Origin of the sequence: Amycolatopsis pithecellobii, from assembly GCF_009707865.1 — a bacterium.
In the GTDB taxonomy this organism is placed as follows: Bacteria; Actinomycetota; Actinomycetes; order Mycobacteriales; family Pseudonocardiaceae; genus Amycolatopsis_E; species Amycolatopsis_E pithecellobii.
The window spans coordinates 57062-153607 of record NZ_WMBA01000009.1; the positions used below are offsets into that span (position 1 = coordinate 57062).

The window sequence follows — 96546 nt, forward strand, 5'->3', positions numbered from 1 at the left end:
GCACGAGACGATAGGCGTCGTCCAGGAGGAGCTGGCCGGCCCGCCGCCGAAGGTGTCCGACGAAGCCGCCGAGTGGGCGACCGGGCTCCTCCAGGACCTCGCCCACCGGCACGGCTGGAAGTGGCACGGGGCGGAGAACCGGGCGGTCGCCAACCTGATCGCCGCCCTCGCGACGGCGAAGGAGCTCGGGCACGAGCAGCTTGCCGAACGCCTGGACGAGTACGTCGCGCTGGCGCTGCGCGTGGCGAAGCTGGACGTCGAGGTCGTCACTGGCCTGACGTCGTTCGACAAGATCATCGAGGCCGGCCTGGTCGTCACGGTCCTGGGCGACCGGATCTTCACGGGCCTGCGCCACCTCGCGCAGGAGTACGTGTCCTTCGAGGTGCTGAACCGGGCGCCCGGCGACTAGTACGGCAGCAGCACTTGGGTGATCTTGGCTGGTCAGGGGCTTGGTTGCCCCCGCTGGTCATGAGGGCAGCCGCCTCAAGATCCTCTTGTTGTGACGCAAGAGATCGGTGAGGCGGCTGCGGCTGCCATGGTCGAGGGTGAGCGGGCGGTGGCGAACCTGGGCGTGCTGCACGGCCGGCTGCGGCCCTGGTTCGCGCGGGTGGAGCCGTTTGGGCCGGCCAGGAAGTACTTGACCGGGTTGATGAGTGATCGGCCGCGGAAGAACGGGTGGACCATTGCCGAGCACGCGGGTGACCGCACCCCGGATCGGACGCAGCGGCTGCTCAACCACGCGGTCTGGGACCACGATCAGGCTCAGGGTGTGATCCGACGGTTCGTGGTTGAGCAACTCGGCTCGCAGCCGTTGCGGGTGGGGGCACTGGACGAGTCCGGCCAGGAGAAGCACGGCGACGCGACGGCCGGGGTCAAACGGCAGTACATGGGCTGCGCGGGCCGGGTCGCCAACGGGGTGAACACGGTCTATTGCTCGTACGCGGCTCCGGGTGGGCACGCGCTGGTCGGTGCCCGCATCGATGTGCCGGAAGAGCAACTCGCCGACCCCGGGCACCGCACTGTGCTCGGCATCGGCGCAGGACATTCTCGCCGACGCTGCCGTGACCACGCATCTGACCGGCCGCAGGCACCGGCGGCGGTGGCAGGTCTGCTCGGTGACCGGCTCGAAAGGTGAACGTGCCTACGCCTGGGCCTGGCTGGCCACCACCAGTCCGCAGCATTTTCTGCCGATCCGCAAGCACCTGGTCACCGGCGAGCCGGCTTACCGCTCCTGCCCCGTCCCGTCCGGGCGGCCGGTCGCGTTGATGGCCCTGGTCCGGGTCGCGGGCCTGCGCTGGCCGATCGAGGAGGGTTTCGAGTTCGGCAAGGACCACTTCGGGCTCGACCATTCCCAGGTCCGGCTCTACACCGCGTTGCTGCGGCACATCGTTCTGACCCTGGCCGCACTCACGGTCTGCGCAGTCACCGCCGCCCAAGCCAAAACCCATGCGCCAGCACCGATCCTGCCCACCACACCCGACCAGAACCCTCCAGACGACATTGGCCTGATCGCGTTCACCGTCGCCGAAGTCAAACGCCTCTTCATCCTGGCCACCCGCCGCCTGCTACCCGAAACCCATCACCTGCACTGGACCTGGTGGCGCCGACGCCACCAAGCCCGCGCTCGCCGGTACCACCACGTACTAGACCAGCCGACAGAAGCAATGACGACGTGATCGCATCACTGCAGGAGCCGGACGGCACCCGCGTACTCGCCCAGGTCGACCGGCTGGACCCGGACCACGGTGCCGGATTCGTAGGCGTTGATCATCTGACCGTTGCCGAGGTAAATCCCGACGTGGCGGATTGACCCAGGGCTGCAGAAGACGAGGTCGGCCGGTTTCAACGCGGCCAAGCCAGCGGACTGGGGGATTCGGGTGCCCAGGCCGAATTGTGCTTCGCTCTGATGAGGCAAGGAAATACCGGCCTGGGCATAAGCGAAGAGGACGAGTCCGCTGCAGTCGAAACCAATCTTGGCGTAATCGCCATGTTGGTCAGCGACACCGCTGTCTCGGATGCCGCGGCTCGGCCCCGTCGCGGTGCCACCGCCCCAGGCGTAGGGGGCTCCGAGCTGCGACCGGGCCGCGTCAATGACCTGTTCTGCCCCGCCGGTCACCGGAACCTGCGCCGCGTCTCTGGCATCGCAGGTCGCGCCTTGCACGGCCCCGACGATCTGGCGGGCAGCCTGCTCGTATTTCGCGTAGCGATCGGGAAACCCGGAGGGTTGCACGGCCTGGGCTGCCTGGGTGAGCGGCATCGTCTGCCAGTTCAACAGCGCCATGAGGCGTGTGTAGAACTGTGCGCTGCTGTAGGCCGGGTCCATGATCTGGGCGACGGTTCCCCAGCCTTGCGAGGGCCGCTGCTGGAACAGGCCGACGCTGTCCCGGTCACCATGGTCGAGGTTCTGCAACTGGGATTCGGTGATCGCCGTCGCGACCGCGACGACCCAGCCCTGTTCAGGGACGTTCATGCGCTTCCCGACCACGACGATCGTCGCCGCATTGGTCATCTCCTGCGGGCCGTACCCGGCTGCGGAGGTCGCGGTTGCTCCGGCGGGAGCACAGTTCACGCTGCCGCCCCAGCTGCCGAAGACGGCTTGCACGATGGCAATCGCGCCGGCCCCGATGAGCAGGATGAGCACGACGACGAACGCGGCCCCGGCCGCGGCGATCCTGGCCATCACCGCGTCACCCGCCCAGGCGCGCGGGATCGGGCGGGGGCATCGGCGACGGCGGCGCCAGCTCCACACGTGCGTTGGCCGGTATGGCGGACGCCGGGCGGTGCCCGACACCGCGTGGCGCTGACGCAGGCAGGTCTGGCCACAGCGTCGGCAGCTCGGCCAGTGCCACTCGCCCGACCGCATCGGATGCGCCGACTCGGCGCCAGCGGCGCGCGGCCATGTCAAGTGGGTCGCCGGTGGCCTCACCATTGGTGGTGGCGACTGGTACGCGTGCGGGCCGGTCGAGCCCGCGCAGGGCCTCGGCCAGGACGCGGCGCGTGTTGGCCTCCCGGGCGGCGCTGGGCAACCACACCAGCAGCGGAGTGGTGATGCCGGTGGCGTCGGCCAGGCGCTCGTAGCGGGCCAGTTTGCCTGCCAGCCGCGACAGGGTTTCGGTGCCGAAGTCGAACTCGACGAACCACTCGCGCGAAGCGCTCGGACAACGCAGAAACTCCTGCGGCAGTATGGATTGCCCACGCTCGCCGCCCGCAACACCGCGATGATCGAGGCGGTCGGCGAGTTTCCGCCGATCGTGATCGCCGACCTGTTCGGCGTCCACCCGGAACAGCTCACGCCTGGGCCAAGTTCGCCCAAACCAGCTGGACCGACTACCTCGCTGCGAGCACCGCTATCGAGCCGGCCGCCGGTACCTGCAACAACTGACCATCCGGCGAGGCAGATGACCGACATCGTCAGAACGCGGAAGGTGGAGTCAGGCTTCAGAGGTGCCTACATACGCTTAGGCCCTGCACCGGCAAAGGCCGCTGATCGCGTTAATCGCGGCCGGGTGCCGACACGTGCTGCTGGTGGACTGCCCACATCACGCGGCTCGGAACTACCGCAGCAGTATGGGCCAGCACCGCGGTGCTGGCATCATCCATGCCTAGCCAGATGCCTTGGAGTGGCGGCTCCGCGGGTTCGTCCGCCGGACGGCGATGGTCACGCCGCTGCGATGGTCGCTGTGGCAAGGGCGCGGAACCGGCTGCCGTGGAACACCAGTGGCGGTTCGTCCGATGTAGACGAAAGGCCGATGATCTCCAGCAGTACCAGCAGATGGTCACCGGCCGGGATCTCCTCGTGTATCCGGTAGTCCAGAAACGCGGCGGCGCCGTGGACGAACACGCTCCCGTCCGGGGTCGCCTCCCGTTCGACGCCCGCGAACCGGTCGCCTTCCCGGTAGGACAGCCGCAGCGCCACCTCGCCCTGCCCTTCGGCCAGCACACTCAACCCGACTCGAGCGGCGGCCCGCAGCCGGGGCCAGGTCCGCGAGCCGCGCTGGACACAGACGGATACCAGCGCGGGCGTGACCGACACCGACGTGAACGAGGCCATCGCTATGCCCGCCGGTTCGCCGCCGTCCATCGCCGCCACCGCCACCACACCGGACGGGAAGCACCCGAACGCACCAGGCAGCCGTTGTGGGTCCGGACCAACCGCTTCGATCTCGATCATGCGCGTGCTCAGTTCTGAGGCGTGCGCGGCCGGTGGAAGTTTTCCAGGTTGGCCTTGGCAACCTGCTTGCGGAACTCGCCGCGATAGGAGGCGTCACCGGAGTCGTGCATCGCGTCGGTCATCGAGACGGCGGACGCCTGACGCTCCCAGACATGGGCCAGGCAGGTGTCCGAGTAGCTCTCCAGCAGACTCGAATCGGCCTTCTCGACCTGATGCACGACCGCGCGGGCGAGCACCTCGGCGTCGTACAGCGCGAGGCTCATTCCCTCCGCGCTCATCGGGGAGATCAGGTGCGCCGCGTCCCCGAGGAGATACAGCCTGCCGTAGCCCATGGGACTGAACACCACACCGCGCAGCGGCACGACCTGTTTGCTGGTGACCGGCCCGGTCCGCACGGGCGCGCCGAACCGCTCTCCCAGCTCGCGCCAGATACGCTCGTCCGGCCAGTCCTCGATGGTGTCGGTGACCGGGCACTGCAGGTAGACGCGGCTCGCGTTCGGCCCGCGGGTGATCTGTGCGGCGAAGCCACGGGAGTGCACCGCCAGCACGGCCAGTGGATCGGCCGGGACATCGGTCATGACGGTCAGCCATGCGTACCCGAACTCGTGGGTGTGGCAGGCGAGGAAGCCGTCGGGAACGGCCGTCCTGCTGACGCCCTGGTAACCATCGCTGCCCGCGACGAAGTCACAGCCGATCACCTTGGCCGAGCCCGACGCGTCCCGGTAACGCACCATCGGGCGCTCGGTGTCGAGGTCGTCCAGCGCGATGTCCTCCGCCTCGAAGCGGAGGTCGCCACCGTCACGCAGGAATGTCCTGATGAGGTTGCGGACGAGGACCTGCTGCGGCACGAAAGCGCCCTCGGCGTCCTCGTAGTCGTCCATGTTCCATTCGCGCTTTTCGCCGTCGATGATCAACAGCATCGCCGCGTCCGAGGAGTCCTGGCTGGGTCCTTCGACCACTTCTCCCACTCCCCACTCGCGCAGCATACGCACGCCGCCGGCGTCCAGCGCCCCAGCCCGCTGCCGGTTTTCGACGTAGTCGCGACTGTGCTTTTCCAAGATGACGCACCCGATTCCGCTGCGCAGGAGGAAGGTGCCGAGCGCGAGCCCGGCGACTCCGCCGCCCACGACGACCACGGTGGTGCTCTCGTCTGCCTGAGTCATGTGCACCACTGTGCGGCCCGCCGATGATTGCTGTCTCCCGATAACTGGACGTGCCGTAACGGAAACCCGCCAATCTTGCGGCGCCGGGGTCTTCTACTCGCCGCGGTCGCGTAGCTCGGCCTGGTAGCGCCCGGGGGTCTGCCCGACGACGGCGGTGAACGCCTCGATGAAGGTCGACGGGTTCGACCACCCGCAGATGATCGCGGTGTCGGTGACGGAGTCGCCGGAGGTGAGCCGGATCAGTGCGTGGTGGATGCGCAGGATGGTGCGCCAGCGGTGGAAGCTCATGCCGAGGTCGGTGTGGAACAGCCTGCTGAGGGTGCGTTCGCTCGCCCCGACGGTCTGTCCCAGCTCGGTCAGCGTCATGTTCCGGCCGGGATCGGCATGCAGGAGCTCGGTGACGGCACGCAGCCGGTCGTCGCGGGGTTCGGGCAGATGCAACGACTGCTCGGGAATCTCACCGAGTTCGTCGAGCACCACCGCGCGCAGCCGCCGGTCGGCGTCGGCGGATTTCGCCCTGCGGCCGGTCAGCGCCAGAATGCCTTCTCGCAACAGCGGGGACACCGCGAACACACACGGGTACCCCACCAGGTCGCCGCACTCGTCGGCCGGGACAGCCAGCAGGCGGGCGTCGGTCCGGCCGTAGAAACGGTGCGAGTGCTCGAAACCGGGCGGCGTCCAGGTGACCCGGTTGGCGGGAGCCACCCACGTGCCGTACGCGGTCGTGGTGGCGAAGGCCCCGGCTGCCGCATACACCAGCTGCCCGTGCGGGTGGGTGTGCTTTTCCAGGTGAAAGCCGTGCGGGATCCAGCCCGCACCCTGCGGCGTCATCCCGCCCGGTTTCCCGGACGAAAAGGAAGGTTGGCGGGTTTCCTGCATCAGGTGTCAGGTTACCGGTGGTACCGCACCTACGGGAACGGAAATGATCGCCGTATGAGCAACAACTCACCGGCCGGGGAGAACTCGTGAGCGGGTACCGGCGACCGCGCCACCGGCGGATGTTGTCGCTGACCGTCAGTGGGCGCGAACGGTCAGCCCCCACTTCGTGTCGATCACGTTGGCGGGCAAGGACTTTCAGCACCTGGAGCAGGTCGGGTACGACCAGTGGGGCCGCCTCTTCTTCGCCGGTCCCGGTCAACGCGAGGTCGCGCTGCCCAGCAGCGAGAGGTGGATGCTCCAGCAGGCGGTGCAGTCGGGCAAACGGCGCGCCCGTGTGCGGTCCTACTCGATCAGACGCTTTCGACCGGAGATGTCCGCGTTCGACATCGAGATCTCCGTGCACGAAGAGCACGACGCCGGCCCCGGAGCGGCCTGGGCACAGGCTGCCGAGCCCGGCGATGTGGTCGCCTTCCTCGACGAGGGATGCGGCTACCTGCCCACGACCGACGCCGCCTGGCAGCTTCTCGTCGGCGACGAGAGCGCGTTACCGGCGGTGCTGGCGATCGCGGAGCAGTCCGCCGGCGCACTGTCCACAGAGGTCTTCCTCGAAGTGCCCGACAGTGAGGACGTACGCGACATCGCCGCGCCACCGAACACGAAGATCCATTGGTTGCCGCGCAACGATTCCGCGATGAAGCCGGGGACGCTCGCGCTGCGCGCGGTGCGTGACGCGGAGCTGTCTGGAGGGCCCTTCTACACCTGGGTCGCCGGCGAGTCGGCGCTCGCCACCGGCGTCCGCAGGCATCTGGTCAACGACCGCGGCGTCCCCAAGCCCGACATCACGTTCCGCGGCTACTGGCGCCACGGCAGGGCCAGCCTCGGCTGATCACCTCATGACGACGTACCAACGGGAGGAACACGCGTGAAACTCAGTCTGATGGACCTCGGTGACCGGATCGCCGATCCGGTCACCGGTGCCGACCCCACCCCAGCCGAACGCCACCGCGCGATTGTCGAAGCGGCCGCGGTCGCCGACGAGGCCGGATTCCACGGTGTGCACATCGGCGAGCACCACGGCCTCGACTACATCTATTCGGCACCACCGGTGATCCTCGCCGCGATCGCGGAGCGGACCAGGAACCTGCGACTGTCCACAGCGGTCACACTGGCCGCGAACCTCGACCCGGTCCGTGCCGCGGAGGACTACGCCACCGTGGACGTGCTCTCCGGCGGGCGCTGTGAGGTCGTCGTCGGACGAGGGAACATCTTCGCCGCCACCTTCACCCTGTTCGGTCAGCGAGTGGAGGATTCGGCTGAGCTGTTCGCCGAGCGGGTGGAGCTGCTCATCCGGCTCTGGAGCGGCGAAACCGTGAACTGGCCCGGCTCACGGCACCGCGCCGCGATCACCGGGTTCGAGCTGCAGCCCCCGCCGACCGGCGGCGTGCCGCTGTGGGTGGGCGGCGGCTCCTCGGTGGCGACGATCGAGCTGGCCGCCCGGCTCGGTCTGGACCTGATGCTGCCCAGCGTGTTCGGCAACCCCGCGAACTTCAAGCCGATGGTCGAGTCCTACCGCGAGAAGTTCGCCGCCTACGGGCATGCCAGGGAGCCGAAGGTGGGGGCGGCCTGGCTTGTGAACGTCGGCGAGACCAGCCAAGGCGCCCGCGCCCGCTGGGAACCCCGGTACCGCACCTACTTCGAAAGCATGGCGCGGATGCTGACCCGGGCGAACCCCGAAACGCCACCGTTCGCCGGGTTCGACTTCGAGCACGTCACCACCCACGGGCCCGCGCTCGTCGGCAGCCCGGACGAACTCGCCGACCGGTTGAACCGTGGGGCCGAGCTGCTCACCGCCGACACCAACCTGATCTCTCTCAACGTGGGTGGCCTGCCCACCGGGGAATTTCTCGACATGATCGAACTCATCGGTGAGAAGGTGATTCCACAGCTGCACTGAAGCCGTTCCGTGGCGGAGAGGCGGTGGCACATCCATGTACGTCAAGGTGGCGAGGACTCCGGCGCGGCCCGAGCCGAGCGTCGAGGAGAACGACGACTGCACACGCCTGCACGTCGTGACCGAAGGCCTCGACGAGGCGGCCGTGGGAGCCGTGCTCGCCGGCGGCGGACTCGGGCGGCCGGGCACACCCGGCCAGGTGTGGCTCGACGTCGCCGCCCTCCGCGCACGAAGCCGCGGCGCCGCACGCGACTGGCCCGAGCGCTTCGCCGCCATGATCGCCTACGCAAGGCGCTGCGGCTGGTTGAGCCCCGACGGGGGTCTGGCCGCCGCCCACATTGCCGCCAACAGCGAGTAGCGCAGCTCGTTACCCCGCTCCTGCCGCGGACTTCGAGGGGACAAGAGTGGACTGCACGATCAGTGGAAACCTGGCGGGCGGCCCCACGAGCGCGGCACCGATTATCAGTCGGCAAGCCGGACCAGCGCACCTGCCACAAGGAATAGTGCAGACTTCTAATACTGACCCTTCACCAGTACGCCCAGCGCGAGAACGCGCTACGGGCAAAGGAAAACGTGGATTTCGGGTCATGCCGCGCGGCGGGGATCGATGACCGCGGGCCGGTTGCTCGGGGCTGACTCCGGCGCGACCGGGGGCGTGGTATTCACCCGCGCCAACCGTCGGATCTCTTTGGCACGCCCCGGAATTGCGGGCGAGAGTTTCTCGGTGACGGCGGTGAACGCGGGTGCTTCCTCGCTGTCGAGCACCAGCCGCGCAGCGACGTGGAAACGGCCCAGGTTCGCCAGATCGTGCTCGGAGAGCCGGGGCGTGGTGTGCCGGGCCAGATCCCGAGCGTCCTCGGGCGAGGCGGAGAAAATCACCGTGCTGCGGGCGTTGGTGGAAATGCCCTCTTCCAGCTCACGGGGCAACTGCCGCAGATACTGATGGGCCAGTGTCATCGACATCCGATAACCCCGTGCTTCGGCGAGCATGTCCTCCATCGGATAGGCCAAATTCAGGAAGTTGTGGCACTCGTCGATGTAGAGCGAGGCATCGCGCCGGTCGCGTTGCGGTATCCGTGCCCGCCGGGTGGCGGCCTGCCAGGTGCGTGCCACCACGATCGATCCGATCAACCGCGCGGTATCCATCCCGAGCGCGTCCTTGCCCAGCCGCGCCAGGCAGATGCCGCCGTCGAGCACCGCGTCCATGTCCACTGTGGACTCGCCACCGGCGAGCGAGGCTCGCACGAACGGCCGCAGCAACAGGCCGCGGAGCTTGTTCATCAACGGCGCTACAACTTGCGCCCGGCTGGCCTCGGAGAGGTCGTCGTACCAATGCCAGAAACCGGTGAGGACGCGCAGGGTCAACAGCCCCAGCGGCCGGAGAGAGCGATGCACGAAGAACTCGCCACGCAACGGTTTCCCCGGGCGGTCACCAGCCCGCCGTACTGGCGGCTGCGCGACTACGCTGTGCCGTGGCTGCGTCAGGTGGCGCGACTGCTCATGGTGGGCACCGTTGTCGCCAACGCGGCTGCGGCGTGGCCGGACGCCGTGGCGGTCGGCCTGCATTGCGCCGCCCCGGTGATGCTGTTGGCGATGGTGGAGGCGGGCCGAGCGGTGCTCCTGCGCCGATTCACGCCCGCCAACACCGTTGCCAGGGACGCGATTCCCTGGGAGAGGTGGGTTCTCTCGCCGTGGCCAACATTGGTGCTGTGGCGCCGGCTGGTGTTGTGGCGGATTCTCAACTACGACACGGCCATTGAGACCGAACTTGCGGTTCGCCGCACCGTTGCCATACTCCGCGCCCGCGACGGTCGACGCCGGCGACGCGAAGCGCCTCTGGACATCGTCTGGATGTTGCGCACGGGCGAACGGATAAATGAGGCATGCTCAAGGGTTGAAGGCCGCAGTAACCACATCGACCAACTGCCCATTGTCGACCCACATCACCACGATGACCGGCGGGTTTCGGATCCTGGTGTGGGTTCCGAAGCCGATGTGACCGACGACAAACTGGATCAGGCGAAGGAACTGAATCGCCGGCACTGGTTCGAAACAGGCCGTCCGGTCTTGGCGGAAACAGTCCGGAAAGCCCTCCACGTCAGCGCGGCACGCTCGCGCGACCTTGCTCGAGCGGTCCGCGACTCGGATCGCCTCGCACTGTGGGACCGGCAACCAGGGGAACGTGCCGCCTCAGACATTCCATCAAGGACAGGCGAAATCAGGAGCGAGTATGAATGCCAAGCCTGACAACGTTCGGCACCTCACCGAACCCATGACGGTGCCCGAGATTCTGGCGGCTCTTGGTGGTCGCGTTTCCCGTGACACCTTCTACAAGTGGCGGCAGACCGGAAAAGCGCCGCGCTGCTTCTCACTGCCGAACGGAGAACTGCGTTGCCACCGCAAAGATTTCAATGCCTGGCTGGAGTCTCTTGAGGACCAGGCGGCATGAACACGACTTTCAACGTCTGCTTTGGACAGATCCAGAAAAAGCCCGGCTGACGGCGCCCGTACGGCGTCCGCTGGGTGACAGACAAGAAGGAACACTCGTCTTGGTTTGCCAACAAGACACCAGCAGAGTTCCGGCGCACAGAGTTGATGCGAGCAGCGCGCCGGGGACAGGAATTCGACATCGACAGCGGACTCCCTCTGTCCGAACTCAAGCGACAGAATTCGGTGCCCTTGCTGGGGGTGAGCAAGTCGTATCTGGATATGAAATGGCCGCGGGTCGCGGCGACCTCGCGCTCGGGCATCGTCGACGGCCTGGCCTCGGCATGTGCGGCATTTGTGAAACCAGACCGCGGGCAGCCGGAGCTGCGGATGCTGCGACGCGCCCTGGTCTGTCAGCTACTTCCCCCCTCGGCACGGGCGCAGCCAATATCGCCGGAACACCAGGAAGCGGTGTCATGGCTCGAACGTCACTCCCGCCCAATTTACGACCTTACGGACTTGTCAGTGGTCCGTGAGTTGCTCGATGCGCTCACCGTCAAGTTCGACGGAACTCCCGTCGCGGCGAAGTTGTATAGGCGCAAGAGGTCGGCTGTGTTCAACATGCTCGACTATGCGGTGGAGGAGAGCTTGTTGCCCGACAACCCCATCCGCCGTGTCAAGCACTCGGTGCCAAAACCCATCGGGCAGGTCGATCCGGGTGTGGTGGTGAGTTCCCGGCAGGCGCGAGAGCTCTTGGCAGCTGTCTCGTACTCTGGTCGGCGCGACCCGGAAACGCGGCGCGCGGCTGGTGGCGTTCTTCGCCACCTTGTACTACACGGCGGCACGTCCCGCCGAGGCGATGGCGCTCCGCGACACACGCTCGGGGCGGGGCGAACTTGCCCTGGGGGAGAGCCGGCCCTCCGCGGGCAAGAGGTGGACCGACTCCGGCGACGTACACGATCGCCGTGGCCTGAAGCACCCCCCTCCGAACGAGATACGGTATGTGCCGATCCCGCCGATGCACGTCGCGCTCCTGCCGGGTGCCACCGACGGAAGTCGCCGCGCGGGCGGGGCGCTCGGTCGATGTGCTGCTGAAGGTCTACGCGAAGTGCATCCACGGGCAGCGCGATCGTCTTAATTCCCTCATCGACGCGGCGCTGGAGGGCGAGTGGTGATCTCCGATCTGTCCCGTGACTGTCCCGCGAACGCTGACAGACGCCGAGGGACAGCGACTGACAGTCACCGTCCACGAGATCAGCGATCGTGAGCTTATGGCCAGGTCAGAGTGCATTTTCTGGCATCTATCCAGGTGGGCCGGGCGGGGCTCGAACCCGCGGCCAAGGGATTATGAGGCATCCGTCCAGTGAGACGTGTGGCGACTACCTGGGATAACGCTCGACTTGGGGTCGTGTTTGGGTGCGAAAGAGGCGCTGTTCGACCCTGGTTCGCACCCAAACTCGCACCCACGGACATCGACTTCCGGGTGACTCGTTGGCAGGATGTAACGTTTGCGGGACGCACGGCGACCCTGACCTGCTGGGGGTCGACAGAGGGAGTCGCTAGAGTTGCCTGCTGTGATTACGGGTACGTTGAAGAGCAAGATCGACCGGGTCTGGGACGCGTTCTGGTCTGGGGGAATTTCCAACCCGCTCGAGGTGATCGAACAGATCACTTACCTGCTGTTCTTGCGGCGGCTGGACGACCTGCAGACCTTGAAGGAGCGCAAGGCGCAGCGCACGCGCGAGCCGGTCGAGAACCCGATCTTCCTGCGCAAGGACGAGCACCTGCGCTGGAGTCGGTTCAAGAACGACGACCCCGACGTGATGTACAAGGTGGTCTCCGAGGAGGTCTTCCCGTTCCTGCGCGGCCTCGGCAACGCGCTCGGCGGGGACAGCTCCACGTACTCCGAGCACATGAAGGACGCCCGATTCACCGTCCCGACGCCCGCGCTGCTGGCGAAGGTCGTCGACATGCTCGGCGACATCCCAATGGAGGACCGCGACACTAACGGCGACCTCTACGAGTACCTGCTCTCCAAACTTGCGACCTCCGGGACGAACGGTCAGTTCCGGACGCCGCGCCACATCATCAAGACGATGGTCGAGATGATGGCGCCGAATCCTGGCGACGAGATCTGCGACCCGGCCTGCGGCACGGCCGGCTTCCTGGTGGCCGCCGCGGAGTACGTCCGAGAGCGGCACTCCGACGCGCTGCTCAAGGAAAGTCAGCGCAAGCACTTCCACCGGTCGATGTTCCACGGCTACGACTTCGACTCCACCATGCTCCGCATCGGCAGTATGAACATGCTGCTGCACGGCATCGAGTCACCGGACATCCGCTACCGCGACTCGCTGTCTGAAGGTGCCAGCGAGGACAGCGCGAAGTACTCCCTGATCCTGGCCAATCCTCCGTTCGCGGGATCGCTGGACTACGAGACCACCTCGAAGGACCTGCAGCGGGCCGTGAAGACCAAGAAGACGGAGCTGCTGTTCCTCGCACTGTTCCTCAAACTGCTCAAGATCGGCGGCAGGGCCGCGGTGATCGTCCCCGACGGAGTGCTGACCGGTTCCTCGAAGGCACACAAGGACCTGCGGAAAACGCTGGTCGAGGACCAGAAGCTCGACGCTGTGGTGAAGCTGCCGTCGGGGGTGTTCAAGCCGTACGCTGGCGTGTCGACGGCGATCCTCTGCTTCACCAAGACCAACGACGGCGGCACCGACGAGGTCTGGTTCTACGACGTTCAGGCCGACGGCCTTTCGTTGGACGACAAGCGAAATCCGGTGGAGGCCAACGACCTCCCCGACGTCCTTGAACGCTGGAAGGCCCACGCCACCACCGAACGAGCCCGCGCACGCACGGAGAAGTCCTTCACTGTCCCGAAGGAAGAGATCGCCGCCCAGGGCTACGACCTGTCGATCAACCGCTATAAGGAGATTGTCCACGACGAGGTAGAACATCGACCCCCGGTGGGCATCATCGCCGAAATAGAGACGCTGAACGACGCGATCGCGAAAGGCATGGCCGAACTGAAGGCGAGGCTGTCATGAATAGCGCTCAACTTGGTGACGTCGCGTTGATCAACCCACGTGGTGACGCGGTCGCCGCCCATGAGCGTGTCTCTTTCGTTGGTATGGCGCAGCTCGATGCCGAGCAAGCTGTAGCGAGGCCATTGGAGACCAGACTGTTCGCAGAGGTGTCAAAGGGCTACACGATCTTCCGGGACGGCGATGTGCTCGCTGCGAAGATCACGCCGTGCTGGGAAAACGGCAAGATTGGCCAAGCCAGACTGGACAATAAGATCGGAGTCGGATCCACCGAATTTCACGTGGTTCGTCCGGGTGTAGAACTAGACGAACGTTATCTACTGCACTTTCTACGGCAGCCGGCGATCCGCGCCAGTGGTGAATTGCGAATGACCGGCAGCGCTGGCCAGCGGCGAGTACCCGCGGCCTTCCTGCGGGACTTGAGGGTTCCGGTGCCGAGTCTTGATGAGCAACGGCGGATTGCTGGGATTCTTGATCAGGCCGATGCCATCCGCGCCAAGCGCCGCCAGGTCCTCGCCCACCTCGACGCCCTAACCCAGTCCATCTTCCGAGGCATGTTCGCAGAGGCGCCTGTGACTACGACTGTCGAACACATAGCCATCCGCATGCGGACAGGGCCTTTTGGAAGCCAACTGCTCCACAGCGAGTTTGTCGACGACGGTGCCGTCGCCGTACTTGGGTTGGATAACGTAGTCGCCAACGAATTCAGGTGGGCTCAGCGTCGCTACATCACCGATGCGAAGTACGAGAAACTCAAACGTTACACAGTACTTCCCGGTGATGTACTGATCAGCATCATGGGAACCACGGGTCGGTGTGTCGTAGTTCCCGAGAACATAACCACGGCGATAAACACAAAGCACATCTGCGCTGTCACTGTTGATCGCGAGAATTTTGATCCGATCTTTCTTCGGGGATGTTTCTTGTGGCACCCAGAGTCCCGCGTCCATCTGCATCGGCAGACCAAGGGATCAGTCATGGATGGACTGAACATGGGCATCATCAAGGAGATGCCTGTGCCGGTGCCGCCTCTGGGGTCCCAGCGGGAGTTCGCTGCTCGCGCCTATCAGGTCGAGGTTCAACGGGCGCTTGTGCGGCGGGCGTTGGACGCAGACAATGAACTCTTCGCGTCTTTGCAGGGTCGGGCGTTTCAGGGGGAGCTTTAGACGATGGGGAACTTCGACTTCGTCGGGGCTGCTCTGCCGGTTGTGCGCGACGACTGTGCCAAGGCGGAGTCGTATCTGGCTACCGATCCGCGTTCGGCGTGTTTCTACAGCCGCCGGGCGGTCGAGCGGCTGGTCAAGTATCTCTTCGATGTGGTCGGCCTCAAGGAGCCGTACAAGAAGGATCTCAACGCGCACATTCACGACGCGGCGTTCAAGGCGGTCACCGGGCCGGCGATTACCAAGAAACTCAACCTCATCCGCCTGGCCGGGAACACGGCGGTGCACGAAACCCGCGCGGTTCGCCCGGACGTGGCGACCGCCGTGCTGCGGGAGTTGCACCATGTGCTGATCTGGGCTGCCTTCCACCACTCCCCGAATCCGCAATCGGTCCCGGTCGAGGCCGCGTTCGACCCGGAGCTGGCAGGCACCTCAGCGCCGCTGTCGCACGATCAGGTCAAGCGGCTCGAAGAGAAGTTCGCTGCACAGGACACGGCGCGTGCGAAGGAACTGTCCGAGAAGGATGAACTGCTTCGCGCGCACGAGGCCGAGATCGCCAAGCTCCGGGAGCAGATCGAGGCCGCGCAGGCGGCCAAGACCGCCACCGACGACCGAGACTACAACGAGGCCGACACCCGAAACCTGATCATCGACGTATTGCTGGGCGAGGCAGGCTGGTCACTTGACGCCGACCGCGACCGAGAGTATCCGGTCACCGGGATGCCCCCGGACGGCGGGCTGGGCTACGTCGACTACGTGTTGTGGGGCGCGGACGGCCTGCCGCTAGGGGTCGTCGAGGCAAAGCGCACCAACAAGAGCGCTGAAGTTGGTCGCACCCAGGCCAAGCTCTACGCCGACTGCCTGGAAAACCAGTTCGGCCGCCGCCCGGTAATCTTTTACACCAATGGCTACGAACACTGGATTTGGGACGATTCGGCCGGGTACCCGCCACGCGAAATCCAAGGCTTCTACACGCGAGACGAGCTGGAACTGCTTATCCAGCGCAGACTGACCCGGCAGCCGCTATCCACCGCACCGATCAACCGCGACATCGCCGGGCGGCCCTACCAGGAAAGCGCGATCAAGGCTGTCGGGGCCGCGTTCGAGGCCAAGCAGCGTCAGGCTCTGCTTGTGATGGCCACCGGATCCGGGAAGACCCGTACCGTGGTCGCACTGGTCGACCAGCTGATGAAAGCCAACTGGGCCAAGCGGGTTCTGTTCCTCGCCGATCGCACTGCGCTGGTCAACCAGACCGTCAACGTGTTCAAGCAGCAACTGCCGTCGGTGCCCGTCGTGAACCTCGTGACGGAGAAGAACGTCGACGCGCGGGTATGCGTGTCCACGTATCCGACCATGCTGAACCTGATCAACGAGCTGGACGGTGTCCGGAAGTATGGGCCGGGCTACTTCGACCTGGTCGTGATCGACGAGGCGCACCGGTCCGTGTTCGCGAAGTACGGCGCCATCTTCGATTTGTTCGACAGCCCGCTGCTGGGCCTCACCGCCACGCCGAAGGACGACGTCAACCGCAGCACTTACCGGCTGTTCAACCTTGAGGACGGCGTGCCCACCGACAGTTACTCGCTGGAGGACGCCGTCAACGACGGCTGGCTCGTGCCACCGAAAGGCGTGTCCATCGGAACCAAGTTCCTCCGCCAGGGCATCCGGTACGCGGACCTCTCCGAGGAGGAGAAGGACGAGTGGGACGCGCTCGACTGGGGCGAGGAGACACCAACCCCCACCGAGATCGACGCCCAGGAGATCAACCGCTTCCTGTTCAACAAGGACACCGTGGACAAAGTCCTCGCCACCCTCATGGAGAGCGGCTACAAAGTTGCCGGTGGCGACCGTCTCGGCAAGACGATCATCTTTGCGATCAGCCAGCGGCACGCCGAGTTCATCCAAAAGCGCTTCGACGAACAATGGCCCGAGTACGGCGGCACTTTCGCGCGCACAATCACGCACGGCACGCCGTATGCGCAAAGCCTTATCGACGACTTCTCACAAGCCGACAAGGCACCGCACATCGCAATCTCCGTGGACATGCTCGACACCGGCATCGACGTGCCCGAGGTCGTCAACCTAGTGTTCTTCAAGCCGGTATGGACCACGTCGAAGTTCTGGCAGATGATTGGACGTGGCACCCGGCTACGCCCCGATCTCTTCGGGCCGGGCAAGAACAAGACGGACTTCCTCGTCTTCGACTTCTGCGGCAACCTCGAGTTCTTCAGCCATGGCATGCCGACCGTCGAAGGGGCGGTGCAGAAGTCATTGTCGCAGAGGCTGTTCGAGGCGCGGCTTGACGTCGTAACTGCGCTCGACCATCACGGGCTTGAGGCCGGACTCCGGGAGAGCACGGCGGCAACGCTGCACGAGTTCGTTGCCGGGATGAACCTCGACAATGTGCTGGTGCGGCCGCACCGCCACGCCGTCGAGCGGTTCGCCGATCGGGACGCGTGGATATCGCCGTTGTCCGACGAGCGCACCGTAGCGGTGCGCGAACTCGCCGGCCTGCCCTCGGCGAACAGGGATGAGGATGAAGACGCGAAGAGATTCGACCTGCTCATTCTGCGCCGCCAGCTTGCCCAGGTCGAAGGAGACGTCGCGACTGCCGAAAGGGTGCGAGAGAAAGTCCAGGACGTTGCCGACGCGCTCTTGCGCATGGTCCCGTCCATCCCGTCCGTGACGGAACATCGCGAACTCATCGAGGCCGTTGCCGGTGATCAGTGGTGGGTCGATGTCACCCTGTCGATGCTCGAACACGCACGGCTGCGGTTGCGGGCCCTCGTACGGCTGGTCGAGCCAGGCAAGCGCGATCCGGTGTACGCCGATTTCACCGACGAACTCGTCGCGCCGACCGAGGTCACATTGCCCGGAACTGCTCCCGGCATCAACCTAGAACGTTTCCGCGTCAAGGTGATGGCGTGTCTCGAGCAGCACACCGATCATGTCGCGCTGCAGCGGCTGCGCCGCAACAAGCAGCTCACACCCGAGGATCTGATGTCGCTCGAGGACATGCTGCTGTCCTGCGGGGTAGGGCAGCGTGACGAGCTGGAGTCTGCCGCTGAGCGAACCGGGGGCCTCGGCTTGTTCATCCGCTCGTTGGTCGGGCTCGACCGTGCGGCCGCCAAAGAAGCATTTGCCGACTACCTCGACGGTGGGCGGTTCACCGCGGACCAGATCCGCATCGTCAACATGATCATCGACGAGCTGACGTCGAACGGGGTCGTAGAGCCGCGACGGCTTTACGAGTCGCCATACACCGACTACGCGCCCACCGGGATCGACGTCGTCTTCCCCATCGAGCACGTGGAAATCATTGTCGACACGCTCCAGTGGATCAGGCGCACAGCCCTCCCGGCTAACGTTGCCTAACGCATAACATTATTGTCGCTTGCAGCACCCTCTGGCCGATAACGGCGCTCGAATTTAGGTGCTCCGGACAAACCGGCGCGCAGAGCCGATGGCGGCGGCGAGTGAGCCCCCGGTTCGACGGTGGCTAAATGCTGCCTTGCTTCGTTATGTCCGCCGCAGCGCAGCTGCTTTCATTTAAAGATCAAATGCGCGAACTGTGAGAACCTGTCTCCCGAAATCAACCTCGTGCGCCGGGCTGGGCTCGAGGCTGCGGTCAAGGGATTATGGCACCCGTCCAGCGGGGCGTGGGGCGACTACCTGCGTCGATGCTCGACCGAGGGTCGTGGTTGGGTGCGAAAGAGGCGTCAAGTGAGGGGTTCGCACCCAAAGTCACGCCCACAGCATGCTGTAGTGGTTGGTGACGAGCATGATCCAGCTTCGGCGGTGAGTGCAGGATCTCAGCCGCTAGTCTTGGCGGTCGTCCGATCCGTCGTGGTCCTCGTTAAGGCCGGGCGAGATCATTTTGCGGATCGCTGGCCCAAGGTCATGCTCGCGGTCGACGGCGACAGACAGGGCTCCCTCGTAGACGTCATGATGACCGCGCGCAGTAGCCCTCCAAGTGGCTTCGATGCGCTTCAGCGTCGGATCGTCGACCACGAGAACCAGGCCGTTGCTGCTTTCAAAAGTTCCCTCAGGTCGCAGTTCTCTGAGCGGCAACGTGAGATCGACGGATCCGCCGTTGGTGAAGGAAACCGAGCCGTTGCCGTCATTCGCAACTGGTGGAAAGTACGGCATCTGAACAACGTTTGACGGATCTCTCCACAGTAGACTTTCCGCGAGCGCCTGTGGTCCCCAAGTACGTGGCTGTGCTGGGAGTTTTCGTATACCTGCGTCGTCGGTCTGTACTCGGTGTAGCCCGCGCACCTCGCCGTTAAGGTGGATGGTCAACTCGACGCCTTCGAGGAAGGTACGTCGCAAATTCTGGATGCGCACTCGAACACATGGCCACACTCGACTGACGACGTCATCCACGGCTTCCGGCCACGACTCGCCGAGTTGTTCTTCCCAGCGTTCGATTTCGGCCACGTACTTGTCGTATGTTCGTGGCTCGGGCCGCATAGTTGCGGCGACAATTTGGGAAACTATGATGTCGCTGTAGCCGGAAGCCTTACGGTGAGCATCGCGGTAGGCGTCGAGCAGTTGTTGTTTGCGTGCGCCTCGATATTGATCTAGTGCAGCCGACGCGTCTGGAGCGGCAATTGCAGAACCGACAATGGTCACAGCAAGATCCGCGGTGTGCCGGACTTGACGGGCGCGGTTGAGCAGGACGCGCACCTCGTCACCTTTGGCCTCGCGGGTCTCGCCATCCGTACGGACGTAGATTCCACCATCCTTTAGGTTTTCAGGGCCATCCTTGTGGCACGTCCACACCGGATCGCCGTGCCGGGGCGGGTCGACGACGACCACGATAACGTCGTGAACGGCATCGACACGAATACGCTCGAAGTCCCAGCCAGGGGCATCCGCGCTGGCAAACTTCCTGACAGTCCGTTCCAGGTCTTTGGCCTCGAAGAAGGGAATTCCGGTCACCGCGTCTTTTGCCACACCCAGCACGAGCAAGGCGTGACCGCCGAAGCGACGTGCAGCACGCTCTGGTAGGCGGTTGGCGGCACCGAGGATGAACTTCGCTACTTTCGCTCGGCCGGGCTCGGTGGTCAGGTCGACGTCGGATTTCAGTTCCAAAAAGTAGCGTTCGGCGCGGTCGTCCACCATGCCGAGTGCCGCGATGAACTCGGCCCACTCGCGCTGGCCCTTGGGAAGACGAGTCAGATCGAGTTCGGTCATGAGATCGACTCTAGCTGAACGACCCAACTCCTTGGGCATACGGCCGGGTTCCTGGTCATGCTTGTCGGCGCGTTCTCAGATCGAACCAGCGTTACGAGACTTTGCGAGGTCGTTGCGCCAACCCGAAGCTGTCCCGGCGAACGAGGCAAAAGCTCAGTTTCCTGTTCGGCTACGACGAGGTGTCATTTCCGGTGCGGCGTCGTTCATCACCGCCGACTTCCACCTCTCCGCCATACTCAGCAGTCTTAAGACTGGACACTCGGCGGGCTACGCAAGGATAGGTACGGGGCCTGCGTCGACCACAATGGATGATCACGACCCACACGCGCTCAAGATCCAAATGAGACGCGCCCTTACTGTAATGATGAAGGTTGCTACAATCTGTTACCCGTTGAGTTGTCAGTCGGACTGCCGTGCGTTGCCGTGACCTTCGCGTGCAAGCGGCCAATCCTCCGAGCCTGTCTCACCGAGCCGATCCCATCCGTGAGGTCGTTTGCTATTGCGATCTGCTGCGCCGCTTGCTGGTACTCGTTTTGAGCGCCTAGCGCAGTTGCGAGGTCTACACGGAGGCTTGTCTCGGCTCGCGTGAAGGAACGGTCCATGTTGCCGAGGGCTGTTGTTAGCACCTCGACCGCCTCCGCGTCACCCATGCGCGCGAGAGCATGTCCTCGCCATCGGGCGAGGTGGATGTCGTCTAAAACGACGTATGGACCGGCGTTGGTGGGGCCATCGGCGGGTAGAAGGTGGCTGGCGTGATCAAATGCGCGGAGACTTGCTGAGTGTTGGCCACGTGCCGCAAGGACTTCGCCGTGTGCGGCGGCCAACCATGCGCGTAATAACCGGCTTGCTGATTTCTCGACTCTGGCGCGAGTGGTTGAGAGCAGGTCGTCAGCTATATCAGCCTTCCCGAGATCGACTAGGACAAAGGCTTGCTCTGCTTCCGTGTGGGCCTTGAACTCATCATCGCCCGATTCATTCACCGCTGCTTTGGCGCTTTCGTACTGTCGCCACGATTCGTGTAGGCGCCCAAGATCGAGGGTTTGCCAGCCTGCCAGCGTGCCCAGTTCGGCGCGGATCGTAGCGAGTTGTTGGCGAGTTCCCGGCGTGAGACTTGATGACAGAAGAAGGGCGACCTGCCGAATCTTCGCGTCGACTTCTTCGCGAGTGACCGGCGCGCCGAGTTGTCTGTCCATTCGGCGAATCGCATCAAGCTGATCATGAAGCAACGCAAGGATTGATGCATCCACTCGTCGGCCGTGCTGAGCATGCGGTGTAGCTCCTGCTCTCCTTCCCTGTACGGCTCGTCCGATGTGGACGCAAGTGGGGACAGGAGTTCGTGGATGCTGACGCCAAAAAGGCGCTCAAGTAGGCGTGAGGTTGCTGCGCCCGGGGTCCCGATACGAGATCCGTCTGGCTTACGCCCTGCAATCAACCGTTTGAGGTTTCGCTCGCTCAGTGTCCCGCGTTCGCCGACCTGACGGGCGAACCGTTCGGCGTACTCGACGAACTCCGCGAGCGTCTCTTCCCGCTCCCAGATCTTTTGTTCGAGTACCGTGCGGGGCGCGCGCCCGCGGTTGCGTCCGTTCGTCACCGTCGGTCCTCTCCTCCCCGCGGCGTGCCGCGATCTGTCCCCGTGTTGGCCCGCTGTTGGCCTTCCGCACCGGTGCGCTGATTGGCAAGCTGATATTGGTTCTCATGTAACTATAGTCGCTGCTAGACATGCATTGTCGACAGTGACTACGTCGGCTGATTGAACCTTGGCGGGGAGAGGTGAGGGGCCTATGAGTTTGACTCGACTGCTGCTGGCACGGCCGGTTGAGGGCACTGTCGGGGAGCGACAACGCGTGACGCACCTTGTGTACGTGCCGGAGGCGCGGAATCGGGCTTTACTCGCGCGGGCGTGCTGTGGGCAAGCGTTCGGTCCGGGCGACCTGGAGTTGCTCGACGGGGTCGCGGGCATGCCATGTGAGGCGTGCTTGCGTCACGCTCCCATCAATAACGCTGAAGGGGTGCTCACAGACGGGGACCTGATCGTGAGCCGTCTGACTGGCCTAGAGGCGCAGGTTGAGCTTCTTGCTGAATTGGTTGACCGGGTGGGTAAGCGTCTTTCACAGGCGACGATCACCTTTCCTGGCGAGCAGTCCAATGTGGAGGGTTGAGAGATGGCGGATGTGTCCGCGTTGAAGTCGATCTATCAACTCGACGGTCCGCCCGGCTATCTCTACGAAGTGATGGCGCAGCATCTGGCTGCTCGTATTGAAGCTGGCGAGTTGTCACCCAACACGCTGCTTCCGTCCGAGCGGCGTTTGGCGGCTGAGTATGGCGTTGCGCTCGGTACGGCTCGGCATGCCACGCGCCTGCTCCGTGTCCGTGGGCTTGTTGTGACCATCCCGTCGAAGGGAACGTATGTCGCCCAGCGACAAGGAAGGTTGGACGGTGATTGATCTGCCCAAACACATGTACCGACTGGGCAAAGTGCTGGAGAAGGAGCACCACACGCTCGCCGAACGCCAGGATGACGGCCACGAGGCCATAGATCAGTTCGCCCGGCTCGGTGACTACCTCCTGGAGACCGGTGTCAATGTCCTGAGCGAAGTCCCCGAGCTTGACACAAGGAACCTGGAAGACGCCGCGCTGGCCGTCAGGTCCGTTCTCGCTGATCGACTGCGGGAACCACCATCTCGCGCATACGAGATCCGGCGAAAGGCTCGTACCTGGCGCTTGGGCGGAATCACTGTTTCGGTTTTCGCCGAGCGACGCGTCCCGGCTGTATCGGAGGGCCAGTCATGACGCTGGAGTTGGAACATCTGGAGACCGTGATCGATACCGTCGTTCTTCCGCTGACCAAGCGGCAGGACGTTGCCGAGGAGGCGACGACGGATTTACGACGGCTCGGCTGTTTCCTGCTGACGGTGGGTCAGAACATTCTCCGTGCGGGTGGCTTGAGCCGGACTGACCTCGCAGCGGCCATTGTGACCGTGGAAACGATGATCGAGGGGGAAGCGCCGGACGGGTCGACTCCCGCGTTGAGCCCGATCATTGACACTCAGCTCAAGCAGTTGCACGACGTGCGGTCGACCATTGTCGACAGCGCTACGGCGCTCGACCACGGCACACCTCGCTATGCGGCGGTTCTCGCGTCGTTGGATGGTGTCATCGCCGCAGCGACAGGGTTGCAGGCGCTCTTGGGTTTCGCCCCGGCTCTGATACCCACCGATACCTAAGGAGACTTCCGGCCCTTCTCCGATGAAGGGCCGGAAGCCCGGGGCCAGCCCGCCGTGTGGGTATTCCGGTGTGAATCGGCGGGCTGACTTCGCCATCCTGGGGCATACCTGACGGGGCCTCTTTGGACGGTGGCGCCTTGCCGCGTCAGGTCGTTCAGGGCCGCGACCGGCCGCGTTCCGTAACCACGCGCATGTTCTCCGAGTGCCGTTCTGGGCTTCCCCAAGGGCTGTTATGCCGGGAGCGCCGACAACCCGTCCCACCCGTCACGAGGCGTGTTCGTGCAGGTGGGAAGCCGCAGTGGCCCGTCACGCTGGATGTCTTGGTGTGACGGGCCACTGTGCCGGGTGAGACGGGTCATGGGTCGCCGGAATCCGCGTCCGCGTCGGGCCGGTTTCCGCCCCGCCATGCATCGATCGCCGATCGAAGGTCGGCCGTGGCGTAGCCGCGTACCTGCCGGGTCATCCCATCGGCGCCCGGGATGCGTCGTCGATCGGGACGGCAGCCGAGGTCACCCATCTGCCGCCCAAACGCGGTCGGCTCGATTCCGAGCGCCTCGGTCAACTCGGCGGTGGGCACGAACTCCCGCTCGTCGAGGTCATCCCCGAGATAGTCCACAACGGACGCGAGCGGCTCCGGTAACGGTTCGGCCGTTTCCCGAGGTGCGGCAGCGCCGAGCGCGCGGGCAGCGGCCGCCTGATCGAGCTGCGGCGGGGGCATTTGACCGGCCGCGTGCCCGGACAGGGTTCCGGCTGCCTCGCGGAGTCCCCGGCCTTGTTCGCAGATCGTTCGCCAGTCCTCGTTGGGCATGTAGTAGGTCCGGACCGTTATCGCGAGCGAGTCGTCCCCGGCGGCCGTGTCGCCGTCCGGGCGGAGGATGCCGACGCCTTTGTGCGACGGCAGGAGGCGGCTGCTGTCGTAGCCTCGGGTGTTCATTTGTTCGCCGAGCACGATGTTGCTGTCTCGCCAGTCCATCACCCGTAGCGCGAACCGTGATCCGAGCACGGCACGTAGCCCGGACGGGATGGTTTTCGAGTCGGGTCGTTGGGTGGCCAGCACGAGCACGATGCCGGCGGCTGGTCCTTTCTTCGCCAGCCAGGTGAGTAGTTCGCCGATGTACTCGCCCGCTGTGAGTTTCTTTCCTTGTATGTCAACGGGTGTGCGGTCTTCGAGCGGTACTTGTACTTCGTCGATGAAGATCGCGGTGATGGGCATGTTCAGGTTCGTGTCGCGGGAGATCGCGGGAGTGATCTTCGATTCCGGGCACACGATGTCGTCGAGGTCGCGCATGCGGCGGTACCGGCCTTGAACCTCGCCGACCAGTTCGACAAGCCAGTCCTTGAGCGCGAGGACATGTTCGGGTTCATCGCCGGACATGAACCGGTAGGCGACTTGTCCGGCCGCGTCCCAGTCCTTTCCAGCCTTGAAATCGGCTACGTACAGCCGCGTCCACGCATCGAGGATCAGCCCGGCAGCAGCCAGCCTGGCGGCGAACGTCTTGCCCTGTCGTGGAATCGCGCCGACGAGGAGCGATGTCCACACCAGTGGCAAGTCGATTCGTCGATTCCTCGCGTCGCGTCCAAAAGGGACTGGTTGCCATGCGTCCCACTGTTCGACTCCAAGGAGTGGGGTCGGCAGGGGAGGGGACGAGTACGGGTCCTCGTCCGCGACCCACATTGCGACCCGTCCGGCATGGCCGCGGTTGCCGCGTACCCGCTCGACGATCAACTGCACCTCATCGACGGCAAGTGCCGAGGCAAGTGCCTCGCGGTTCTTCACCACGTCGGCGGCTTTGCGGGTAGCGGGCAAGTCCACGGTGACCGCCCATCCATCCCCGACACGCGTCGCGCGTTCGACCAGCCGCAGCACCTCGTCCTTGCCGATCAATTTCGCGTCCCGGAACGCATCGACCAGCACTTGCGGGTCCATCGTCCATGTGAGCGTGCGAGGTCCGGCGAGTGTCGGTTTCCGTCCGGGGCTCCCATCCTTACGCCTGCCCAGGATCGCGAACGTCGCCGAGATCACTCCTGCGGCGATCCATAGTGGACGGTAGCCCCATAAGACAACCAAGACTACTCCTGCCACGAGTGCGATGGAGGCAAGCGCAACGGTTACGCGCCAACGGAACAGCGTCAGTTCACGAATTTCGATAAACTTGTCGGCGAACTTCTCCTGTAACTCGGCGGCTTCTCGGTAGTCCCGCACGGTGACCCAGCGCCGCCACCCGCGCGCCGCGAGCACCACGCCGCGAACGACCGCGCCGAGGTAACGCCACGGCAGCTTGAGCGTCGCCACAACGAGATCCTTCGAAGCTTGCCGCGCTTGAGCCCTGTCCCGCAGCACGCGGGGAACTCGGGGTGATCGTTGCCAGCGCCGGACAAGCCGCTCCCATCTCGTGCGCCGACGAGGTTGATGCAACGTGTCGTCGACCAGTTCGGCGTCATACACCGGCTCGGCCTTCTCGACCGCGCGTTCAGTCGCGTTCATGAACGACCTCCCGAAGTTCGGCCGCAAGCCGTGAAGACAGGCCACGTGAACAGGAGGTCACCTCACGGACCCAGGCGGGCGTGATCTTCACATCCGGTGTCCAAGCCCGTCCCGCCTCGGCAAGGTAGTCCTCGAACGACTTCCGCGGCATTGGCTGTCGCGGTTCATGAACGGCGGGCTCCGACGACACCACAACGGCTGCCTCGGTGAGCTTGTCCCGCAGATCGGTGATCGCCTCGGCCGCAGCGAACACGACCAACGGCGGCACCGAATGCAGCACCACGCCCGAGAGTGACCCGGCCGCATACGAAGACCACGTGTTCATCACGTACGTTGCCGCGATGGTCAGCCACTTGGCGCACCGCACCCACCGTCCTGTTTGGACCCGGTACCGGGCGGTGACTTGCTCGGCGCGGAGAACAGCAAGCAGCACAAGCGAAACGGTGGGGTCGAGTAGCCACGCTGTCAGCCACGGCAGCGACCACGGCGCCGAATCCGCTGCTGCGAAGTGCTGAACGTTGGCCATCGTGAACGCCAGTCCGAGCCCGATTCCGGTCCAGCACAACCGGTCCACTTGCGTCCGGACTCGCTCGACGTACAGGGCAGCCACATCCGGACGGGCACGATGTCGACGAACCTCTGCCGCCTCGGCGGCTTCTTGGGCGAGCTGTTGCGCACGCGTGGTCATCGCCGCCTCCTCGTGGTGCCCAACTCCGTCACCGTCAAAGCCCGGGTGAGGACATAGGCGGCTACCAGGTCGGGAAGCGCGAGCACCCCGAGCCGCAACGTCAGGTCCGCCGTGTGCGTGACGACGAGCCACTGAACGCCGACCATGCCCGCCGCCACCAACAGCACCCGACCGGCCAGCGACACCACACGAGCACTCGCCCGCGCGGTCTCGGCCGCCCGGCGAGCCCGACGAGCACCAGACCGCCACACCACTACAAGCGCCAGCAGTCCACCGACACCGATCGCGACCTCTGTAGGCGTCACGTTCACCGCGCACCCCCTTCCGGCCGATTCCGGCGCCAACGCCAAAGTCGGTGCACTGCGCGCCGGTCGGTGTCGGCCAAGGCGCCCCACACGCCGACGGTGTGCTCACCGGCCGTGCGCAATTCGAGTTCCAGGCACTCATCGATCACGGGGCAGCCCGCGCACATCCACGCGGCCAACTCCCGGTCTGGCACGTCCTCCCCGGACAGTTCGGGTATCTCGTCCCGATCGAACATCCAGAAGCACAAGCCCTCACGGGTAACCACGTCGGCGAGCACTTCGTCCGGTACGGGGGCCAGGCGGTCAAGCCGCTTGGCGATCTCGGCGTAATCGTCGGGGGTCATGCCGCACCCCCGGTCAGGCGTTCGACCTCGCGCGCGGTGCGACGCTCGGCAGCCAGCCGCGCGACATCGACACACCCGCCCGACTCGGCAGCCTCGTTGATCAGCTTCTTCAGAGCGGCGGCCGGTACGACGTATCGAGTGCGGACCCGGACTGCCGGGAACGCGTCATCACGGATCGCTCGGTAGAGGGTGGCGGCGTCGACACGCAGAATGCGCGCCGCTTCCTTGACTGTGTAGAACGCCGGTCGCCCGGCGTCGGGCATAGCGGTACTCATCGAAGAATTCCTTTGATCAGAAGAGCCTATATCGGCTAAATAATGAGCCGATATCAGCGCAAATTGGCATATGAAAGGTCCAAAAGCGCGACGCTGCGTGCTGGCTGCGCCGCGGAAAGCGATTAGGCGCTAATCTCGGCTCCTAGGCGGAGCACGGAGGAATAGGTGACGGAGAATTGGGCGGCGGTCTCGAAGGCCATCAACGAGCGCGTTGCCGAGCTCGGATGGAAGCAGCGAGAGCTTGCCGAGTATTCGCACGTCTCGCAGGCCATCGTTCGGGAGATCCAGCACCACACCGTGGAACGTCAGCGCAGCGCGCGAACGCTCGAAGCCCTGTCGCTTGCGCTCGGCTGGCACCGCGGCCATCTCGCCGCCGTGCTGCATGGGCGTAAACCCCTTGCACCAGGCCAAACCGGCGACGAACCGATCGATCAGATCAACTCGCGGCTCGGCGCCATCGAAGATCGCCTGAGCGAGATCACCGACCGCCTCGACACGATCAGCGAGAGGCTGACGATCTTGGCCCGAGCGAACGGCCGGCCGGGCGGGGGATAGGCGCTGGATGACTTCCCGCCGCTGCGGTGCTGGTGCGTTGATTCCGTTTCCGTCCATGCTCCAAGGAAACGGCAGATCAAGCCTTTTCCGCAGGTGGCTCGGGTTAACTCGGTTACCATTAACTCCAATTAACTTCGCAGTTCAGCACGGTTATTCAGGGGCTGGCTGATGGCTGCCACAAAGCTGCAAGCGACTCGGAAACTGCTCGGGTACAAAGCCGAGGACGTCATCCGGCAGCTGACCGCGCGCGCCGACCAACTGAACATCCCTGTCATGACGCGAACGAGCTTGAAGACGAAGCTGTCTGAGTGGGAGAACGGGCATTCAGCGGTCAGCGAGCCGTACCAAAAGCTGTTCCGGGACGTCTATGGCCGGACCAACGAGGAACTCGGCTTCCCACCCGAACTTGAAGACGGCGACGCGGCGGAACTGCGCGCCCGCCTTGCTGTTGCCCGCAGTGTCGACGCTGAGACGATCGAGCGTTTTCGTCAGCAAGTTGACGATGCCCGCCACGTCGACCGCAAGTACGGCGGCGTCATTCTCCTCGACCAACTCCGCAGCCTGATCAAACAGCTCGAACAGCTTCTCGGCTACAGCACGGTTCATGAACACCGCGCCGCACTGTCACGCGTGCTCACCGAAGCGTCCACTTTGGCCGGATGGATCTCGCTCGACCGCAACGCCATCGTGCAAGCCTGGAACCACTACGAACGCGCCAAATCCGCCGCACGCGAAGCAAACGATCAGCCCGCACTCGCCCACGCCACCGCTGAGCAAGCGTTCGTGTTGGTCGACCTCGGCGAGAACATTCAAGCCGCCGAACAGCTCGCCCACGCCCGCGCGGTTGGTTTAGGTGCTGTGCCGCCTCTCCTGCAGTCCTGGCTGGCCGCTGCCTACGGTGAAGGGAACGCAGTTGTCGGCCAACGCGACGAAGCGTTGCGCGCGTTCGATGATGCCGTCGACGGGTTGCCGGCTGATCCCGTCGACCCGGCCCTGCCGTTCCTGTTCCTCGGTGACTCACACCTCGACCGCTGGCGCGGCAACGCTCTCGCTCGGCTCGGAGACCCGGACGCGATTGACCAGCTCACAGAAGCGTTGCCGCGCCTGCCTGCCGCGTTCGTCCGCGCGAAGGTAGGCATGCTGGTCGACCTCGCGTACGCGCACGGCGCCGCAGACGACAGAGACGGCGCGCTGCGCTACTCGCGCGAGGCGCGCCGCCTCGGGATGCAGATCAAGTCAGACCGACATCTGCGCCGCCTGCAAGGCCTGGTCCTGCCCGGCGGGCCGTCAAGCCTCACGTGAGGCCAGGTAATACAGCAGCGCAACCAGGGTGCCGGACCCGAGCAACTCCTGACGCTGGGCCAGCTCCGTGACGCGCGACAGCGGCACCCACTCGACCCGGCCCACCTCCTCAGTGTCAGTCGGGTCACCAATGTGCTTCGCCTCGCGCCATAAGTACACGTCAACCGGAGCCGTCACCTGCCCAGGCAACGGCTCGAAGCTGACCAGATGCTGCGCCTCACCGACCGGCTCCCAACCGCTCTCCTCAGCCGCCTCACGCGCCGCCGTCGCCGCCGCGTTCTCGCCGTCGTCGACCATCCCACCAAGCAGCTCATACCCCCACTGCTCCGTGGCAAAGCGATAGCGCCACAACATCAACGCATGGTCCCGCTCATTCACAATCAACGCGATCGCGATCCGCGCCAGATGAACGACGTGGTAATCCCAGCGCTGCCCGTTCGGTGCCTCGACGTCTGTCAGCCCGACCTTGACCCACCTGTTGTCGTAGACCAGCCGCTCCCCGAACGTCCGCCACGACCCATGCTCCTCAGCCACGGGTGGAAGCGTACGACGGGCCGCGCGCAAGAGTTGCTATGCCTAGGACAGCGGGCAAGCTCACGAAACAGGCGGTGCAGAATCGAGCATCTGTGCTTCCCAACCCTGCCAATCGAGCATCTTGCCAGATGCGACGAGTGTCACAGCCTTGAGAGCGGCAGCACGTATGAACGCGTCCAAGTTATTTACGAATTGCTTCACGCTCTCGGGTCGTTTTCCATCGCGCATCCGTAGGACCTTCACATCGAGGGCTCCTCCGTGAGCTACGGCGCTTCTTGCGTCGTAGGCTGATTGAATAAAGCGACGTATCTGTGGCTTGTCGGGATCGTCGGAAAACAAGGCCGCGCGCTGGGATGCGCGATGTCGCAATTCGCTTCTATCCTTGGGTTGATCGTTCAGATAAAGGGCTTCCGCTGCTATGACAAGGTCCACCAGCTGATCTTCTGGTTCTGTGCGTAGCGGGCTGTCTCGAATCCGGCGCAGTGCTGTCTTGAGTGCCTGACTTCTCTTGGTGTTCAAACGTTGAAGTGCATTGAATAGGGAGCCTAATTCATTAATATTACCGATCTCGATGGTCCTTGTATCATCGCTGAATGGTAGCGTGACTCCGGTTCGAAATAGTCCGGTCGCGACCGAGTGTAGGATCGAGTTATTCCCCTGGCGACAAGGAAGGGTGCACCATATGCCTCCTTGCAGGCGGTCAGTGCGGCCGTAGTGAAACTTAGGAAAGCCTCGTGCAGCGCCTTTCGCTCGTCGCCTTCGTTTTCGGTACCTTCACGTTCTGTCATCGCCGGGTGTCCGCTCGATCGATTCGAGGCATACGTGAACCAAGGAGTTCGGCCGCCTTGCGGTCGCTGGCCGCGACCCAGGCCGCGTAGACACGAAGGGTCGTTGCGCCGCCGCCCCCGTGGCCCAGCCGACCGGCAACCGTTCGCAAGTCAACGCCAGCTGTCAGGAGTTCAGTTGCCGAGAAGTGACGTAACGCGTGGATATGGGTCTTGATCGGTGGGTTCAACCGCTCGGCCATCTTCTTGTACCGACGTGAAATGGCATCAGGGGAGTACGGCACTGACGCGTCGGCCTTCCTGGCGCTCATGAAAACGAACATGTCGTCTGTCAGTCTCACGTCGACCTTGGCGAGTTCCTCCCGGCAATGCTCCTTGTGTGCGCGAAGGAGGGCAACCGTCTCGGAGTCGAGGGCTATGCGACGCATCTGGTGCGTCTTTGTGTCCTTCTCCTTGCCCTTTCCCTTGCTTTGAACGTACGTGCGGCGGATCTCGAGGACCTCGGCCTCAAGGTCGACTCGCGACCAGCGGAGGCCAGTGACCTCGGCGCGGCGCATGCCGGTCGTCATCACCAGCCACACGAGGGTGCCCCAGTCCTCGCTCATTTCGAAAGCAGCCTCGACAAGACGCGCAGCGTCGGCGGGTGATGGGGGATCGGGCTCAGGCGCCTTCTGCTTTGGCCGCTTGGCGATTTTGGCCGGGTTGGACGAAATCCATTCCCATCGGACGGCGGCGTCAAGAACACCGCTTATGATCGAGTGGATTTGGCGGACCGTGGATGCCGCCATTGGCTTGCATTTGTGAGGCTCGCACTTTGAAACAACGCAGTCGTGTTCGCTGTCGGCTTTGTGCTTCTCGATGAAGGGCTTGCCGTCGCAGCGCTTCCGGCAACGGCGTAGCTGGGAGTAGAGATTTTCGAGGTCGCGGGCGCCGATCTTGCTCACCGACGTATTGCCGAGAATTGGCTTGATGACGCGATCGATATATCCCATGTATCCGTCGCGAGTGCTTTGCTCGATATCGGCCGTGCGCAGCCACTCATCGATTGCGTAACTCAGTTTCACCGACGACGCGGTGGAACGTTGCTTGATGACGTGCGCCCGGAACTCCGTCAGTTTGTTCTCGGCGCGGCGCCAGGCGGCATCATCGGTCCCGTTGATCGTCTCGCGCAGGTACGACCGGCGGTTGGTGACCGGATCAGTCCCGGCGTAGAGGACCACGCGGAGGCTGTTGCCGCGCTGCTCGATGCGGCCGCGCTGGCGGGATTCAGGGCGTGTTCGAGCCATCACCCTAGGATACTCGCACCCAGGGCCGCACCCAATGATCAACTTAGTCGATCCATATGAACGTGTCTGTGCAGGTCAACCAAGGTGGGCCGGGCGGGGCTCGAACCCGCGGCCAAGGGATTATGAGTCCCCTGCTCTGACCAACTGAGCTACCGGCCCCAGGGCGCAGGACACTATCTCGCCCTGGCCGTACGAGTCGTCAACATACCGCACCGCCGGGGAGGCGGGGACCTCCTGCCCCTGCCGTATCGTGCCCAGGCGGTTCTGGCGCCGAGTGGGAAGGGCATCGGGTGGGCAAGGTCGTGGTGCTGTCGACGGGCGGGACGATCGCCTCGCGGCGGAATGGGCGTGGCGCGAGCGTCGCCACCGATGAGGTGGGCGCGTTGCTCGGGCGCCTGCCCTTCGATACCGGCGTGGCCGTGGAGGGCCGGGATCTGCTCAGCGTCGGAAGTTACCTCCTCACCCCCGCCGACATGGCCGGCATCGCCCGTGCGATCCGCCGCGCGCTCGATGACCCCGGCGTGCTCGGCGTCGTCGTCACGCACGGCACGGACACCATGGAGGAAACCGCTTTCCTCGCCGACCTCGTGCATTCCGACCCCCGTCCCGTCGTCTTCACCGGCGCCCAGCGTCCCGCCGACCTGCCCGACACCGACGGGCCACGCAACCTCGCCGACGCCATCACCGTCGCCGCGAACGAGCAGGCCCACCACCATGGCGCGCTCATCGTGTTCGACGGCGCGGTCTTCGCCGCCCGCGGCACCCGCAAGACGCAAACCCTTGCCCCAGCGGCGTTTTCCACCCCGGACGGCGGCCCGATCGGGCTGGTCCGCACGGGTGGCGTCCGGTTGACCGCCGCCCCGGCCCCACGCGTGCCCATCAAACTGTCCGAAATGGACGCACAAGTGGACATCGTCGCGCTGTACCCGGGCGCCGGCACCGCCGCGCTCGAGGCCGTGGTCACCGACGGCGCCACCGGTGTCGTACTGGAAGCCACCGGCGCGGGCAACGCGAACCCGCGCATCTCCGAGGCCGTCGCCCGCCTCACCGCGACCGGTGTCGTGATCGCCCTCTCCACCCGCGTGCATGCCGGGCCCATCGCCGCCCTCTACGGCAACGGCGGCGGCGCTGATCTCGTCGAAGCCGGCGCCATTCCCGCCGGCCTGCTCCGCCCGTCGCAAGCCCGGATCTTGCTCACCGCGCTCCTGGCGAGCGACCCGGCACACGCCGCCGAAAACTTCGCCCTGCACACCTGATCTCCGCACTGACGCGGCAGGCGCAATACTGTCGTCGGTCTATCGGCACTCCGGAACGGTGATCATGGGCGTGAACCAGCGGGCACAGATCCGCATGACCGACGACGAGATCGCGCGGTTCGTGACGCGCAGCCGCACCGCCACGATGGCGACGCTCGGGCCGGACGGCACGCCGCACCTGATCGCGATGTGGTACGCGGTGCTGGACGGGCAGCTCTGGTTCGAGACGAAAGCCAAGTCGCAGAAGGTGATCAATCTTCGCCGGGACGACCGGATCACCGTGCTGATCGAGGACGGCCAGACCTACGACAAGCTACGCGGCGTGTCGATCGAGGGCCATGGGGTGATCAGCGACGACCCGGACGACATCTGGCGCGTCGGGGTCAACGTGTGGGAGCGCTACAACGGGCCGTACAGCGAAGACGTCAAACCGGCCGTCGAGGCGATGATGAACAAGCGCGTGGTCGTCCGCGTCGAGGAAAAGCGGACCCGCTCGTGGGACCACCGGAAGCTGGGCCTGCCGGAGGTTCCGATCGCCGGCACGACGGCGGAATTCCTCGGCTGAGCAAGGCTCACACGACGAGCTTGGTGCGCAGCCGTTCGACGTCGTCCGCGCCGAAGCCGTGCGTTTTGAGCCACGGCAGCACGCCGCCGTGGCGCCGGTCGATCTCGCTCAGGAACGCGTGCATCGTCTCCGGCCGCGGCCGGTGCACGTCGTCGCTGGTGTGCCGCGCCAGATCCCCGGCGTACGTGGGTGACGCCCGCAGCCGCGCGAGGACACCGGCGATCCGGTCTGCGCTCGTGGCGTAGTCCTCGATCACGGCGTCCCGTTCCACCCCGACCGCGGTCAGCGAAAGTGCGACCACGACGCCGGTGCGGTCCTTGCCCGCGGCACAGTGCACCAGCGTCGCGTTCGGCGAACCGGTGATCGCCCGCAGCGCGGCGACCACGTTTTCCGGGCGGTCCTCCAGATAACCCAGGTACAGCGCGCACATCGGGTCGTCCGGGTACCGCGCAAGCGCTTTCTCGCGCCGCGTGTACAGCGCGTCCGCCGCCGCGTCCGTCATCTGACCGCGCTCGGGCAGCATCGACAGGTGCAGGTGCCGCACCCCGCCGACCGACCGCAGCGGCCCCGGCCCTTCCGCCTCGACTTCGTTGGTACTGCGCAGATCCACCACCGTGCGCAGGCCGAGTTCGTCCACGAGCAGCTTGACGTCGGCGGGCGTCAGGCCCTGCAGGTTGTCCGAACGCAGGAGCCGTCGCTCGCCGATCGTCCGGCCGTCGTCGGTGGGCAGACCGCCCACGTCACGGGCGTTCGCCGCCCCTTCGAGTTCGAGCCACCGCATGCCCACATCGTCTATCGCACGGCGGAACCGGCCAAGCGAGCGTCCGGGCGAACCGGGGTCGGCGCGGCGGGCCGGCGCAGCCGCAACGTGCCCGCCAGCCCACGCCGCCGCAACCACGGCGACCAGGCCAGCATCCCGATATGCGCGGCGATCGCGTGCCCCGCGACGGTCACCACCGACAGCAGCGACGCCGGGTCGTCGGTGAGGTAAATCACCACGATGACGAGCTCGATCACGGCCACCGCCGCGAGCCGCAGCCGGGGCGCCATGATCGGCACCAGCGCACCGGCCGTCGCGAAGAACCCGTAGCTGACCCCGATGTCGAGCCAGTGCGCGTCGCTCAGCGGCAGCCAGCCCTGCCGCAGCGCCACGAGCACCGGCAGTTCCGTCACGAGCGTGGCGATCACATGCCCGCTGGCGAACACCGCGAACGTCCAGCCCGCGCCGATCCGGCGCTCCAGGGGAGCGACCGCGAGCGCGAAGATCAGCACGTACACCAGCCAGCCGGAGCCGTCGATCCACAGCGCGCTGCCGATCAGGCTCACCACCGGCCGGTGCCACAGGTTGTGCGCGTCCGTACTGGCCCAGGCGAGCAGCCGCGCGGACACCGACTCACCGACGGCACGCTGCAGGATTGTCGTCGCCAGCAGCACTATGAGGTACCAGAAGGTGAACGGCGTCGCCGACGGGCCGGGCAGCAGTCCCGCCGCCCGAGCCGTCCACGACCGACGATCAGGGTGCACGATCCCAGTCTGCTGGGCTCATCCTGATAACGGACTGAGAGTCGGCATAGTGATTGCTATGCGTCTCGCGTTCGGAGCCCGGTTCGATGTCGGTGCGGGTTACGTCAACACACCCAGCATCGGCGTCCCACCCGCCCAGGTCGCCGACGCCGTCGCAGCCGCGGTGGACGTGTGGCGTCGCGGCGGGGCCGTGCCCGCGGACTTCGACGAACCCATCGCCACAGCCCGCGCCGGCTTCGGGGACCTGATCGGTGTGCCCAGGGACCGGGTCGCGATCGGTGCTTCGGTGTCACAGCTGCTGAGCGTCGTCGCGGCCGGATTGCCCGCGGGCGCGCGCGTGCTCGTCGCCGAGGGCGAGTACACGAGCGTCACCTTCCCGTTCGCGACGGTGCCGGGCGTGACCGTCACCGAGGTGCCACCGGCGGAGCTGGCGTCCACTGTGGACGGACACGATCTGGTGGCGGTGAGCGTCGTGCAGTCGGCCGACGGCGCACTGGCCGACCTCGGCGCGCTGCGGGCGGCGAGCGAAGCCGCGAACGTGCCGGTCGTGCTCGACGCGAGTCAGGCGGCGGGATGGCTGCCGCTGCGGCTCGACTGGGCCGACTGGGTGGTCGCCGCCGGGTACAAATGGCTGCTGTCCCCGCGTGGCTCGGCCTGGCTCGCCGTGCATCCCCGGGTGCTCGAGCGCGGCAGGCCCGTCAGCGCGGGCTGGTACGCGGGCGAGGATCCGTGGCAGTCGTTGTACGGACTGCCGGTGCGGCTGGCCGCGGGCGCCCGCCGGTACGACTTGTCGCCGGTCTGGCTCGCGCACGTCGGGGCCGCGGTCGCGTTGCCCTACCTGGCTTCGCTGGACCTCGAAGCGGTCCGGGCGCACTGCGTGCGGCTCGGTGACGCGCTGCTCGACGGGCTGGGCCTGCCCCCGCGTGGCTCGGCGATCGTGTCCTTCGACGCGGATGTCGCACGGCTGGCGGCCGCCGGGGTGGTCGCGAGTGCCCGTGCGGGCAAGGTGCGCGCCGGTTTTCACCTCCACAACACGCTCGACGACGTGGCACGGATACTGCGTGCGGTGACCTGAGCCCGATTCCCGCACCTTCGCCGGGGCGTTCCAGTACGGTGTTCCCTCGTGGTTGCTCCGCAGTATCCGCCGGCGCACGGCGGCACCGCGCCGATGCCGCGGATCCCGGCGGATCCGGTCCGTGGCCGTGCCTGGCTGTTCAGGTCGCTCGGCCTGGTCGCCGTCGCCGTGGTGGCCGGGCTCGTCTGGTGGCTGGTCCGGCACGAGTCCGCGGCGCCGCTCGCGCAGCCGCCGGCCAAGGAATTCGCCTTCACCGCGGCCAAAGGGCCGGTCGCCAGCACCGACTGCGCCGCGAAATCCACCGACGACGTGAAGAAGTGGTTCGGCACCCACCCGTGCCTCGGCCTGTCCCGCGCGCTGTATACGACGAGCGCGTCCGGCGCGAAGGCACTGGTGTCGGTCGTGGCCGTGACCATGCCGACGGCCGGTGACGCGAACCAGCTCAAGGCACTGGCCGACCGCGACGGCACGGGCAATGTCACCGACCTCGTCCGCGACGGCACGGCGAAGATCTCCGGCGCGCCCAAACTCCTCGACGGGCAGTACGCCTCCCGCGTCACCGGCAACCGGGTGACGATCGTGCTGTCCGCGTTCTTCGACGGCCACCAGGACGAGGCCACCCTGACCCGGGTCAGTACCGAAGCCCTGAACCTGGCGCCGAACTAGCCGGCAGGCACCCCGATCAACGCCACGGCGGCGGGGGATTCGCCCGCCGCCTGGCGCCATCGGGTGCCGCGCCGTGCCGAACCCAGCAGCGCCGTGAGCGCGACCGCCCGCAGCGCGGTGTCGTCGGTGCGCGCCAGCACACCGGCCCACGCCACCGCCGTGTCGGACTCCGCGGTCGCCACCACGCTCTTCGCCGACGTCGCGTCCGTGACCGGTTTCGGTGTCACATAAGCGGGTTGGGGCCCGTTGGGGGTGGCACCGGCGGCGTCGAGCATCCGCACGCACGCGTCGCGGCGGTCGTGATGCTCGTTCGCGCCGTCCGCGACACCCGGGCCGTAGTTGGCCGGCAGGAACGCGCTGACCAGCCCGTACACCCAGACCGCGGCGTGCTCGGCGTCCAGTGCCTGCTGCAGCGGGCCGATCGCTTCTTCCGGCACGGACCCCACGGGCGTGACGGCCCCCGGGTCGGCGCCAGGGCCGAGCCGGTCGTCCAGCTGCTGCAGGCCCGCGCATCCGGCCGCGACCGCGGCCACCAGACCGGCGCGGTAACCGTCCGAACCGGGCACCAGGCGCTCGGCCTGTTCACGCGCTGTCGCCAGCCGCTGCTTGAGTGCCGAGAGCCCGCCGCCGTCCGGAGTGATCACCGGTGCGGTGGCGCTCGGCCGGTTGAGCCGGTCCACCTCCGCCTGTAGCACCCGCGCGTGCTCCCCGCGCGCCGTCGCGACCTGCCGGGCCAGTGCCGCTTCCGCGGACGATCCGGTGGCCAGCGCGTTCGCCGCCGCGGCGTCCGCCGCCGCGGCGTCCGCCGCCGCCTGCCCGGCCAGCGGCGCGAGGGGGTCCGGCTCGTCGGAATAGCCGGTTCTGCACGCGGCGAGCGGTACGGCCATGGCCGCCAGCGCGCTCAGCCGCAGGACGTCGCGACGGGTACGGGGGCTCACGTCGCGCCATCCTGCCAGCACCGCCCCCGACCACGGGCGGTGACCGGGCCCTACAAGTTAAGCTGGTCGCTCATCGACAACAGATTCAACAGGAGAGAGAGCGCCAAGGTGCCAGGAGAACTCGCCGGCAAACTCGAGCCCATCGTGGCCGAGGCGGTGGCCGGTGCTGGTTTCGACCTCGACGCGCTCGAAATCCAGCAGGCGGGGCGGCGCAAGCTGGTGAAGGTCGTGGTGGACGCCGACGACGGCGTCGGACTCGACGAGGTGGCCGAGTGCAGCCGCACGGTGTCGGCAGTGTTGGATTCCCATGATCACCTGATCGCGGGCGCCTACACGCTCGAAGTGACCTCGCCGGGTGTGGACCGACCGCTCACCAGGCAACGGCACTGGCGACGCGCGAAGTTCCGGCTGGTGAAGATCACTCCGCACGAGGGCTCCGCGGTCGTCGGCCGGGTCGGGTACGCCGGGCCCGAGGCGGCGCGGGTGCTCGTCGACGGGCGGATCCGCGACGTGGCCTACCGCGACGTGGCCAAGGCGGTCATCGAAATCGAGTTCAAGCAACCGCCGACGGAGGACCTGAAACTGCTGGAACAAGACGCCGCGGAGCAGACCGGGGCCGCCGGGACGGAGGAGGAGCCGAAGTGAACGTGGACATCGCCGCGCTGCGCGCGATCGAGCGGGACAAGGACATCCCCTTCGACACCGTCATCGAAGCCATCGAGACCGCGCTGCTGACCGCGTACAAGCACACCGAAGGGCATCAGCCGCATGCCCGCATCGATATCGACCGCAAGACCGGGTACGTGCGCGTCCTCGCGCATACAGTGAGTGAGGGCGGTGACATCGAGGAAGAGTGGGACGACACGCCTGAGGGTTTCGGCCGGATCGCCGCCACCACCGCCCGCCAGGTCATCCTGCAGCGTTTGCGCGACGCCGAGCACGAGAAGACCTACGGCGAGTTCTCCGCGAAGGAGGGCGAGATCGTCGCGGGGGTCATCCAGCGCGACGCTCGTGCCAACGCCCGCGGCATGGTGATCGTCCAGGTCGGGGACATCGAGGGCGTGCTGCCGCAAGCCGAGCAGGTGCCCGGTGAGTCGTATCAGCACGGCAGCCGGATCAAGGCCTATGTGGTGACCGTGTCGCGCGGCAGCCGGGGCCCGCAGATCACGTTGTCGCGCACACACCCCAACCTCGTGCGCAGGCTGTTCGCGCTCGAGGTGCCCGAAATCGCCGACGGCACAGTGGAAATCGCCGCCGTCGCGCGTGAGGCGGGGCATCGGTCCAAGATCGCCGTCCGCTCGACGGTGCCCGGCGTCAACGCCAAGGGCGCGTGCATCGGGCCGGTCGGCGCGCGCGTGCGCAACGTGATGAGCGAGCTGGCCGGGGAGAAGATTGACATCATCGACTACTCCGAGGATCCGGCCCGCTTCGTAGGGAATGCATTGTCACCGGCGAAGGTTGTATCGGTGACCGTGGTGGACGAGCGTGCGAAGACGGCCCGAGTCGTGGTGCCCGATTTCCAGCTGTCACTCGCGATCGGCAAGGAAGGGCAGAACGCCCGCCTCGCCGCGCGGCTGACCGGCTGGCGAATCGACATCCGCAGCGACGCGGCCGGCGAGTCCGACCCGTCACCACGGCCTGCGACAACCGGTTCGGCTGAGTGACAGGCCAGGAGCTAGACTCGACCATGGTTGCTGGCCCGGATTCGGGTAACGCGCGCAAAGAACACCGGGAGGCACCGGTCCGCATGTGCGTGGGATGCCGGAAACGGGCCTCGGCCGGTGCGTTGCTCCGAGTTGTCGTGCGGGACAGGCAGGTGGTCGTCGACGAACGTCGGCGGCTTCCGGGCCGGGGTGCCTGGTTGCATCCCGAACCGGCTTGCCTGGCCAAGGCCGAGCGGCGCCGGGCGTTTCCCAGAGCGTTACGAAGCTCTGGAACACTCGACGTGACGGCCGTGCGGCGGTATCTCGGGCGCACGCCGGAGGAATGGGCAGGGGATGTTCCCCCGCCCGGACGAACGAAGGAAGCAGGTCGACCCGTCATGAGTCAGCCGTGAAGCTGAAGCCATGAACGCGCGACGATAGGACGAGGTCAGCGGGTCCCTTACCGCCGGCTGGCCTCACCAGTTGAGGAGAGCAGTGGCAGGCAAGGCCCGCGTGCACGAGCTCGCGAAAGAGCTCGGTGTCACCAGTAAGGAAGTTCTCGCCAAGCTCAAGGAGCAGGGCGAGTTCGTCAAATCCGCGTCTTCCACCGTCGAGGCACCCGTTGCCCGGCGGTTGCGGGACGCGTTCACCGCCGGAGGCAAATCCGGTGGGAAGGGCGGGGGCCGTAAACCGGTTCCCGGTCCCTCGAACGGCAACGGCGGCGCGCCCGCGCCGTCCCGTATCCCGGACAACCGGCAGGACCGGCCGCGCCCGAACGCGGTGCCTGGTCCTCGTCCCGGCCCGCGGCCCGCTCCCGCGCCGCAGCAGGACAAACCGCGCCCGCAGCCGCAAGAGCAGCAGCAGCCGGAGGTCCCGGCCGCCAAGGCGGAGCCGCAGTCGAAGCCGCAGGGTCCGCGGCCCAGCCCGGCACCATCGTCCGGTGGTTCGGTCGTACCCCCCAAGCCACAGGGCCCCAAGCCCGGTGGCCCCAAGCCCGGTCCGCGCACCCCGCGGGTCGGCAACAACCCGTTCGGCGTCGGCTCCGGTGCTCCCGCGCCGCGGCCCGCCGCGCCGCGTCCCGGTGGTGGTCCTGGCAGTGACCGTGGTCCGCGTCCCGGTGACCGGCCCGGTGGCGAGCGTTCCGGTGGCGACAGGCCCGCGTCGGCGCCGCGTCCCGGCGGCGGCAATCGGCCGAACCCCGGCAACATGCCGCCGCGGCCGAACCCGGGCATGATGCCCGGCCGCACGCAGCGTCCGTCCGGTCCCGGTGGTGGCCGGGGTGGTCCTGGCGGCGGTCGTGGCGGTGCCGGAGCCGGTCGTGGTGGACCCGGTGGCGCCGGTCGTGGCGGTCCCGGTGGTGGCGGCGGCGGTGGTTACCGCGGCGGCGGTCCCGGTGGTGGCGGTGGCGGTGGCTTCCGGGGTGGTCCCGGTGGCGGCGCGCCCGCCGGCGGCGGTGGTTTCCGTGGCGGTGGCGGCGGCGGTGGTCCGCGTGGCGGCGGTGGCCGCGGCGGCGCGGCGGGTGCCTTCGGCCGTCCCGGTGGTCCCTCGCGCAAGGGCCGCAAGTCGAAGCGGCAGAAGCGCCAGGAGTACATGGACAACATGCAGGCGCCCAGCGTCGGCGGCGTGCGGTTGCCCAAGGGCAGCGGCGAGACGATCCGCCTGCCGCGTGGTGCCTCGCTGACCGATTTCGCGGAGAAGATCGACGCGAACCCGGCTTCGCTGGTGCAGGTGCTGTTCCACCTCGGTGAGATGGTGACGGCCACGCAGTCGGTGTCCGACGAGGTCCTCGAGCTGCTCGGCTCGGAAATGAACTACGACGTGCAGGTGGTCTCCCCCGAGGAGGAGGACCGCGAGCTGCTCGGCACCTTCGACATCACCTACGGCGAGGACGCCGGTGACGAGGAGGACCTGCAGGTCCGGCCGCCGGTCGTGACCGTCATGGGTCACGTCGACCACGGTAAGACCCGCCTGCTGGACACCATCCGGAAGACGAAGGTGCGCGAGGGTGAGGCCGGCGGCATCACCCAGCACATCGGCGCCTACCAGGTGGCGACCGAGCTGGAAGGCAACGAGCGCCTGATCACGTTCATCGACACCCCGGGTCACGAGTCGTTCACCGCTATGCGTGCGCGTGGTGCGAGCTCCTCGGACATCGCGGTGCTCGTGGTCGCCGCCGACGACGGCGTCATGCCGCAGACGGTGGAGGCGATCAACCACGCCCAGGCGGCCAAGGCGCCGATCGTGGTCGCGGTGAACAAGATCGACAAGGAAGGCGCGAACCCGCAGAAGATCCGCCAGCAGCTCACCGAGTACGGGCTCGTGGCCGAGGAGTACGGCGGCGACACCATGTTCGTCGACATCTCCGCCCGCGAGAACATCAACATCGAAGGGCTGCTGGAGGCGATCCTGCTGACCGCGGACGCGGCGCTGGATCTGCGGGCCAACCCCGACATGGAGGCGCAGGGCGTCGCGATCGAGGCGCACCTGGACCGTGGCCGCGGTCCCGTGGCCACCGTGCTGGTGCAGCGCGGCACGCTGCGGGTCGGCGACTCGGTCGTCGCCGGGGACGCCTACGGGCGCGTCCGGCGGATGGTCGACGAGTACAACGAGGACGTCACCGAGGCGCTGCCCTCGCGTCCGGTGCAGGTCATCGGGTTCACCTCGGTGCCAGGCGCCGGTGACACGTTCCTGGTCGTGGAGGAGGACCGCGTCGCCCGCCAGATCGCCGAGCGGCGGCAGGCCCGGATCCGCAACGCCCAGAACGCGGCGCGGCGCAAGAGGGTCAGCCTGGAGGACCTGGACTCCGCGTTGAAGGAGACCTCGACCCTCAACCTGATCATCAAGGGTGACAACTCGGGTACCGTCGAGGCGCTCGAGGCGGCGCTACTGCAGCTGGACGTCGGTGACGAGGTCGAGCTGAACGTGGTGCACCGCGGCGTCGGTGGGGTGACCGAGTCGGACATCGACCTGGCCACCGCGTCCGACGCGATCGTGCTCGGGTTCAACGTGCGGGCCCAGGGCAAGGCGACCGAGCGGGCCAACCGTGAGGGCGTCGACGTCCGGTACTACACGGTGATCTACCAGGCGATCGAGGAGATCGAGCAGGCACTCAAGGGCATGCTCAAGCCGGAGTTCGAGGAGGTCGAACTCGGCAAGGCGGAGGTCCGCGAGGTCTTCAAGTCCTCGAAGTTCGGCACCATCGCCGGTTGCCTTGTCACCTCCGGTGAGATCCGGCGCAACGCCAAGGCCCGCCTCCTGCGTGACGACGTGGTCGTCGCGCAGAACCTGCCGGTCAGCTCGCTGCGGCGGTTCAAGGACGACGTGGTCGAGGTCCGCGACGGCTACGAATGTGGTCTGACTTTGGGGTCCTACAGCGACATCAAGGTCGGCGACGTGGTCGAGACCTACGAGCAGCGCGAAAAGCCGCGCGCGTAAGTAGTCGGTAGTACCCGGGGCCGGTTTCCACCGGCCCCGGGTCGTACCTTGGGGAAACCGTTGTTCGTTGGAGCGCTCGAATTCGACCTGCTGCTGGGCGATATCCGGTCGCTGAAGCAGAAACGCTCGGTCGTGCGGCCGCTGGTGGCCGAGCTGCGCAAGCGGTTCGAGGTGGCGGTCGCCGAGGCCGGGCACCTGGATCTGCACCGGCGCGCCCTGCTCGGCGTCGCCGTGGTCGCGGCCGACAGCGAGCATGTTCGTGACGTGCTCGACGAGTGCGAGCGGTTCGTGGCGGGCAGGCCCGAGCTGGAGTTGCTGTCCACGCACCGGCGCCTGCTCGGGCCCGAAGACTAGAGAAAGAGGAGATGATGGCCGATCCGGCGCGTGCGCGGAGGCTGTCCAAGCGGATCTCGCAGATCGTGGCCTCGGCCATCGAGCACGAGATCAAGGACCCGCGGCTGAACAACGTCACGATCACCGACACCAGGGTGACCGCGGACCTGCACGACGCGACCGTGTACTACACGGTGCTGGGGGAGAACCTCGAGTCCACTCCGGACTTCGCGGGCGCGGCCGCGGCGCTGGAGTCGGCTCGCGGTGTGTTGCGCAGCAAGGTCGGCCAGGGCACCGGCGTGCGGTTCACCCCGACGCTGACGTTCGTCGCGGACAAGATTCCCGAGACGGCGCAACAGATCGAGGACCTGCTGGCCAAGGCACGCGAGGCGGACGCGGAAGTGGCGCGCCGGTCGGCGGGTGCCCGCCACGCGGGGGACCCCGACCCCTATCGAGTTCCCCGCGAAGACGAAGACGACGAGGACTGACGGTGTGAGTCAGGGCTTGCGGGCCACCATCAGGTCACGCAGGATCGCCTGATCCACCCGGTGCGCGAAGTCGCCGAGTTCCCGTACTTCCAGCCCGGCCCGGGTGAGGATCTCGGCGACCTCTTCGCGTTTGGTGACGTGCGTGTTCCACGAGATGCCGAGCGCCCCGCCCGAGCGCAACGTGCGGACCCACGCCGGGACGGCCGCGCTGAGCAGCTCGCGCGGGCTGCGTTCCAGCTCGCCGGTGCGATGGCTGCCGTGCTGGACGCCGTACGGCGCGTCGGTGACGATCACGTCCACCGAACCGGCTTTGAGCAGCTTCGCGCCGGTGATGGTGTCGCAGTTGTAGTAGGTGATCCGCCGGATGTCGCCCGCTTTGTAGTCTTCCTTGGTCAGACCGAAACCGAGCTCGAGTCGCTGCCCCAGCTTCACCTTGTCCCGCCGCAGCTGCCCGGAGTCGGCGGTGTGCTTGATCCGCTTCGTGCGCAGCCAGGTCTTGATGAACTGCTCGTAGGCTTCGAAATCGCGCCTGTCGAGCTCGATGCCGGTCGCGTCGAGCCCGTAGTTCATCGCCTGGTTGAGCGTGGTTCCCCTGCCGCACAACGGATCCAGCACGTGCACCGGTCCACTGAGGAATGTCCGTGGGTCCGAAGTGGACAGCAGGGTGACGTTCAGCAGCAGCTTCGTGAACAGCTCGTTGGTCTTGCCGGCGTACTTCTGGATCGTGAGCAGGTCCGAGCCGAACTTGTCGAGCGGGGCGATTCCGGCCGGACGCAGCAGATCCCCGGTCAGCTCGAACAATGCGTAGAGCGCGGAGAGGTTCGACAGCAACGCGATGTCCTCTTCGGACAGTCGTTCGGTGGTGGAGAACGTCACGTAGCTGACGCCGCCGAGGCGTCGCTCGCTGATCTCGTGGAGCGCGGTGCTGAGCGCCTCACCGAACACGGCGAGTTCGGCGCGCAGGAGCGCGGCCGAGGAGTCGGCGTAGACCCGGTTGGCCGAGGGGTAGAGGAGGATCCCGTAGTCGAACATCGCAGAGGAGAATATCGGGCCCCGCGGTGCGGGCAGCGGTGGGAGACCGGTGGGGGTAGCTTGCCGTCATGCGCTCTTCGCCGCTCGACCTTCTGCGCGCCGCCACCGACGTCACCTTGCTCGCCCACGTCCGCCCCGATGCCGATGCGCTCGGCAGTGCACTGGCGCTCGGCCGTGCCCTGCATCAGCGTGGCGCCAAGGTGCGGGTGTCGTTCGCCATGCCCGCCGAGGTCCCGGAAAGCCTGCGTGGGCTGGACGCGGGCAGTCTCGTGGTGCCGGCCGCGGAAGTCCCTGTGTCGGGCCCGCTGCTGATCTGCTGTGACACGCCCGTGCCGCAACGACTCGGTTCGCTCGCCGACCGGGTCGAGGCGACGAAATCCGCCGGCGGGGCGGTGCTGGTGGTCGATCACCATGCGTCGAACACCCGCTACGGCACGCATCATGTCGTCGACGAGACCGCCGAGGCGACCGCCGTGCTGGTGCTGGACCTGCTCGACGAGCTCGGGGCGCCGCTCGACGAACCGATCGCGCGGTGTCTCTACGCGGGGCTGATGACGGACACGAGTGGTTTCCGCCGTGCGAAGCCCTCGACGCACCGGGCTGCCGCGCGTCTGCTCGAGGCGGGCGTGGACCCCGAGCGGCTCGCCCGGGAGATCGTCGACGATCACCCGTTCGCATGGCTGCCGATGCTGGCGAAGGCGCTGGACACCGCCCGGCTGGACCCGGCCGCGGCGCAGGGATACGGGCTGGCGTATGCGTTCGTGACCCTGGATGCGGCGGCGGACGTGCGGCTGGAAGAGGTCGAAGCGGTCGTCGACGTGGTCCGGTCGGTCCGGGACGCCGAGGTCGCGGCGGTGTTCAAGCAGCAGGGCCCGCGAGAGTGGACGGTGTCGCTGCGCGCGATCGGAAAGATCGACGTCTCCGCCGCGGCACGCACCCTCGGCGGCGGCGGCCACCGCCTGGCCGCAGGCTGCACCGTCCACGGCACGGACGCCGAGGTACTCGCCGCGGTGCGCAACGCACTAGCAGCCGCCCCGCTGCTGTAACCAGCGCCGGGCACACAGCGCTTACCCCGGTGTGCTGCCCTTGCGCGAGTTGCACGTTGCGTGCGCGCGAGTCGCACGTTGTATGCGCGCGAGTTGCACGTTGTATGCGCGCGAGTTGCACGTTGTATGCGCGCGAGTTGCACGTTGCGTGCGGCCGAGTTGTGCGTTCCGTGCGACGGGAACGCGCAACTCGCGTGGCAGGAACGTACAACTCGCGCATCCGGAACGCGCAACTCGCGCTACCGGAACGCGCAACTCGCGGTGGGGGCGTGGCGGTTAACCTGCTCTGGTGCAGATGATCGCCGAGCGGGCGCCGGCCAAGAAGGTTTTCGCGCTCGCGATTCCCGCGCTCGGGGTGTTGTGCGCCGAACCGCTGTACGTACTCGTGGACACCGCCGTCGTCGGGCACCTGGGAGCGCTGCCGCTCGCGGGGCTGGCGCTCGGCGGGGTCATCCTGTCGCAGATCTCCACCCAGCTGACCTTCCTGTCCTACGGCACCACCTCGCGCACCGCCCGGCTACACGGCGCGGGCCGCCGCGAGGAGGCCGTCAGCGAAGGTGTGCAGGCCACCTGGCTCGCCATCGCCGTCGGACTCGTGCTGGTGCTCGCCGGGCAACTGCTGGCCGCGCCGATCGCGAAGGCGCTTTCGGGCAGCGACGACATCGCCGCCGCATCGGTGTCCTGGTTGCGGATCGCGCTCTGCGGGGCGCCGCTGATCCTGGTCACGATGGCCGGCAACGGCTGGATGCGCGGCGTGCAGGACGCCGCCCGCCCGCTGCGCTACGTGTTGCTGGGCAACGGGATTTCCGCCGTCCTGTGCCCGGTGCTGGTGTACGCGGCCGGCTGGGGGCTCGAAGGGTCCGCGGCGGCGAACGTCGTCGCGCAGGTGATCTCGGCCAGCCTGTTCCTGCGGGCACTGGCCGCCGAGCGGGTACCGCTGCGGCCGCGCCCCGCGGTGATGCGCGCGCAACTGAGCCTCGGACGAGACCTCGTGCTGCGGTCACTGGCATTCCAGGCCTGCTTCATCTCGGCCGCCGCGGTCGCCGCCCGCACCTCGACCGCGGCGGTCGGCGCGCACCAGATCGTGTTGCAGCTGTGGACTTTCCTGTCGCTGGTGCTGGACTCGGTCGCGATCGCGGCGCAGTCACTGGTCGGCGCCGCACTGGGCGGCGGCCGCCGGCACCAGGCGAAGGGGGTGGCCGCACAGATCACCGGTTACGGTCTGATCTTCGGCTGCGTATTGTGTGCCGTGTTCGCCGTCGTGTCACAGGTTTTGCCGCACGCCTTCACATCAGATCCCGGTGTACTGCGGGAAATCCCGAATGCTTGGTGGTTTTTCGTTGCGCTGCAACCGATCGCGGGCGTGGTGTTCGCGCTCGACGGGGTCCTGCTCGGCGCCGGTGACGCCGCGTTCCTGCGCACCGCGACGCTCGTCAGTGCCGCGATCGGGTTCCTGCCGCTGATCTGGATTTCGCTCGCGTTCGGCTGGGGGCTCGCCGGGATCTGGACCGGGCTGTCGGCGTTCATGGTGCTGCGGCTGGCGGCCGTGCTCGCGCGATGGCGTTCGGGCCATTGGGCTGTCGTCGGCGCGGTGCGCTGAAAGTGCAGTGCGCCAAGTCATTCGGGCCGTCCCTCACCCGGAAACCCTGCCGGCGCCGGTAAATTCTCCGTGGCGCAGGCGATCACAGCCCCGTACCCGACTCCGCTGGGAGGCCCGATGGTGGCGTCCACGCAGGCACCCGTGACCGGCAAGGCAAGCCGCCGGTCGTGGCTGGTCTGGTTCGTCGCGGCGCTCGTCTACCTCCTCGCCGTGTTCCACCGCACCTCGTTCGGGGTCGCGGGACTCGAGGCCGCGGACCGGTTCGGTGTCGGCGCCGCCGCACTCAGCGCATTCACCGTCCTGCAGGTCGGCGTCTACGCGGTCATGCAAATCCCCACCGGCGTGCTGGTGGACCGCTACGGCCCCCGCCGGATCCTCATCGCGGCGCTGTTGTGCCTGGCGCTGGGCCAGGTACTCACGGCGTTCGCGACCTCCTACGGTCTTGCCCTGCTCGGCCGGGGCGTGCTCGGGTTCGGGGACGCGATCACGTTCGTCAGTGTGCTGCGCCTCAGTGCGGCCCACTTTCCAGGCCGCCAGTACACCGTCGTCATGTCGCTCACGTCCGCCATCGGGTTCGTCGGCAACCTGGCCGCGACCGTACCGCTCACCCTGCTGCTCGACGGTCCCGGCTGGCTGCCGACGTTCCTGGTGGCCGGCCTCGTGACCGCGCTGTACTCGGCCGTAGTCGCGGCACGCGTCAGGGACACCCCGGCCGGGCACCCCGCCACACCGGTGCCGGTGGACCGGCGCGAGCTGCTGCGGCAGATCCGCTCCGCGTGGCGCGTGCCCGGCACCCGGCTCGGGTTCTGGGTGCATTTCTCGACGGGTTTCGCGCCGACCGTGCTCACCCTGCTGTGGGGCGTGCCGTTTCTCGTGCGAGGAGAGGGGATCGCACCGGCGACGGCGAGCGCGCTGCTGACGGTGTTCGTGTTCGGTGCGATGTTCGTCGGCCCGGTGGTCGGTGGCCTCGTCGCGGCGCGGCCGGGGCTGCGGATGCCGTTGGTGGCCGCGTATCTCGGCGGCGCGACGGCCGTTTGGTCGCTGCTGCTGAGCCTGCCCGGCCCGCTGCCCGTCGCGATCCTGTTGCCCTGCTTCGCTTTCCTGGCGCTCGGCGTGCCGGCCTCGACGATCGCGTTCGCCCTCGCGCGCGACTACAACCCGCTGCACCGGGTCGGCACCGCGACGGGTCTGGTGAACGTCGGCGGGTTCAGTGCGACGACTGTCGCCGCGCTGCTGGTGGGGGTGCTGTTGCAGTACACCGGCAGTTTCCGGATCGCGCTGCTGGCCGTGGTCGCGGTGCTGGTCTACGGCACGTTCCGGCTGCTGGTGTGGTGGCGCCGGGCCCGGGCCGAGCTGTTCGCGGCGCAGGCACGCGGGGAACAGGTGCCGGTGCAGGTGCGCCGCCATGCGTGGGACACCCCCGCAGGGCGCCCGGCCTCGGCCGCCGCCTGAAGCACCCCGATAAAGTGTGCGGTCGTGCCCCCGAAGACCCCACCCCCGCCGCCTGGTCTGCTCGTCGTCGACAAGCCGCCGGGGATGACCTCGCATGACGTCGTCGCCAGGGTGCGGCGGATCATGGGCACGCGCAAGGTCGGCCACGCCGGCACGCTCGACCCGATGGCGACCGGGGTGCTGGTGCTGGGCATCGAGCGGGCGACGAAGCTGCTCGGTCATCTGGCGCTGGACCGCAAGACGTATCTGGCCACGCTGTCCGTCGGGGTCTCGACCACCACCGACGACGCGGAAGGCGAGCAACTGTCCACTGTGGACATCGATGCGCTCGCGGCGATCACCGACGAGCGCATCGCCGCCGGGATTGCCGCGCTCACCGGCGAAATCGAGCAGGTGCCCAGCGCGGTGAGTGCGGTCAAGGTCGCGGGCAAGCGCGCCTACGCCCGGGTGCGTGCGGGGGAGGACGTGGCGCTGTCGCCACGCAAGGTGACCGTGTACCGCTTCGATCTGCTGGCCACCCGCCGCGAGGCGGACCGCATCGAGCTCGACGCGGTGGTCGAATGCTCGTCGGGCACCTATGTCCGCGCGCTCGCCAGGGATCTTGGCGCCGCGCTCGGTGCCGGCGGGCACCTCGCGGCACTGCGGCGGACCACGGTCGGCCCGTTCACCCTCGCCACCGCCAGGACGCTCGAACAACTCGAAGCGAAACCCGAGCTGTCCCACGACCTGAGCGCCGCCGTCGCCGCGGCCTTCCCGCGCTACGACGTCGACGCCGCCACCGCCCGTGCCGTCCAATATGGACAGCAGGTCCGGGCGTCCGGTCTGGACGGCACCTACGGGGTCTTCGGTCCCGACGGACAAGCGGTGGCGCTCGCTGTCGACGCCGGTGGTGTGGCCCGCTCGGTGGTGGTCCTCGACCCCGCCTAGAGTGGCGCCGTGCAGAGGTACCGAGGCTTGGCGGATCTGCCCGGTGGCTGGGGCCGGTGCGTGGTCACGATCGGCGTGTTCGACGGGGTGCATCGCGGGCATCAGGCGCTCATCGGCAAGACGGTCGAGATCGCCAAGACCCGTAACCTGCCCAGTGTCGTGCTCACCTTCGACCCGCACCCGTCCGAGGTGATCCGTCCCGGCAGCCATCCGGCGCAGCTGACCACCTTGCGGCGCAAGGCCGAACTGGTCGAGCAGCTGGGGATCGACGTGTTCACGGTGCTGCCGTTCACCGCCGAGCTGATGCGGCTGCCCGCCGAGGAGTTCGTACACGAGCTCCTGGTCGACCAGCTGCACGTGGCCGCCGTCGTGGTCGGGGACAACTTCACGTTCGGCGCCGGGGCCGTGGGCACCGTGCCGCTGCTGCGCGAGCTCGGCAAGCGGTTCGGGTTCGCCGCCTTCGGCACCGATCTGCAGGGTGAGCGTGACGACGACACCGAGATCACCTTCTCCTCCACCTACGTTCGCTCGTGCATCGACGCCGGTGACGTGGCGGCCGCCGCCGAGGCGCTCGGGCGCCCGCACCGGCTGGAGGGCATCGTCGTCCGCGGGGCCGGGCGCGGCCACGACCTCGGTTATCCCACCGCGAACCTGTCCACTCCGCGGTTCGCCGCCGTGCCTGCCGACGGGGTCTACGCGTGCCGGCTGGTCCGGGCGGCCGAGCCGCACCGGCGACTTGCCGCCGCGGTCTCGGTCGGCACCAACCCGACGTTCTCCGGCCGCGAGCGCACGGTCGAGGCGTTCGTGCTCGACGTCGACGAGGACTTCTACGGCCAGCATGTGGGCCTGGACTTCGTCGGCCGCCTCCGCGACCAGATTCGCTTCGCCACCCCACCCGACCTGGCGGAGCAGATCGCCGACGACGTCATCCGTACGAGGGAAATTCTCGGTCTGCACCCGGAGTGAGTGCTTTTGCGAAGCACTCGGTGAAAATGCACTGCCGGATCGGGCACTTTTGGCAAGATGCGGGGGACACCGGGGGCCACCGGGTGTGCGAGGGGAGTAAAGGGGAGAGCAGCCAGCGTGGAGGACCACAAAATCGTCCAGCGCAATATCGCATTGCAGCGGCAGTGGTATGGGGAGCCACTGGGGGACAGAGTGCGCCGGCTCGTGGTCGCCTTCGATGTCTCGCAGGCGTACCTGGCCGAGGTGCTGGGGATCAGCGCGCCGATGCTCAGCCAGGTGATGAGCGGCAGACGGGCGAAGATCGGCAATCCGGTCGTGCTGGCCAAGATGATCATGCTCGAGCGCAAATGCCTGATCCCCGACGTCGCGGCGGGCCGCAAGGAAGCCCTGCTCGCCGCGCTCGAGGACGTCAAGGCCGCGCGGCCGACGGTCGGCCGTGACAACATCCCGGTCGCGGCGGTCACCGACGACCGGCTGGCGCTGGCCGCGTTACGGGAGGTCGCCGAAGACGAGGACCTGACCGAGGCCGCCAAGCGACTCGACGAGGACTTCCCGGCGATCGCGGATCTGCTGCGCCGGGCAGGCCAGCAGGGCTGACCCGTGGCGTTGTTCTCCGCGGTGCTGCCGCCGCCCCAGGTCGCCGAGTCGCTGCGGATGTACCTGGAACCGCTGTGGGCCGAAGACCCTGCGCCGCGCTGGGTGCCGCCGGCTCAGTGGCATGTCACGCTCGGCTTCTACGGCCAGGACGACCCGGCGACCCGCATCCCGTGGCTGACCTCGGCGCTGACCGGCCGACGCGCACCGATGGTGCGGCTGGAAGGGGCGGGCACCTTCGCCCACGTGCTGTATGTGGGCGTGGCCGGCGACGAGTTGACTGAACTGGCGGCCGCGGCGGGCGCGGGTGACGAGCGCCCGTACCTGCCACACCTGACGGTCGCGCGCACCCGCGAGGAGGCTCCGGCGGAGCTCGAGCGGCGGTTGTCCGGTTTCGTCAGCGAGCCATGGACGGCAACCGAGGTCGTGCTGATGCGCAGCGACCGCACCCGCGCCGGCGCGCGGTATTCGGTGCTCGCGCGCGTTCCCCTCGTGTCCCGTCAGGCCTGCTGAGAGGCTGCCTGTTACCCTGGACAACTGGGTCCGGCTGCAGTCCGTGGCGGCCGTGACCGACTCACCCGGCGCGGTCGCGCGTCCGGGCCGCACGGCACAGGAAAATCCAAGGAGAACCCAGCGTGGCGCTGTCCACCGACGAGAAGAAGTCGATCCTCACCGAGTACGGCCTGCACGACTCGGACACCGGATCCCCCGAGGCCCAGGTGGCTCTGCTGACCAAGCGGATCATCGGCCTCACCGAGCACCTCAAGGAGCACAAGCACGACCACCACTCGCGTCGTGGGCTCCTGCTGCTGGTCGGCCGTCGCCGCCGGCTGCTCGACTACGTGAAGAAGGTCGACATCGAACGGTACCGGTCGCTGATCCAGCGACTCGGCCTCCGCCGATAGCACCGCCCCGAGGGGGAGTGACCGCCCGGTCGCTCCCCCTCGCCACATAACCGCAAGAAAGAGGAAGGCGAACCGCACGAGGGCAAGTCCGCCGGTCCTCGGTAGTGGCTTCCGGGAGTCGTTCCCGGGGGCTTCGATCGAAGACCGGCCTCGTTCCTCGGGCGCTGCCCCGGACGGATGGGGCACATGTTCGCCGCATGAACGAGGAGAAACACAGAAAATGACCGAAGCAGGCGGACACTCGGTGCACGAAACCGAAGCCGTCATCGACAATGGCAAGTTCGGCACCCGCACGATCCGCTTCGAGACCGGAAGGCTCGCGCGCCAGGCTGCCGGCGCCGTCGTGGCCTACCTCGACGAAGAAACCATGCTGCTGTCGGCGACGACGGCGTCGAAGCACCCGAAGGAACACTTCGACTTCTTCCCGCTGACGGTGGACGTCGAGGAGCGGATGTACGCCGCGGGCCGGATCCCGGGCGCGTTCTTCCGCCGCGAGGGCCGTCCGTCCACGGACGCGATCCTGACCGCGCGGCTGATCGACCGGCCGCTGCGCCCGTCGTTCACCGACGGCCTGCGCAACGAGATCCAGGTCGTGGTCACGGTGCAGAGCCTGCACCCCGAGGACCCGTACGACGTGCTGGCGATCAACGCCGCGTCCGCGTCCACCCAGATCGGCGGGCTGCCGTTCTCGGGTCCCATCGGCGGCGTGCGCGTCGCGCTGATCGAGGGCCAGTGGGTCGCGTTCCCGACCTGGAAGCAGCTGGAGACGGCCACCTTCAACATGGTGGTCGCGGGCCGGGTCGTCGGTGACGACGTGGCGATCATGATGGTCGAGGCCGAGGGTACCGAGCACACGCTCGACCTGATCGCCGCCGGTGCCACCGCGCCGGACGAGCAGACCGTCGCGGACGGCCTGAACGCGGCGAAGCCGTTCATCCGGGTGCTGTGCGAGGCCCAGCAGAAGCTCGCCGAGGTGGCCGCGAAGCCCACCGGTGACTTCCCGGTGTTCCCCGCCTACCAGCAGGACGCCTACGACGCCGTCGCCGCGATCGCGACCGACGACCTCGCGAAGGCGCTGACGATCGGCGGCAAGCAGGACCGTGACAACGCCACCGACGAGGTCAAGGCCGCGGTGCTGGCCAAGGTCGGCGTCGGCGAGGGCGAAGCTTTCGCCGGGCGTGACAAGGAGATCGGCGCGGCGTTCCGTGCGCTGACCAAGAAGCTGATCCGCCAGCGGATCCTGCGCGACAAGGTCCGCATCGACGGCCGTGGCCTGACCGACATCCGCAGCCTGTCGGCCGAGGTCGGGCTTGTCCCGCGGGCACACGGCTCGGCGCTGTTCGAGCGCGGCGAGACCCAGATCCTGGGCATCACCACGCTGAACATGCTCCGCATGGAACAGCAGATCGACTCGCTGTCCCCGGAGACCACCAAGCGCTACCTGCACCACTACAATTTCCCGCCGTTCTCGACCGGGGAGACCGGCCGGGTCGGCTCGCCGAAGCGGCGGGAGATCGGGCACGGCATGCTCGCCGAGCGCGCGCTGGTGCCGGTGCTGCCGAAGCGGGACGAGTTCCCGTACGCGATCCGGCAGGTGTCCGAGGCGCTGGGTTCAAACGGGTCCACCTCGATGGGCTCGGTCTGCGCCTCGACGATGGGCCTGTTCAACGCGGGTGTGCCACTCAAGGCGCCGGTCGCGGGCATCGCGATGGGGCTGGTGTCCGATGAGGTGGACGGCAAGACCGAGTACGTCGCGTTGACCGACATCCTCGGCGCCGAGGATGCCTTCGGTGACATGGACTTCAAGGTCGCCGGCACCAAGGACATCATCACCGCGCTGCAGCTGGACACGAAGCTCGACGGCATCCCGTCGGAGGTTCTCGGGGCCGCGCTCAAGCAGGCGAAGGACGCGCGCCTGACGATCCTCGAGGTCATCGCCGAGGCCATCGACGGACCCGACGAGATGAGCCCGTACGCCCCGCGCGTGACGAGCGTGAAGATCCCGGTCGACAAGATCGGCGAGGTCATCGGGCCGAAGGGCAAGATGATCAACTCGATCACCGAGGAGACCGGCGCCGACATCTCGATCGAGGACGACGGCACGATCTACGTCGGTGCGGCAGACGGCCCCTCGGCGGAGGCGGCGATCGGCAAGATCAACGCCATCGCGAACCCGCAGCTGCCGAAGGTGGGCGAGCGGTTCCTCGGCACCGTGGTGAAGACGGCCGCGTTCGGCGCGTTCGTGTCGCTGCTGCCGGGCAAGGACGGCCTGATCCACATTTCCAAGCTGGGCAACGGAAAGCGCATCGGCAAGGTCGAGGACGTGGTCAACGTGGGCGACAAGCTCCGCGTCGAGATCGCCGACATCGACAACCGCGGCAAGATCAGCCTCGTGCTCGTCAAGGACGAAGAGGACGCGAAGGCCGAGAAGCCGGCCGAGGCCGAAGCGGCTCAGTAAGGCAACCCGAGTACGGCCCGTCCGAGCATGTCTCGGACGGGCCTTCTCCGCGCGAGTTGAGCGTTGGGAGCGCGCGAGTTGAGCGTTGCGTGCGGCGGGAACGCGCAACTCGTGCGTCGGGAACGCTCAACTCGCGCGGCGGGAAAGGTCAACTCGCGCGGATATTCGCAAGCCGATCCGGACTGTTTAATGAAGGAACCATGGCGCGTCAGATTCCTGGATACGAGCAGGCTCCTGGGACCACCCGGACGCTGGACGGCTCGGTGAAGCGGACCGTGCTGCCCGGTGGCCTGCGGGTGATCACCGAGCACGTGCCCGGCGTTCGCTCGGCCACTGTCGGCCTCTGGGTCGGCATCGGTTCCCGTGACGAGCCGTCCGCGGTCGCGGGGGCCGCGCACTACCTGGAACACCTGCTGTTCAAGGGCACCCGCAACCGCGGCGCGACGCAGATCGCCGAGGAGATCGACGCGGTCGGCGGCGAGTTCAACGCGTTCACCGCCAAGGAACACACCTGCTACTACGCGCAGGTGCTGGACGAGGATCTGCCGCTGGCCCTCGATCTGGTCACCGACGTCGTGTTCGAGGCACTGTGCGCCGAGTCCGATGTGGACACCGAACGCAGCGTGGTACTCGAGGAAATCGCGATGCGCGACGACGATCCCGAGGACTTGCTGCACGAGACGTTCGTCAGCTCGGTGCTGGCCGGTCATCCGCTGGCGAAACCCGTGCTGGGCACCGAAGAATCGATCCGGGGCATGTCCGCGACGGCGTTGCGTGGTTTCTACCGCCGCCGGTACCGGCTGCCGCGGATGGTGCTCGCCGTCGCCGGCAATATCGAGCACGCGCAGGTGCTTCGCTTGGCGCGCAAGGCTTTGCGGAACCGTCTGTCCGGTTCGGACAGTCCGGTGCCGCCCCGCCGCGGCCGGGCCCGCATCACCGCGGGGCCGAGCCTGGCGCTGCACACCGACGACACCGAGCAGGCGCATGTCATGCTCGGCCTGCGTGCCTTGTCGCGGCACGACGAACGCCGCTACGCCCTCAACGTGCTCAACGCGGCACTTGGTGGCGGCATGAGTTCCCGGCTGTTCCAGGAGATCCGGGAGCAGCGCGGGCTGGCGTACCAGGTGTACTCGTCGGTCGCCGGATACGCCGACACCGGTCACCTGTCGGTCTACGCGGGCTGCCTGCCCGAGCGGCTCGGCGAGGTCGCCAACGTGCTCCGTGACGTGCTCGGCCAGGTCGGCAAGGAAGGCTTCACCGACGCCGAAGTGGCCAGGGCGAAGGGCCAGTTGCGCGGCGGCCTCGTGCTGGGCCTGGAGGACACCGCGTCCCGGATGTCGCGGATCGGCAAGCAGGAACTCAACTTCGGGCTGTACCAAAGCGTCGATGACACCGTGGCGAGAATCGACGCGGTGACCACCGACGAGGTGTACGACCTGGCCCGCAGTCTGCTGCGGGCACCGGGAGGGGTCTCCGTGGCCGCGGTGGTCGGGCCGTACGCTCATGCCGACGACCTGCCGGATGATCTGCACGAGGTGATCGCACAATGAGCCCGATCCGAGTCGGCGTACTGGGCGCCCAGGGCCGCATGGGTGCCACGGTGGTACAGGCCGTCGAGGGTGCCGCCGGGATGGAGATCGCCGCGACGGTCGACGCGGGGGAGTCGCTGTCCGCGCTCGCCGGCGCCGAGGTGGTCGTCGATTTCACCCACCCCGACGCGGTGATGGACAACCTGCGTTTCCTTGTGGAGCAAGGCATCCATGCGGTGGTCGGCACGACCGGGTTCACCGGGGAGCGGCTCGAAACCGTTCGGGAGTGGCTGCGCTCCAAGCCGGAGGTCGGAGTGCTGATCGCGCCGAACTTCGCGCTGGGCGCTGTGCTTGCGATGCGGTTCGCCCAGCAGGCGGCGCGCTTCTACGCCTCGGCCGAGATCATCGAACTGCACCACAACCGCAAGGCCGACGCCCCTTCCGGTACCGCGGCGCACACGGCAGAGCTGATCGCGCAGGCCCGGCGTGAGGCCGGCGTGCAACCCGGCACCGACGCCACGACGTCCGAAGTGGACGGTGCACGCGGCGCGCTGATCGAGGACGTGCGCGTGCACTCCGTCCGGCTGCCCGGGCTCGTCGCGCACGAGGAGATCCTGTTCGGCGGCGAAGGGGAGACGCTGAGCATCCGCCACGACTCGCTGGACCGTGTCTCGTTCATGGCTGGTGTCCTGCTCGGCGTGCGGGAGGTGCGGACGCGGCCGGGGCTGACGGTCGGGCTCGAGAACGTGCTGGACCTGTGAAAGCCCGCAACGTCGCGCTGCTGATGACCGCCGCGCTGGCGGTGTATCTGGTGCTGCTCGCGCAACGGGCGGTGCAGCTGCTGCGCACCGGCACCCCCGCCGGGATCGCGCTGGGCATCGCGGTGTTCGTGCTGCCGTTGCTCGGTGCCTGGATGGTGATCGTGACCTGGCGCTCGGGCGTGCGCATCCAGCGGCTCGGGCAGCGGCTCGACGCCGAAGGTGCGCTGCCTGATGCGGGCGACCTGCCGCGCCGCCCGTCGGGCCGGGTCGACCGCGCCGCCGCGGACGCGTGGTTCGAGGAGCGCAGGGCCGAGCTGGAGCAGCATCCCGACGACTGGCGGTACTGGTACCGGCTGGCCTACGCCTACGACCTCGCCGGTGACCGCCGTCGCGCCCGCGCCACCATGCGCCGCGCCATCGACCTGGAAGCCGCCGACCGCTGACCCGGGTCGGGGCTAGCGACTGTTTCGAATGTGGTTTGCGTGGCGGTGCGGGTGGCGGACCCTCAGTCCCGCCCGCCAGCCCGACCGCCACCCCTGGCGGACGCGCTTCGCGCGGCAGCGCTTCTGCACCACGTCGGCGCTGTCCTCGCGAGGAACCACCTGAGAACTCGGCAGCAGAGTGTCAGCTGACGGCCCACAGCAAGCGGCTCCGCCGCTGCTGAAACACGAGCTAGGTGTGTATCCAGTGCGCGAAGACGGCGGGAAACGCCGCGAGCACGCAGTACCGCACGAACCGCCCGGCCAGGCCCAGCGTCACGAACGTCGGCATCGGCATTTTCACCAGTCCCGCGAGCACGGTGGTCGCCATGAACGGCGGGAGCCCGAGGACCGAGCTGACCCCGTAGGTGCCGGCCATCCACTTCGGATGCCGGTGACACCGCTCGCGGATCAGGTCCACCTTCGCCCGCAGCCATTTCGTCCGCGCGTGCCAGCGCTCGCGCAGCCGGCTCGGCGGGCGCTGCCGGTGCAGCCGGTCGTGCAGGAACGGTGGCAGTTTGATGGACCCCCGCGCGGCCAGGTAGTACAGCAGTTTCCCGGCGATCTGCCCGATCGCGACCGCGGCGCCGATCAGGTACCACGGCGCGGCCGGTTCGCTGGACACCAGCCCGAGCACGAACACCTCGATGCTGATCACCGGGATCAGGGCGGACCCGAGCGCGACACCCAGCGTCAGGCAGAACCAGCCGAGCATCGCGCCTCCCAGGGATGTCACTCGAACAAACGTTAAGGGGACACGGCGGCGTGCACAGGGGGGTTCACCGTACTCTTGGCTTCCTGTTGACCACCGGGTGGTCATCTTCCGGCCATCTGATCCTGGAAACCTGGCGCGGTGCGTGCCGAAGACAAGGGAATACCCACCCGGTTCGCGGCCTTCTGCGCCGCCGTGGTCCGGCCGTTGCCGGTGCCGGTCCCGCCCAGTTTCGTCGGTTACGCGATCATCAACGGCTTCACCTTCGGGGTGGATCTGGCCATTCTGACGTTCACCCGATCGGGGCTCGGGCTGCCACTACCGGTTTGTGTCACCGCCGGTTATCTGATCGCTTTCGGGTTGAGTTTCGTCCTCAACCGCGGTCTCAACTTCCGCTCCCATGCCCCGGTCGGCGGGCAGACCCTCAAATACGCCGTCGCGGTGGGCATCAACTACCTGGTCTTCATCCTCGGTGTCGGCGCCGGCCTCGGCCTGCTCGGCATCGAATACCACCTGTCCCGCCTGCTCGCCGGCGCCGGTGAGGCCGTTTTCATGTATTGCGTGATGCGCTGGGTGGTGTTCGCCGACGCGAAAGAGGGGACCCGATCGCGAGCCGTGTCACGCGGGCAACCAAGATAGGGGGCGCCGCGTCAGTTTCCTGGATACTTCTCGTGGCTTTGGGACCTGGGAGAAGAGTGTTGAATTCTGTCGTCTCGACCTGGAGGCACGGGAGTACCGGTGCGCGGCTGCGCCTCGGGCTCCAGCTGGCGCTCGCGCTCGGCCTGTTCTGCGCGCTGGCGTACTACGCGCACGGCATCGTCAAGTGGCCCACCGATGTCGACGTGTACCGCCTCGGCGCGGACACGTTCCTCAAGGGACAGTCGATCTACACGCAGCTCCCGGTGTCGCCGGTCGGTGGTGCCCTGCCTTACACCTACCCGCCGTTCTCGGCGGTCATGTTCGTCCCGCTGGCGATCGTCCCGCCCGCGATCGGCTACCCGCTGCTGACCGGGCTGACCTGCCTGTGCCTGTTCCCGATCGTGCTGGCCTACCGCAAGAGCTCGCCGGAGCTGAGCGGTCTGCTTACGAAGCCGTGGATGGTCGTGGCGGGTGCCTGCGTCCTGGTCGTCGCGCACCCGGTCGCGAACACGATCTTCTGGGGCCAGATCAACGTCATCCTGATGATGCTGGTCGCTCTGGATGTGCTGTGGCCCAACCCGAAGTGGCCGCGGGGCGCGCTGATCGGCATCGCGGCCGCGATCAAGCTGACTCCCGCCGGGTTCGTGTTGATCTTCTTGCTGCGCAAGGACTTCCGCGCGGTGGTGACGAGTTTCCTGAGCTTCTGCGCGTGCACCGCGATCGCGTTCGTGCTGATGCCGCACGATTCGTGGCTGTACTGGACCGACCGGGTCTTCCACGCCACCGGTATGAACATCGGCCCGATTCACGCGAACGAGGCCGTCATGTCCAGCTACGAGAAGCTGGGCCTCGCCGGGCACACACTGACCCTCGTCGGCGGGGCCAGCGTGCTGGCCGTCGTGGTGATGACGTGGCTGGGCACACGGCGTGCGCTCGACGACGGCAACCTGCCGATGGCGCTCGGCGTGACCGCGACCGGGGTGCTGCTGGTGTCGCCGATTTCCTGGTCGCACCACTGGGTTCTCGCGCTGCCCACGGCCGCGCTGATCATGGTCATGGGATACCAGCGGCACAAGTTCTGGCTGCTGTTCTCGGGCTGGGCCGGCGTGCTGATCCTCTGGCTGGCGCCGCACTACCAGGTGCCGCTGGAGTACCAGATCTGGAGTTTCGCGCAGAAGGTCGCAGGGTCGAGCTACCAGATCATCGCGGTGATCTTCCTGGTGGTGATGACGGTGCGGTGGTTCCGGGGCAGGCGGTCAGCCGGCCAGCTCGAGGTCGAGCTGCCCCGTCAGACGGAGCTCGCGGAGCCGGCGCTCGCCGGTGTCGAGGGTGCGCACCGTCCCGTCCGGACGCCAGCCGGCGCGGCGGAAGAAGGACAGTGACGCCGAGTCCGACTCGGCGACCCAGCTGATGCCGCGTTCGGCGCCGCGCTGACGGAGTCCCCGCGCGGCGTCCGCGAGCAGGCGCCCGCCGTGACCGCGGCGGCCCCAGCGGGGTTCCACGAGCAGCGTCGCGATCAGGCCGGTGCGGTCGGCGTCCTCGGGGAGCGTGCCCGACGCGTTCGCCACCTCGTCCTCGGGCGCGGGCCCGGCCACGCAGAAACCGACCGTGAACTCGCCTTCCGTCGCGACGTACACCGTCGTGGCGGGATGTGCGATCGCCTCCGCCCAGTGCTGTTCGATGCTCTCGTCGAGGGCGGCGATGGCCTGCTCACCCAGCAGATCGGCGTAGGCAGTGCGCCAGGTGACACGCTGGATGCGGGCGATCTCCGGCGCGTCGGCGACGACGGCGGCTCGGACTCGGGCGGTGCTCATGCCAGAACGGTAGCTGTCACGCGAAGCGTGTCCGTTGAGGGTGGCGGTGGGTGAGGGGCCGGCGCATAGCGGCCCCATTTTCTGTCGGTGGGTACTGGCACGATGACTCCCGATGGACACGATGAGCATCGCGGTGGCGCGCCGGATCGCGCTGGCCGCACAGGGGTTCGCGGACGCCCGGCCCGAAGTGGTGACGCGGCGGCATCTCAAGCGGGTGCTGTCGCGGGTGCAGCTGATCCAGCTGGACTCGGTGAACGTCGCGGTGCGGGCGCACTACGCGCCGCTGTTCTCGCGGCTCGGCGCCTACGACCGCACCCTGATCGACGAGGCGGCGTGGACGCACAGCGCGCGCAAGCCGCGGATGCTGGTGGAGACGTGGGCGCACGAAGCCAGCCTGATCCCCGTCGAGGACTGGCCGCTGTTGCGCTCAGGCGCCAAGCGCCCCGGCTGGTGGCGCAACTACGCGCGGCTCGCGGACCAAACCCCCGGCCTGGTGGACGACATCCTCGCCGTTGTCAAGGAGCAGGGCCCGATCGGTGCGGGCGGGATCGAGCGCGAGGTCGCAGGGGAGTCGAAGCGCACGCCCGGACCGTGGTGGGACCGGTCGGAGGTGAAGAAGGTCTGCGAATGGCTTTTCGGCATGGGGCAGCTGACCACCGGGACGAGGCGGTCGTTCGAGCGGTTGTACGACCTGACCGAGCGGGTGGTCCCCGCGGAAATCCTGGCGCGCCAGGTGTCGCCGGAGGAGGGCGCGCGCGAGCTGATCGCCCGCTCGGCCGCGGCGCTCGGCGTGGCCACCGAACCGGATCTGCGCGACTACTACCGCCTGGGCCCGGACGTCAGTCATCAGGCGGTCGCGGACCTGGTGGAGTCCGGCGTGCTGGAGCCCGTCCGGGTCCGCACCTGGCGGGCGCCGGCGTACCGGTTCTCCGGCGCGCGGTCGCCACGCAAGGTCGCCGGACGGGCCCTGCTGTGCCCGTTCGACCCGCTGATCTGGGAGCGCGGGCGGACGGAGCGGCTGTTCGACTTCCGGTACCGCATCGAGATCTACGTGCCGGAGCCGAAGCGGGAGTACGGGTACTACGTCTTCCCGTTCCTGCTGGACGGTGAGCTGGTCGCGCGCGTGGACCTGAAATCCGACCGGGAAGCAGGCCTACTGCGGGTGCACGGCGCCTTCGGCGAACCGGACATCGACCGGCCGCGGGTGGCCGCGGAACTCGCCCGGGAGCTGCGCGTGATGGCGGAGTGGCTGAGCCTGGACGGCGTCGTGGCCGGGGAGCGAGGTGATCTGGCGGCGGCGCTGCGCAAGGCCTGAGGCCGGGGACTTTCGTGCGGAACAGGGTCGCGATCGGGCAGTCGTGCCGGGCGTCCGGGCCGGCCGCGACGAGACTGCTGCCGCAAGCGTGAACGCGCTTGCGGAAGGAGGAGATCCGAAATGAACTCCGCACAACTGACGCGCCGCAGGATCCGGGTTGTGGCCGGTTCCGTGCTCGCCGGGGCGCTCGCCGCGACGAGCCTGGGCCTGGGCTTGGTACCCGCCACGCTGGCGGGCCAGGGCCCTGGCGTGCTACTGGGTGCTGGTCTGCCTGGGGGCAATTTCCGCGTCGACGGGCTGCCGCCGGGGAATTTCCGCGTCGACGGGCTGCCGGCGGGCAATGAGCGGGCGGTTGCGATCGGCACGGTCAGTCCGCTGTCGATCAACCCCACGCCGGGCCGTACGGGCTGAACGAACGATGCGGGGGACGCCCGGCCAGGCGTCCCCCGCATCCCCCGGAAACGTATGCCGATACACCACGTCGGCGCTGTCCTCGCGAGGAACCACCTGAGAATTCGGCAGCAGCGTGTCAGTTGACGGCCCACAGCAAGCGGCTCCGCCGCTTATGAAACACAAGCTATTCGGTCGCGCGGGTGATCACGGCCGCGCCCATCCCCGTGCGGGCGCGGACTTTCAACGGAACGTCGCCTTCCGGCTGCTCCATACCGACCTCCAGCTCGCTGGACACCTTCCCGGAGCCGGACGACAGGTCGACCTCCGCGGCCACCCCTGGCCGCACCCCGACGCGGATTTCGCCGGAGCCGGTGATCAGCTCGAGTGAGCCGTCCGCCGCGCCGGCCACGGACAGGTCGCCGCTGCCACTGCGGGCCATGATCTCGCCCGACGCGGCGCCGACCCACACGTTCCCGGTTCCCGTCACCACCGTCGCCGAACCGGACAGTGACGCCACCTCGACGCTCCCGCTGCCGGTCCGCAGCTGCAACCCGGCGAGCGTCGGCCCGAGCTGGATCCCGCCGGACCCGGTGCGCACGATCGCCGCCCCCTCGGTCTGGTCCAGCTTCACCTCGCCGGCTCCGGTCAGCACATCGGCCCGTCCGGACGTGCCGGTGACCGTCACGTCCGCCGACCCGGCGCGGATCTCCAGCGACGAGCCGGCCGGTGCCCGTACCTTCACCGCGATCGGAGTGTTCCGCAGTGGCAACGCTTTCGGCGCCCGCACGACGAGCCGCTTGCCGGTCAGCTCGATACGCGTCTGCTCCACCGCCTCGGCCGGCGTTCCGCGCAGCTCCCCGCCGAACTGGTCACCGAACCGCTCGTTCACCCAGTTCAGCAGGGTCGTCACGCCCTGCGCCCACGGCTCGCCGGCCTGCGGCGCATGCCGCAGCTCCACGAACGTCTCGCCCTCCTCGGCGGTCAGCTCGATCTCGATCTTCCCGAGCGTGACACTGACGTCGAGATCGAGCGGCCCTTCCGCGGCGAACGTCTCGGTGCGAATGACGTCTTCCGCCTGTGCTCCGGTCACGATTATCCCTTCACCCAGCCGTGCAAGTGCGAGGCGGTCTGCCTACCCGGCTTGCTCTTGCGCTCGCCCTGCGGGAGTCCGGCGCCGTGCAGCGCGCCCTGGACCGCCTGCGAGATGAACGTGTTGAGCGAGACCCCCTGTGCGGCCGCGGCCTGCTCGGCCTGCCCCTTGATCTGCTCCACCATGCGCAGCGTCATGCGCGCGATGTTGTCGCTGCCCTCGCCCGGTGCGGGTGGGGGCGGCGGAGGTGGCGGGGCGGTCTCTTCGCCCGAGCCGGCGCCGGTGACCACGACGCGCACGTCGCGGCCGTCGAGACGCACCTCGACGACATGGTCGGGCAGTTGCGTGGTGACTTCGGCGGCGAGGTCGGCGAGCGCGTTCATCAGCGCCAGCCGGACCGCCGGTTCCAGCGCTGCCGAGAGCACCGCCGCCGCCCGCCGGGTCTGCTCGTCCCCTGCGGACGCCGTCGCGGTCAGGTCCTCACGGAGGCCGGCGATGTACGGCGACAAATCCATGACACCACTATGACGTCACAGATGGTGTCAGTCAAGGTGTCACGTGGCGTCGTCCCGGAACTGTCGTCCCCGCCGGTTACGCTGCGAGAGCCGAACGAGGGGAAGGAGTGCGAACGTGGCAGAGACCGTTTCGCCGAAGGTGCAGTTGATCGCGAAGACCGAGTTCTTCCCGCCGGACGACGTGCCGTGGTCCACCGATGCCGACGGCGGCCAGGCGCTGGCCGAGTTCGCCGGCCGCGCGTGCTACCAGTCGTGGAAGAAGCCCAACCCGAAGACGGCGACCAACGCCGGCTACATCGACCACATCATCGAGGTTGGGCACCTGTCGGTGCTCGAGCACGGCACGGTCACCTTCTACATCACCGGGATCTCCCGCTCGCTCACCCACGAGCTGATCCGCCACCGGCATTTCTCCTACTCGCAGCTTTCCCAGCGCTACGTCCCCGAGCGCGACGCCGCCTTCGTCGAGCCCGACGTGATCGCCGACGACCCGGTGCTGCACGAGAAGTTCCTCGCCGCCGCGCAGAAGAGCGTCGAGGCCTACAACGAGCTGCTCGCCGGCCTGGAGGAGAAGTTCGCCGACGCGCCGAGCGCCACCTTGCGCCGCAAACAGGCCCGGCAGGCGGCGCGGTCGGTGCTGCCGAACGCCACCGAGACCCGCATCGTCGTCACCGGTAACTACCGCGCGTGGCGGCATTTCATCGCGATGCGCGCGACCGAGCACGCCGACGTCGAGATCCGCGCGCTGGCCGTGGAATGCTTGCGGCAGCTGCAAAAGGCCGCCGGGAACGTGTTCGCGGACTTCACCATCTCGACCCTGCCGGACGGCACGGAGGTCGCCTCCAGCCCCAAGGTTCTCGAAGGGTGAAGCGGCTTGCGATCGACGTCGAGCCCGCGGAGTACGCGGTCGCCCGCCTCGCCGCGGACGCCCCGGTGCCCACCGGCCTGCTGGCGCCCGACGGGGACGGTCTGGTCTCGGTGACCCGGACCGGCGGCGAGCTGTCGGTGATCTGCGCCGCCGCGGACGCACCGGAGGGTGCGCGGGTGGAGGCCGGCTGGCGCCTGCTGACCGTGCGGGGCCCGCTCGCCTTCACCCTGACCGGCGTCATCGCGGCGCTGGCGAACGAGCTCGCCTCGGCCGGGATAGCCCTGGTCACGCTCTCCACCTTCGACACCGACCACGTGCTGGTTAAGCAGCGGGACCTGACGCGTGCCGTGGAGGCCCTCACCGCGGCCGGCCACGAGGTGCACCTGCCTGCGTAACCTCCATCTCAGCGTGCTTGAACTTTGAAGTTCGGGGTACCTAAACTTCAAGTTTGGGCGACGAGGGGTGCGGGCATGGCGCTGACGGAAACGGTCCGGCCGCGACTGGCGCGGATGCGGGCCGGGTCGATGCTGCTGGGGCCGGCGTTCGTCGCGGCCATCGCGTATGTCGACCCCGGCAACGTCGCGTCGAACATCAGCGCCGGCGCGCAGTTCGGCTACCTGCTGGTCTGGGTGATCGTCGCGGCGAACCTGATGGCCGCGGTCGTGCAGTACCTGTCGGCGAAACTGGGCCTGGTCACCGGGATGTCCTTGCCCGAGGCGGTGCGCGAGCGGACGCCGCGCGCGGGCAGGCTCGCCTACTGGGCACAGGCCGAACTGGTCGCCATCGCCACCGACCTGGCCGAGGTCGTCGGCGGGGCGATCGCGCTGAACCTGCTGTTCCGGCTGCCGTTGCTGGCCGGCGGGGTGATCACCGGCGTGGTGTCGATGGGCCTGCTGCTGGTGCAGGACCGGCGCGGCCAACGCCCGTTCGAGCGGGTCGTCACGGGGCTGCTGGCCGTCATCGCGATCGGCTTCCTGGCCAGCGTGTTCGTCGAACCGCCGTCCGGGCCCGGGGTGCTCGGCGGTCTGGTGCCGCGATTCGACGGTGCGGAGAGCGTGCTGATCGCGGCGGCGATGCTGGGCGCGACCGTCATGCCGCACGCGGTGTACCTGCATTCGGGGCTGGCCCGTGACCGCCACGGCCATCCGTCCGGACGGCTGCTCGCCCGGCTGCTGCGGGTGACCCGGTTCGACGTCGGCCTCGCGATGTTGCTGGCCGGCGCGGTGAACCTGTCCATGGTGCTGCTCGCTGCCACGGTGCTGCGCGGGCAGACGGGCGTCGACTCGATCGCGGGCGCGCACACCGCGATCGGCGAGCTGCTCGGTGGTGGGATCGCGCTGCTGTTCGCCGTCGGGCTGCTCGCCTCGGGGCTCGCGTCCACCTCGGTCGGTGCGTATGCCGGCGCGATGATCATGCAAGGCTTGCTGCGCAAGCGAATTCCGTTGCTGCTGCGGCGGTTGATCACGCTCACGCCGGCGATCCTGGTGCTCGCCGCCGGGGCGGACCCGTCGCGCGCGCTCGTGGTCTCGCAGGTGGTGCTGTCGTTCGGGATCCCGTTCGCGCTGGTGCCACTGGTGCGCATCACCAGCGACCGGGCGGTGATGGGCGAGCATGCCAACCATCGGATCACCGCGGCCGCCGCCTGGGGCATCGCCGGCGTCATCATCGTGCTGAATCTCGTGCTGATCTACCTGACCTTCGCCCGCTGAGGCGGGGAACCGGCGTCGCGCCGGGCGGGTCGGAATAGCATCTCGCTGTCCGACCCCGGAGAAAGGCCGCGTACGTGACCAACGAGCAGCTGACCCAGGCGACTCAGCCGGCACCCCGCGTGATCGCCGGAAGGTACGTGCTGCTGGGTGAGCTCGGACGGGGCGGCATGGGCATCGTGTGGCGCGCGGAGGACCAGGTCATCGGGCGCCGGGTCGCGATCAAGGAGCTGCGGCTGGCGTCGGGTGCCGAGGACACCGTGCACAGCGAACGTGTACTGCGTGAGGTCCGCACCGGCGGCAGGCTCAACGATCCGGCCGTGGTCACGGTCTACGACGTGGTCTCCGAGTTCGGCGCCACGTACATCGTGATGGAGCTCGTCGAGGCGCCGACGCTCGCGGAGCTGGTGAGCCGGCACGGTCCGCTGCCGCCGACGCAGGTCGCGTCGATCGCGCAGCAGGTGCTCACCGCGCTGCAGGCCGCGCACGACGCCGGGATCGTGCACCGCGATGTCAAGCCCAGCAACATCATGGTCGCGCCGAACGGCCGGGTGAAGCTCACCGACTTCGGGATCGCGCAGACGGCGGACGATCCGCGGCTGACCGTCAGCGGAACCATCATCGGTTCGCCCGCTTTCATGGCTCCCGAGCGGGTCGCGGGCAAGGAGGCCGTGCCCGCGTCGGACTTGTGGTCGCTGGGCGTGACGCTGTTCTACGCGGTCGAGGGCACGCTGGCGTTCGAGCGCCCCACCACCGCGGCGACCCTGCACGCGATCATGAACGAGGTGCCGTACCTGTCGCGGACCCAGGGCCCGCTGGCCTCGGTGATCATGGGCATGCTGATCGCCAGCCCGGAGGCCCGGATCTCCTCCACCCAGGCGCAGCACCTGCTCACGATGGCCGCGAACGCCCATACCCCGCCCGCCGCCTGGCCGGCACCGACTCGGGTCGCCGCCGAGCCCGCCAGGACGCGCACTCCGCTGTGGATCGCGGTGTCGGTGGCGGCCGCGGTCGCTTTGCTGGTCGGCGGTTTCCTCGCCGGGGCACAGTGGGCGCGGCCGGTCATCGATCCGGCGCTGCGCCCGACGCTCACCTACGGCGCGGGCGGGGACCTGCCGGACTTCCAGCTCGGCAGCTACCCGTGTGTCACGGTCGTCGTGCAGGGCCAGCAGAGCATTCCCAACGACTCCTGGGTGACCTGCGCCGATCTGCACTACGCGGAGTTCTTCGACAGCGCCACGGCTTACGACGGCAGCGGTTCCGACGCGGTGGAGGCGGCGTACCCGTCGAACCTGCGGGCCTGGGCCGAGACGCGGTGTGCGATGACGTTCCATTCGAACGCGATCCCGGACCAGGTCAGGGAAAGCTTCGTCTACCGGGCGCTCATCCCGTCCCCGCAGGCCTGGCGGACCCAGAAGGACGACCAGTACGCGACCGCGCCCATCCGCAAGGTCTACTGCATGCTCGCCAAGGCCGACGGCTCGGCGTGGACGGGGCAGACCGCGGGCGAGCTGAAATAGCAGCAGAAGTTACGGCATCGCGGGTCCGGCACCGGCGATTCTCCGGTACCGCACCCGGGGCGCCTGCTGATCGTGCCGAATCGGCAGGTCGTCGCGGAGAACGTCACCCTGAGGAGGTACCGTCACGATATGTCCACTCCTCCTACCGCAGCGCCCGGCAGGCCATTCGGGCGCGTGCTCACCGCGATGGTCACCCCGTTCGACGCCGACGGTGGCCTTGACCTCAAGCGGGCGCAGGAGCTCGCCGAGCACCTGGTGGAGCTGGGCAACGACGGCTTGGTGCTCAACGGCACCACCGGCGAGAGCCCGACCACCAGTGATGCCGAGAAGGCCGACCTGATCCGCGCCGTGGTCGAGGCCGTCGGGGACCGCGCGACCGTGGTGGCCGGGGGCGGCACTTACAACACCGCGCACAGCGTCGAGCTGACCCAGCAGGCGGAAAAGGCGGGCGCGCACGGGATTCTGCTCGTCACGCCGTACTACTCGCGCCCGTCGCAGGCCGGGCTCCAGGCACACTTCACCACCGTCGCCGACGCGACCGATCTGCCGGTGATGCTCTACGACATCCCGCCGCGGTCGAACGTGCCGATCGAGATCGACACGTTGCGCCGACTCGCCGAGCACCCGCGCATCCTCGCGGTCAAGGACGCCAAGGGTGATCTGCTGGCGGGCAGCGAGGTCATCGCGAACACCCAGCTGGCCTACTACTCCGGCGACGACGCGCTGAACCTGCCGTGGTTCTCGGTCGGCGCCTGCGGGGTGGTCAGCGTGATCGGGCATGTCGTGGCGGGCCGGATCCGCGCGATGCTCGACGCCTACGAGGACGGGGACACGTCCACCGCGCGCACGAACCACCGCGGCATGCTGCCGGTCTACCGGGCGATGTCGCGGGTCGGCGGGGTGGTCTTCGTCAAGACCGCGCTGCGGATGCGGGGCCGCGAGGTCGGCGGCCCGCGGCTGCCGCTCGTGCCGGCCTCGGCCGAGCAGGTGGAGGCGATCGCGGCCGACCTGACCCAGGCAGGGGTCCCCCTCGACGAGGCGCGTGAGCGGGACTGGCACAGTTCCAGGGTCGCGCAAGCGGACTCGGCGGCGGCCTACGTCGCCCCGACCACTCACACCAGCGTTGGGACCATGCCTCGGTGACCTCGATCTTCCCGCCCAGCGGACCCGGACCGACGAACAACCCGCCCGATCTTCCCGAAGGTGCCCTGCGTGTCGTCGCGCTGGGCGGCATCGGTGAGGTCGGCCGCAACATGACCGTTTTCGAGTACGCCGGCCGGCTGCTCGTCGTCGACTGCGGCGTGCTCTTCCCCGAGGACGCCCAGCCCGGCGTGGACCTCATCCTCCCGGACTTCCGGGCGATCGAGGACCGGCTCGACGACATCGACGCGCTCGTGCTGACCCACGGGCACGAAGACCACATCGGCGCCGTGCCGTTCCTCCTGCGGATGCGGCCGGACCTGCCGGTGTACGGGTCCCGGTTCACCCTCGCCCTGCTCGAGGCGAAATGCCGCGAACACCGGCAGCGGCCGAAGCTGATCGAGGTGACCGAGTCCGAGCGCCGCACCGTCGGACCGTTCGAGCTGGAGTTCTTCGCGGTCAACCACTCCATCCCGGACGCGCTCGCCGTCGCGATCCGCACCTCGGCCGGGGTGGTGCTGCACACCGGGGACATCAAGCTCGACCAGTTGCCGCTGGACGGGCGGCTGACCGACCTCGCCGGGTTCTCCCGGCTCGGTGACGAAGGCGTCGACCTGCTGTGCATCGACTCGACGAACGCCGAGGTGCCGGGGTTCGTCACGCCGGAACGCGATATCGGACCGGTGCTCGACGACGTGATCGGGCGCGTGACGCAGCGGGTGATCGTGGCCTGCTTCGCCAGCCACGTGCACCGCGTGCAGCAGGTGCTCGACGCGGCGGTGCGGCATGGCAAGCGGGTGGCGTTCGTGGGTCGCTCGATGGTCCGCAACATGGGCATCGCGGCGGACCTGGGGTTGCTGAACATCCCGAACGGCCTGCTGATCGACCTCGACGAAGCGGTGAACCTGCCCGAGACCAAGGTGCTGTTCGTGTCGACGGGTTCGCAGGGCGAGCCGCTGTCGGCGCTGTCGCGGATGGCCCGCGGTGAGCATCGGCAGATCTCCATCCGCGCGGGGGACACGGTCGTGCTGGCCAGTTCGCTCATCCCGGGCAACGAGAACGCCGTCTTCGGGGTCGTCAACGGGTTGGTGCGGCTCGGCGCGACCGTCGTGCACCAGGGCAACGCGAAGGTGCACGTGTCGGGGCACGCATCCGCGGGCGAACTTTTGTTCCTGTACAACGCGATCCGCCCCAGCAACGTGATGCCGGTGCACGGCGAGTGGCGGCATCTGCGCGCCAACGGCGAACTGGCCGTGCGCACCGGGGTGGCGCCGGAGCATGTGGTGCTCGCCGAGGACGGCGTCGTGGTGGATCTCATCGACGGCCGCGCCCGCACGACGGGCCGGGTCGAGGTCGGGCACGTCTACGTCGACGGGCTTTCGGTCGGCGATGTCGGCGAGTCGACCTTGTCGGACAGGCTGATCCTCGGCGAGGGCGGGTTCATCGCGATCACCGTCGTCGTGGACTCGACCACCGGGCGCGCGATGGGCACGCCGACGATCTCCGGGCGGGGTTTCTCCGACGACCCGAAGGCGCTCGACGCGGTCGTGCCGCTGGTCGAGATGGAGCTGTCCCGCACGGAGGCGGAGGGGATCACCGACACCCACCGCATCGCCCAGTCCGTCCGCCGCGTCGTCGGCCGGTGGGTGGCCGAAACCTACCGCCGCCGCCCGATGATCGTGCCCACCGTCATCCCCGTGTGAGGCCGTTCTAGGGTGCGCCGGCCGGACATTCCTGCCCGGCAACAGGTTGCGCCGAAGTGCTCCGTCTACTGTGGACGAGCTGCACGATGGTCGCACCGCCGAGCAGGACGAGCGCGCCGGCCAGTTGCACCCAGCTGAGCGACTCGCCGAGGAGGGCCCATGCGCTGGCGGTCGCGACGACCGGTTCGAGCAGGCCGACCACGGACGCGACCGAGGCGGGCAGGTGCCGCAGGGCGGTCGTGCCGAGCGCGTACGCCAGTGCGGTCGACAACAGTGCGACGGCGACCAGCAGCGTCCACACCGGTGGCCGCCACGGACCCAGCGTCGTCGGCGCGCCCAGCAGCGCGACGGGCAGCCGCCACGGCGGCGACACCACGCATACCGCGACCGCGCCGGCGACCATGCCCCAGGTGACCACGCCGAGCGGCTCGCGGGTCGTCGCGCCGTGCTCGCCGATCAGGAAATACGCGGCCGAGCACGCCGCCGCGGCCAGCCCGGCGAGGAGACCGATGGCGTCGATCGTCAGCCCGTCCCACACCTGCGCGACGAGTGCGAGGCCCAGCATGGCGAGCGCGATGCCGAGCCACATCACGCCGGGCAGCCGGACCCGGCGCACGAACCGCGTCCACAATGCGATCAGCACCGGCGAGACGAACTCCAGCAGAATCGCGATACCGACCGGAAGTCGTTGCACCATCACGAAAAAGCACAGTTGCACCCCGGCCACGCCCAGCAGTCCGTAGCCGAGCAGCAGCGGCCATTCGCCCCGGCGCACCCGTAGCAGGCGCGGGCGGACCACCGCGACACCGGCCAGCAGGACCAGTGCGGCGAGGGCGATCCGGGCCGTGGCGACCTGTTCCGGTGACAGGCCCGCCTGCATCGCCGGCTTCGCGATCGTGCCCGAAACACCGAAGCACAACGACGAGGTCAGGATGAGGGCGGTGCCCGCGCGGACTTCGATCGACACCGTCCGAGGCTAGTGGGCGAACCCGCGGCGGCGAACCGAATTTCCTGTCAGCCGGTCACCCGGCCGTCCGCAGGCCCGCGGCGACGTACCCGGTGATCGTCGCGAGCCGGTGCCCCTGGATGCGCAGCGCGCCCAGCGCTTCCTTGTCCGGCGACGCGGACTTGCGCGAGACGAACGAACCGCCGTACGGGTTGCCGGTGTCCATCAGCTGCGGGTGGGCGTAGCCGAGCGGGATCACGATCGCGCCCCAGTGGTAGAAGATGTTGTTGATCGCCAGCAGCGTGGACTCCAGCCCGCCGTGCGCGGTGGACGCCGTCGTGAACGACGTGGCGACCTTGTCCGCGAGCTTTCCCTGTGCCCACAAGCCACCCGTGGTGTCCAAAAAGGCCTTCAACTGGGCGGCCGGACCACCGAAGCGGGTCGGGCTGCCGACCGCGAGTCCGTCGGCCCACGTCAGATCCTCCAGCGTCGCCAGTTCGGCGTGCGGACCGGCGTCGACATAGGCCTGCCAGCGGGGGTTCGTCGCGATCGCCGCCGCGGGCGCGGTTTCGGCGACGGTCCGCAACCGGACTTCGGCGCCGGCGTCCCGGGCGCCTTCGGCGAGTGACGAGGCGAGTTCGGCGGTGTTGCCGGTCGCGCTGTAGAAGACCACGAGGATGCGAGTGCTCACGCGCTCACCCTAACGATCTACACCGGCGGCCTCCCAGCATCTGGAATCAGGGCCGCCACGGGCTGACGGTGTCCGTCGGCCGCGTCGGATCGTGGAAGCGTGGCCGGTCCGGTTCCGTGGCCCGCAACGGGATCAGCCCGGCGGTGATCGCCTCCATGATCTTCGTGTGTGCGCGCATCCCCGCGCCCGGCCGCGCCGGATCCACCGTGGACAGGTCCACCGGTGTCCCGAAGTGCACCTTGAACGTCGGACGGCGCAGCGGCGCGGTCAACCCCGAGCGCGCCAGCGGCAGCAGGTCCGCGATGCCCTGGACCTTCTCGGTTCCCCAGTAGACCGCCTCGTGCGCACCCCACTGGCTGACCGGGACGACGGGCACGCCGGCCGCCAGCGCGAGCCGCGCCGCTCCGGTCTTGCCGCGTTCGGGCCACAGTCCGGGATCGCGGCTGATCCGGCCCTCCGGGTAGACGATGATCGGGCTCGGCGTGGCGCGCATCGCCTCGACGGCCGCGGCGAACTGCTCGACCGCGCTCGCCTTGCCACGGTCCACCCGAAGGTGCCCGCTGGCCCGCAGTGCCGGGCCGATCACCGGCGCGTCGAGCAGCCCGCCCGCGAGCAGGAAGCGCGGCGCGAACCCCAACTGCTGGCACGCGGCTATGAGCACGAAGGCGTCGAACACGCCGATGTGGTTGGCGGCGAGCAGCAGTGGCCTGCCGCGCAGCTCGCGCGGCAGAAAGCCGCTCACCTTGAGCCGCCCGACGAGATGGACCAGACCGGTGTCCAGCGTCGTCATCGTGCGCCAGATCGCCGGTGGCCTCCGGCGTGGCGGCACGTGCTGCCGGTGTTGAGACGCGACCATGGCTAGAGCATGTCAGATGCCATCTGGGGAAGAAGTTCGCCTTGAGCCGCGAGTGGCGCATGTGACTGGTGGGCTTCTGCCGTTACCGTAGAAGTCATGGCAGGCGGCTCGGCGACCACGAGGAGAAGCACGACGGCGAAACGCAGCGGCAGCAAGAGCCCGGCGCGCGGATCGCGCGCGGGGAGCAAGCCGCGCGCGCGGACGTCGCCGGCACGCAAACCACCGGCTCGCCGCTCGTCCGGCGGCACGTTCGCCAAGGCCGTCCGTGGCGGCTGGACCCTGCTGGCGCGCGGGGCGGGCGGCATGGCCAGGACCGTCGGGCGCAGCCGCGAGCTGGAGCCCGAGCATCGCCGCGACGGCCTCGCACTCGGCCTCATCGCACTCGGCCTGATCCTCGCCGCCGCCGTGTGGTGGCGCGCTGGCGGGCCGGTCGGCGGGTACCTGGAACTGGCCGCCCGCACCGTGTTCGGCGCCGGATCGGTCACCTTGCCGCTCGTCCTGTGGGTCACCGCGATCGCGCTGATGCGTTCCGAACCGCGACCGGAAACCCGGCCGCGCATGGTGATCGGCACCCTGCTGGTCACATTGGCGCTGCTCGGGCTGCTGCACCTGTTCAGCCGCCGCCCGGAAGCCAACGACGACCGGATGTACGCGGGCGGGCAACTCGGCGCGTTGTCCGGCGGGTTGCTCGCCCGCGGGGTCACCCCGTGGGTCGCCGCCCCCTTGCTGATCCTGGCGCTCGGCTACGGGGTTCTCGTGTTCACCGGTACCCGGGTCCGCGACATTCCGCAGGCGTTGCGCGAATGGGGCCTGGACACCGAAGAACGCGAACGCATGGCCGAGGAACAGCGCGCGTTCGAGGAAGAGCAGAAGCAGATCGCCGAGGCCGACACGAAGGCCGTGCGACTGCGCAAACCGTCGCGCCGCCGCCAGGCCGCCAGCGGCGAGGGTGAGCAGCTCGACATCGAGGCCGCGCTGGCCGAGCCGCCCACCCCGGCCCGGCCGCCGAAGGTCAAACCCGCCGACGTCCCGGAGAAGAAACCGAAAAAGGCGCCCGAGCCGGCCCTGTCGGTGACCCGCACCGTCGAGGGCGACTACCGGCTCCCGTCGCCGGACCTGCTGCAGCTGGGTGACGCGCCGAAGTCCCGCAGCAAGGCCAACGACGCCATGATCGAGGCGATCACCGGCGTGCTGGAGCAGTTCAACGTCGACGCGCAGGTCACCGGGTTCACCCGGGGCCCGACCGTCACCCGGTACGAGGTCGAGCTCGGTCCCGGGGTGAAGGTCGAGAAGATCACCGCGCTGACCAAGAACATCGCCTACGCGGTCGCGACCGACAATGTGCGGCTGCTCGCGCCGATCCCCGGCAAGTCCGCGGTCGGGATCGAGGTGCCCAACTCCGACCGCGAGATGGTGCGCCTCGGTGACGTGCTCCGCTCGCCGAAGGCCGCGAAGGACAACCACCCGATGGTCATCGGGCTCGGCAAGGACATCGAGGGCCATTTCGTCACCGCGAACCTGACGAAGATGCCGCACCTGCTGGTCGCCGGGTCGACCGGTTCCGGCAAGTCGAGCTTCGTCAACTCGATGCTGGTGTCGCTGCTCGCGCGGGCGACCCCGGACGAATGCCGGATGATCCTGATCGACCCGAAGATGGTCGAGCTGACCCCGTACGAAGGCATCCCGCACCTGATCACGCCCATCATCACCCAGCCGAAGAAGGCGGCTGCCGCGCTCGCCTGGCTGGTGGAGGAGATGGAGCAGCGCTACCAGGACATGCAGGCCAACCGGGTGCGCCATATCGACGACTTCAACGCGAAGGTGCGCTCGGGGGACATCACGGCGCCGCCGGGCAGCGAGCGGGAGTACCGCCCGTACCCGTACATCATGGCGATCGTCGACGAGCTGGCCGACCTGATGATGACCGCGCCGCGTGACGTCGAGGACGCGATCGTCCGGATCACCCAGAAAGCCCGTGCGGCCGGGATCCATCTGGTGCTGGCCACGCAGCGGCCGTCCGTGGACGTCGTGACGGGCCTGATCAAGACGAACGTGCCGTCGCGGCTTGCGTTCGCGACATCCTCGCTGACCGACTCTCGGGTCATCCTCGACCAGCCGGGCGCGGAAAAGCTGATCGGCATGGGCGACGCGCTCTACCTGCCGATGGGGGCGGGCAAACCGGTCCGGGTGCAGGGGGCGTTCGTCGGCGACGACGAGATCTCCGCGATCGTGAACTTCGCCAAGGAGCAGGCGCAGCCGGAGTACACCGACGGTGTCACCGCGGCGAAGCCGGGCGAGGCCAAGGAGATCGACCCGGAGATCGGCGACGACCTCGATGTGCTGCTGCAGGCGGCGGAGCTCGTGGTGACCTCACAGTTCGGTTCCACGTCGATGCTGCAACGCAAGCTGCGCGTCGGTTTCGCCAAAGCCGGGCGGCTGATGGACCTGCTGGAAAGCCGCGGCGTGGTCGGCCCCTCGGAAGGCTCCAAGGCCCGCGACGTCCTCGTCAAACCGGACGAGCTGGACGGCGTCCTGTTCATGATCCGCGGCGGCGGTGGTGGCGGCGAGCCGGAGGACGAGGAGTAGGGCGGAAAAGTTGCCCTAGGCGATGCTTCGAGGCGTTCTGTGCGGTTTACTTGCAGAGAACGTTCCGAAACTTCGCCTGGGAGGTGCTTGGTCGTGCTGCGAAGCTTCCGGCTGAGTAACCATCGTTCATTCCGGGACGAGCAGAAGCTGCTCCTCATGCCTGCTGCCCCTGGCGACACCTGCCCGGTGGTTCCGGTCGCCGCCGTCTACGGGGGCAACGCCTCCGGCAAGTCCAACCTCCTCGACGGTTTGAACTTCATGCGGTCGGCAGTCCTGCACTCGTTCGCGCATTGGGATGTCGAAGGGTTCGTGCCCAGGCGGCCGTTCAAACCAGTGAGCGGCCGCGCCGACATTCCGTCCGTTTTCGTGGTTGAACTGATCACGGAAGGAATCCGGTACACCTACGGTTTCAGCCTCGACGATCGCGCGATCGTCGAGGAGTGGCTCTATTCCTATCCGGAAAAGCGCAAACGGGTCATCTTCGAGCGCGTGCGGCACGACATCAAACTCGGCAGCACCGTGACCGAACTGAAGAGTAAGCTCCAGGTCATGGAGGAGCTCACTCGGCCGAACGCGTTGTTTCTGAGCGCCGGCGCCCGGGTGAACCTGGAGCCGCTGTTGCCGGTGTATCGATGGTTCGCGACAGACCTGGTGATTCGATCCGGCGACGACGCCAGTGTGCGGGACATCGGTCAGTGGATCAAGGATTTCGTATCGAAGGACAGCCGCAACCAGGCCCGGCTCGTTGCGCTGCTGGCCGCCGCGGATGTGGGTGTTCGCGATCTTCGCTTGGACGAGCGCGATCCCGCGGCCGATGACCCATCGTTCACGCGCCCGCCGCCCCCGGAGTACGACCCGGATGAGCAAGATGAATCCGTCCGGCGCCGGAACTTTCTCGCGCACGCTGCCTACGTGGCGATGGGGGCGCACGTTTTTTTCGGCCCCGAGGTGGAGCTCAAGTTCCTGCATGGTCCAGCCGGCGCGGAATTCACCTTCGACGAGGAATCCGCCGGCACGAGAAACTGGCTGGCGCTGCTGCCCACAGTGCTGGAAGCGCTCGACGAAGGCCACGTGGTCGTGGTCGACGAAATCGACACCAGCCTGCATCCGTTGTTGACCGCCCGATTGGTGACACTGTTTCGAGACGAGGAAACGAACCCGAACAACGCGCAGCTCCTCTTCACGACTCATGACACCAGCCTGCTGGGCACGATGCTGGGTGATCAGGTGCTGGACCGCGACCAGATCTGGTTCGTCGAAAAACGCCGGGACGGGTCGAGTGACCTGTACCCGCTGAGCGATTTCAAGCCGCGCAAGGATCAGAACACCGAGCGGCGATACCTGGCCGGCAGCTACGGAGCCGTTCCGGTGCTCGGTGCGACGGACTTCGCCGATGCCGTGCTGGGTCGATGACCCGGCGGGAAAACCAAAGCGCTAGGCGGCCTGCTCGACGTGACCCGCGGCGATCGATACTGGTGGTTTGCGGTGGCCGGGCAACGGAGCCGGCGTACTTCGACGGCCTGAAGCGTGAGCGTCGCAACTCGGCGGTGACTGTCACCGTCAAGAAGAAGGGCGTCGACCCGGAGGCGGTGGTGCGGCACGCGATGACCTTGCGCGGACTCGCCGAACGGACATATGACGAAACCCGGTGCGTGCTCGACGTGGACGACTTCGAGTTGGCGCCGGTGATAGCGCTGGCGCGTCGCAACCGGATCAGTCTTGCCGTCTCGAATCCGTGTTTCGAGTATTGGCTGGTACTTCATTTCGAATTGTGCTCGGCCCCTTTGACCGGCTACGAGCAGGTGGTCGGCCGATTGCTGCGGTACCTCCCGCACTATCAGAAGAACGCCCTTCGGTTCCCGGACTTTTCGGCCGGTGTGGACGCGGCCGTGAAACGTGGCCAAGAGCGTCGGATCGATCTCGACGCGATACCGGACCACGCGTCGTCGACGGGGGTGTGGGCCCTCGTGGAGAAGATCATCTGAAGCTACAGCTCCAGCAGCATCCGCGCGTTGCCGAGTGTGTTCGGCTTCGCGTAGGGCAGCTCGAGGAACTCCGCGACACCGGGGTCGATCGACCGGCGCATCTCGTCGTAAACCTGTTGTGGCACAGGCGTTCCGTCGATCTCGCGGAAACCGTGGCTGGCGAAGAACGCCGTCTCGAAGGTCAGCACGAAGATGCGCCGCAGCCCCAGTTCCTTCGCCAGCTCGATGAGCCGCCGCACCAGCGCGTGCCCGATACCCTGCCCGCGTGCGGCCTTGTTCACCGCGACTGTGCGGATCTCGGCCAGGTCCTCCCACAGCACGTGCAGCGCGCCGCAGCCGAGCACCTCGCCGCCCGCTTCGGCGACCCAGAACTCCTGCACGTCCTCGTACAGCGTGACGAGTTCCTTTTCCAGGAGCACTCGCCCGGCATCGGCGTCCACGAGAGCTTTGATCTGACGGACATCGGCGATCCGGGCGCGGCGGATGCCGACCGGGGTAGCAGGATCATGCGGCACCGGCCGACGGTATCGGGGTCGCCAGCCACCTGTCGCCGTGGGTTGCCCCACTTCGGCCAGCTACCCTGAGTGCGTGTCTGCCGCTGAATCCCGCCGTGTCTCCCTGCTGACCCTGGGCTGCGCCCGCAACGAGGTCGATTCCGAGGAGCTGGCCGGCCGCCTCGCCGCGGGAGGCTGGCAGCTGAGCGATGATCCCGGCGAATCCGATGTCGTGGTGGTCAACACCTGCGGCTTCGTCGAATCGGCGAAGAAGGATTCGGTCGACACGCTACTGGCCGCCGCCGACACCGGCGCGAAGGTGGTCGCGGTCGGCTGCATGGCCGAGCGCTACGGCGCCGAGCTCGCCGACAGCCTGCCCGAAGCCGACGCGGTGCTGGGATTCGACCACTACCCGGATCTCGCGCAGCGGCTCGGCGAGATCGTCTCGGGGCAGCACATCGCGTCGCACACCCCAGGTGATCGCCGCAAGCTCCTCCCGATCAGCCCGGTCGAACGCCCCACCGCCGCGGCGGATGTCAGCGTGCCCGGGCACGGCTGGATCCCGCGCGCCCGGCTCGGTGACGGCCCGGTCGCGGCCCTCAAGATCGCCTCCGGCTGCGACCGGCGCTGCTCGTTCTGCGCGATCCCGTCGTTCCGCGGGTCCTTCGTGTCGCGCCGCCCTGCCGACATCCTCGCCGAAGCCGCCTGGCTCGCGGGCGAAGGCGTCAAGGAACTGTTCCTCGTCAGCGAGAACTCGACCTCCTACGGCAAGGACCTCAGCCGCGAAGACGGTGGCACCCGCGCACTCGAGCGGCTCCTGCCGCAGCTGGCGGCGATCGAGGGCATCGAGCGGGTGCGCGTGTCCTACCTGCAGCCCGCGGAGACCCGCCCGGACCTCGTCCGCACCATCGCGACCACCCCGGGTGTCGCCGACTATTTCGACCTGTCGTTCCAGCATTCGAGCGAGGCCGTGTTGCGGCGGATGCGCCGGTTCGGTTCCACCGACTCGTTCCTGGTGCTGATCGACCAGATCCGCGAGCTGTCACCGGCGGCGGGCATCCGCACCAACGTCATCGTCGGCTTCCCCGGCGAGACCGAAGAGGACGTCGCCGAATTGGAGCGCTTCCTGACCGGCGCGCGCCTCGACGCGGTGGGCGTGTTCGGCTACTCCGACGAGGACGGCACCGAGGCCGCGACCTTCGACGGGAAGGTCGACCCGGAGCTGGTCGCGGAGCGGGTCACCAAGATTTCCGCGCTCGTCGAGGAACTGACCGCGCAGCGCGCCGAGGACCGGGTCGGTGAGCTGGTCGACGTCCTGATCGAAGAAACGGGCGACGAGGTGTCCGGGCGCGCCGCCCACCAGGCCCCGGAGGTCGACGGTGCGTGCATCGTGCTCGACGCCGGTGACGTGGCCACCGGCGAGTTCATCCGCTGCCACGTGGTCGACAGCGAGGGCGTCGACCTGCTGGTCCGCCCCGTGCGCACGGACGGATGAGTGCCGTGCCCGACAAGACCCCGGCCCCGGTGTCCAACATCAACATCGCGAACCTCCTGACGTTGTCGCGGCTGGTGCTGGTGCCGGTGTTCGTCATCGCGCTGTTCGCCGCCGGCGGTCACGACACGACCTGGCGGATCGTGGCGACGGGGCTGTTCGCGATCGCGTCGCTGACCGATCAGGTCGACGGGTGGGTGGCCCGCCGGTACGGGCTGGTCACGGACTTCGGCAAGATCGCCGACCCGATCGCGGACAAGGCGCTGACCGGCGCCGCGCTGATCGGCCTGAGCCTGCTGGGCGAGCTGTTCTGGTGGATCACGATCGTGATCGCGGTCCGCGAGATCGGGGTGACTCTGCTGCGGTTCTGGGTGATCCGTTACGGCGTGATCGCGGCCAGTCGCGGCGGCAAGGCCAAGACGCTCAGCCAGATCGCGGCGATCGTGCTGTTCCTGCTGCCGCTGCCGGCGGCGGTCGCGCCCGTGTGCTGGGCGCTGATGAGCATCGCGCTGGTGCTCACCGTCGTCACCGGCGCCGACTACGTGTTCCGCGCCGTGCGGTTGCGCGCGGCCGGCGCCAGGACGGTCGCACCATGACCCTCGCCCGTGACGTTGTCGCGCGGCTGACCGAGCTCGGCCAGACCGTCGCGACCGCCGAATCGCTCACCGCGGGCCTGGTCTGTGTCACGCTCACCGAGGTGCCCGGCTCGAGCGCGGTCGTCCGCGGCGGGCTGGTGGTCTATGCCACCGAACTGAAAGCGAGCCTGGCCGGCGTCGATCTGGGGCTGCTGGCCGAGCACGGCGCCGTCCACCCGGAGGTCGCCGCGCAGCTCGCCATCGGCGCCCGGGAGCGCTGCGGCGCGGATTGGGGGCTGGGCCTGACCGGCGTGGCCGGGCCGGACCCGCAGGACGGCGAGCCCGTCGGCACGGTGCACATCGGGCTCTCCGGTGCCGGCGTGCGCGAGGTCAGGACCTGGCGTTTTGCCGATGACCGCGCTGGGATTCGAACCGAATCGGTCCGCGCCGCGTTGGGTTTACTGAGGGAACATCTGGCCTGAGCCAGACGTTCGCCCTTGGCGTACGACCGTGTCAATCGCTGCAGAGAAAGGCCCGGTCTGGGTAACGTGGTCGCTACCAGGAAGGGAGGCGCGTGATGACCGTGCTGTTGCGTGAGGCGATCGGTGATCGGCTCCGTCATGCCCGCACCAACCAACGTCGCACGCTGCGCGACATTTCCCGCGCCGCCAAGGTGAGCCTCGGCTACTTGTCCGAGGTGGAGCGGGGCCAGAAGGAAGCTTCGAGCGAGCTGCTGGCCTCCATCTGTGAAGCGCTGGAGCTCCCACTCGGCGAACTGCTGCACAACGTGGCCGCGGACATCTCCGCTCTCGACACGGTCGATGTCGCGGCGATGGCCGAAGGTGAGGCCGCCAAGGGTGAGGCCAAGCGCCGCGAGGCCGCTGACCAGCTCGAAGGCGGCCGAATGGTGGACGGCATGATCGGCAACGATCTCGCGGACCTGCGGGTTTCGCCGCAGCGCATGGGCCCTGCCCTGCGCACGACGATCCACGCGCCGAAGATGGTCGCGGCGTAGTCACCGGTTTTCGCGCGAGGCCACTTTCCGGGCATGCCACGTCCGGGAGGTGGCCTCGCGGTCATTCCGGAGATCGAGATCGGGGGAGTCCCTGAATTCCCCCGGGGTCGCCTGGAACCGCGGGCGCTGACCTGACACGATGGAACCCACGCCGTGGCCGGGACGTTGCTGGAGACAGGGGAGTACAGCGCCCCATGGGCCGGGCAAGTTGGACAGTGTGGGACGTGAGAAGGCAGGCGGAGCAGATGGCCAACCCGTTCGTAAAGGCCTGGAAGTACCTGATGGCGTCGTTCTCGTCGAAGATCGACGAGCACGCCGACCCGAAGGTGCAGATCCAGCAGGCCATCGAAGACGCGCAGCGCAATCATCAGGCGCTGTCGCAGCAGGCTGCGGCGGTGATCGGGAACCAGCGCCAGCTGGAGATGAAGCTGAACCGCCAGCTGGGCGAGGTCGAGAAGCTGCAGGCCTCGGCGCGGCAGGCGCTGGTGCTCGCCGATGAGGCACGCGGCAAGGGCGACGAGCAGAAGGCGACCCAGTACGAGAACGCCGCCGAGGCGTTCGCGACGCAGCTGGTCACCGCCGAGCAGGGCATCGAGGATCTCAAGACGCTGCACGACCAGTCGCTGCAGGCGGCGGCGCAGGCCAAGCAGGCGGTCGAGCGCAACGCCACGATGTTGCAGCAGAAGCTGGCCGAGCGCACGAAGCTGCTCTCGCAGCTCGAGCAGGCCAAGATGCAGGAGAAGGTGTCGGCGTCGCTCACCCAGATGTCGGAGCTGGCCGCGCCGGGCAACACCCCGTCGCTGGACGAGGTCCGCGAGAAGATCGAGCGGCGCTACACCACCGCGCTGGGTGCGGCGGAGCTGGCGCAGAACTCGGTCCAGGGCCGGATGCTCGAGATCCAGACGGCCAGCACGGAACTGGCCGGGCACTCGCGGCTGGAGCAGATCCGGGCTTCGATGAAGGGCGAGCCGGTCGCGCAGGTGACGGATGGGTCGAAGGCGGGTGCGTCCCAGGGTGGGGACATCCAGCGTGAGATCCAGGCGCGTGTGCAGGCCGAGCAGCAGAAGAACCAGGCCTGACCGGGGCCGTCATGGGGCAGGCCGGACGGGACTTCGGCGAATTCGCCGCGAAGCTGGAGAAGCACCTGGAACGCCTGCCTGACTACGCTCAGCGCGCCCAGGAGAAGCTGCAGAAGTACGTGCCGCCCGAGGCACGTGCCAATCCGCTGCGCCGCCCGGCGCCGGTGCGCCCCTCGGCGATAACCGATGTGCCGGTGATCGCCGAGGCACGGACGCGCTGGGCAGAGTGGAACGCCCCGGCGGCGAGGCTCGAGCGCCGCAAACGGCGGGCCTCGCGGGCGATGACGTTGTGGATCATCCTGACGTTGTTGTTCAGCCTGTACGCGGTGGCCGCGGGGCTGGGCCTGATCGGCGCCGGGGGAGTGACCGAGGCGGTGGGCGGGATCGCGGGCGCGATCGTGTTCGGCACGCTGGGGGTCCGGTCGGGGATGCGGCTGCGGCAGTTGAGCCGGACCGAGGTGCCGGTCAGCACCACGCCGCCGCCGTTGCCACGCCCGGCCTCGGCGGCCCGGGTCCCGATGGAACGGCTCGCCGAGTCCGAAGCATCGCTGGCCGAGCTGCTGCGGCAACTGTCCGCCCCGATATCGATGGTGCCCGATGAGTCGGTGGATGAGGCGCGGACGACGGCCGCCGAGGCGGCGTCCGCGTTGCGTGCGCTGGCCGGCCGGATCCAGGCGATCGAACGAGCCCGTGGCTCGGCCCCGGCGGGCGAGCGCAAGGCCTTGGACGCAGCGATTCGCACGCTGCGCGAGCAACTGGACGACGGCCTCGACAGTTACGGGGCGCTCGTCGCCGCAGCGGGCCATGCCGTCGCGGCCGGTGGCAGTGGTCTGCGGCAGGACGCGCTGACGGACGCGACCGATCGTCTGGCCGGCCTGGCGATCGCGCTGCGCGAAGTGTCCTGAACCGGCTGTCGGCGCGGGATTCCGTGAGCCCGCAGCGACATCTCGATACCTGTGTGTAACGCGAGACCGCTGTTGCCCGGAATATCCGGTGCTTACCGTCAATGGGATGGAGACGCTGCCGCTGCCCCCAGAACCGGCGCCCCAACCCCCGGCGCCCGTCAGTGCTCACCGTCAGGTCCTCGCCGCATACGACCGTATCGCCGAGGCCGGCCGTCCCGAATTGTGGACCACCCTTCGCCCCGCTGAAGACGTCCTCGTCGAAGCGAAAGCCATCGACGTCCGGGTCCGTGCTGGTGAGTCGCCACCCCTCGCGGGTGTGGTCACCGCCGTCGAGGGCACGGTCGACGCGGCGACCGCCGCCCGCCTCCTGACCGACGCAGGTGCCGTCGTCCTCGGCGAGACCGGCCAGGCCGCGGTCGCGGTAGTGCTCGGCCTGGTGGACATCGCGATCGGCACCACAGCCGACCCCGCCGGCTGTGTGGCTCTCAGCCCGACGCCCGGCCTCGTTCCGGTCGCTCAGCCGGCGGAGCGCGTCACCGTCTTCGCCCGCACCGTCGGCGAGGGCCAGCAGGCACTGACCGCATGCGACCCGGGCAGCTGCGGCTGGCCGTCATCGGTGCGGCTGTCGGCCGGGGAACGCCCCCGGCTGGCGATTTCCGCCGGCACAGACCCGGTGTTGCGCAAGGCCGCCGGGGATCTGCTCGCCGCCGGTGCGTGCGTCGAGACCGCCGGAACCCTCACCGGCTACGACGCGCTCCTGCTGCCGGCGACCGGCGATCTCACCGAACTGCCCGGCCTGCCCGTCGCCACCGTCGCGGGGATAAGCGTTGTCGCGAAAGCGTTCGAGGACCAGGTCGCACTCGACATCGCCGCCTTCCTCAACGGTGAGCAGCTCAGAAACCCCTACCCGGCACCTCATCGTGTTCGGTGCGCACCTGCGCGGCCAGCCGCTCAACTCGCAGCTCGTGCGGCTCGGCGCGCGGTTTCGCGACCAGGTCCTGACGGCCGAGCGATACCGGATGGTCGCGTTGCCGGCGAGCCCGCCGGAACCCGCCATCATCCCGGCCGCGGCAGGAGCCGCGCTCACCGGTGAACGGTGGACGATCTCCCCGGCCGGGCTGAGTTCCTTCCGGTCCGGGCTGGCCGCGCCACTGGCCATGGCGGAGATCGAACTCGCGGACGGCAGCACCGCGATGGGCGTGCACTGCATCGAGCCCACAGCGCCGGATGCCCGTGACATCACGGAGTTCGGCGACTGGCGGGCGTACCTGCGTTACCTCACCGCCACCCGGCCAATGTCCGGTTGATCTCCCGGATCAGCCCCGGCCCTTTCAACGCGAAACCGGTATAGACCTGGACGAGACTTGCGCCCGCGTCCAGCAACCCGCGCGCGTCGAGTCCACAAAGGACACCGCCGACGCCGATGATCGGGAGCCTGCCTTCGGTGTGGGTGTGGATGAACCGCACCACCTCGCGGGCCCGCTGGGTCAGCGGGCGCCCGGACAGGCCACCGGTCTCGGCGCCGGTGGCCGCCTCCGGCCCGGTCAAACCGTTGCGGGACAAGGTGGTGTTGGTCGCGATCACCCCGGCCACGCCGTGGGAGTCGCATACCTCGAGCAGTTCGGCGAGCGCGCTGTCGGTCAGGTCGGGTGCGACCTTCACCAGCAGCGGGGTGGTGCCGAGCTCCGCCGAGGTACGCCGGAGTTCGCTCAGCAGCTCGGAAAGCGCCGACTTGTCCTGCAGTTCGCGCAAGCCGGGTGTGTTGGGGGAGCTGACGTTCACCGCGAAGTAGTCCGCGTACGGATACAGCGTGCGCAGCGAGTACCGGTAGTCCTCGACGGCTTCGGTGAGTGGGACCACTTTGGACTTACCGATGCTGATACCCAGTGGCACAGCGGGTTTTCCCCGGGCGGCGAGCCGGGCCGCGAGCGCGTCGGCGCCGGAGTTGTTGAACCCCATCCGGTTGATCACCGCGTCGTTGTCCGCGAGGGTGAACAGGCGCGGCCTCGGGTTCCCCGGCTGGGCGAGCCGGGTGACCGTGCCCACTTCGACGAAACCGAAGCCGAGCGCCGGCCACGCGTGCAGAGCGCGGCCATCCTTGTCCATGCCGGCGGCGAGTCCCACCCGGTTGGGGAAACGCAGGCCGAACACCGTGGCCGGGTCGTCGGCGGCGTAGATGCCGCGCAGCAGCGGCGGTTTCTCCGGCAGCAGGCTCAATGCCCGCACCGTCCGCTCGTGCACGGTTTCGGGGTCGGCACCGGACAGCCGGTAGAGCGCGGGGCGGATCAGCTTCTCGAAGAGCACGTCTACATCTTCGCGCGGCTTCGCCAGTCCAGTGCCAGCAGGGAGTAGACCAGCTCGTCGGGCCACTTCCGCTCGAGCTGTTCGCGTTCGCGCAGCGCCGGGTCGGGCTGCATGCCGAGACCCTCCATGAGGGAGGCGGACGCGATGTCGCGGGTGGCGCACACGCCGAAGACCTGGTGCAGGTCGAGCCCTTCGAACCCCAGCCGCAGAATTGCGATCCCGGCCTCGGCCGCGTAGCCCTTGCCCTGATGCCGGGGATGCAGCACGATGACCAGCTCGCCGACGTCGTGCTCGGCGCGCACCCAGCCCAGTGAGGCGTCCCCGACGACCTCCCCGGTGTCGACGAGCACCATCGCCAGCGACAGCGTCTGGCCTGGCTCGGTGAGTCCGGTGCGCTGCGCCTTGCACGCCAGTAGCGCCTGGACACCGGCCCGGTCGAGCCGCCCACACGCCAGGTGCCGCACCAGCTCCGGATGGGTGTAGATCGCGTTGAACGCGGCGGTGTCCGAGGCGACGAACGGCCGCAGGTTCAGCCGGGGCGTCCTGACGGGGTATGCGGGCTGCAGCACATGGAGCAGCCTAGCCCGCAATGCCGCGTTCACCTGGGTAATTGCGGCAAGAGCCTTACGATACTGTGCCGTTCGTTACCAATCCGGCGGCAGCCACGGCAGAATCTGTTTTCTGCCAGCAGGTCTATTCGCAGCCCGAGCAACAGCCGCAGCCGGGGCCGGAGCAGCTGCCGCAGCTGTTCCCGCAGCAGCCGGGAGCCGGGACCGTCTGTTCGCTGTTCATGAGCGCACCTCCGCCGTCGGGGACCTGACTTATCGAGGATCGCGCATACATCCCGTCGAAGTCGTGGCCACTCACTGGATCGGAGCAATACCGTGCCACTCGTTACCGCGGCAGGGGACAGGAAACCCCCGGCGCATGCTCCGGCAACGTCGTCAGCCGTTGCCGGCCCGAGCCGGACCATGCTCGGGACGCCGGGGGTCCGGTGACTGCCTGGTATTCGCTCAGGCCTCCACTGTCCTGTCGCGGCCCCGGGCGCCGGCGGCGTCAACGGGGGCGCGGCACTTCGCGACGGTTTGCCGCCGTCACGAGCTTGGTGCAGCTTCGTCCGCTAGCGGACAGCCACCTCACGAGTCCTGTAAATATTCAACTCAGGACCACCTCCTTTCCCGTGTACCGCCCAAGTTATGCCGACACGGGGCGGCGCCGCAACATCATTTATTGCGAGGGGGCGGGTCCGCGTTGGCAGCGCGGGCAGTACCAGGTGGGCCGCCGGTGCACGTCGGTGCCCTGGGTGCCGACCCGTACCGGCCCGCCGCAGCGGTGGCAGCCGGCCCTCGTGCGGCCGTAGACCCAGTTCCGGCGGCCACGGGCGAGGTCGCCGGTGGTGACCTGCTCGTGCCGCCATGCGTTGGCCTGCAACAGCTTGCGCGCCAGCGCCACGGCCCGCCCGCTGTCCACTTCGGACACCGGAACCCATGGCGTGACATGGAGCAGGAAGCAGATTTCGCATTTATACAAGTTTCCGAGACCTGCCATGACCGACTGATCCAGCAAGGCGAGTCCGAGTTCGCGGCCGGGATCGGCGGCGAGTGCGGCGACGGCGCGCGCCGTGTGCTCGTCTGTCCACTGTGGATCCAGCAGATCCGGGCCGAGATGCCCGACCAGCCGGGACTCCTCGCCGGTCGGCAGCAGTTCGAGATCATGCAACCGGAAACCGACCGCCTGCACCTGTGCGTCGGCCAGCACGACCCGCACGTGGTGCGCGGGATGCCGCCACCTTGCGCCGGCCCGGTAGACCTCCCACGCACCGTCCATCTTGAGGTGGCTGTGCAGGCTCAGTTCCCCGGCGAAGCGGGTGAACAGGTGCTTGCCCACGGTTCGCACCCCCAGCACCTTGCTGCCGGTCAGGTTGGCGGTGGCGAGTGCGGGATGGCGGAAGTCGGTGCGCGACAACGTCCTTCCGGCGAGCGCGCGGTCGAGCAGCTTGCCGGTGAGGAAGACGGTGTCACCTTCGGGCATCGGTGCGGATCGGCTCGATGGGACCCGTGGTCTCGGCCGCGGTCTCGTCGCGGTCGATGCGGTGGCGGCCGGCCCGGTTGGACCGCAGGATCTTGGCCAGCACCATGTTGAACGTCAGCGCGATCTCCTGCGCGCCGGGCGAATGCCACTCGTGGATCGGGCTGCAGGCGCCCTGTGCCTGCTGGATCGCGAGCCGGTCGGGGATGGCGGTCGGCATCACCAGCGCGCCGAAGGACTCGCGCAGCTCGGCGATGCGGAACTGGTGCTCGTGCGAACGCGGACGCAGCCGGTTCACCAGCACCCCGGCCGCGCGCAGGTCCTGGTTGTGCTCGTCGCGGATCTGCTCGATCGCCTCGAGTGCCCGCTGCGCCCCGGCGACGGCGTACATCGTCGGCTCGGTGACCAGAAGCGCGCTGTCCGCCGCGACCAGCGCCGACTTCGTCAGCCGCCCCAGCGACGGCGGGCAGTCCAGGATCACCAGGTCGTACGGCTTGCCGTGGGGCGGGGCGTCCTGCAGCTCGTCGAGCGCGCGGGACAAGCTCATCAGGCGGTGCTCGTCGGGGCCGGGCTCGTTGAGCGCCTCCAGTTCCTCGGCGCCGACCAGCACTTCGACGTCCTCGCTCCACACGCTGGGGGCGATGGCGCGCGCGAGCACGTCCCGGTCCGGTGTCTCCAGCACGTCGGCGAGGGTCGCGTCGGTGAACGGCGGGTCGAGTGACGCGGTGGCGTTGCCCTGCGGATCGAGATCGGCCACCAGCGCCCGGATACCCCTGCGCATCGCGGCCGAGGCGATCCCCAGCGCGACCGTCGTTTTGCCGACGCCTCCCTTGAGGCTGAGTACGGCGACCGTGTGCACGACCCCGAGAGTAGCCGGGCGCGCTCGGCGGTCGCGCCCGCTGTCGGGGTAACCGGGCCGACCGGAAGCGCGCCGGCGCGACGGCAAAGTACGCTGTCCCACCATGCGAACGGAGATCGGGGCGGCACGCGGCTCGAACGCGGTGTGGCGCGTCCTCGAGGACGAGGTCGCGCGTGTCCGGGCGCAGGGCAAGGCCGAACCGCGCGTGGTCGACGTCGGTGGCGGGACCGGGGTGTGGGCCGTCCCCCTGGCCGCGGCGGGCTGCGCGGTGACCATGGTCGAGCCGAACCAGAACGCGCTGGCCACACTGCGGCGTCGTGCGGAGGAAACCGGCGTGTCCGACCGCATCGACGTCGTGGCCGACGACACTGACGCGCTCACCGCGCGCGTGCCGGCCGGATCGGCGGACCTGGTGCTGGCACACGGTTTGCTCGAAGTCGTCGACGACCCGGCACGGGCCGTCGCGGCGCTCGCCACGACCGTCGCCCCGGGCGGTGCGGTGTCGGTGCTGACGGCCAACCGCTTCGCCGCGGTGCTGCACCGGGCGCTCAGCGGACGCCTCGGCGAGGCGCGGCACCTGCTCACCGGCGCCGACGGCATCCTGCCCGAGGAGGCCGAGAACCTGCTGCGCCGTTTCGACAGCGCGGGCTTGCAGGCGCTGCTGGAGACCGCGGGCCTGGAGGTGGCGCTCCTGCAAGGCGACGGCGTGGTGAGCGATTCGCTCGGCGAAGCCGAAGCCGCCCAGTACAGTGCCGACGAACTGACGGATTTCGAGACGGCGGCGAGCATGGTCTCGCCGTTGCGGGACGTCGCCTCGCGGTTGCACGCCCTGGCCCGCAAGGCCCAGTGACGCGGGGCGCCGGCGCGTTCGCGTCCTTCGGCGAAACTGTCGTAGCCACGCCGTAGGCTCTGGCCTCGATGGGAAGAAACTCCGCCCTGCCCGCCGGGCATGAGCGATTCCGGGTGTCGCCGCAGCGGGCGCCGGATGACGTGGGCTGCGGTCTGCTGCATGTGGACATGGACGCCTTCTTCGCTGCGGTCGAGTTGCGCACCCGGCCGGAGCTGGCGGACAAGCCCGTGATCGTGGCGGGTAGCGGGCCGCGCTCGGTGGTCACGTCGGCGAACTACCCGGCGCGCGAGTTCGGCGTGCATGCCGCGATGCCGGCGTCGGTCGCGCGGCGGCTGTGCCCGCACGCGGTGTTCCTCCCGCCGACCCACGGCCTCTACGGCGAGGTTTCCCGTGGCGTGATGGCGATCTTCCGTGAGCTGACCCCGCTCGTCGAGCCGATGAGCCTCGACGAGGCGTTCCTCGACGTCAGCGGAGCGCTGCGCCGCCTCAAGGCAACCCCGGTGGAGCTGGCCGAGCTGGTCCGCGAACGGGTACGGGCCGAGCACGGCATCACCTGCTCGGTCGGCGTCGCCGGGGTCAAGTTCGTCGCGAAGCTCGCGTCCGGGATGGCGAAACCGGACGGCGTCGTCGTGGTGCCGGTGGCCGAAACCCTGGCATTCCTGCACCCGCTCCCGATCTCGGCGCTGTGGGGCGTCGGCAAGCGCACCGAGGAAAGCCTGCGGCGCCTCGGGCTCACTACGATCGCGGAGGTCGCCGCCGCACCGTTGCCCCGGCTGCGCCGCGCGGTCGGCAACGCCGCGGCCGAGCATCTGCACGCGCTCGCCAACGGCCGCGACGACCGTGCCGTGGTCACCGACAGCCCCGACAAGTCGATCGGCGCCGAGCACACCTTCGATACCGATCAGCGCGACCGCCGGTTGCTGGAGCGGGAGCTGCTGCGGCTGTCCGAGCGCGTCGCGGCCAGTCTCCGGTCACGGCAGGTGCGCGGCCGGACGGTGTCGATCAAGGTCCGCTTCGCCGACTTCCGCACGATCACCCGGGCCCGGACTCTCGCTTCGGCCACCGACGTCGCGCGGGTGATCCACTCGACGGCGGTCGCCTTGCTGACCGAAGCGGTTTCGGGCGCCGAAATCCGGTTACTCGGCGTACGGGTCGAGGGACTGTCCGGAGCCGACACGCCCGAGCAGCTGGCGTTCGAGGCGGGCGGGGCGCGCTGGCGTGACGCCGAGGTCGCGGCCGACGTCGCCCGATCGAAGTTCGGCGCCGCGGCCATCCGGCCGGCATCACTGCTGGCGCCGGGCCCGGCTGAACCGCAGCGCCAAGGCCCGACGTGACAGGTGAGCTTGCACGAACGACACAAGGAACCGAACGGGGCACAGCTTCCCGGTGAGATCGGGTAGTCGTCCGAGCGCGGGACTCGTATCCTGGACGGGAGACACCCCGGTCGGGGTGTGATTGTTGGGTCCAGGACGTTGCGCGGCCCGGCGCCCGTGACAGCTGTGCCGGAGGAGGAAAGCATGCCACTCTCCGAGCATGAGCAGCGGCTGCTCGATCAGATCGAGCGCGAGCTCTATGCCGAGGACCCCAAGTTCGCATCAACGGTACGGGGGGCCCGGTTCCGCCGGCCCGCGCGCCGCCGCCGAATCCAGGGGATCGCGCTGTTCGTCATCGGAGTCGCGCTGCTCGTGGTGGGCGTGATGGTGCGGGCGCTGTGGGTCGCCGAGATTCCCCTTGCGAGTGTGCTCGGGTTCCTGGTGATGTTCTTCGGCGTGGTGCTCGCCGTGATGGGCGGACGCGGCCCGGCGGGCGCCAAGGGTGCCCAGAGCGGGCAGCCGAAGGCGAAAAGCTCCTTCACCCAGCGCATGGAAGAACGCTTCCGCCAGCGCTTCGAAGACCAGTAACCGAACGATCAGGTCCTGCCTGCCGGGGTTGCAGGCAGGACCTGATCGTTCGCGCTACTTCTTCCGGCGGAAGACCGAGCGCGGGAACAGTCGGCCTCGCCACGACATGGGTGCGTTGCGTCGCAAGCTTTCCCGCACGCCTTCGAAGGCCGGGACGAATCGCGGGTCCTCACCGTCGTCAGGCGAGTACCACGACCGCTCCACCACCCCGACCACGGTGCGCAGGCTCTCCTGACCGGTCTGGTCCAGATGATGCTGCTGCGCCACCTTCTGCGCCGCCACCCGCACCGTGTCCGACGGCGGGATCGGCAGCCCGCGATCCGCGCACTCGTCGAGCAGTTCCGCCCACGCCGCGTCGGCCGCGCCCGGATCACGTGACGTGATCGCCTGCCAGCGCCGGCGCCGGTGGATCTCCCGCACGATCGCGGGCGCCAGCGCCACCGCGGCGAGCACGAGCAACACCAGCGAGAGCGACCAGTGGATCAGCCACGCGCTCAGCAACACCGCCAGCAGCCACGCCCCGGCCGCGGCGAGCGGCAGCCAGCGGATCCGGTTGCGGGCGAGCCGGGCGCCGAAGAACGCCGCGGCCGTCAGCCCGATCGCCACCAGCACGATCCCGAGTGCGATCCAGCCGGTCCAGTCCGGTGCCGAACCCGGCGCCGCCTGCGTACCGTCGCCCGAGCCGGCCGCCTCGCCCTGCGCGCTCGGCGCACCGCTCGGCGCGACGTGCGTGGTCGAGACGCTCGGCACTTCCTGACTGTCCGAAGAGGACGGACCGGTCGGCGTGCCCGTTGACTCCAGGTACGGCGGCACGTAGCCGCGCCCGTCCGAGCGGGGCGTCGGGTCGAAGCTCACCCAGCCGAGCTCGCTCCCGAAGTACACCTCGACCCAGGCGTGCGCGTCCTGTGAGGTGATCATGCGGTAGTCGCCGTCGGCGTAACCGGTGGTGAACCCCACCGCCACTCGCGACGGCAGGTGCAGTACCCGCAGCATGACCGCCATCGCCGACGCGAACTGTTCGCAGAATCCGCGCTTGCCCTTGAGCAGGAAGTCGGCGAGCGCGTCGGAATCGGTGGCCGCGGCCGTCCGCGTGTCGTAGGTGAAACCGTTCTCGGCGGTGAAGTACCGCCAGATCGCGTTGGCCTTGTCGAACGGGGTCGCCGCGTTGGCGGTGAGCTGCTGGGTCAGCGCGACCACGCGCGGGTCGACGCCGCTGATCTGGCTGTAGGCGGGCGGGGCCTGCGGGGCGCGGGACACGGCCGCCAGCTGGGCCCTCGACGGCTCGGCCAGCGAGGCGGCCTCGGTGTAGGGCTGCACATGCTGTTTGCGCTCGCTGAACACCGCGCCGCTGGCCGGGTCGTAGTACCAGCCGGGCATCACACCTTGGAGACCGCGCAGCTGGCCGTACACCGGCAGCCACACGTCCACCCAGTTCACCGGCTCGATCTGGATCTGGCGGGACTCGCCGTCCCCGTCGTCACCGGGGGCGGCCGGCAGCGTCTGGTTCGCCGGATACCCGGCCGGCATCGGCCCGTCCGGCAGGCTCCAGCCTTGGTTGGGCCGGTAGGTGTCCAACGTGAACGCCCGCAGCAGGCGCTTGTCGTTACCGAGACCCCGCACGCGGAACAGGTCGACCGCATTGCCCTGGTCGAGCATGCCGCGCAGCGACGTGAACGGGTTGACGCCGAGACCGCCGGAGCCTGAACCCTGCCCGTTGTGACCGCTGCCGGGCAGCCGTCCGACTGTGCCGACAGCGGTGATCACGGAGCCGGCCAGCAACCCGCACACCAAGGCGAGCGCGACGACGGCGACCGGCGCGGCAGCGGTCGCCGGCGAGGTGCCGAGGCCGGGTGCGTCCCGGTTGCGCCAGCGGCGGTGCCGGTGATTGCCGTCGACCGCGAGCAGCCCGGCGAACGCGGACGCGCCGAGCAGGAACGTCCACCACGGCAGCATCGAGTCGGAAAGAGAGGCCGGGACCGCGTACACGCACAGCAGTACCAGCCCGGTCGCGGCGGGGGCGGACGCGGCGACCGCGAGGGTGTCGACGAGCACCGCGACCATGCCGATCGCGATGGTGACCAGGCACAGGATCGGCGGGGTCGGGTCGACCGGTGGCAGCCCGGTGCGGATCTGATCGAACGCGGCGAGCAGCACATCGTTCAGCTCGGAGAACGCGGCCGGGCCCGGGATGATCGAGAGGATGCCGGTGCCGGTGAACACCCCGGTGATCAGCAACAGGAGCACGACGAGCTGGGCCAGCCCGACGACCGGGGTGGCGGTGCGCTGCTGACCGGCCGGTGACTGGGTGCAGGGGTGCGGCGTCGTTCGGGCCGCGGGTGTGGTGCCGAGCACGGCGATGGTGTGCTGCTGACCGGTCAGTGGCTGGGCCCGGTGGTGCGGCGCCATTCCAGGCGCGGCGGGCTTTGGCGCAGTCGCGCGCGCCTCAGGCTGTGCTGCGCCACCGGAAGTGGCGCGAGGCAGCGTTCCGATCATGGCGCACCGCCGATGAGGGCGCCGTTGCCGGCGGTTGTGCGGCATAGTTCCGCCCATACCTGGGGCATCGGCGTGGCCGGGTCCGCGATCACGACGCCCCAGCCCGCGGCGCGCAGCAGGGCGGCCGACTCCTCCGTGGCGGCGGCCCGCTTGTCCGGCGCGGTCACTCCGCTCGCGAACGCCGGGGTGTCCAGCAGCACCGCGAGACTGCGGGTGCCGCGCGGCCGGAACCTCGCCAGCTCGTTCACCGCATCGTTGCTCACCGTGCCGAGGATCGCGATCAGCTCCCGCCCCTGGGCCGGGTCATGGCCGGTCGTCAGGTCCCGCTGATGGGCGGGCTGCAGCGCGGCCAGCGCGTCCAGGATGACGTTGTCGTAACCCTCCCCGCCATCGCCCGGCGCGTCGGCCAGCACCTTGCCGTGCTCGGTGACCAGCCGCACCCGGTGCCCGGCCTTGCGCACATGCAGGCACACGCTGGCGGCCAAGGACACCGCCCACTCCAGGCTCGCCCCCGGGCCGGTGCCGTGATGCGCGGCCGCCCGGTGGTCCAGCAACACCGTCGTGCCGCCACGCCACGGGCGTTCCTCGACCCGCACCATCATCTCGTCTCGCCGCGCCGTCGAGCGCCAGTGCACCTTCCGCAGATCATCGCCCTGGCGGTACTGCCGCACGATCACGTCCGTCTCACCCTGGCCCGCGTGCAACCGGGCGCTGCCGTCCTCACCCGCACCGAGCCCGCTGCCGTTGGGCAGCCCCCGAAACCCGACGACCCTGGGCACCACGACCAGCCGGGTGTGCCCGATGAGCTCCCGGTCGAACTCGCACAGCCCGAACGGGTCGGTCAGCGTCGCGCGCAGCGGGCCGATCTGCTGGATCCCCCGCAGCATCGGCTGGATCGGGTACCGCAGCGCCACTACTTTCCCGTTCGGCAGCCGCTCCACGACGAACCGCGGCCGCGACCCGAGCGCGTACGGCACACCGTCCTCGAGGAGCACCTCGCCGGCGGGCAGTTTCCCGTTGCGCCACAAGGCAAGTTCGACCTCGCCTGCGGACCCGGCGGCGACCCGGTCCGGCAGCATCCGCCGGGACGCGCCGATCCGCACCCGCGACGCCGCGATGAACAACGCGACCACCAACGGCAGCGCCACCACGAACACCGCGACACGCAGCAGGTCGCGCTCGTTGAGCACCACCGCACACACCGCGGCCGCGACCCCGGCGGCGAGCAGGCACCGGCCCCGTGTGGTCAGCCCCGACAGCGACCGCAGCATCGCCGGCTACCGGCGGGGTTGGCCGTTGAGCGCGGGACCGCCCTGCGGCACCGGCACCCGGTGCAGCACCGACCGCACCACGTCGGTGGCCGAACGGCGCGCGGCATGGGCCTCGGTGGTCAGCACCAGCCGGTGCGCGAGCACCGGGATCGCCACCGCGTGCAGGTCGTCGGGGACCACGAAGTCCCGGCCCGACAACGCCGCCTGCGCTCGGGCGGCCCGCACGAACTGCAGGGTCGACCGTGGGGACGCGCCGAGCCGGATCTCCGGTACCTGGCGGGTCGCGGCGACCACATCCACGGCGTAGCGGCGCACCTCGGGCGCGATGTGCACCGCGCGCACCTGGCGGATCAACCGCATCACGGTCGCCGCGTCCGACACCGGCTCCAGTTCCCGCAGCGGGTTGTGGCCCGAGTGCTCGTCGACCATCGCCAGTTCGGCCTGCTGGTCGGGGTAGCCGATCGAAACGCGCGCGGTGAACCGGTCACGCTGCGCCTCCGGCAGGGCGTAGGTGCCCTCCATCTCGATCGGGTTCTGCGTCGCGATGACCATGAACGGGTCGTCGAGGGTGTAGGTCGTGGTGTCGACCGTGACCTGCTGCTCCTCCATGCATTCCAGGAGCGCCGACTGCGTCTTCGGTGAGGCACGGTTGATCTCGTCCCCGACCACGATGTTCGCGAACACCGGGCCTGGCCGGAACTCGAAGTCGCCGGTCTGCCGGTTGTAGATCGACACCCCGGTGACGTCGCTGGGCAGCAGGTCGGGCGTGAACTGGATGCGGCTGACGGTGCAGTCGATGGACCGGGCGAGCGCCTTGGCCAGCGACGTCTTGCCGACCCCGGGCACGTCCTCGACCAGCAGATGGCCCTCGGCGAGCAGCGTGACGAGCGCGACGCGCACGACGTCGGGCTTGCCGACGAGCACGCGTTCCACGTTGCCGGCGATGCGGCGCATCGTCTCGTGTAACTCGTCGAGTGAGGCGTGCCCGTTGAGGGCGGGCGCCGCTTGCGGGTAGTACGGCGCTTGTCCCGGTGAGCCCTGCTCGCCGGTGTATTCGCCAGGCGTCGCGGGCTGTGTCCTCGACGTCACTCGACCTCCTGGTGGTGAAGCCTGTTACGTGCTCGATCCGGAACGGTCCGGAGGCCACCTGGTGAGTTGGTGGCGCGCAACCGTCTCACAGCCGGGTTCCGGCGATCTTTTCGAGCCTGGTGAAGCTGCTCGGCTGACATCCAGCCTGCCATCAAGTGTGTCAAACCTGCGCCAATCTCGTGCGGGAGCCCTCGACATTGATCCCCACTTCCCACCACCCGAACCCCCGATCGGCCGCCGAACCCGCGCGGGGCTCCCCT

96 protein-coding genes, 1 tRNA gene and 2 pseudogenes (1 of these 99 running past the window's edge) are annotated in these 96546 nt (G+C 68.3%); 63 read left to right on the plus strand and 36 right to left on the minus strand.

All coding sequences use genetic code 11. The features are described 5' to 3' along the window. The 3 genes from GKO32_RS08685 to GKO32_RS08695 all read left to right on the plus strand — a co-directional run. Positions 1-409: the 3' portion of a MerR family transcriptional regulator gene (locus GKO32_RS08685; RefSeq protein ID WP_154756283.1), read on the plus strand. It extends 230 nt beyond the left edge of the window; the window shows 409 of its 639 coding nt (coding positions 231-639); its start codon lies beyond the left edge, outside the window; it ends in the stop codon at positions 407-409. A 90-nt stretch (positions 410-499) separates the two neighbouring features. Further along, positions 500-1135: a transposase gene (locus GKO32_RS08690; protein ID WP_154756284.1), complete on the plus strand. Its 636-nt coding sequence runs from the start codon at positions 500-502 to the stop codon at positions 1133-1135. Beyond that, the gene (locus tag GKO32_RS08695) at positions 1116-1676 is read left to right on the plus strand and encodes a hypothetical protein (RefSeq protein ID WP_154756285.1); all 561 of its coding nucleotides are present in this window, start codon (positions 1116-1118) and stop codon (positions 1674-1676) included. The genes GKO32_RS08690 and GKO32_RS08695 overlap by 20 nt, the downstream gene beginning before the upstream one ends. Before the next feature lie 5 nt (positions 1677-1681). Here GKO32_RS08695 and GKO32_RS08700 read toward each other — a convergent pair whose 3' ends face one another. From GKO32_RS08700 to GKO32_RS08720, 5 genes are all read right to left on the minus strand, one after another. Continuing rightward, the gene (locus tag GKO32_RS08700; RefSeq protein WP_154756286.1) at positions 1682-2680 is read right to left on the minus strand and encodes a C40 family peptidase; all 999 of its coding nucleotides are present in this window, start codon (positions 2678-2680) and stop codon (positions 1682-1684) included. Between the two features lie 7 nt (positions 2681-2687). Then, positions 2688-3278 carry a replication-relaxation family protein gene (locus tag GKO32_RS08705; RefSeq protein ID WP_312867681.1) on the minus strand — a complete coding sequence of 197 codons (591 nt, stop codon included), beginning with the start codon at positions 3276-3278 and terminating at the stop codon, positions 2688-2690. 380 nt (positions 3279-3658) lie between these two features. Then, on the minus strand, positions 3659-4171 hold the full coding sequence (locus GKO32_RS08710) for a flavin reductase family protein (protein WP_154756288.1): 513 nt from the start codon (positions 4169-4171) through the stop codon (positions 3659-3661). Between the two features lie 8 nt (positions 4172-4179). Next, on the minus strand, positions 4180-5334 hold the full coding sequence (locus GKO32_RS08715; RefSeq protein ID WP_154756289.1) for a 4-hydroxybenzoate 3-monooxygenase: 1155 nt from the start codon (positions 5332-5334) through the stop codon (positions 4180-4182). Positions 5335-5427: 93 nt separating this feature from the next. Next, positions 5428-6213 carry a helix-turn-helix domain-containing protein gene (locus GKO32_RS08720; protein WP_154756290.1) on the minus strand — a complete coding sequence of 262 codons (786 nt, stop codon included), beginning with the start codon at positions 6211-6213 and terminating at the stop codon, positions 5428-5430. 166 nt (positions 6214-6379) lie between these two features. On the opposite strand from GKO32_RS08720, the gene GKO32_RS08725 reads away from it, so the two are divergent. The 3 genes from GKO32_RS08725 to GKO32_RS08735 are packed head-to-tail and all read left to right on the plus strand — an operon-like array spanning position 6380 to position 8522. After that, complete coding sequence (locus GKO32_RS08725) at positions 6380-7099, plus strand: siderophore-interacting protein (RefSeq protein WP_208024328.1); 720 nt, start codon at positions 6380-6382, stop codon at positions 7097-7099. Between the two features lie 36 nt (positions 7100-7135). Then, complete coding sequence (locus GKO32_RS08730) at positions 7136-8167, plus strand: LLM class flavin-dependent oxidoreductase (protein ID WP_208024329.1); 1032 nt, start codon at positions 7136-7138, stop codon at positions 8165-8167. 34 nt (positions 8168-8201) lie between these two features. Continuing rightward, positions 8202-8522: a hypothetical protein gene (locus GKO32_RS08735; RefSeq protein WP_154756291.1), complete on the plus strand. Its 321-nt coding sequence runs from the start codon at positions 8202-8204 to the stop codon at positions 8520-8522. Between the two features lie 227 nt (positions 8523-8749). On the opposite strand, the pseudogene GKO32_RS08740 reads toward GKO32_RS08735, so the two are convergent. After that, positions 8750-9517: pseudogene (locus tag GKO32_RS08740) on the minus strand (TraM recognition domain-containing protein); the annotation flags it as partial. Between the two features lie 36 nt (positions 9518-9553). Here GKO32_RS08740 and GKO32_RS08745 point away from each other — a divergent pair. The 6 genes from GKO32_RS08745 (at position 9554) to GKO32_RS08770 (ending at position 18173) form a co-directional block, all read left to right on the plus strand. Then, positions 9554-10411, plus strand: coding sequence for a DUF2637 domain-containing protein (locus GKO32_RS08745; RefSeq protein ID WP_154756292.1), 858 nt, complete (start codon positions 9554-9556; stop codon positions 10409-10411). Further along, on the plus strand, positions 10395-10613 hold the full coding sequence (locus tag GKO32_RS08750) for a helix-turn-helix transcriptional regulator (protein ID WP_154756293.1): 219 nt from the start codon (positions 10395-10397) through the stop codon (positions 10611-10613). Before GKO32_RS08745 ends, GKO32_RS08750 begins: the two co-directional genes overlap by 17 nt. 1018 nt (positions 10614-11631) lie before the next feature. Then, positions 11632-11766: a hypothetical protein gene (locus GKO32_RS39695; protein ID WP_281353786.1), complete on the plus strand. Its 135-nt coding sequence runs from the start codon at positions 11632-11634 to the stop codon at positions 11764-11766. A gap of 399 nt (positions 11767-12165) precedes the next feature. Continuing rightward, a complete protein-coding gene (locus GKO32_RS08760; RefSeq protein WP_312867710.1) occupies positions 12166-13638 on the plus strand; it encodes a type I restriction-modification system subunit M in 1473 nt (490 codons plus the stop codon). Continuing rightward, positions 13635-14801: a restriction endonuclease subunit S gene (locus tag GKO32_RS08765; RefSeq protein ID WP_208024330.1), complete on the plus strand. Its 1167-nt coding sequence runs from the start codon at positions 13635-13637 to the stop codon at positions 14799-14801. The genes GKO32_RS08760 and GKO32_RS08765 overlap by 4 nt, the downstream gene beginning before the upstream one ends. A 3-nt stretch (positions 14802-14804) precedes the next feature. Then, the gene (locus GKO32_RS08770; RefSeq protein ID WP_154756294.1) at positions 14805-18173 is read left to right on the plus strand and encodes a DEAD/DEAH box helicase family protein; all 3369 of its coding nucleotides are present in this window, start codon (positions 14805-14807) and stop codon (positions 18171-18173) included. A gap of 444 nt (positions 18174-18617) precedes the next feature. Here the strand turns inward: GKO32_RS08770 and GKO32_RS08775 are convergent, their stop codons facing one another. Then, on the minus strand, positions 18618-19997 hold the full coding sequence (locus tag GKO32_RS08775) for a hypothetical protein (protein WP_154756295.1): 1380 nt from the start codon (positions 19995-19997) through the stop codon (positions 18618-18620). Between the two features lie 374 nt (positions 19998-20371). Further along, positions 20372-21244 (minus strand): NsdA family TPR-like regulatory protein, encoded by an 873-nt coding sequence (locus tag GKO32_RS08780; protein WP_208024331.1) that lies wholly within the window; start codon positions 21242-21244, stop codon positions 20372-20374. Positions 21245-21778: 534 nt separating this feature from the next. On the opposite strand from GKO32_RS08780, the gene GKO32_RS38345 reads away from it, so the two are divergent. The 4 genes from GKO32_RS38345 to GKO32_RS08800 are packed head-to-tail and all read left to right on the plus strand — an operon-like array spanning position 21779 to position 23221. Next, positions 21779-22156: a hypothetical protein gene (locus tag GKO32_RS38345; RefSeq protein ID WP_208024332.1), complete on the plus strand. Its 378-nt coding sequence runs from the start codon at positions 21779-21781 to the stop codon at positions 22154-22156. 3 nt (positions 22157-22159) lie between these two features. Then, a complete protein-coding gene (locus GKO32_RS08790; RefSeq protein ID WP_154756296.1) occupies positions 22160-22441 on the plus strand; it encodes a GntR family transcriptional regulator in 282 nt (93 codons plus the stop codon). After that, entirely contained in the window at positions 22404-22787 is a 384-nt protein-coding gene (locus GKO32_RS08795) for a hypothetical protein (protein ID WP_154756297.1), read from the plus strand. The genes GKO32_RS08790 and GKO32_RS08795 overlap by 38 nt, the downstream gene beginning before the upstream one ends. Then, positions 22784-23221: a hypothetical protein gene (locus GKO32_RS08800; RefSeq protein ID WP_154756298.1), complete on the plus strand. Its 438-nt coding sequence runs from the start codon at positions 22784-22786 to the stop codon at positions 23219-23221. Before GKO32_RS08795 ends, GKO32_RS08800 begins: the two co-directional genes overlap by 4 nt. Before the next feature lie 355 nt (positions 23222-23576). Here GKO32_RS08800 and GKO32_RS08805 read toward each other — a convergent pair whose 3' ends face one another. Genes GKO32_RS08805 through GKO32_RS08825 form a run of 5 tightly spaced genes read right to left on the minus strand, consistent with a single transcriptional unit; the run spans position 23577 to position 27318 of the window. Then, positions 23577-25706 (minus strand): cell division protein FtsK, encoded by a 2130-nt coding sequence (locus GKO32_RS08805; RefSeq protein WP_154756299.1) that lies wholly within the window; start codon positions 25704-25706, stop codon positions 23577-23579. After that, a complete protein-coding gene (locus GKO32_RS08810; RefSeq protein ID WP_154756300.1) occupies positions 25693-26394 on the minus strand; it encodes a hypothetical protein in 702 nt (233 codons plus the stop codon). Before GKO32_RS08810 ends, GKO32_RS08805 begins: the two co-directional genes overlap by 14 nt. Further along, entirely contained in the window at positions 26391-26705 is a 315-nt protein-coding gene (locus GKO32_RS08815) for a hypothetical protein (protein ID WP_312867682.1), read from the minus strand. Before GKO32_RS08815 ends, GKO32_RS08810 begins: the two co-directional genes overlap by 4 nt. Next, positions 26702-27043 (minus strand): WhiB family transcriptional regulator, encoded by a 342-nt coding sequence (locus tag GKO32_RS08820; RefSeq protein WP_154756302.1) that lies wholly within the window; start codon positions 27041-27043, stop codon positions 26702-26704. The genes GKO32_RS08815 and GKO32_RS08820 overlap by 4 nt, the downstream gene beginning before the upstream one ends. Next, complete coding sequence (locus GKO32_RS08825; RefSeq protein WP_154756303.1) at positions 27040-27318, minus strand: helix-turn-helix domain-containing protein; 279 nt, start codon at positions 27316-27318, stop codon at positions 27040-27042. The genes GKO32_RS08820 and GKO32_RS08825 overlap by 4 nt, the downstream gene beginning before the upstream one ends. 165 nt (positions 27319-27483) lie before the next feature. On the opposite strand from GKO32_RS08825, the gene GKO32_RS08830 reads away from it, so the two are divergent. Continuing rightward, on the plus strand, positions 27484-27873 hold the full coding sequence (locus GKO32_RS08830) for an XRE family transcriptional regulator (protein WP_312867683.1): 390 nt from the start codon (positions 27484-27486) through the stop codon (positions 27871-27873). Between the two features lie 168 nt (positions 27874-28041). Next, positions 28042-29175, plus strand: coding sequence for an NsdA family TPR-like regulatory protein (locus GKO32_RS08835; RefSeq protein WP_154756304.1), 1134 nt, complete (start codon positions 28042-28044; stop codon positions 29173-29175). Here the strand turns inward: GKO32_RS08835 and GKO32_RS08840 are convergent. The 4 genes from GKO32_RS08840 to GKO32_RS08855 all read right to left on the minus strand — a co-directional run bounded on the left by GKO32_RS08840 (position 29161) and on the right by GKO32_RS08855 (position 31939). Beyond that, positions 29161-29709: an NUDIX domain-containing protein gene (locus tag GKO32_RS08840; RefSeq protein WP_312867684.1), complete on the minus strand. Its 549-nt coding sequence runs from the start codon at positions 29707-29709 to the stop codon at positions 29161-29163. The genes GKO32_RS08835 and GKO32_RS08840 overlap by 15 nt on opposite strands. Before the next feature lie 60 nt (positions 29710-29769). Beyond that, on the minus strand, positions 29770-30228 hold the full coding sequence (locus GKO32_RS08845) for a HEPN domain-containing protein (protein ID WP_154756306.1): 459 nt from the start codon (positions 30226-30228) through the stop codon (positions 29770-29772). A gap of 265 nt (positions 30229-30493) precedes the next feature. Beyond that, entirely contained in the window at positions 30494-31780 is a 1287-nt protein-coding gene (locus GKO32_RS08850; protein WP_154756307.1) for a site-specific integrase, read from the minus strand. Between the two features lie 85 nt (positions 31781-31865). Then, positions 31866-31939 (minus strand) — tRNA-Ile (locus GKO32_RS08855). 131 nt (positions 31940-32070) lie between these two features. On the opposite strand from GKO32_RS08855, the gene GKO32_RS08860 reads away from it, so the two are divergent. Both GKO32_RS08860 and GKO32_RS08865 read left to right on the plus strand, forming a co-directional pair. Beyond that, the gene (locus GKO32_RS08860; RefSeq protein WP_208024333.1) at positions 32071-33036 is read left to right on the plus strand and encodes an asparaginase; all 966 of its coding nucleotides are present in this window, start codon (positions 32071-32073) and stop codon (positions 33034-33036) included. 64 nt (positions 33037-33100) lie between these two features. Continuing rightward, positions 33101-33601, plus strand: coding sequence for a pyridoxamine 5'-phosphate oxidase family protein (locus tag GKO32_RS08865; protein ID WP_154756308.1), 501 nt, complete (start codon positions 33101-33103; stop codon positions 33599-33601). 7 nt (positions 33602-33608) lie between these two features. Here GKO32_RS08865 and GKO32_RS08870 read toward each other — a convergent pair whose 3' ends face one another. Both GKO32_RS08870 and GKO32_RS08875 read right to left on the minus strand, forming a co-directional pair. Next, positions 33609-34382 (minus strand): tyrosine-protein phosphatase, encoded by a 774-nt coding sequence (locus tag GKO32_RS08870; RefSeq protein WP_154756309.1) that lies wholly within the window; start codon positions 34380-34382, stop codon positions 33609-33611. A gap of 11 nt (positions 34383-34393) precedes the next feature. After that, positions 34394-35125 carry a rhomboid-like protein gene (locus tag GKO32_RS08875; protein ID WP_208024334.1) on the minus strand — a complete coding sequence of 244 codons (732 nt, stop codon included), beginning with the start codon at positions 35123-35125 and terminating at the stop codon, positions 34394-34396. Positions 35126-35183: 58 nt separating this feature from the next. Here GKO32_RS08875 and GKO32_RS08880 point away from each other — a divergent pair, with 58 nt between their 5' ends. Both GKO32_RS08880 and GKO32_RS08885 read left to right on the plus strand, forming a co-directional pair. Beyond that, positions 35184-36200 carry an aminotransferase class V-fold PLP-dependent enzyme gene (locus GKO32_RS08880; protein WP_154756310.1) on the plus strand — a complete coding sequence of 339 codons (1017 nt, stop codon included), beginning with the start codon at positions 35184-35186 and terminating at the stop codon, positions 36198-36200. Positions 36201-36248: 48 nt separating this feature from the next. Beyond that, positions 36249-36866, plus strand: coding sequence for a hypothetical protein (locus tag GKO32_RS08885; RefSeq protein WP_312867685.1), 618 nt, complete (start codon positions 36249-36251; stop codon positions 36864-36866). On the opposite strand, the gene GKO32_RS08890 is transcribed toward GKO32_RS08885, so the two are convergent. Further along, positions 36863-37804, minus strand: a complete 942-nt coding sequence (locus tag GKO32_RS08890; RefSeq protein ID WP_312867686.1) for a ferritin-like domain-containing protein — start codon at positions 37802-37804, stop codon at positions 36863-36865. The two genes, GKO32_RS08885 and GKO32_RS08890, sit on opposite strands and share 4 nt — an antisense overlap. 108 nt (positions 37805-37912) lie before the next feature. Between GKO32_RS08890 and rimP the strand changes: the two genes are divergently transcribed. The 6 genes from rimP (at position 37913) to rbfA (ending at position 43703) form a co-directional block, all read left to right on the plus strand. After that, entirely contained in the window at positions 37913-38449 is a 537-nt protein-coding gene (gene rimP, locus GKO32_RS08895) for a ribosome maturation factor RimP (RefSeq protein ID WP_312867687.1), read from the plus strand. Continuing rightward, a complete protein-coding gene (nusA, locus tag GKO32_RS08900) occupies positions 38446-39468 on the plus strand; it encodes a transcription termination factor NusA (RefSeq protein WP_312867688.1) in 1023 nt (340 codons plus the stop codon). The genes rimP and nusA overlap by 4 nt, the downstream gene beginning before the upstream one ends. Positions 39469-39551: 83 nt before the next feature. Beyond that, positions 39552-39860: a YlxR family protein gene (locus GKO32_RS08905; RefSeq protein WP_166459452.1), complete on the plus strand. Its 309-nt coding sequence runs from the start codon at positions 39552-39554 to the stop codon at positions 39858-39860. 82 nt (positions 39861-39942) lie between these two features. Then, entirely contained in the window at positions 39943-42882 is a 2940-nt protein-coding gene (gene infB, locus GKO32_RS08910; protein ID WP_312867689.1) for a translation initiation factor IF-2, read from the plus strand. A 60-nt stretch (positions 42883-42942) separates the two neighbouring features. Then, a complete protein-coding gene (locus GKO32_RS08915) occupies positions 42943-43236 on the plus strand; it encodes a DUF503 domain-containing protein (RefSeq protein ID WP_154756313.1) in 294 nt (97 codons plus the stop codon). 14 nt (positions 43237-43250) lie between these two features. Continuing rightward, positions 43251-43703, plus strand: coding sequence for a 30S ribosome-binding factor RbfA (gene rbfA / locus GKO32_RS08920; RefSeq protein WP_154756314.1), 453 nt, complete (start codon positions 43251-43253; stop codon positions 43701-43703). A 9-nt stretch (positions 43704-43712) separates the two neighbouring features. Here rbfA and GKO32_RS08925 read toward each other — a convergent pair whose 3' ends face one another. Further along, positions 43713-44735, minus strand: a complete 1023-nt coding sequence (locus GKO32_RS08925; RefSeq protein WP_154756315.1) for a TRM11 family SAM-dependent methyltransferase — start codon at positions 44733-44735, stop codon at positions 43713-43715. A gap of 68 nt (positions 44736-44803) precedes the next feature. Here GKO32_RS08925 and GKO32_RS08930 point away from each other — a divergent pair, with 68 nt between their 5' ends. The 12 genes from GKO32_RS08930 (at position 44804) to GKO32_RS08985 (ending at position 57416) form a co-directional block, all read left to right on the plus strand. After that, positions 44804-45781: a DHH family phosphoesterase gene (locus tag GKO32_RS08930; RefSeq protein WP_154756316.1), complete on the plus strand. Its 978-nt coding sequence runs from the start codon at positions 44804-44806 to the stop codon at positions 45779-45781. Between the two features lie 295 nt (positions 45782-46076). Beyond that, entirely contained in the window at positions 46077-47381 is a 1305-nt protein-coding gene (locus GKO32_RS08935; RefSeq protein WP_154756363.1) for an MATE family efflux transporter, read from the plus strand. A gap of 117 nt (positions 47382-47498) precedes the next feature. Then, on the plus strand, positions 47499-48833 hold the full coding sequence (locus GKO32_RS08940) for an MFS transporter (RefSeq protein ID WP_154756317.1): 1335 nt from the start codon (positions 47499-47501) through the stop codon (positions 48831-48833). 24 nt (positions 48834-48857) lie between these two features. Then, the gene (gene truB / locus GKO32_RS08945; protein WP_312867690.1) at positions 48858-49760 is read left to right on the plus strand and encodes a tRNA pseudouridine(55) synthase TruB; all 903 of its coding nucleotides are present in this window, start codon (positions 48858-48860) and stop codon (positions 49758-49760) included. Between the two features lie 9 nt (positions 49761-49769). Further along, positions 49770-50726 carry a bifunctional riboflavin kinase/FAD synthetase gene (locus tag GKO32_RS08950; RefSeq protein ID WP_312867691.1) on the plus strand — a complete coding sequence of 319 codons (957 nt, stop codon included), beginning with the start codon at positions 49770-49772 and terminating at the stop codon, positions 50724-50726. A 117-nt stretch (positions 50727-50843) separates the two neighbouring features. Then, positions 50844-51323: a helix-turn-helix transcriptional regulator gene (locus tag GKO32_RS08955; protein WP_312867692.1), complete on the plus strand. Its 480-nt coding sequence runs from the start codon at positions 50844-50846 to the stop codon at positions 51321-51323. Between the two features lie 3 nt (positions 51324-51326). Further along, a complete protein-coding gene (gene thpR / locus GKO32_RS08960; protein ID WP_312867693.1) occupies positions 51327-51833 on the plus strand; it encodes an RNA 2',3'-cyclic phosphodiesterase in 507 nt (168 codons plus the stop codon). A gap of 122 nt (positions 51834-51955) precedes the next feature. Beyond that, positions 51956-52225, plus strand: a complete 270-nt coding sequence (gene rpsO, locus GKO32_RS08965; protein WP_236792108.1) for a 30S ribosomal protein S15 — start codon at positions 51956-51958, stop codon at positions 52223-52225. A gap of 220 nt (positions 52226-52445) precedes the next feature. Then, complete coding sequence (locus GKO32_RS08970) at positions 52446-54683, plus strand: polyribonucleotide nucleotidyltransferase (RefSeq protein WP_154756319.1); 2238 nt, start codon at positions 52446-52448, stop codon at positions 54681-54683. 200 nt (positions 54684-54883) lie between these two features. Further along, positions 54884-56233, plus strand: a complete 1350-nt coding sequence (locus GKO32_RS08975) for a M16 family metallopeptidase (RefSeq protein ID WP_154756320.1) — start codon at positions 54884-54886, stop codon at positions 56231-56233. Continuing rightward, positions 56230-56973, plus strand: a complete 744-nt coding sequence (gene dapB / locus GKO32_RS08980; RefSeq protein ID WP_154756321.1) for a 4-hydroxy-tetrahydrodipicolinate reductase — start codon at positions 56230-56232, stop codon at positions 56971-56973. Before GKO32_RS08975 ends, dapB begins: the two co-directional genes overlap by 4 nt. Beyond that, entirely contained in the window at positions 56970-57416 is a 447-nt protein-coding gene (locus tag GKO32_RS08985) for a hypothetical protein (protein ID WP_312867694.1), read from the plus strand. The genes dapB and GKO32_RS08985 overlap by 4 nt, the downstream gene beginning before the upstream one ends. 229 nt (positions 57417-57645) lie before the next feature. Here the strand turns inward: GKO32_RS08985 and GKO32_RS08990 are convergent, their stop codons facing one another. Beyond that, positions 57646-58167, minus strand: coding sequence for a YqaA family protein (locus tag GKO32_RS08990; protein ID WP_154756369.1), 522 nt, complete (start codon positions 58165-58167; stop codon positions 57646-57648). Between the two features lie 138 nt (positions 58168-58305). Between GKO32_RS08990 and GKO32_RS08995 the strand changes: the two genes are divergently transcribed. Further along, positions 58306-58803 (plus strand): GtrA family protein, encoded by a 498-nt coding sequence (locus GKO32_RS08995; protein ID WP_312867695.1) that lies wholly within the window; start codon positions 58306-58308, stop codon positions 58801-58803. A 263-nt stretch (positions 58804-59066) separates the two neighbouring features. Next, a pseudogene (locus tag GKO32_RS38855) lies at positions 59067-59789 on the plus strand (glycosyltransferase family 87 protein); the annotation flags it as partial. Positions 59790-60059: 270 nt separating this feature from the next. Here the strand turns inward: GKO32_RS38855 and GKO32_RS09005 are convergent. After that, the gene (locus tag GKO32_RS09005) at positions 60060-60617 is read right to left on the minus strand and encodes a GNAT family N-acetyltransferase (protein ID WP_154756322.1); all 558 of its coding nucleotides are present in this window, start codon (positions 60615-60617) and stop codon (positions 60060-60062) included. 112 nt (positions 60618-60729) lie between these two features. On the opposite strand from GKO32_RS09005, the gene GKO32_RS09010 reads away from it, so the two are divergent. Beyond that, complete coding sequence (locus tag GKO32_RS09010; protein WP_154756323.1) at positions 60730-61932, plus strand: winged helix-turn-helix domain-containing protein; 1203 nt, start codon at positions 60730-60732, stop codon at positions 61930-61932. Between the two features lie 120 nt (positions 61933-62052). After that, positions 62053-62343 carry a hypothetical protein gene (locus GKO32_RS09015; RefSeq protein WP_154756324.1) on the plus strand — a complete coding sequence of 97 codons (291 nt, stop codon included), beginning with the start codon at positions 62053-62055 and terminating at the stop codon, positions 62341-62343. A gap of 166 nt (positions 62344-62509) precedes the next feature. Here GKO32_RS09015 and GKO32_RS09020 read toward each other — a convergent pair whose 3' ends face one another. Together GKO32_RS09020 and GKO32_RS09025 are read right to left on the minus strand one after the other, a co-directional pair. Beyond that, entirely contained in the window at positions 62510-63415 is a 906-nt protein-coding gene (locus GKO32_RS09020; RefSeq protein WP_312867696.1) for a DUF4097 family beta strand repeat-containing protein, read from the minus strand. Between the two features lie 2 nt (positions 63416-63417). Continuing rightward, entirely contained in the window at positions 63418-63930 is a 513-nt protein-coding gene (locus GKO32_RS09025; RefSeq protein ID WP_154756326.1) for a toxin-antitoxin system HicB family antitoxin, read from the minus strand. Between the two features lie 115 nt (positions 63931-64045). Here GKO32_RS09025 and thyX point away from each other — a divergent pair, with 115 nt between their 5' ends. The 6 genes from thyX to GKO32_RS09055 all read left to right on the plus strand — a co-directional run bounded on the left by thyX (position 64046) and on the right by GKO32_RS09055 (position 70867). Next, positions 64046-64798 carry an FAD-dependent thymidylate synthase gene (thyX, locus tag GKO32_RS09030; RefSeq protein WP_312867697.1) on the plus strand — a complete coding sequence of 251 codons (753 nt, stop codon included), beginning with the start codon at positions 64046-64048 and terminating at the stop codon, positions 64796-64798. Next, on the plus strand, positions 64795-65193 hold the full coding sequence (locus tag GKO32_RS09035) for an ACT domain-containing protein (RefSeq protein WP_312867698.1): 399 nt from the start codon (positions 64795-64797) through the stop codon (positions 65191-65193). Before thyX ends, GKO32_RS09035 begins: the two co-directional genes overlap by 4 nt. Before the next feature lie 75 nt (positions 65194-65268). Next, positions 65269-66507: an Nramp family divalent metal transporter gene (locus GKO32_RS09040; protein ID WP_166459450.1), complete on the plus strand. Its 1239-nt coding sequence runs from the start codon at positions 65269-65271 to the stop codon at positions 66505-66507. A 74-nt stretch (positions 66508-66581) separates the two neighbouring features. Continuing rightward, a complete protein-coding gene (locus GKO32_RS09045; protein ID WP_312867699.1) occupies positions 66582-68024 on the plus strand; it encodes a serine/threonine-protein kinase in 1443 nt (480 codons plus the stop codon). Between the two features lie 129 nt (positions 68025-68153). After that, complete coding sequence (dapA, locus tag GKO32_RS09050; protein ID WP_154756328.1) at positions 68154-69167, plus strand: 4-hydroxy-tetrahydrodipicolinate synthase; 1014 nt, start codon at positions 68154-68156, stop codon at positions 69165-69167. Next, positions 69164-70867, plus strand: a complete 1704-nt coding sequence (locus tag GKO32_RS09055; protein ID WP_312867700.1) for a ribonuclease J — start codon at positions 69164-69166, stop codon at positions 70865-70867. The genes dapA and GKO32_RS09055 overlap by 4 nt, the downstream gene beginning before the upstream one ends. A 7-nt stretch (positions 70868-70874) precedes the next feature. On the opposite strand, the gene GKO32_RS09060 is transcribed toward GKO32_RS09055, so the two are convergent. Genes GKO32_RS09060 through GKO32_RS09070 form a run of 3 tightly spaced genes read right to left on the minus strand, consistent with a single transcriptional unit; the run spans position 70875 to position 73360 of the window. Then, on the minus strand, positions 70875-71834 hold the full coding sequence (locus GKO32_RS09060) for an EamA family transporter (RefSeq protein WP_312867701.1): 960 nt from the start codon (positions 71832-71834) through the stop codon (positions 70875-70877). 55 nt (positions 71835-71889) lie between these two features. After that, positions 71890-72504 (minus strand): NAD(P)H:quinone oxidoreductase, encoded by a 615-nt coding sequence (gene wrbA / locus GKO32_RS09065; protein ID WP_312867702.1) that lies wholly within the window; start codon positions 72502-72504, stop codon positions 71890-71892. Between the two features lie 46 nt (positions 72505-72550). Next, positions 72551-73360, minus strand: coding sequence for a lysophospholipid acyltransferase family protein (locus GKO32_RS09070; RefSeq protein WP_154756329.1), 810 nt, complete (start codon positions 73358-73360; stop codon positions 72551-72553). A gap of 96 nt (positions 73361-73456) precedes the next feature. Between GKO32_RS09070 and GKO32_RS09075 the strand changes: the two genes are divergently transcribed. The 3 genes from GKO32_RS09075 (at position 73457) to GKO32_RS09085 (ending at position 77931) form a co-directional block, all read left to right on the plus strand. Then, a complete protein-coding gene (locus GKO32_RS09075) occupies positions 73457-75946 on the plus strand; it encodes a DNA translocase FtsK (RefSeq protein WP_154756330.1) in 2490 nt (829 codons plus the stop codon). 156 nt (positions 75947-76102) lie between these two features. Continuing rightward, complete coding sequence (locus GKO32_RS09080) at positions 76103-77359, plus strand: AAA family ATPase (RefSeq protein WP_154756331.1); 1257 nt, start codon at positions 76103-76105, stop codon at positions 77357-77359. Between the two features lie 62 nt (positions 77360-77421). Continuing rightward, complete coding sequence (locus tag GKO32_RS09085; protein ID WP_312867703.1) at positions 77422-77931, plus strand: RloB family protein; 510 nt, start codon at positions 77422-77424, stop codon at positions 77929-77931. Positions 77932-77933: 2 nt separating this feature from the next. Here the strand turns inward: GKO32_RS09085 and GKO32_RS09090 are convergent, their stop codons facing one another. Then, a complete protein-coding gene (locus GKO32_RS09090; protein ID WP_312867704.1) occupies positions 77934-78446 on the minus strand; it encodes an amino-acid N-acetyltransferase in 513 nt (170 codons plus the stop codon). 73 nt (positions 78447-78519) lie between these two features. Between GKO32_RS09090 and rimO the strand changes: the two genes are divergently transcribed. The 7 genes from rimO (at position 78520) to GKO32_RS38860 (ending at position 84798) form a co-directional block, all read left to right on the plus strand. Continuing rightward, positions 78520-79920, plus strand: a complete 1401-nt coding sequence (gene rimO / locus GKO32_RS09095) for a 30S ribosomal protein S12 methylthiotransferase RimO (protein WP_312867705.1) — start codon at positions 78520-78522, stop codon at positions 79918-79920. Continuing rightward, entirely contained in the window at positions 79917-80513 is a 597-nt protein-coding gene (gene pgsA / locus GKO32_RS09100) for a CDP-diacylglycerol--glycerol-3-phosphate 3-phosphatidyltransferase (protein WP_154756335.1), read from the plus strand. The genes rimO and pgsA overlap by 4 nt, the downstream gene beginning before the upstream one ends. Next, positions 80510-80974 carry a CinA family protein gene (locus tag GKO32_RS09105; protein WP_154756336.1) on the plus strand — a complete coding sequence of 155 codons (465 nt, stop codon included), beginning with the start codon at positions 80510-80512 and terminating at the stop codon, positions 80972-80974. Before pgsA ends, GKO32_RS09105 begins: the two co-directional genes overlap by 4 nt. A gap of 95 nt (positions 80975-81069) precedes the next feature. Beyond that, entirely contained in the window at positions 81070-81507 is a 438-nt protein-coding gene (locus GKO32_RS09110; protein ID WP_154756337.1) for a helix-turn-helix domain-containing protein, read from the plus strand. Positions 81508-81752: 245 nt separating this feature from the next. Beyond that, complete coding sequence (locus GKO32_RS09115; RefSeq protein WP_154756375.1) at positions 81753-82586, plus strand: PspA/IM30 family protein; 834 nt, start codon at positions 81753-81755, stop codon at positions 82584-82586. 11 nt (positions 82587-82597) lie between these two features. After that, positions 82598-83491, plus strand: a complete 894-nt coding sequence (gene pspM, locus GKO32_RS09120) for a phage shock envelope stress response protein PspM (RefSeq protein ID WP_154756338.1) — start codon at positions 82598-82600, stop codon at positions 83489-83491. A 965-nt stretch (positions 83492-84456) separates the two neighbouring features. Continuing rightward, a complete protein-coding gene (locus GKO32_RS38860; protein ID WP_376765938.1) occupies positions 84457-84798 on the plus strand; it encodes an allophanate hydrolase-related protein in 342 nt (113 codons plus the stop codon). On the opposite strand, the gene GKO32_RS09130 is transcribed toward GKO32_RS38860, so the two are convergent. The 4 genes from GKO32_RS09130 to GKO32_RS09145 all read right to left on the minus strand — a co-directional run bounded on the left by GKO32_RS09130 (position 84770) and on the right by GKO32_RS09145 (position 88682). Next, a complete protein-coding gene (locus GKO32_RS09130) occupies positions 84770-85795 on the minus strand; it encodes a quinone-dependent dihydroorotate dehydrogenase (RefSeq protein ID WP_312867706.1) in 1026 nt (341 codons plus the stop codon). The two genes, GKO32_RS38860 and GKO32_RS09130, sit on opposite strands and share 29 nt — an antisense overlap. A gap of 2 nt (positions 85796-85797) precedes the next feature. Next, positions 85798-86364: a GNAT family N-acetyltransferase gene (locus tag GKO32_RS09135; protein ID WP_166459451.1), complete on the minus strand. Its 567-nt coding sequence runs from the start codon at positions 86362-86364 to the stop codon at positions 85798-85800. A gap of 658 nt (positions 86365-87022) precedes the next feature. Next, a complete protein-coding gene (locus GKO32_RS09140) occupies positions 87023-87826 on the minus strand; it encodes a DNA-formamidopyrimidine glycosylase family protein (RefSeq protein ID WP_154756340.1) in 804 nt (267 codons plus the stop codon). Then, on the minus strand, positions 87813-88682 hold the full coding sequence (locus GKO32_RS09145; RefSeq protein ID WP_312867707.1) for a ParA family protein: 870 nt from the start codon (positions 88680-88682) through the stop codon (positions 87813-87815). Before GKO32_RS09145 ends, GKO32_RS09140 begins: the two co-directional genes overlap by 14 nt. Positions 88683-88785: 103 nt before the next feature. Here GKO32_RS09145 and GKO32_RS09150 point away from each other — a divergent pair, with 103 nt between their 5' ends. The 3 genes from GKO32_RS09150 (at position 88786) to GKO32_RS09160 (ending at position 91433) form a co-directional block, all read left to right on the plus strand. Further along, positions 88786-89532: a methyltransferase domain-containing protein gene (locus tag GKO32_RS09150; RefSeq protein ID WP_154756342.1), complete on the plus strand. Its 747-nt coding sequence runs from the start codon at positions 88786-88788 to the stop codon at positions 89530-89532. 68 nt (positions 89533-89600) lie between these two features. Beyond that, positions 89601-90866: a DNA polymerase IV gene (gene dinB, locus GKO32_RS09155; RefSeq protein WP_154756343.1), complete on the plus strand. Its 1266-nt coding sequence runs from the start codon at positions 89601-89603 to the stop codon at positions 90864-90866. Positions 90867-91049: 183 nt separating this feature from the next. Further along, positions 91050-91433, plus strand: a complete 384-nt coding sequence (locus tag GKO32_RS09160; RefSeq protein WP_154756344.1) for an SCO2097 family morphological protein — start codon at positions 91050-91052, stop codon at positions 91431-91433. A 54-nt stretch (positions 91434-91487) separates the two neighbouring features. Here GKO32_RS09160 and GKO32_RS09165 read toward each other — a convergent pair whose 3' ends face one another. The 3 genes from GKO32_RS09165 to GKO32_RS09175 form a co-directional block, all read right to left on the minus strand. Then, positions 91488-93839, minus strand: coding sequence for a transglutaminase TgpA family protein (locus GKO32_RS09165; protein ID WP_246243357.1), 2352 nt, complete (start codon positions 93837-93839; stop codon positions 91488-91490). An 83-nt stretch (positions 93840-93922) separates the two neighbouring features. Continuing rightward, entirely contained in the window at positions 93923-95197 is a 1275-nt protein-coding gene (locus GKO32_RS09170) for a DUF58 domain-containing protein (protein ID WP_154756346.1), read from the minus strand. A gap of 6 nt (positions 95198-95203) precedes the next feature. Further along, the gene (locus GKO32_RS09175; RefSeq protein WP_312867708.1) at positions 95204-96286 is read right to left on the minus strand and encodes an AAA family ATPase; all 1083 of its coding nucleotides are present in this window, start codon (positions 96284-96286) and stop codon (positions 95204-95206) included. Positions 96287-96546 lie beyond the last annotated feature (260 nt).

Bases quoted from the DNA above. Each gene is read 5' to 3' on its own strand.
- GKO32_RS08770 (WP_154756294.1), top strand. From the start codon at position 14,805: ATGGGGAACTTCGACTTCGTCGGGGCTGCTCTGCCGGTTGTGCGCGAC.
- GKO32_RS09165 (WP_246243357.1), bottom strand. From the start codon at position 93,839: ATGGCGCCGCACCACCGGGCCCAGCCACTGACCGGTCAGCAGCACACC.
- GKO32_RS08925 (WP_154756315.1), bottom strand. From the start codon at position 44,735: ATGTTCGACTACGGGATCCTCCTCTACCCCTCGGCCAACCGGGTCTAC.
- GKO32_RS09070 (WP_154756329.1), bottom strand. From the start codon at position 73,360: ATGGTCGCGTCTCAACACCGGCAGCACGTGCCGCCACGCCGGAGGCCA.
- GKO32_RS09170 (WP_154756346.1), bottom strand. From the start codon at position 95,197: ATGCTGCGGTCGCTGTCGGGGCTGACCACACGGGGCCGGTGCCTGCTC.
- GKO32_RS38345 (WP_208024332.1), top strand. From the start codon at position 21,779: ATGAGTTTGACTCGACTGCTGCTGGCACGGCCGGTTGAGGGCACTGTC.
- GKO32_RS08820 (WP_154756302.1), bottom strand. From the start codon at position 27,043: ATGACCCCCGACGATTACGCCGAGATCGCCAAGCGGCTTGACCGCCTG.
- dapA (WP_154756328.1), top strand. From the start codon at position 68,154: ATGTCCACTCCTCCTACCGCAGCGCCCGGCAGGCCATTCGGGCGCGTG.
- dinB (WP_154756343.1), top strand. From the start codon at position 89,601: ATGGGAAGAAACTCCGCCCTGCCCGCCGGGCATGAGCGATTCCGGGTG.
- GKO32_RS08700 (WP_154756286.1), bottom strand. From the start codon at position 2,680: ATGGCCAGGATCGCCGCGGCCGGGGCCGCGTTCGTCGTCGTGCTCATC.
- GKO32_RS08750 (WP_154756293.1), top strand. From the start codon at position 10,395: ATGAATGCCAAGCCTGACAACGTTCGGCACCTCACCGAACCCATGACG.
- GKO32_RS09010 (WP_154756323.1), top strand. From the start codon at position 60,730: ATGGACACGATGAGCATCGCGGTGGCGCGCCGGATCGCGCTGGCCGCA.
- GKO32_RS08790 (WP_154756296.1), top strand. From the start codon at position 22,160: ATGGCGGATGTGTCCGCGTTGAAGTCGATCTATCAACTCGACGGTCCG.
- GKO32_RS09015 (WP_154756324.1), top strand. From the start codon at position 62,053: ATGAACTCCGCACAACTGACGCGCCGCAGGATCCGGGTTGTGGCCGGT.
- GKO32_RS08865 (WP_154756308.1), top strand. From the start codon at position 33,101: ATGGGCGTGAACCAGCGGGCACAGATCCGCATGACCGACGACGAGATC.
- GKO32_RS08720 (WP_154756290.1), bottom strand. From the start codon at position 6,213: ATGCAGGAAACCCGCCAACCTTCCTTTTCGTCCGGGAAACCGGGCGGG.
- GKO32_RS08940 (WP_154756317.1), top strand. From the start codon at position 47,499: ATGGTGGCGTCCACGCAGGCACCCGTGACCGGCAAGGCAAGCCGCCGG.
- GKO32_RS09005 (WP_154756322.1), bottom strand. From the start codon at position 60,617: ATGAGCACCGCCCGAGTCCGAGCCGCCGTCGTCGCCGACGCGCCGGAG.
- GKO32_RS08710 (WP_154756288.1), bottom strand. From the start codon at position 4,171: ATGATCGAGATCGAAGCGGTTGGTCCGGACCCACAACGGCTGCCTGGT.
- GKO32_RS09160 (WP_154756344.1), top strand. From the start codon at position 91,050: ATGCCACTCTCCGAGCATGAGCAGCGGCTGCTCGATCAGATCGAGCGC.
- GKO32_RS08715 (WP_154756289.1), bottom strand. From the start codon at position 5,334: ATGACTCAGGCAGACGAGAGCACCACCGTGGTCGTCGTGGGCGGCGGA.
- GKO32_RS08990 (WP_154756369.1), bottom strand. From the start codon at position 58,167: ATGCTCGGCTGGTTCTGCCTGACGCTGGGTGTCGCGCTCGGGTCCGCC.
- GKO32_RS08735 (WP_154756291.1), top strand. From the start codon at position 8,202: ATGTACGTCAAGGTGGCGAGGACTCCGGCGCGGCCCGAGCCGAGCGTC.
- GKO32_RS08970 (WP_154756319.1), top strand. From the start codon at position 52,446: ATGACCGAAGCAGGCGGACACTCGGTGCACGAAACCGAAGCCGTCATC.
- GKO32_RS09080 (WP_154756331.1), top strand. From the start codon at position 76,103: ATGCCTGCTGCCCCTGGCGACACCTGCCCGGTGGTTCCGGTCGCCGCC.
- rbfA (WP_154756314.1), top strand. From the start codon at position 43,251: ATGGCCGATCCGGCGCGTGCGCGGAGGCTGTCCAAGCGGATCTCGCAG.
- GKO32_RS09110 (WP_154756337.1), top strand. From the start codon at position 81,070: ATGACCGTGCTGTTGCGTGAGGCGATCGGTGATCGGCTCCGTCATGCC.
- GKO32_RS08825 (WP_154756303.1), bottom strand. From the start codon at position 27,318: ATGAGTACCGCTATGCCCGACGCCGGGCGACCGGCGTTCTACACAGTC.
- GKO32_RS09105 (WP_154756336.1), top strand. From the start codon at position 80,510: ATGACCCTCGCCCGTGACGTTGTCGCGCGGCTGACCGAGCTCGGCCAG.
- dapB (WP_154756321.1), top strand. From the start codon at position 56,230: ATGAGCCCGATCCGAGTCGGCGTACTGGGCGCCCAGGGCCGCATGGGT.
- GKO32_RS09040 (WP_166459450.1), top strand. From the start codon at position 65,269: ATGGCGCTGACGGAAACGGTCCGGCCGCGACTGGCGCGGATGCGGGCC.
- GKO32_RS08800 (WP_154756298.1), top strand. From the start codon at position 22,784: ATGACGCTGGAGTTGGAACATCTGGAGACCGTGATCGATACCGTCGTT.
- GKO32_RS08835 (WP_154756304.1), top strand. From the start codon at position 28,042: ATGGCTGCCACAAAGCTGCAAGCGACTCGGAAACTGCTCGGGTACAAA.
- GKO32_RS09025 (WP_154756326.1), bottom strand. From the start codon at position 63,930: ATGGATTTGTCGCCGTACATCGCCGGCCTCCGTGAGGACCTGACCGCG.
- pgsA (WP_154756335.1), top strand. From the start codon at position 79,917: ATGAGTGCCGTGCCCGACAAGACCCCGGCCCCGGTGTCCAACATCAAC.
- GKO32_RS08870 (WP_154756309.1), bottom strand. From the start codon at position 34,382: ATGCGGTGGCTCGAACTCGAAGGGGCGGCGAACGCCCGTGACGTGGGC.
- GKO32_RS09075 (WP_154756330.1), top strand. From the start codon at position 73,457: ATGGCAGGCGGCTCGGCGACCACGAGGAGAAGCACGACGGCGAAACGC.
- GKO32_RS09115 (WP_154756375.1), top strand. From the start codon at position 81,753: ATGGCCAACCCGTTCGTAAAGGCCTGGAAGTACCTGATGGCGTCGTTC.
- GKO32_RS08775 (WP_154756295.1), bottom strand. From the start codon at position 19,997: ATGACCGAACTCGATCTGACTCGTCTTCCCAAGGGCCAGCGCGAGTGG.
- GKO32_RS08935 (WP_154756363.1), top strand. From the start codon at position 46,077: ATGATCGCCGAGCGGGCGCCGGCCAAGAAGGTTTTCGCGCTCGCGATT.
- GKO32_RS08975 (WP_154756320.1), top strand. From the start codon at position 54,884: ATGGCGCGTCAGATTCCTGGATACGAGCAGGCTCCTGGGACCACCCGG.
- GKO32_RS08765 (WP_208024330.1), top strand. From the start codon at position 13,635: ATGAATAGCGCTCAACTTGGTGACGTCGCGTTGATCAACCCACGTGGT.
- GKO32_RS08810 (WP_154756300.1), bottom strand. From the start codon at position 26,394: ATGACCACGCGTGCGCAACAGCTCGCCCAAGAAGCCGCCGAGGCGGCA.
- GKO32_RS08745 (WP_154756292.1), top strand. From the start codon at position 9,554: ATGCACGAAGAACTCGCCACGCAACGGTTTCCCCGGGCGGTCACCAGC.
- pspM (WP_154756338.1), top strand. From the start codon at position 82,598: ATGGGGCAGGCCGGACGGGACTTCGGCGAATTCGCCGCGAAGCTGGAG.
- GKO32_RS08795 (WP_154756297.1), top strand. From the start codon at position 22,404: ATGTCGCCCAGCGACAAGGAAGGTTGGACGGTGATTGATCTGCCCAAA.
- GKO32_RS09150 (WP_154756342.1), top strand. From the start codon at position 88,786: ATGCGAACGGAGATCGGGGCGGCACGCGGCTCGAACGCGGTGTGGCGC.
- GKO32_RS08880 (WP_154756310.1), top strand. From the start codon at position 35,184: ATGCGTCTCGCGTTCGGAGCCCGGTTCGATGTCGGTGCGGGTTACGTC.
- GKO32_RS08905 (WP_166459452.1), top strand. From the start codon at position 39,552: ATGTGCGTGGGATGCCGGAAACGGGCCTCGGCCGGTGCGTTGCTCCGA.
- GKO32_RS08930 (WP_154756316.1), top strand. From the start codon at position 44,804: ATGCGCTCTTCGCCGCTCGACCTTCTGCGCGCCGCCACCGACGTCACC.
- GKO32_RS08805 (WP_154756299.1), bottom strand. From the start codon at position 25,706: ATGAACGCGACTGAACGCGCGGTCGAGAAGGCCGAGCCGGTGTATGAC.
- GKO32_RS09140 (WP_154756340.1), bottom strand. From the start codon at position 87,826: ATGCCCGAAGGTGACACCGTCTTCCTCACCGGCAAGCTGCTCGACCGC.
- GKO32_RS08850 (WP_154756307.1), bottom strand. From the start codon at position 31,780: ATGGCTCGAACACGCCCTGAATCCCGCCAGCGCGGCCGCATCGAGCAG.